We start from the raw sequence: 113272 nt of genomic DNA, 5'->3' as shown, positions 1-113272 counted from the left end.
TTCCAGATCTGGCCGTCGGCGTCGCAGACCGAACCGTCGAGACCGCCGATGCCGCTGTGGCGCAGCAGCACCTCCGGCTCGCCGCGCGGCAGGCCGGTCGCGGGATTGAGCGGCACGGCATAGAGCACCGCGCGCGGCGTATCGGTGAAGTAGCCGGTGGCGCCGTCCGGCGAGAAGCAGATCGAATTGGGAATGCTGATACCGGGAAACAGCGTCGATATCTTGCCGCGATGAAGCGCGTAGATCGCGCCCGCCTTCGGCTCGGCTTTCTTGCCCATGGTGCCGATCCAGAACGTACCCGATTGATGCACGCGGCAATCGTTTGAGCGCGTCGCCGGATTGTCCGCTTCGAGCGGACAGAACAGCGTCATCTCACCATCAGCGAGCTTGCGGATGTAGAGGCCGTCTTCGGCGACGATCAACTGCCGCTCGGCATCGATGCGCCCCAGCGCGCTCGCCATCCGGCCGAGCGCGTGAATGCGGACAGAACCGCCGCCGAGTTGCGCCTCGAACAGCTTGCCTTCGCGAATGTCGAACCACCAGGCCGTATCCGTGGTCACGTCATACGTCGGACCTTCGCCGAGATGGCAAGGATGGTCCGAGAGGACAGTCGTCGGCACCTGCTCGATCATGGCGACCTCACGGAAAAGCGATAGACCGTGTGATGGCGATAGACCCCGCCGGAATCGAGGCGCGGGCTCGGAAAGTCCGGCCGGTTCGGCGCGTCGGGCCAGATGTGCGGCTCCAGGCACATGGCGTCCGATTGCCGGATCAGCTTGCCGCCTTTGCCCGACATCGTGCCGTCGAGATAATTGCCGGAATAGACCTGAAGTCCGGGCTGATTGGTGAGCAGCTCCATGATGCGCCCGGAGCGTGGCGCCTCCAGCCGAGCCGCGAGCGCAAGTTTGCCGTCGCGCCCGAGGCAGTAGGTGTGGTCATAGCCCCTGCCGTTTCGCAATTGCGAGTCGCTCTCGCGGATGCGCTCGCCAACCGGCCGCGGTCTGCGAAAATCGAACGGCGTACCGGCCACGCTGCGCGGCGGCTCCGGCAGCGGAATGGCGGTGGGATCGATGGCGAGGAACTGCTCGGCGGCGACCATCAAGCGGTGATCGAGAATGGACGTCCCTGAGGTCGCGCCCTCGAGGTTGAAGAAGCTGTGGTTGGTCAGATTGACGATGGTCGGTCGGTCGGTCCGCGCTTCCATCAGAAGCGACAGCTCGGTCGGGCCGGTGATGCGATAGGTCACGCGGACGTCGAGCCTGCCCGGATAATTCTCCTCGCCATGCGGGCTCACATAGGTCAGCGTCACGGCGGGCTCGCCACCCTCGTCGATGTCCGCGATCTCCCAGAGCTTGCGATCAAAACCCTCGAGCCCGCCGTGCAGCGCATTCGGACCGTTGTTGACGGCAAGCTGCACCGTTTCCTCTTGAAGCGAAAATTGTCCCTTGGCGATGCGGTTGGCATAGCGGCCGACGGTGGCGCCCAGAAATTTCCGTTCGGCGAGATAGCCGGCGAAGGCATCATGGCCAAGCACGACGTCGTCATATCCGCCGTTGGCATCTGGCGCGATCAGCGCTTGCAGCACCGCGCCGTAGCTGATGATGCGCGCCTCGAAGCCGCCCTCCCCGCGCAGCACGAGGCGCTCGACCTTGCGGCCGTCGGGTAGCGTTCCGAAGACGTCTTTTGTGATTGTTGATGCGGCCATGCTCAATCCACAAACGGTTCGACGATCGCGCGCTTACCGAGCAGGAAGGCGTCGGCGACGAGACTGAGCGGCGCCAGATCGACGTCACTCGCGCCGGTCGCTGTGAGCTCGACGAAGTGTCGGTAGAGTCCGCGGTATTCCTGATCAGGCCCTTCGGCAAGCACCTCGCCGTCGACGGCCATGCGCGCGCCACCGCTCGACAGTGTCAACCGTCCCTGATCGGCATCGACGAGGATATCCCAGCTCTGCGGTCCGGTCTGGCGGAAGTCGAACTCGGCGGTCACGGGCAGGCCGCTGATATCCGTCAGGTTCAGGTTCGCCGCGATCGGCGCCTGGCAATTGGCTGGAAAGGCCAACTCGGCCGCGGTGACGAACACGGGCTTCGGCAGAATCCTGGTCAGGATCGACAGCGCGTTGATACCGGGATCGAACACGCCGAGGCCGCCCGGCTCCCAGATCCAGCCCTGCCCGGGATGCCAGACACGGACATCCTCCTTCCAGCTGATGTGCACCGATTTGATGTGCCGCTCGGCGAGCCATTGCCGCGCCGGCTCAACCGCCGGCGCATAGCGCGAATGCCAAGTCGCAAACAATGTCCGCTTCGCACCCGTTGCCATTGCGATCAGCGGATCGAGCTCGGCAACGCCGGCGCCCGGCGGCTTCTCCAGCATGACGTGCTTGCCGGCGGCGAGCGCCGCCGCGGCCTGGGCCCGCCGCACCTGCGGCGGTGTGCAGAGCGAGACCGCGTCGATCGGCGGCCCCTTCTGAAGCAGTTCCTCGATCGTCGGAAAATGCGGTACCCCCGGCAGCGAGGCGTTGCGGCTCGCTACGGCGGCGAGCGTTGCACCCGGTGTGGCGGCGATCGCCCCCACATGCTGGTCCCGCGCGATCTTGCCGAAGCCGACGATGGCGATGCGAAGGTCTGTCACGCTTGTTCTCCAGCATCGGCGGACGGCAGCGGCTCGGCCGGGGCGGTCTCGATCACCGTGCTGTCGTGGCGGCGCATGCCGTTGTGAATGACATAGATCATGGCCTCGGACGCGGCGTCGGCATCGCCCGCAACGATGGCATCGACGATCTTCTGATGCCAGAGCAGCACGGCGTCACGGTCCTCGGTCTGGACCGGAGCGCTGAGCAGGAACGATGCGCGCAGCGCTGCTTCGATGACATGCCCGACCGAGCGCATGAACAGATTGCCCGAGGCACGCGCCACCGCAACATGAAGCGCGAGATCGGCGTCGGCAAAGCCGACCGAGTCGGACGCTTCATGCCGCATGCGATCCATGCAGCGGCGCAGCTCGCTGATGTCCTCCGCGGACCGCTGCTTGGACGCCAGCATCGCGGCGCGCGGCTCGACGGCCAGACGGATCTCGGCGAGGTCGTTGAGGAAGCGCTTGTCGATGCCGGCATCGAGGTGCCAGGCCAGCACATCCGCGTCGAACATGTTCCAGGCGCCGCGCTCGCGCACGACGGTGCCGACCCGAGCCTTGGTGGTGAGCAGGCCCTTGGCGACCAGCGTCTTCACACTCTCACGCAGCACCGGCCGCGACACGCCGAACATCGCGATCATTTCGGCATCACCCGGCAGGCGCGTGCCTTCCGCATAGCGGCCGGCGATGATGTCAACGCCGATCGAGCGCGCCACTTCTGCGTGGTTGGAATGGGCACGCCGCGTCGGGATGACGACGATCCGTGAGGTCATGACGCCGCTCCCGCATGTCTCACCGCCGGCTGGCGCGCAAGCGTGACCAACACCTGCTGCAGGGCGATGAAGGCGAACACAAGCACACCGGTCGCGATCTTGGTCCGCCAGCTCGACAGCGTGCCGTCGATCACGACGGCGGCGATGCTGTCGAGCTCGACGCCGACGGCGGAGGGCGAATAGCCGGCGCTGGTATAGAAGGAGAAGGCGAGCCCGGCGAGCCCCGCAAGCAACAAGGCGGCCATGACGCGGACCACAAAGCTGGCTTCAGGGGTCATCAGGGCGTATCTCCCAAGATTGTTTATCCGGGGCGCCCATTGGTAGTATGGCACCCACAGGCCAGCCCTTTAGGCCAGCGGTGGGCACTATTTCACGGAAGTTGAGTTCCGACTAGTCATATTATTTGACTATTTGGAGGAAAACTCAGCGGGGAAGGCGGCGAGCTGATTTATGACACGCTCAGCGCGATTTTGTTCCGATCATGCAACGCGGAGGTGAAAAAAAGTTGGCGGTCCGAATGAGCTTCACCTGTCGGCGCGGCGAAGGTGCACCCCTCGCCCCGTTTGCGGGAGGCGAAGGGCAGCAGCGCTAAATCAGCTTCCGTTGTGCCAGGTTCTTCATCAGCGCGCCGATGCCGAACGTCCAGGGCTCGCACTCGTCGCTGGTACGCATGCGGTTGACGAGCTTGCCGAGCTGGGGCGCCGCGATGGTGACGATGTCATCGCGCTTGTGGGTGAATCCCTGCCCCGGCGCATCGCGATCCTTCACGGGAGCGAACATGGTGCCGAGGAACAGCACGAAACCGTCAGGATATTGATGCACCTTGCCAATGGTCTGGGCGACGAGATCGGTCGGATCGCGGCTGATCTTGCTGATCGAGGAATGGCCGTCGAGAACGAAGCCGTCCGTCCCCGTGACGTTCAAGCTGATGTCCAGCCTGCGCGCGTCGTCGAGCGTGAAGGTGTCGTCGAACAGGCGCAACAGCGGGCCGATCGAACAGGACGCGTTGTTGTCCTTGGCCTTCGACAACAGCAGCGCCGAGCGGCCCTCGAAGTCGCGCAAGTTCACGTCGTTGCCGAGCGCGCCGCCGACGATCTTGCCGCGGCTCGAGACGAACAGCACGAGCTCGGGCTCGGGATTGTTCCAGGTCGATTTCGGATGCAGGCCAGCGTCCATGCCGGTGCCGACCGACGACAAGGTGGGCGCCTTGGTGAAGACCTCGGCATCCGGACCGATGCCGACCTCGAGATATTGGCTCCAGGCGTTCTGATCGATCAGCACCTGCTTCAGGTGCATCGCCTGGTCCGAGCCCGGCTTGAGCTTTGACAGATCGTCGCCGATCAGGCGCGTCACTTCTTTCCGAATGGCTTCGGCTGAGGCCGGGTTGCCTTTGGCGCGCTCTTCGATGACGCGCTCCAGCATCGAGATCGCGAAGGTGACGCCGGCGGCTTTCAACGTCTGGAGGTCGACCGGCGCGAGCAGCCAGGGCCTTTGGGGATCGCGCTTGTCCGGCGGGGTGTTGGCCGCGATCGCCTCGAGATCACCGATGCGCTCGCCCGTCGTGGCGGCAAGCGCCTTGGCGGGGTTGTCTTCCTCGCACAGCGCGCTGACTGTCGGAAATCTTGCTGTGACGTCGTACACGCCGTCACCGCGCACGGCGACGACGGCCGGACCGTTGACCTGCGGCAGCCAGACGCGGCCGACCAGCGTCCCCTTCGTGCCGTCCTCGGGGAGAAGGTCCTTCACAGTCAATGTGGTCATGGCCGGCGTCCTCGCTGTTTTCTAAGGATCGGCTGCATTCGCAGCGGGATCCCATTGGCGCAAACCAATAACCGTCTGGCCGAAGAAGTCCAGAAGTAGCAGCGCGCCGCCAATCCCTACGCGCAGCACCGCTGCGATCGATCTACTTGAACCAATGCACCAGCGCGATGCTGATCCCCAGCAGCAGGATCAGCGACAGCGTCACGGCGGCTGTCACCCGGCCGCCGACATTGGCGAGCACGCGCACGTCGACGCCAAGGCCGAGGGCGGCCATCGAGACCACCGTGAGAAAGCTCGTGATCTTCGTCACGGGGCCAACCACTGTAGCCGGCACGATCTCCAGCGACCGCAGGGTCGCAAGCGCAAGGAAGCCGAGGATGAACCAGGGCACCAGGCGGAAGAAGCCGACGCTGGTTTTCCGGGCATCGCTCTGCCAGCGCGAGGCGACCAGCGACAGGCCGACGACGACCGGGCCGAGCATCAGGACACGCATCAGCTTCACCAGCGTGCCGATCTGGGTCGAGACGAGCCCGGCCGGCACCGTCGCGGCAAGCACCTGCGGCACCGCGTAGACGGTGAGCCCGGCGAGAATGCCGTACTGCGTTGCGGACAATTGCAGCAGCGGGATCAGCAGCGGCAGGCCCAGCACCATCATCACGCCAAGGATCGCCGTGAAGGAGATCGAGGACGCAATCTCGTCGTTGCTGGCGCCGATGATGGGCGCCACCGCGGCGATCGCGGAATTGCCGCAGATCGAGTTGCCGCAGGCGATCAAGATCGACAGCCGCGTCGACAAGCCGAGCAGCCGGCTGAGGCCGAAGGAGATGCAGAGCGCGACCACGACGACCGCCGCAATCGAGGCGAGCAGCGCAATTCCGGAAGCCGCGATTGCAGCGAAGCTGATGGAGGCCCCGAGCAGCATCACCGCGACTTCCAGCAGCTGCTTGGCGCTGAAGGCGATGCCGGCCTGCCAACGCGGGGCCGGCTTCCAGAAGCTGCGCACCGCCATGCCGAGCAGGATCGCCATGACCAGCGCCTCGATATAGGGATGCTCGAACACGCCCAGTTCGGCCCGCTCGAGCAGGGCCGACACGCCGGCGACCGCGATACAGAGGAGAACGCCCGGAATCAGCGCCGCAATACGGCTCGCGGCGGTGACCGGCTTGGAATCGGCCGGGCTGGATGCTTGATTCTGCGACACAAATCTCTCCCGAAGGAGAAAGATTTATACGCAGCGCAACTCAATTGGGAAATATGTTTTCGACATATCAGGGCCGAGAGCAGTTCTGTCCTCAGCCCGGAATAAACGGCCTCAGAAGATCAGGTTCTTGGCCAACGAGGCCACCCGGCTGAAGCCGTCATAGACGCCCGGCTCGAAGAAGGCTGCACGGGCCAGCACGATGCCGGCGACCAACGACCAGAACAGAGTGGTGCCGGCGCGCAGCAGGAGCTTCGAGGCGCGCGACTTCGGCTGTGTGTCCGTTGCGGACACCAGTTGCTCGCCGAAGGGTTCAAATCCAATGCGTTCCATGGCTGCCGATCCACCAATTTCTCGTGGAAATGTCGTCGTTTCGGCTCCAAACAGCAATGGAAGCGATTGGCGTTTTTGCCTTCGTAAGGGGAAACTCCTTCCTTGCGACAGTGCCAGGGCAACAGTTTTCTTCTTCTCGCCTATTTGGACACCGCCTCTGCAGTCACGGCGCCCTCACCACCTGGGGGTTCCCTGGGCCCCAAGCGCGGCAGCCATCTTCCAGCCGGCTGAGAGCACCGCACTGGCGGGATCCCATCGCGCTAAGCCGCCAGCCCGCTCTCTACTGGCGCAAACTCCAGCCCCAGACTCTCCGCCACCGCCTTGTTCGTCACCCGGCCGCGATGCACGTTGAGTCCGTTGCGCAGATGCGGATTCTCCAAGACCGCCGCAAAGCCCTTGTTGGCGAGCATCAGGCCGAACGGCAGCGTCGCGTTGTTCAGGGCCTGGCTCGAGGTCACCGGCACCGCGCCCGGCATGTTGGCGACGCAATAATGCACGACGCCGTCGACCTCGTAGGTCGGCTCCGCATGCGTGGTCGGGTGCGAGGTCTCGAAGCAGCCGCCCTGGTCGATCGCGACATCGACCAGCACGGCTCCGGGCCGCATCGATTTCAGCATCGCGCGCGTGACGAGTTTCGGCGCGCTGGCGCCGGGCACCAGCACAGCACCGATGACGACGTCGGCGGCGAACACCTCGTCCTCGACCGCCTCAATGGTGGAGAAGCGGGTGCGTACGCGTCCGGCAAAGAGATCGTCCAGTTCGCGCAGGCGCGGGATCGAGCGGTCGATCACGGTGACTTCGGCACCTAAGCCGGCGGCCATGCGGGCCGCCTGCGTTCCGACCACGCCGCCGCCGAGCACGACGACGCGTGCCGGTTGCACGCCGGGCACGCCGCCGAGCAGCAGACCGCGGCCGCCGGCCGAGCGCTTGAGCGCGGCGCCGGCGGCCTCGATGGCGAGGCGGCCGGCGACTTCGCTCATCGGGGCGAGCAGCGGGAGGTGACCGCGCGCGTCCGTGATAGTTTCATAGGCGATTGCGGTGCAGCCGGAAGCAAGCAGGCCCTTGGCCTGCTCGGGATCCGGCGCAAGATGAAGGTAAGTAAAAAGGATCTGGCCTTCCCGAAGCTGAGCCCATTCGCTCTTCTGCGGCTCCTTCACTTTCACGATCATGTCGGACTTTGCAAAGATCTCGCGAGCGGCCTCGGCAATGGACGCCCCTGCCCGCCGGTACACCTCGTCGGACGCGCCAATGCCGCTGCCGGCGCCGCTCTCGACTGTCACCTGGTGCCCGGCGGCGACATATTCGCGGACCGCGCCTGGGGTGAGCCCGACGCGATATTCCTGCACCTTGATCTCCTTGGGGACTCCGACGCGCATCTTGCTCTCCCTCGCCAATGCTTTGATTCCATTGTTGATCGTAGCGAGAGCGTCGGTTTGGTTTCATGCAAATATCCGCTACCTTGGCGGCACCCGCGCCGGTTTCCGGCGCGAAAACGTCCTTTGACGCTGGAAACGAAACCTTGGCCCTCGACCGGAAAGACCTCGCCATCCTCGCGGAACTCACGACCAATGCGCGAGCCAGCCACACCGAGCTTGCCAACAAGATCGGCTTGTCGAGTACCGCGCTGGCGCGGCGGCAGAAGGCGCTGGAGGATGACGGCTACATCCAGGCCTACCAGGCCGCGCTCGACCTCGCCCGGTTCGGCCTCACCACCACGGTGCTGGTTCGCATCGCGCTGGAGAGCCAGAGCGACGAAGCGCTGAAGGCGTTCGAGGCGGAGGTGACGAAATGTCCCTCCGTCGTGCGCTGCTTCCTGATGTCGGGGACGGACGACTACATCCTGATCGTGCTCGCCCGCGATATCCAGGATTTCGAGCGCATCCATCGCACCGAGCTGTCCCGCCTGCCGCGCGTCGCGCGGGTGCAGTCGAGCTTCGCGCTGCGCGAGATCGTGAACCGCGCGGTGCCGACTGTGGTGTTCGGCGAGACGAAGCGCTGATCTCGTCGATCCGATCGGGAGAACCTGTCGGGAACCAAGCAACCCGTCATCCGTTGGGCGCTATTGGGCCAGCGGCGGCAACGCATTCTCGCGTCACTTCCACAATTTGCCCGGCTCGCCTTTCCGCAGGGAAAATAGAATATGGCCGACCTTACGATCCCCGAACGCATTCCGATCAACCTCGTCGTCAATGGCGAAAGGCGCGCGCTCGAGGTCGTGCCGTGGACCACGCTTCTGGACGCGCTGCGTGACCGTCTGGAGCTGACCGGCACCAAAAAAGGCTGCGATCACGGCCAATGCGGTGCCTGTACCGTGCTGATCGACGGAAGACGGGTCAATTCCTGCCTGACCCTGGCCGTCATGACGGATGGCGCCGAGATCACGACCATCGAAGGCTTGGCCAGGGACGGCGCGTTGCATCCCCTGCAACAGGCCTTCATCGACCACGATGCCTTTCAGTGCGGTTATTGCACGCCGGGACAGATTTGCTCTGCCGCGGGCCTGTTGGCCGAAGGCCGAGCGCGCGATGCGGACGAGATCCGGGAGCTGATGAGCGGAAACCTCTGTCGCTGCGGTGCCTACCCCAACATCGTGGCTGCGATCGAGCAGGCAATGAGCCGGTCATGAACAACTTCCAATATTCCCGCGCAAGCGACGTCGCCGACGCCATCCGCCTGCTCGCCGCCGATCCCGGCGCGAAGCTGATTGCCGGCGGCACCAACCTGATCGATCTGATGAAGGAGAATGTCGAACGACCCTCCCGGCTGATCGACATCTCCCGCCTGCCGCTCCGCGACATCGAGGAGACGGCGGACGGCGGTCTGCGCGTCGGCGCCTTGGTGCCGAATTCGGACCTCGCCTATCATCCGTTGATCGAGCAGCGCTATCCTCTGCTTGCCAGCGCCATCCTGGCTGGAGCCTCCGCGCAATTGCGCAACATGGCCTCGGTCGGCGGTAATCTGATGCAACGAACGCGCTGCGCCTACTTCTATGACACCGCGACACCCTGCAACAAGCGAAGCCCCGGCACGGGCTGCTCGGCGATCGATGGCCTCAACCGCAATCACGCCATCCTCGGCACCAGCACATCCTGCATCGCGACCAATCCATCCGACATGAGCGTGGCCCTGGCCGCGCTCGGCGCGCTCGTGCACATCGCAGGCCCCTCTGGTCAGCGTACCATCGCGCTGACCGATTTCCATCGGCTTCCCGAGGACAAGCCTCATCTCGATACAAATCTTGGCAGCGGCGAGATCATCACCGCGATCGAGCTGCCGCCGCACGGCTTTGCCAGGAACTACAGCTATCTGAAGATCCGGGACCGGCTCTCCTATGCCTTTGCTCTGGTCTCGGTCGCGGCCGCGCTCGAACTGGAGGGCAACGCGATCGTCGAAGCGCGCCTTGCGCTCGGCGGCGTGGCTCACAAGCCCTGGCGAAGCCTCGAGGCCGAAGCCGCATTGCGCGGTCAGGCGGCAACACCGGATCATTTCGGGCGCGCCGCCGACCTCCTGCTGCAGGGAGCGACCGCACGCTCCCACAATGGGTTCAAGATCGAGCTGGCGCGCCGAGCCGTCGTGCGGGCGCTGATGCAGGCCGCAAGCGCCACGCCGCAATCACAAGCTCACAAGAAGATCGCATGAGGGCCCGATGAACGCCTATGTCGGAACATCAACGTCGCGCGTCGACGGTCGCGCCAAGGTCACCGGGGCCGCCAAATATGCCGGCGAATTCGCAGCAGACGGACTTCTTCACGGCTTCGTCGTCGAGGCCACCATCGCACGCGGCCGCATCGCTCGTCTCGACACGAGTGAGGCGCTGAGGGTGAAGGGGGTGGTCGACGTGCTCACCCATGCACATCGGCCACCTCTCGCCGACAAGGACGAAGCCTGGAAGGACGAGGTGGCGCCGGAGAAGGGCTCGCCCTTCCGTCCGCTCTATGACGAGAGGATCAAGTTCAACGGCCAGCCGATCGCACTGGTCGTCGCGGAGGACTGGGAGACCGCCAAGTTCGCCGCAACCCGCGTTCACGTCGAATATGAGCAGGAGGGGTTTGCGACCGATCTCGAATCCGAACGCGACAAGGCCGAAAAAGTGGATCAGCCGCACAAGCCGCGCGGTGATGCCGCAGGGGCCCTGACGCGCGCGCCCGTGCGCCACGAGGCGGATTACGTCCTTCCGACCGAGCATCACAATCCGATGGAGCTCTTCGCGACGACGGCGGTCTGGGACGGCAGTGGCGGGCTCACGGTCTACGATAAGACGCAGGGCGTCCAGAACGTCCAGAAGTTTCTCTGTAGTGTTTTCGGCAAGAAGCCGGACGAAATCCGCGTGATCTCGCCCTATGTCGGCGGCGCCTTCGGTTCGGGCCTGCGGCCGCAGCACCAGGTGGTGCTGGCAACCCTTGCCGCGCTCGCACTGAAGCGGTCCGTCCGCGTCGTGCTGACGCGGCAGCAGATGTACAGCCTGGGCTATCGTCCCATGACCATCGAGCGCGTTGCGCTCGGCGCAAAGCCGGACGGCACCCTCGATGCGATCGCTCACGAAGCCATTGCCGTGACCTCACGCTATGAGGATTTTTCACGCAACGATACGGGCTGGGCCGAGCAGCTTTACAAGAGCCCCAACAGCAACTTTTCGCACAAGCTGGTCGACCTCGACGTCTCGACGCCCTGCGACATGCGCGCGCCGGGTGCGGCAACGGGCGTCTGCGCGCTCGAATGCGCCATGGACGAATTGGCCGTCGCGCTGAAGCTCGATCCGGTCGATCTGCGCCTGAGGTGCTACTCGGATCGCGACCAGAGCGAAGACCTGCCTTACACCAGCAAGCAGCTGCGCGAGTGCTACGCCCGCGGCGCCGAAGCGTTTGGCTGGAGCCGGCGCAATCCGGCACCGCGCTCCATGCGCGACGGCAAGGAACTGGTCGGCTGGGGGATGGCGACCGGGGTGTGGGAGGCGCTGCAGATGCCGGTTGCCGTTCGCATCGTGCTGACGGCCAACGGCCATGCCGAGATCTCCTGCGCCGCATCCGATATCGGCACCGGCACGTACACCATCGTGGCGCAGGTCGCGGCCGATGCTCTCGGGCTGCCAATCGACAATATCAGCGTCCGGCTCGCCGATTCGACGTTGCCGCAAGCCCCCGTCGAGGGCGGCTCCTGGATGGCGGCATCAAGCGCCCATGCGGTCCTGCGAGCGGCCGAAGAGATTCGCGAGGAGCTCGCGCGTCTCGCCAAGGCCATGCCGGCCTCACCGCTCGCGGACCTCGATGCCGCCAACATCACCCTGACTGACGGCATGATCGCCAGCAGCGACGGGCGAGGGGCTGCCGTCTCGATTGCGGATGTCATGCGCCACAGCAAGCTCGAGCGGATCGAAAGGGAGAAGCTCAACCAATTCGCGGAGGATAAATCGCATGCCCGCAACACACATTCGGCGGTCTTCGCGGAGGTGAAGATCGACGAGGAGCTGGGAATTATCCGCGTCACCCGGATCGTGAATGCGGTCGCGGCCGGGCGCATCCTGAACACCAAGACCGGCCGCAGCCAGATCATGGGCGGGGTGGTCTGGGGAATTGGAATGGCGCTGCACGAGGAGACGGTGATGGATCACCGCTTCGGCCGCATCATGAACGCGAACATTGCCGAATACCACATTCCCGTGAACGCCGACGTCCATGACATTGACCTCATTTTCGTCGACGAGCCCGACGACCGCATCAACCGACTGGGCATCAAGGGGCTCGGCGAAATCGGCATCGTCGGCGTGCCGGCAGCGATTGCGAACGCCGTCTATCATGCGACCGGCAAGCGCATCCGGCGCTTCCCGATCACGCTGGACAAGCTGCTGGAGTGAAGCGGCAGGCTAAACCTTGCCGCAGCACTCGGGCATGTCATCCAGATGTCATCGAATGTGCAGAGAGCTGTATCTTCCTGCACATTCGGGACCCGCCATGGACTATTTCAAGCGCTTCAACTTCCTGTTCGCCGCACCTGTGTTCGACGCCGACGATCTCGAAGGCGTGCGCTTCAACCAGATCATCGAGGAGATCCAACGCTCCGGCTTCGAGGTGGTCCGCGCCCGCAAGCTGGAGGATGCCGAGATGGCGGTGCAGACCGACGCCGCGATCGGCTGCATGGTGGTGGATTGGGGCAAGAAAGGGCTGGAGGGCAAGACCTCGGCGCTAATCAATCTGATGCGCCGGCGCGGTCTCGACTTCCCGATCATCCTGCTGATCCGTCGCAAGCGCTTCGAGGACCTGCCGGTCGAAGTGCTCGATTTCATCGATGGTTATGTCTTCCTATCCGAGGAGACGCCGCCCTTCATCGCCAAGAACCTGATCAGCCGGCTGAAGCAATATGCCGAGACGCTGAAGACGCCGTTCTTCGGCGCGCTGGTCGACTATGCCGAGGAAGGCAACCAGCTCTGGACCTGTCCGGGCCACAATGGCGGCGTGTTCTACAATCGCAGCCCGATCGGGCGCGTGTTCGTCGAGCATCTCGGCGAGTCCGTGTTCCGCGACGATCTCGACAATTCCGTGCTCGACCTCGGCGACCTCCTCACCCACGAGGGCCCGGCGCTGAAGGCGCAGAAGGAAGCGGCGGCGATCTTCGGCGCGGAAAAGACCTATTTCGTGCTCAACGGCACCTCGACCTCGAACAAGGTCGCGCTGGGTGCCCTCGTCACTGACGGCGATCTCGTGCTGTTCGACCGCAACAACCACAAGGCCGCCCATCACGGCGCGCTGATGATCAATGGCGGCATCCCGGTCTATGTGCCGACCGTTCGCAATGCCTGGGGCCTGATCGGCCCGATGCGCTGGGACAGGCTCGACGAGAAGGCCTTGCGCGAGGCGATCCGCAACCATCCCCTTGTGACCGATCGCGACGCCTGGCGCAAGGAGCGGCCGTTCCGCGTCGCCGTGGTCGAGCAGTGCACCTATGACGGCTCGATCCACAGCGCTGAGATGATCATCAAGCGCATCGGCCATCTCTGCGACTACATCCTGTTCGACGAGGCCTGGGCCGGCTTCATGAAATTCCACCCCCTTTATGCCGGCCGCTTCGCCATGGGGCTGGCAAATCTTCCGCCCCATGCCCCCGGCATCATCGCGACGCAGTCGACCCACAAGCAGCTGGCAAGCTTCTCGCAGGCCTCGCAGATCCACATCAAGGATCGCCACATTCGCGGCCAGAAGCGCCGCGTCGAGCACCGCCGTTTCAACGAAAGCTTCATGCAGCACGCCTCGACCTCGCCGTTCTACCCGCTGTTCGCCTCGCTCGACGTCGGCGCGCAGATGATGAAGGGCCGCTCCGGCGAAGTGTTGTGGGACGACACGATCCGGCTTGGCATCGAGCTGCGCAAGAAGATCCGCGCGATGGGACGGGAGTTCGAGGAGAAGGAGCAAAATCCGGATCGCCGCTGGTTCTTCGAACCGTTCGTTCCCGATCGCGTCGCCATTGCCGATGTCAGCCGCCCCGGCGCGGCGCACAATGTCGCTTGGGAGACTCTCTCGACCGACGAGCTCGCCACCAATCCCGCGCTGTGGCAGCTCTCCCCGGATACCAACTGGCACGGCTTTCCCGATCTCGCGGAAGGCTTTGCTATGACCGATCCGAACAAGCTGACACTGCTCACGCCCGGGTTCGATCGTGCGACTGGGGCCTATTCCGAGCACGGCATTCCCGCGCCGGTCGTCGCGCAATATCTGCGCGAGAACCGCATCGTGCCCGAGAAGAACGACCTCAACTCCCTGCTCTTCCTGCTCACGCCCGGCGTCGAGGCGAGCAAGGCGGGCACGCTGATCTCCGGCCTCGTCGCGTTCAAGAGGCTGCATGACGACAATGCGCTGCTGGCCGACGTCATCCCCGAATTCTATCAGCGGCGGCAGGCGCGCTACGCAGGCGTGCGCCTGCGCGATCTCTGCGGCGAGATGCACCGCTTCTTCCGCGCCGCCGATGTCAGCGCGCTCCAGGCCCGGCAGTTCATGCCCGAGCATATGCCCGAGATCGCGATGTCGCCGCGCGATGCCGCGCGCTATCTGTTCAAGAACGACGTCGACTACCTCCCGATCGAGGCGATCGCCGGCCGCGTAGCGACCACGCCATTCGTGGTCTATCCGCCCGGCATCGCCACCATCGTGCCCGGCGAGCGGCTGACGGAACGGGCCAAGCCCATGATCGATTATCTCAAGATGTTCGAGACCTGCTTCAACACGTTCCCGGGCTTCGACGTCGAGATCCAGGGCATCTACAAGGAGGTCGATGCGAACGGGCGCATCGGGCTCTACACTTATGTCGTGACCGAGTAGGTGCCGATGAACGAAGCTGCTGCGCGAGCGAGTGATGAGCCCGTCCTAGTTCGGCCATCACGCGAGAGCGACGTCGAGGCGATGCTGGCGATCTACCGCCATCATGTCCGCAACGGGGTGCCGCGCGATGTCGATGGAACCGGCGCCCCGGAGCCGGACGATCTGCGCGACCGTCGCAAGAACCTGAAGCAGACCCGCCTGCCGCACCTGGTCGCGACCTGGCGCGGCGAGGTCGTCGGCTATGCCTATGCCGTGCTGTTCCGCAAGCGGCCGGCCTATCGCTACACTGCCAAGCACTCGATCTACGTCCATCACGCCCATCTCGGCCGCGGGGTCGGACGGCTTCTCCTCCAGGAATTGATCGATGCCTGCGCGGCGGCCGGCTTTCGCCAGATGATCGGCTATATCGATGCCGATAACGCGCCCTCGCTGGCGCTGCACGAGCGGTTCGGCTTCGCGCGCGCCGGCCTGCTCAGCGGCGTTGCCTATCGCCACGGCCGCTGGTCCGACACCGTCATGGTGCAACGCTCGCTCGGCGCGGGAACGACGACGCCCCCGCCCGTCACGGCACCCGGGCGCTAGGCCCTAGGACGGGAAGTCGGCCGGTCTGACATGGATGCGGTCGGCATGCAGTGACCAGTGATGCAATGCCTGGTCCTTGCAGAACCTCGCTTTCGCACGTTCCCTGGCCTCGTCCTCGTCGGCGGCGTCGATCTCGAGCGTGCCCTGGCAGACCTCGCGCTGCCGGCCGTATTCGCCGAGCACGTCCTTCATGAACCTGACGACATAAGTTGACATGGGACCTCCCTGCCTGCCCGCCGGCACTCTAGTCCCATTTAGGCCGGACGGGGAAAGGAGATTTTGACGCGGATCAAGGCCGGGGCTCAGTTCCCGGCCATGATCCAGGGCACGCTTGGTGCGCCCTACCCCGGCGTCACCCCAAAGGCCTCCTTGAAGCGCTCGGCATAGCGCGGCCAGGCTTCGGGATTGATGATGCGCGGCGGGCGCTTGCCGTCAAGCACATCCAGCACCTGCTCGGCGGCGATCCGGCCCATGTTGTGGCGCGCCTCCAGGGTGACGCCTGCCGTGTGCGGGCTCGCCAGCACGTTGTCGAACTGGAGCAGCGGATGTTCCGGCGGCGGCGGCTCCTTGGACCAGACGTCGAGGCCGGCACCCGCGATGCGCTTGTCGCGCAGCGCCTGCAGCAGCGCATCCTCGTCGTGGATGAAGCCGCGTGCGGTGGTGATGAAATAGGCATGCGGCTGCATCAGCGCGAATTCGCGCGTGCTGATCAAGTTGCGGCTGCCCTTGTTGAGGGGACAGGAGATCGAGACGAAATCGGCGCGGCGCAACAGCTCGTCGAGCTCGACCTTCTCCCCGCCCCGCTCGGCCATCACCTCGGCCGACAAATAGGGATCGTAGGCCAGCACCTTCATGCCGAGCAGGCCCTTGCACAATGCAGCGATGCGCCGGCCGACATTGCCGAGGCCGACGATGCCGACGGTCTTGCCCTCGACCTCGTTGCCGACGAGATCGTTGCGGTTGACGTCGCGATCGCGGCGCAGCCGGCGATCCGACTGGATGATGCGTTTGGACAGCGTCAGCATCATCGCCAGGGCGTGCTCTGCGACCGAATGGGCATTGCCGCCGGACTGGTTGACGACCACGACCCCGGCGGCCGTGCAGGCCTCGACGTCGACCGGGTCGAAGCCGGCACCGTTGCTGGAGACCACCAGCAGATTCGGCGTGCGCTTCAGGAAGGCGGCATCGACATGGAAATGCGGGGCGAGTTCATCGCGGGCGGCGCCGACCTGGTAGACGTGGGCCGCGCCGAGGAGCGGCCCATAGACGTCCTCAGGGCTTGCGTTTTCGATGCGATCGAGCCGCACGTCGGGCCGGGCCTTCAGGATGTCGATATAGATCGGATTGGCCAAGTAATTGGAGTAGACGACGCGCTTGTTGTTGACGGACATCAGGACCCTTCCGGCTCTGTCGCGGGGAGATCCGCAAGGTCAGCGCGGATGCGCGCCCGCCCATGCCCCTCCCGTGTTCTGGTTATCGCCGCTTATGCCATGGCGGTGCCGGCCACGGCAGGCCTGCTGGCGCAGATCACGGTGCCGGCGCGGACATGTTGACAATCCCGCTGTCCGCGTCAAGTTCGGCACACCGCCGCGACGGCCAGAAACAAGAAGCATGCGCGGCCCCAGGGAGAGCGCAATGGCGATTGCGGAACAGCAGCCGCAGGGGAGCAGCGACGGAAGCTGGCACGGCATCGTGCTGCAAACCTTGAAGCGGAACGAGATCAGCCTGATCCCTTACGTGCCGGACCGCGTGCTCACGCCGCTGATCAAGAACCTGCACGCCGATCCCTACTTCACCACCTTCGCGACCGCCCGCGAGGAAGAGGCTGTCGGCATCGTCGCCGGCGCCTGGATGGGCGGCCGGCGCGGCGCGGTGCTGATGCAGACCTCCGGCTTTGCCACGCTCGCCAATGTGCTGGCCTCGCTTGCAGTGCCCTACCAGATTCCGCTGATCATGTTCGTCTCCGAGCGCGGCACGCTCGGCGAGTTCAATTACGGCCAGTCGCTGGTCTGCCGCACCATGCGACCTGTGCTGGGTTCGCTGGCGCTGGAGCACCACACCATCACCCGGCTCGACGAGCTCGAATTCATCACCGACCGCTCGATCAAGCAGGCCATCACCACGCAGGCGCCGGTGGCTTTGATCCTCAACCCGCTGCTCACGGGCGGCAAAGTCTTCGACAAGTGAGGCCGGCGATGAACACGCGCAATATCAAGGTGATGAACCGCTTCGACGTCACCTCGCGGCTGATCGCGAAGCTGAAGCACGAGGAAGCCGTGATCGGCGGCATCGGCAACACCAATTTCGACCTGTGGGCCGCCGGTCATCGCCCGCAGAATTTCTACATGCTGGGCAGCATGGGGCTCGCCTTCCCGATCGCGCTCGGCGTGGCGCTGGCGCAGCCCGACCGCCGCGTCTTCGCGCTGGAAGGCGACGGCTCGCTCCTGATGCAACTCGGTGCGCTCTCGACGATTGCGGCTCTGAAGCCGAAGAACCTCACGATGATCGTGATGGACAACGGCATCTACCAAATCACCGGCGCGCAGCCGACGCCGGCAGCGAACGTTGCCGACATCGTCGCCATCGCCATCGGCTCCGGTCTCGCGAGCAGCGCCTGGGCCGCGGACGAGGAGGATTTCGAGCGTCTGGTCGACGACGCGATGGCTGCTTCCGAGCCGAGCCTGATCGCGGTCAGGATCGACGACAAGCCCGGTGTGGGCACCACCCGCCGCGACCCCGTGCAGATCCGGGAACGTTTCATGCATGGCCTCGGCGTGCGCGATCCGCTTTAACATTTTGTCATTAACTACACGGCGATCTGATACGAGCCTCGCGACAACCCGACCAAATTCGTGCTAAGCGACCCGGATGTCCATTTTCATTCGTACGTTTGCCTGGCTGCTCGCCGCTGCCGTTACGTTCGCCACCCTCGGTCCTCCCGGCCTTCGCCCCCATTCCGACCTCGGTCAGGACGGCGAACATGCGCTGGCCTTCGCCATGGTGGGGTTGGCCTTCGGCCTCGCCTATCCACGCCGGCGTCCGCTGATTGCAGCGGTCGCAGTCGTCCTGATCGGCGTGCTCGAGCTGATGCAATTTTGGGCACCCGGTCGCCATGCGCGGCTGGTGGATTTTCTGGTCGATGCTGCAACCGCCTGCCTCGGCTTTGCGCTCGCCGCCGCAGCTGATTGGCTGCTCTCGCACTTTCGCACCAGCTCCGCCGTGACAAGCGAAGGCCCCGCGGAGTGATGCTCCGCAGGGCCCTCCTCAGTACAGAGGATTGCGTCGATCAGTCGATGATCTTGACCACGCGGCGCGTGCGCGGCTCGACGATCACACGGCGATCGTTGACCACCGCATAGCGATATTCGGTGTAGTTCGGCACGGGCCGCAGCACCACGTTCGGAGGCAGCGGCTCGCCCACTACGACCCGCTCGTGGACCACGACCGAATCACTGCGCGGGATTCCCCCCAGCACTGCATTGGGGATCTCCAAGCCAGCACCGACCGCCGCACCGACGGTGCCGCCGACCATCGCACCGATCGGGCCGCCGACCTCGCCGCCCGCGCGCGCGCCTTCCGCGGCGCCTTGTGCAGTGGTGGATTGGGCAAAGGCTGCGCTCGACGCCAGCAGCGACGCGGCAGCCAACGTAATCGCAAGACGGGTTTTCATATCCTTACGTCTCCAGTGGTTGTTATGCGCCTTCAACCCGCGGGGCCGGAGCATTGTTCCAGTTCCCCTGCGACGAAAGATGCATCCCTCGAGAGTGTTACCGCGTAACAGTTCAGGCCGTGGCGATCTCGTGCCCCGCCATCAGCTCCAGCGCCCGCACCATCGCGGAGTGATCCCAGGCCTTGCCGCCATGTGCGGTGCAGGACGAGAACAATTGCTGCGCCACCGCTGTACTCGGCAGCGACAGGCCGAGTGCCCGTGCGCCTTCGAGCGCGAGATTGAGATCCTTCTGGTGTAGCTCGATGCGGAAGCCCGGATCGAAATTGCGCTTCACCATGCGCTCGCCATGCACCTCCAGAATTCGCGAGGAGGCGAAGCCGCCCATCAGCGCCTTGCGGACCAGGGCGGGATTCGCACCAGCCTTGGATGCGAACAACAGGGCCTCGCTCACAGCTTCGATGGTCAGCGCGACGATGATCTGGTTGGCAACCTTTGTCGTCTGGCCGTCGCCATTGGCGCCGACATGGGTGACGTTCTTGCCCATCTTGTCGAAGACCGGCTTCATGATGCCAAAGGCCCGCTCCGGCCCGCCGACCATGATCGTGAGGCTCGCAGCCTTTGCACCGACCTCACCGCCCGACACCGGGGCGTCGAGATAATCGGCGCCGAGCGCCTCGATCTTCCTGGCGAAGTCCTTCGTCGCCAGCGGCGAGATCGAACTCATGTCGACGACGATCTTGCCCTTGGAGATGCCGCTGGCCACGCCGTTCTTGCCGAACAGCACTGCCTGCACATCCGGCGTATCCGGCACCATGATGATGACCGCGTCCGCCTGCTCCGCGACCTCCCTGGCCGATCTGCAGGCGATGCCGCCCGCCGACATCAACTCCGGCGCAGTCGGCGCAACGTCATGCAGGAGCACGCGATGGCCCGCGGCCAGGAGGTGGCCGGCCATCGGCCGCCCCATGGTGCCAAGTCCGATGAAGCCGATGTCGATCATGTTCAGATGTCCTTACGTCTCAAAAGTCTGCGCGGCGTGCCAGGAGAGGCCTTCCAGCGTCGTGGTGCGCGGCTTGTATTCGCAGCCGATCCAGCCGCGATAGCCGATCGCATCGAGATGGCGGAACAGGAAGGGATAGTTGATCTCGCCGGTGCCGGGCTCATGGCGGCCGGGATTGTCGGCAAGCTGGATGTGGGCGATCTCCGGCAGACATTTCTGCATGGTGCGGGCGAGATCGCCCTCCATGATCTGCATGTGGTAGATGTCGTACTGGATGAAAAGGTTGTTCGACCTCACCTCCGAGATCAACTGCACCGCCTGCTCGGTGCCGTTGAGGAAGAAGCCGGGAATGTCGAGCGTGTTGATGGGCTCGACCAACAGCTTGATGTTCTCTCGCGCCAGCGTCGAAGCCGCAAAGCGCAAATTCCCGACCAGCGTCTCCCGAAGCTCGCGCGGATCGGCACCAACAGGCGCGATGCCGACGAGGCAGTTGAGCTGCTCGCAATCGAGCGCCTTGGCATAATCGATGGCGCGGAACACGCCGTCGCGGAATTCGGCGGTGCGGTCGGGCAGGATCGCGATGCCGCGCTCTCCGCCGGCCCAGTTGCCGGCGGGGAGATTGTGCAGCACCTGCGTCAGCCCGTGGGCCTCGAGCTGCTCGCGCAGCTGCGCCTTGTCGAAGTCATAGGGGAAGAGATATTCGACCCCGGCAAAGCCCGCCGCCTTCGCCGCCGCGAAGCGTTCGAGGAACGGCATCTCGTTGAAGAGCATGGTGAGGTTGGCGGCAAATTTCGGCATGATGCTTCTTCCCTATTCCGCCGGCTGCAGCACGCGCGGGGTCTCGACTTCGTCGAGCGGAAGGTCCAGCACCTCCTCAAATTCGACGATGTTGTCGATCTCCGTGCCCATGGCGATGTTGGTGACCCGTTCGAGGATGAACTCGACGACAACCGGCACGCGGTGCTTGGCCATCAATTCGCGCGCGGTCGCAAACGCTGCCTGCGTGTCCTTCGGATCGGTGACGCGGATGGCCTTGCAGCCGAGGCCTTCGGCGATCGCAACGTGGTCGACGCCGTAGGCGCCGATCTCCGGCGCGTTGATGTTCTCGAAGGAGAGCTGGACGTGATAGTCCATGTCGAAGCCGCGCTGGGCCTGCCGGATCAGGCCGAGATAGGAATTGTTCACGACAACGTGGATGTAGGGCAGATTGAACTGCGCGCCGACGGCGAGCTCCTCGATCAGGAACTGGAAGTCGTAGTCGCCGGACAGCGCGACGATCTCGCGGTCCGGACACGCGGCGCGCACGCCGAGCGCGGCCGGCAGCGTCCACCCGAGCGGTCCCGCCTGCCCGGCATTGATCCAGTTGCGGGGCTTGTAGACGCCGAGGAACTGCGCGCCGGCGATCTGCGACAGGCCGATCACGGTGACATAGGTGGTGTCGCGGCCGAACGCCTTGTTCATCTCATCATAGACGCGCTGCGGCTTGATCGGCACGTTGTCGAAATGACTCTTGCGCAGCATCGTCTTCTTGCGGTCGCGGCAGGCCGCGGGCCATGCCTGGCGCTCGCGGAGCCTGCCTGACCGCCGCCACTCCCTGGCGACGGCGACGAACAGTTCGAGTGCAGCCCTTGCGTCCGAGACGATGCCGAGATCCGGATTGAACACGCGCCCGATCTGCGTCGGCTCGATGTCGACGTGAACGAATTTGCGGCCCTTGGTGTAGGTCTCGACCGAGCCGGTGTGACGGTTGGCCCAGCGGTTGCCGATGCCGAGCACGAAGTCGGATTCCAGCAGCGTGGCGTTGCCGTAGCGGTGGCTGGTCTGGAGGCCGACCATGCCGGCCATCAGCACGTGATCGTCAGGGATCGCGCCCCAGCCCATCAGCGTCGGCACCACAGGCACGTTGGCAATCTCGGCGAACTCGACCAGCAGGTCCGATGCGTCCGCGTTGATGATGCCACCGCCTGCGACGATCAGCGGCCGCTCGGCGGCGTTGAGCATGTCCAGCGCCTTCTCGATCTGCTTGCGCGTCGCCGTGGGCTTGTAGACCGGCAATGGCTCATAGATCTCATCGTCGAACTCGATCTCGGCGAGCTGCACGTCGAGGGGCATGTCGATCAGCACTGGCCCTGGCCGACCTGAGCGCATCACATGAAAGGCCTGGCTGAACACGCGCGGCACCAGCGCCGGCTCGCGCACCGTCACCGCCCATTTTGTGACAGGCTTGGCAATCGACTCGATGTCGACCGCCTGGAAATCCTCCTTGTAGAGCCGCGCCCGCGGCGCCTGGCCGGTGATGCAGAGGATCGGGATGGAATCGGCGATCGCCGAATAGAGCCCGGTGATCATGTCGGTGCCCGCAGGCCCAGAGGTGCCGATGCAGACCCCGATATTGCCGGCCTTCGCTCGCGTATAGCCCTCCGCCATATGCGAAGCGCCCTCGACATGCCGCGCCAGGATGTGGCGGATCGAGCCGCGCTTCTTCAACGCCGAGTAAAGCGGATTGATCGCAGCGCCGGGAACCCCGAAGGCCGTCGAGATGCCTTCCTTCTCCAGGATACGCACGGCCGCATCGACAGCTCGCATCTTCGCCATATCGGACCTCGCTCAAATTGCATCAGCGAGCGAGATCATCAACTGCGCGGAAGCCGACCTCAACGAGACCGATTTTATTTTCCACGATGTGGCAACCGCGAGAAAATCGTAGACGTCTCAATCGGTTAGATCGACAGATGCGTGAAAGCGCCTCACTCGAACAGTGGCGCCAGCTCCATCTGCGGCACCAGCACGAGGCCCTTGTCGGTGATGCGAATTTCCGGAATGACCGATAGCGGAATCAAATTGAAGCCCATGTACGGGATGGTGCAGCCGGCCTCGGCCCATTCTTTCTTCAGTACCTTCACCTCTTCCGCCACTTCGGTAACACGCTTGTCCGACAGGAGTCCTGCGATCGGCAGCGGAACCAGCGCCCTCACCTCGCCGTCAGCGACGACGCAGACGCCGCCTTGCTGCTCCTTGATGGCGCCGATCGCGACTTGCATGTCGCCCTCGTTGGTGCCGGCGACGATGAGGTTGTGGCTGTCGTGACCGACGCTGGAAGCGACCGCGCCGCGCTTGAGGCCAAAATCCTTCAGCAGGCCATGGGCGACATTGCCGGCGGATTTGCCGTGACGCTCGACCACCGCGACGAAGCAGAGGCCATAGCGCGCGAGCAGCGAAGGCCAGTCCTTGGCCGGTTCGATCGCGACCTTGTCGTGGATCAGCGTGATGCCAGGCAGAGCGGTCTTGATCGCGTTGACGGTGCAAGGCTCGGCCGGCAATTCGGGCGTCAGCTTCATCGTCTGCGGCAGCTTGACGGTCGCATAGGCTGCCTTGGGATATTGGTAGCGCTGCGACAGCGCCTGATCGAGACGCGGCGTGATCTTGCCGTGCTCGACCACGAGCTCGCCGCCGTACCAGGTGCATTGCGGCTTGAGCTGATCGTCCATCAGCACGAGGTCGGCGCGACGGCCGCCACCGACCCCGCCAATGTCGCCCTCCATGCCGAAGCGGGTCGCGCCGTGCAGCGAGCCCATTGACCACGCCTGCTCCGGCGACATCCCTGCCTTCACGGCTTCGCGCACCACCCAGTCGAGACCGAACAGCAGGAGATCGTCGGCGTCACGGTCGTCCGTGCACACGGCAGTACGCTTGTGCGAGGCCCCGAGCTCTGTGATCGTCCGGATCGCTTGCGGCAGCGAATGCCAGGGCGTGGTCGGCGGGCCGCCGCGCAGAAACACCCAGACGCCGGCGTCGAGCAGGTCGTCTGCAATGTCACGGTCGATCGCCTCATGGGTGTCGGTCACACCGCTGGCCGCATAGGCCGCAACGAATTCGCGGCCGTAGACGTGGCCGGACACCGGACGGCCACGCTTCAATGCGGCAGCGAGGATGGCGTGGCTGCGTTCGTCGCCCATCGTGACAGGGACAAAGTCCATCTTCTCGCCGAGCGCCACCGCTTCGGGCCAGCGGTCGAACAGGCCGGCGATCTTGTCCGGCGTGAGGTCGCCGCCCGCCGTCTCCAACTCGGCCGACGTCGCTGGCACCGTGCTCGGCACCGTCAGGAAGATCGAGAGCGGCGCCTCGCGCGCGTCCTCCAGCATCGCCTCGACACCGGCGACGTCCATGACGTTGCCGATCTCGTGGCTGTCGCAGAAGATCGTCGTGGTACCGTTGAGCAGCGCGGCCTCGGCATAGGCGCAGGCTGTCACCATCGAGGATTCGATGTGAATGTGCGGATCGACGAGACCCGGCGCGATGATGCCGCCGGCGGCGTCGTAAAGCGGAACATCACTCCACGCTTTCTTCGCTGTACCGGCCGGTTTCACGGCCGCGATGCGGCCGCCGCTGATCCAGACCTCCCGTCCCGGAAGGATGCGTTCGGAATAAGTCGAGAGCACCCTCGCACCCGATATGACGAGATCTGGCGCGACGCGAACCGAGGCGACATCGGCAAGGCGCCGCGTCATGCTGTGCAGCGGCGCGACGGAGAAGCGGGTGAGTTTGGTCATCGGGGCTCTCGCAGAGATTGGACAGCCCAGCGATGGTTGCCCCCGACGCCGGCAGGAGCAACTCAAATAAAACGGCACCTCTGCTTACGCATTGGGCAAGAGCGCCGTGAGGAGTTCCGCTAATCCTCGTTCGCCTTGAACCGGCCGAGCCCCTTCAAGACGAAGGGCGCCACCAGCGCGATCAGCGCGATGCCGAGCAGCGTCGCGGAAATCGGGCTCTGCAGCAGCGTCAGGGGATCGCCGAGGCTAATCGCAAGCGCGCGGCGAAGCTGACTCTCGGCGATCGGGCCGAGGATTAGGCCGACAACGACCGGCGCGATTGGAAAATCGAACCGGCGCATCAGGAAGCCGAGCACGCCGAAGCCGGCGAGCATCGACAATTCCACCACCGATGGCTTTGCCGCGATGGTGCCCATGGTCGCGAACACGAGGATGCCGGCATAAAGCCAGGGCTGCGGGATCGCGAGCAGCCGCACCCACAGGCCGACCAGTGGCAGGTTGAGCACCAGCAGCATCATGTTGGCGATGAACAGGCTGGCGATCAGGCCCCACACCAGGTCAGGCCGCTCGGCGAACAGCAACGGGCCCGGATTGAGACCGTACTGCTGAAAGCCCGCCAGCATCATCGCGGCGGTCGCCGACGTCGGCAGGCCCAACGTCAGCAGCGGCACCAGCGTGCCGGCGGCCGACGCGTTGTTGGCGGCCTCAGGGCCGGCGACGCCTTCGATCGCGCCCTTGCCGAACTCTTCCGGATGTTTCGTAAGACGCTTCTCCGTCGAATAGGACAGGAAGGTCGGGATCTCCGCGCCGCCTGCGGGGAGCGCACCTATCGGGAAGCCAAACATGGTCCCGCGCAGCCAGGGCTTCCAAGAGCGCTTCCAGTCCTCCCTGGTCATCCACAGCGAGCCGCGCACCGGCTCCAGCTTCTCCTCGGTGTGGTGGCGGCGCGATGCGACATAGAGCGCCTCGCCCACCGCGAACAGGCCGACAGCAAGCGTCGTCACCTCGACGCCATCGAGCAGCTCGGGGACGCCGAACGCCAGCCGGGCCTGGCCGGTGAGCTTGTCGATGCCAATGAGGCCGAGCGTGAGACCGATGAACAGGCTGGTGAGGCCGCGGACCGGGGAATCGCCGAAGGTCGCCGACACCGTGACGAAGGCGACGCACATCAGTGCGAAGTAGTCTTCGGGGCCAAAGCGCACGGCGACATCGACCAGCCACGGCGCGAGGAACGCGAGACCGATGGTGGCGATGGTGCCGGCGACGAAGGAGCCGATTGCGGAGGTCGCGAGCGCCGGCCCGCCGCGGCCGGCCTTGGCCATCTTGTTGCCTTCGAGTGCGGTCGCCATCGAGGCGCTCTCGCCGGGCGTGTTGATCAGGATCGCGGTGGTCGAGCCACCATACATGCCGCCATAATAAATGCCGGCGAACATGATCAGCGAGCCCCCGGGATCGAGCTTGTAGGTCACCGGCAGCAGCAGCGCGACCGTCAGTGCCGGGCCGATGCCGGGCAGCACGCCCACGGCCGTGCCGAGGAACACGCCGATCAGCGCGTAAAGCAGGTTCATCGGCTGGACGGCGACCGCCATGCCGTGAGCCAGCGCGGCAAAGGTATCCATCACAGCAATCGCTCCAGCGGGCCGGCAGGCAGGCTCAGCGTCAGCAACCGGTCGAACGCGAGGTAAATGAGGGTCGACATCACGAGAGCGATGATGGCGTCGATGAGGATGGCACGGCGTCCGAAGGCCGCCGAGGTCGTCACGAATAGCGCCGCCGTCGCCAGGATGAAGCCGCCACCGAGACCGATGATGGCGATCAGCAGCGTAAGGCCGACGAGTATCAAGGCGACAGGCACAGGATCGGCGCTCTCACGCGCCGGTAGATTGCCGCGCAGCGCGTCGATGAAATTGCCGATCGCGAGCAGCGCAAGCCCGCTGGCGACGACGACCGGCATCGCCTCCGGCCCCATGCCGTACATCGCGGCAGATTGCAGGCCGCGCGCGTCCCAGACCAGCACGACGGCGAGCCCCGCAAGCAGTCCCGCGATGACGAGACCGGCGCGGTCGACGCGCCGCGGCGGCTGGACGAAATCGCCTGAGGTCATGACTTGACCAAGCCGACCGATTTCAGCACGTCGGTGACGCGGGCCGTTTCCTTTTTGAGGAACTCGGCGAAGGCGTCGCCGCTGAGATAAGCGTCCTCCCAGCCCTTCTGCTTGAGGATCTCCTTCCAGGCGTCAGACTTCACCATCTTCTCGACCGCATCGCTCAAGGTCTTGCGCTGCTCCGGCGTGATGCCGGGAGGCGCGACCACCGAGCGCCAATTGGCGATCACGAGATCGATGCCCTGCTCCTTGAAGGTGGGGATGTCGCTGCCTGCGATGCGCTTCTCGGAGGTCACGCCGATCGCGCGCAGCTTGCCGGACTTGATCTGTCCCTCATATTCGCTGAGTCCCGAAATGCCCGCGGTAACCTTGCCGCCGAGGATCGCCGCGAGCGACTCGCCGCCGCCGGAGAACGGGATGTAGTTGATCTTCTTGGCGTCGGCACCGACCGCACCGGCGAACAAGGCCGCCATCACGTGGTCGACGCCGCCGGCTGAGCCGCCGGCAAAGGTGACTTTGGCGATGTCCGCCTTCACCGCGGCGGCCAGGTCCTGCGCATTCTTGATCGGCGAATTGGCGGGAACCACGATCACCTGGATTTCCTCAGTGAGACGCGCGATCGGTGTCACCTGCTCCAGTGTCACCGGCGACTTGTTCATGGCGAGCGCGCCGACCATGACGAAGCCGTTGACCATCATCTGGTTGCCGTCGCCCTTGGCGCCGTTGACGAACTGCGCAATGCCGACGCTGCCGCCGGCGCCGGGAACGTTGGTGACCTGCACGCTGCGCGCGACGCCCGAAGCCACCAGCGCCTGCTGCATCGAGCGCGCCGTCTGGTCCCATCCCCCGCCCGGGGCCGCCGGCGCCATCAGCTTGAGCTCGAGCTGCTGGGCAAAGCCCGGATTGGCGGCCGCCGCCAGGGTGAACGCGACGGCTGCGCCGACGAGGCGCGCGGGAAATCGAAACATGAGGACGCTCTCCAGGCTCGTGCGGACCTTTGCCGCATCGTATCGTTTGGTCGCATATCAACCAAAACGCCGGGCCTGTCCAGTGACATGCCTCAGGGTTTTTTGGTCAGCGGGGCGCCGGGATCACCCCGCCGAGCGCGGCGGTCAGTTCGGCGGCGACTTCCCGGACGACCTGTCCGATCTCCGGCAGCCGTTCGTCGGTGATGCGACTGGTCATGCCGGATACGGAGATCGCGGCAAGCGGTTCGGCAAGCGCGTTGTATACCACCGCGGCGACGCAGCGCAGGCCGATCTGCGCCTCCTCATCGTCGACGGCAAAGCCCTGCCTGCGGATTTTCTCGAGCTCTCTGAACAGATCGCTCGGACGCACGATCGACTTCTCGGTCAGGCGAGGCATGCCATGATGGCGGATGACGGCGCCGACGTCCTCGTCTGAATAGGTTGCGAGCACCGCCTTGCCGACGCCGGAGGTCACCATGGGGACGCGGCCGCCGACCTTGGTCAGGGAGCGCATGATCTCGCGGCTCTCCATGCGGGTCAGCACGATGATGAACTCATCGTCGACGACGGCGAGATTGGCCGTCTCGCGGGTGAGATCGCGCAGCTTGCGCAAATATGGAATTGCCTGTGCGGAGAAATTGCGCCGACGCGCAAAGCTCGCGCCGACCGTGAAGCTGCGCACGCCGACATGCCATTTGGATTCGCCACGGTCGAACTGCACGAAGCGGCGGCTTTCGAGCGTTGCGAGCAACCGGTGCACGGTGGACGCCGACAGGCCGGTGCGGATCGCGAGGTCGCTGAGACGATAACCTTCGTCATCCTCGGCCAGCGTCTCGATGATCGACAGCGCGCGGTCGACCGATTGCACGCCACCGTCGCGGCCCTCGTGTTCCGCCTCCGCGGCCGATCTGGGCTCGAGCGATTTGCGCCGGATCACGTTCTTGCTCATCGCGACCTGCATTAGTTCCTTTTCCCTCTCCCCGCTTGCGGGGAGAGGGTCAGGGGCCTCCGCAGGGACGGTGGCAGTTAGACTCGCGGAAGCTCCCTCTCACCCGGAACTTGCTGCGCAAATTCCGGCCTCTCCCCGCAGGCGGGGAGAGGCGAAGGCAGGCTCAGAGCAACCCCGCGCCGCGGGCCCACTTGTACTTGGCGCCGAGCACCTCGACCGGCAGCTCGGTCGAGTAGGCGTAGGCCGGGATGCCGTTCTGGTAGAGATATTCGGCGGCTTCCTCGACCTCGACGTCACCGGCGAGAGAGGCGACCATCGGCTTCACAAAACCCTTGGCCTCCATCTCCTTCTTCACCTCGACCATGTTGCGCGCGAACACCATCGGCGGGGTGACGATGGTGTGCCAATAGCCGAGGATCAGCGCGTGGATGCGCTCATCCGACAGGCCGAGCTTCACGGTGTTGACGTAGGTAATCGGCGGCTCGCCGCCGGTGATATCCACGGGATTGCCGGCCGCGCCAAACGGCGGGATGAACTTGCGGAAGGCCGCATCCAGATCCGGCGGCATCGACATCAGCGACAGGCCGTTGTCGACGCAGGAGTCCGACAGCAGCACGCCCGAGCCGCCGGCACCGGTGATGATGAGCACGTTCTCGCCCTTCGGCGTCGGCAGCACCGGCACGCCGCGGGCGAATTCGAGCAGCTGGCGCAGTGAGCGGGCGCGGATCACGCCAGACTGCTTGAACACGTCCTCATAGATGCGGTCGTTGCCGGCGAGCGCGCCGGTGTGGGAGGACGCCGCCTTCGCGCCGGCCGAGGTCCGGCCCGCCTTGAGCACGACGACCGGCTTCTTCTTGGAGACGCGCTTGGCGGCTTCCGCGAAGGCGCGGCCGTCCTTGAGGTCCTCACAGTGCTGCGCGATCAGGTTGGTGTTCGGGTCCTGCTCGAAGAAGGCGAGCAGATCGTCCTCGTCGATGTCGGACTTGTTGCCGAGACCGACGATCGCCGAGACGCCCATTTTCGCCGAGCGCGAGAAGCCAATGATGGCCATGCCGATACCGCCCGATTGCGACGACAGCGCCGCGTGACCCTTGACGTCATAGGCGGTGCAGAAGGTCGCGCAGAGATTGGCGGGCGTATAATAGAAGCCGTAGATGTTCGGCCCCATCAGGCGGATGTCGTACTTCTTGCCGACCTCGACGATCTCGGCCTGCAGCTCCGGCGCGCCGGCTTCAGCGAAGCCCGACGGGATCAGCACCGCGCCCGGGATCTTCTTCTCGCCGCACTCGGTGAGCGCAGCGGCGACGAATTTCGCGGGGATCGCGAATACCGCGACGTCGATCACACCAGGCACATCCTTGACGCTCTTGTAGGCCTTGTAGCCGAGGATCTCGTCGGCCTTGGGATGGATCGGATAGATCTCGCCCTTGTAGCCGCCGTTGATGAGATTCTTCATCACGGAATTGCCGATCTTGCCGTCCTCCGCGGAGGCGCCGACCACGGCGACCGCCTTCGGCTGCATGATGCGGTTCATCGCTGCGACGATCTCTTCGGTCGGACGCGGCTTCGGCTTCGGCTTGTAGGCGAAGTCGACCACGATACGGACGTCGGCGGCCGTGGCATCCTTCGGTGTTGCGAACACCGGGTTGAGGTCGAGCTCGACGATCTCGGGGAAATCGGTGACCAGCTGCGAGACCTTGACGATGACATCGGCCAGCGCGTTGCGGTTCACCGGCTCGCCACCGCGCACGCCCTTGAGGATCTCGTGCGCCTGGATGCCGTCGAGCATCGAGAGCGCGTCTTCCCTGGTCGCGGGCGCAAGACGAAAGGTGATGTCCTTGAGCACCTCGACGAGAACGCCGCCGAGGCCGAAGGCGACCAGCTTGCCGAACGAGCCGTCGGTGATCGAGCCGACGATGACCTCGGTGCCGCCGGCCAGCATCTGCTGGACCTGGACGCCCTCGATCTTGGCATCAGCCTTATACTTTTTGGCATTGCCGAGAATGGTCTCGTAGGCCTTCTCGGCATCGTCGGCCGTCTTGAGGCCGACGATGACGCCGCCTGCCTCGGTCTTGTGGAGAATGTCCGGCGAGACGATCTTCATCACGACGGGGAAGCCCATGGACGACGCCATCTTGCCGGCCTCGCCCGCCGACTTGGCCACGCCCTCCTTCGGCACCGGAATGCCGTAGGCGTCGCAGACCAGCTTGCCTTCCGGGGCCGTCAGGCTGGTGCGGTTGTCCGCCTTGACCTGGTCAAGCACCTTGCGGACGGCATCTTTGGAATTGGACATGTGGCTTCTCCCTTGACCTGAGTTCGTTCTTTTCAAAGCGCGCGTGTGCTTGCGGCTGCCCGTGATGCTTGCCATCCGCCGCGCTTTGTTCCATGCGGCGGAACGGAGTGGCATAAGGCCTAAAGATTACTCCGCCGGCGTGGATCAAAAATGGCTGGCGATGGCATTTGGTATGCCAGAAGCCAACTTGTCAAGCTGGTGCATGCCCCAGAACGCCGTAAAAAATAGGCAGCTTGACATTCTGGCATGTGGTATGCCAAAAACTTTCCCGTCAATATTCCTGTAAAAGACGACTCCCACTGGAGGAGATTCGTCGTGTCACTACGGAAACCAACCAAGGCGTTGCCGAACATGGCCGAGGCAGACATCGCAATCGTTCGAATTGCCCCGGAGAGCAGCTTCAAGAACAAGGCGTATGACGCCTTGAAGGAAGCCATCCTCAAGATGGACATCTATTCGACGCCCGAGCCGGTGATGCTGGACGAGCGCGCGTTGTCCGAACGCCTCGGCGTCAGCCGCACGCCGATCCGCGAAGCCATCGCGATGCTCGAGCAGGATGGTTTCGTGAAGACGGTGCCGCGCCGCGGCATCATGGTGGTGCGCCGGACCAAGAGCGAGATCGTCGACATGATCCGCGCCTGGGCGGCGCTGGAGAGCATGGCCGCCCGCCTCATCACCACCACCGCGCGCAAGAAGGATATCACGGCGCTGCGCGACTACTTCAAGGACTTCGGCAAGGACCGACTCCCTGAGGATCACGTCGAGGAATATTCCAAGGCCAACATTGCCTTCCACCAGGCGCTGATCTCGCTGTCGGAATCGCCGGTGCTGGTCGATCTCACCAACGACCTCCTCCTGCACGTGCGCGGCTATCGCCAGCTGACGATCGGCCGCAAGGACCGCACCGCGACGTCACTGCCCGAGCATCTCGGCATCATCGAGGCGCTGGAAGCGCGCGACACCGAGCTCGCCGAGAAGCGCGCCCGCGATCACACCCTCGGCCTTGCCGCTTACGTCGAAGCGCATGGCCAGGAACTCTTCACTTAAGCAACGTTCACCAGAAGGGCGAACCACTCGCCCCCAAAAGCCTAAAACGGCACCTTGAGACCAGGGAGACAAGGCCCATGCTGAATACCGCGACTAAGTCCGAAGCACCGGGCACCGAGCAGGAACTGACGGATGGTTTCCATCTGGTCATCGACGCGCTCAAGCTGAACGGCATCAACACCATCTACAATGTGCCGGGCATCCCGATCACGGATTTGGGCCGCATGGCGCAGGCCGCGGGCATTCGCGTGATCTCGTTCCGCCACGAGCAGAACGCCGGCTACGCCGCCGGCATCGCCGGTTATCTCACCAAGAAGCCCGGCGTCTGTCTCACGGTTTCGGCGCCCGGCTTCCTCAACGGTCTCACCGCCCTCGCCCATGCCACGACCAACTGCTATCCGATGATCCTGATCTCGGGCTCGTCCGAGCGCGAGATCGTCGACCTCCAGCAGGGCGACTATGAAGAGATGGATCAGCTCGCGATCGCAAAGCCGCTGTGCAAAGCGGCCTATCGCGTGCTGCACGCCCAGGACATCGGCATCGGCTTCGCCCGCGCCATTCGCGCCGCGGTCTCGGGCCGTCCGGGCGGCGTCTATCTCGACCTGCCGGCCAAACTGTTCGGCCAGGTCATGAACGCCGAGGCCGGCCAGAAATCGCTGGTCAAGGTGATCGACGCGGCGCCGGCGCAGATCCCCTCGCCGGCTTCGGTCAAGCGCGCGCTCGACGTGCTCAAGAGCGCCAAGCGCCCCCTCATCATCCTCGGCAAGGGCGCTGCCTACGCGCAGGCCGACGAGGAGATCAAGAGCTTCGTCGAGAAGAGCGGCGTGCCGTTCCTACCCATGAGCATGGCCAAGGGCCTGCTGCCCGACACCCATCCGCAATGCGCCGGCGCGGCCCGCTCGACGGTGCTGAAGGAGTCCGACGTCGTCATGCTGATCGGCGCGCGGCTGAACTGGCTGCTGTCGCACGGCAAGGGCAAGAGCTGGGGCGAGGCGCCGAAGAAGTTCATCCAGGTCGACATCGAGCCGAAGGAGATGGATTCCAACGTCGAGATCGTCGCGCCCGTCGTCGGCGACATCGGCTCGGTGGTCTCCGCCTTCAACCAGGCGATGGGATCGAGCTGGACCGCCCCGCCCGCCGAATGGACCAAGGCCGTCTCGACCAAGCGCGAAGAGAACGTCGCCAAGATGGCGCCGAAGCTCATGAACAACAAGTCGCCGATGGACTATCACGGCGCGCTCGGCGTCCTGAAGACCATCATCAAGGAGTATCCCGAGGCGATCCTCGTCAACGAAGGCGCCAACACGCTCGACCTCGCCCGCGGCGTCATCGACATGTACCGGCCGCGCAAGCGTCTCGACGTCGGCACCTGGGGCGTGATGGGCATCGGCATGGGCCAGGCGATTGCCGCCGCGCTCGAGACCGGCCATCCCGTGCTGGCGGTGGAAGGCGACTCGGCGTTCGGCTTCTCCGGCATGGAGGTCGAGACCATCTGCCGCTACAATTTGCCGATCTGCGTCGTCATCTTCAACAATGACGGCATCTATCGCGGCACCGACGTCAACGGCGCCAACTCCGATCCGGCGACCACCGTGTTCGTCAAGGGCGCGCGTTACGACAAGATGATGGAAGCTTTTGGCGGCGTCGGCGTCAACGCGACTTCGCCGGACGAGCTGAAGCGCGCCGTCAACGATGCCATGAAGTCCGGCAAGCCGACGCTCATCAACGCGGTGATCGATCCGGCCGCGGGCTCGGAGAGCGGCCGCATCGGCAACCTGAATCCGCAGAGCGTTCTGCAGAAGAAGAAGTAAGTCCACCCCTTCAACCCTTATTCCCTGTGGTTAGCAGGGGCCGACAGAGTACGGAGCAAGATGATGACCAAAGCGCTCGAGGGCGTTCGCATTCTCGACTTCACCCACGTCCAGTCCGGACCGACCTGCACGCAGCTGCTGGCCTGGTTCGGCGCAGACGTGATCAAGGTGGAACGCCCGGGCGTGGGTGACATCACCCGCGGCCAGCTGCAGGACATCCCGAACGTGGACAGCCTGTATTTCACCATGCTCAACCACAACAAGCGCTCGATCACGCTCGACACCAAGAACCCCAAGGGCAAGGAAGTCCTGACCGAGTTGATCAAGAAGTGCGACGTGCTGGTGGAGAATTTCGGCCCCGGCGTGCTCGACCGCATGGGTTTCCCCTGGGAGAAGATCCACCAGATCAACCCGAAGATGATCGTCGCCTCGATCAAGGGTTTTGGCCCGGGACCGTACGAAGACTGCAAGGTCTACGAGAACGTCGCCCAGTGCACCGGCGGCGCCGCCTCCACCACCGGCTTCCGCGACGGCGTGCCGCTCGTCACCGGCGCCCAGATCGGCGATAGCGGCACCGGCCTGCACCTCGCGCTCGGCATCGTCACCGCGCTGTATCAGCGCACCCACAGCGGCAAGGGCCAGCGCGTCACGGCCGCGATGCAGGACGGCGTGCTCAACCTCTGCCGCGTCAAGCTGCGCGACCAGCAGCGCCTCGCCCACGGCCCGCTCAAGGAATACAGCCAGTTCGGCGAAGGCATTCCGTTCGGCGACGCCGTGCCGCGCGCCGGCAACGATTCCGGCGGCGGCCAGCCCGGCCGCATCCTGAAGTGCAAGGGCTGGGAGACCGATCCCAACGCGTACATCTACTTCATCACCCAGGCCCCGGTCTGGGAGAAGATCTGCGACGTGATCGGCGAGCCCACCTGGAAGACCGATCCGAATTACGCCAAGCCGGCCGCCCGCCTGCCGCGCCTCAACGAGATCTTCGCCCGCATCGAGCAGTGGACGATGACGAAGACAAAGTTCGAGGCGATGGAGATCCTCAACAAGGACGACATCCCCTGCGGCCCGATCCTGTCGATGAAGGAGATCGCCGAAGATCAGTCGCTGCGCGCGACGGGCACAGTGGTCGAGGTCGACCACCCCACCCGCGGCAAGTACATCTCGGTCGGCAACCCGATCAAGCTGTCGGACTCGCCGGCGGAAGTGACGCGTTCGCCGCTGCTCGGCGAGCACACCGACGAGATCCTGCGCTCGGTGCTGGGCTTCAGCGATCACCAGGTCGCGGATATCCACAAGTCGGGCGCGCTCGACCCGCCGCAGAAGCAGGCCGCGGAGTAAGCGACACCCCGCGAACGAGATGAAGGGCCGCCCGAAAGGGCGGCCCTTTTTGCTCGTGAAGTCGCGCCGTCGCAGGGCTCGAACCAAAAAGTGGAAAAACAACCCCATGCACAGTAGCCATCCCCTTGGCATCAAAGGCATTTCTTTTTTAGCGAAATGAGGTTTGAGCCGTCGGGCAAAACAGGGGTATTATGTCATCATGGATGTCATGCCCGGAGTGCACGGCGAGAGGGAGATCACCATGTCACTGCTCGGCAAGGCGGCCGTCGCGATGTGGTGGAGCGTCCGCCCGGAGCAGCGCGCCGAGTTCGGCGATTGGCATTCGCACGAGCACTTTCCCGAGCGGATGAGCATTCCCGGCTTTCGGCGCGGATCGCGCTGGACCAGCACGACGGACGCGGAAGGTTTCTTCGTGCTCTACGAGCTGGAGCAATACGAAGTCCTCACCTCGAAAGAATATCTCGACCGGCTCAATGCGCCGACGCCGTGGTCGACGAAGATGATGCCGCACCATCTCGGCATGGTCCGTAGCCAGTGCCGGACCGTCGCAAGCTTTGGCGGTGGCGTGGCGGGATCGCTTGCGACGATCAGGCTGTCGCCGCAGGCCGGGCGGGAAGCGGAGTTGCAGGCGCACCTCATCGACACGCTCGCCGCATTGGCACAGCGGCCCGGGATGACAGGTGCCCACCTCCTCATCACGGACACGCCCCGCACGAGCGCGCCCACCACCGAGCAGCAGATCCGCGGCAAGGACGGCGCAGCCGACTGGATCGTGCTGCTGTCGGGGTACGATGCCGATGCGATGGAGGACGCGATCGCCGAACGGTTGTCGCCGTCGTCGCTTCACAAGACCGGCGCTTGCCAACACCCAACAAACGGCCGCTACAGGTTGGCATACACGATGACACCGCAGGACTTGGCGACGTAGGACCTGGCGACGTCGGACGTGCCAGCCCCTGCGCGCGTTGAGCCCGCGGCGTGGAGACCCGTTGACTTTTGTTACCTTGCCGCGGCTTGAAGTTTGCGCCCATCATTTAGTTGCAGACCGAACGATGAGCGCATCCTGAACTTACTTCGGCATCGGGCTCTTCTTGGAAGAATGTCCGCCAGGGGCGCTGCTGCCTGAGCCATCCGAGGCACCGGCGTCGGTCGAGGACGTGCCGGTCGTCATGCCGCCCTTGGTTTTGCTGCTGTCCTTCGTGGTGTCGCTTGTCCCGCCCACCCCAGCTTGCGCACCTCCCTGTGGCTGACTGGGCTGCGCCATTCCAGTGGATGCCATCATCGACGCGATCACCGCGCCCAGTATGAGCTTCCTGATCATCTGATCCGTCTCCTGTTGTCATCGCGGACAACAAGCCGATACGCCCCCTGTTCCTCACCCAGCGGTCAAATTCGAGCAGAGTTCCAGCAGCCGGCTGACGATGGCTCGCACAATCAGCTTGATGTCGCGAACGCCCGCCAGGCGTGATGGCAGTCCGGCAGGCCGGCACCCGCGACAAGAAAATTCGCAAGACCGTGTCGGATCGGCAGCATCCCGGTCGTCCTCGTGACATGAATGGGCCATAGACGCCGTCTCGGGCCCATCAACACCAGGGATAACAACCATGCCCAACACTGTCCGCCTGCATCGTGTTCTCGCCACCAGCCCGCAGAAAGTCTATCGCGCCTTCCTCGAGGCCGACGCGATGGCGAAATGGCTTCCGCCGAACGGCTTTACCTGCACGGTGCATCATTTCGAGCCCAAGGTCGGGGGCACGTTCAAGATGTCGTTCCGGAATTTCACGACGGGCCACGGCCATTCGTTCGGCGGCGAATTTATCGAGCTCGTCCCGAACGAACGCCTCCGCTACACCGACAAGTTCGACGACCCCAACCTACCGGGCCTGATCGAGGTGACCGTGATCCTGAAGAAGGTCTCGGTCGGCACCGAGATCGAGATCACGCAGTCCGGGCTGCCCGACGTCATTCCCGTCGAGGCCTGCTATCTCGGCTGGCAGGAATCGCTGCGGAATCTGGCGCGGCTCGTCGAGCCGGAGATCAACCAGTAGCGCAAAAGCGCTGGCAGGGCGGGGCACGGCGCTCTGCCCCGTTTCCCACCGACTCGCACCGCGTGTGCGGCCTTGATGTGCGTCAAACTGTCGGAAGGACAATGCGGTAGGAGCAGAAGTCTTCCCTGCGCGCGTCGGAGGCGAAATGATGCGATCTGCTGTCGAATGGTTGATCATTGCCGGTCTTGCCGCCGGCTTCGCCACCGCCGCCAAGGGCGAAAAGGTTGATATCGGCAAGGCGGAATTTCAGTCTTCGTGCGCGAGCTGTCATGGCGCCGATGGAAGGGGCAACGGACCCGTCAGCAGCCAGCTCAAGACCCGGCCTTCCGACCTGACCATGTTGAGCAAGAACAACAACGGGGTGTTTCCCGCCAACGCCGCTTACGAGACCATATACGGGTCGAAATCGGTCCCGGCGCACGGCACGCGTGAAATGCCGATCTGGGGCGAGCGGTTCAACCCCATCGTCAACCTGCCTCACGCCGTCGATTCCTATTACTGGCAAAAGGCAGGGCCGCAGCAGAACCCGGAGGTCGTCGTGCGGACTCGCATTCTCGCGGTGATCGACTACCTGAACCGAATTCAGCAGAAATAGCGATCGAACAGCAGCCTCGCCGCAGGGACGCGGCTCGCCGCTTGCTACGCCTTCGCGGCCCGCCCTCCGCCTGTCGTCCAACGGTCGGGATCGGGACTGTGCCCGATCAGCGCCAGGCCATAGGCGATCGACTCGAACTGGTCGCCGGACATCAGCCGCTCGTTGCCGAAGCGGTCGGCGAACAGCTTTCGAACCGCGGGCACGAACGAGGTGCCGCCGGTCAAAAACACCTTCTCCACCTCGCGCGAGGCGATACGGGCCTCGGCCAGCACCTTGTCGACGGTGGCACCTAACCGGGCAATGTCGTCGGCAATCCAGGCTTCGAATTGCTTCCGCGTGATGGCCGCGCCGATGTCGACGCCGCCGCCCTTGAAGCGGAAATCCACTTCGTCCTGCGCCGAGAGCGCGACCTTGGCGTCGGACACCGCGCGGTACAGCGCAAAGCCGAGGTCGAGATCGACGATGGTGATGAAATCCTCGAGCAGCTCCGGCTTCAGCGCGGTGCGCTGGAGCTCGCGGAGCTCGCGCAGATCGCCGTTGCTCTTCATCATCGCGAGCTGGTGCCAACGCGCCAGGTTCGTGTAGTGGCCGGTCGGAACCGGCAGCACCTTGTCGAACGAGCGGAAGCTGGAGCCCTTGCCGAGCCGCGGCGACACGACGTGGTCGACGATGCGATAATCGAAGGTATCGCCGGCCACGCCAATACCGGCGTGGCCGAGCGGCTCGGCCCGAAGCGTGCCGCCCGCGCGCGAGAAGCGCATCACGGAAAAGTCGCTGGTGCCGCCGCCGAAATCGGCCACCAGCACGGTGGCATCGCGGTCGAGCCTGCGGGCGAAGGAGAACGCCGCACCCACGGGCTCGTAGACATAGCGCGCGTGGCCGGCGCCCAAGCGCTCGAACGCGGCGCGGTAACGCTGCATCGCCAGCGCTTCGTCCGGATTGCCGCCGGCAAAGCGCACCGGGCGGCCGACGGTGATGTTCGCCGCCTCGAAGCCGAACTTCTCCCCGCCATGGCGCGCCAGCGTGCGCAGGAACGCCGCCAGGATGTCCTCGAACTTGTAGCGCTGCCGGAACACCTGCGTGGTGTTGAAGCTGGCGCTCGCCGCAAAGGTCTTGAACGATTGCAGGAAGCGGTAGACGTGGCGTCCTTCGAGGAACTGTTCGATCGCCCACGGCCCACCTTCGGCCTGGGCACCGGCGCCCGGCCGGTCCTCCCAGAAGCACAGGGCCGACACGTAGACGCTGTGGCGCTGCCCGCCATGGTCGAAGCGAATGGCCTCGACCCGGCGGTCGTCCGCCGCCAGCGCAACGACCGTGTTGCTCGTGCCAAAATCGATGCCGATCGAGACGGCGGGCGAGGCGCTCGACATGAACCACTCTGAATGATGACCGGAAAGAGGGGCAAACCACTAGCGGCTTTGCACTGCCCTGCCAAGCCTCCGGTCCATCATGGCCGCTCGCTGCGCAAGCAGGGTCGCCGAGCCGCGCAACGACCGCGGCTTATCAGCGTGGCGGCGCTTGCACTCCCGTCTCCCATCGCTTGACGAAGCCGCTCTTGCGCTCCTGCTCAGTCCAGGTGATAGCGCGACAGCGCGCGATGGGGCGGCATTCTCCGCCAAGGCAGAGCTTGCCGGAATCGCCTGAGACCTCGAGCTGACCGGTGCCCTGCGCTTCGAGCCCCTGATCGGGCGCGCCAGCAAAGATCTGACAGCTCAGCTCCGAGGTGCAACGCAGATGCAGGATGGGCTGAGGCGGCTCGGAACTGCCGACCTCGAAAAAGACGATCAATCCATCCGCGCCGATCCTGATCGGGCTCCTGACGCATCTTTCCCTGGTGATTTCAGCCGGCTCGTTCGGCGGACCAAAATTGCCGAACCACAGGCCGGCGATCTTGTCAGGCAGCCTCGCCGCCGCGAGCTTCGTCCACATCACTGCCGCGGCACCGCCTCCTGCGAAGATGCGCTGACCGTCCGCGCCGAACGCAATGGTTGCGGTGGCAGAATGATCGCCCTTCAGCACCGCGATTTCACCGCCACCGCCGGCATTCCAGAGCCGCGGGCTTCGATCACCGGATGCGGTGGCAATGCGCGCGCCATCGGGGCTGAAGACCGCATCGTTCACGTCGCTCTCGTGCCCCTTCAGGACGGCGAGCTCGCGGCCGGTGGCGGCATCGAAGACACGCGCCTCCTTTCCGGCGCTCGTGACGATCCGCGTGCCGTCCGGGCTGAAGGCGACGGAGCGGACCGGCGACTTGTGTCTGAGGACGCGCAGCGCGCGACCGCTTGCGGCATCCCAGCTGCGCGCAGTGTTGTCCTCGGACGCAGTGACGATGCGCGCACCGTCCGGGCTGAAGCGCGCCCTGATGGCCTTCGCGTCATGCCCGATCATGATCGCGATCTCGCGGCCGGTGGCGGCGTCCCACATGTGAACCGTACTTTCCCAGCAAGTCGTGACGAGACGTTTGCCGTCAGGGCTGAAGGCGGCGAAGATGACCGGCGACGGAGGCTGGAGCACGGCAATCTCGCGGCCGCCTGCAACATCGAAGATGCGTACGACATAGTCATCGGTTGACGTGGCGAGCCGCGTGCCGTCCGAACTAAAGGTGGCGGAGGCAACCCGCGATGGGTGCTCGAGCGCGGCGAGCTCGCGACCGCCAGCGATGTCCCATAGACGTAGCATCCGGTCGTCGGATGCCGTGACAAGGCGCGTGCCGTCAGGACTGAAGGCGACGAAGCGGATGAGGTCGTCATCCCCACCGCGCGAGCTCGGCACGGCGAGCGACGCGATTTCGCGGCCTGTGGCTGTTTCGCAAATGCGGACGATGCGTCCTTCGGTGGCGTTGGCGACCCGTGCTCCGCCCTCGCTGAAGGCGGCCGTCGATATTGTGACACTTTTCGTGCCGCCTTGCTCCGGAACCCCGCAGAAGGTGAATTTCGTCATTTGATAGATTTCGTCCGCGCTGGCAGCCGGGCCCCCAGCCGCGACGCCGACTCCTAGCAGAACGGCGACCACCCATACCGCCAATCGGAGACGTTGCATCTGCTTCTCCTCGGGCATGCTATTTCCAGGCGAAGATTGGACGCAGTCGCCGGCCAGCGTCGAGGGAAATCTATGAGTAATTGCATTGGGCGGTCCCCACCCGCATTAAGGGAGCATTATGCTGCAATGCGAAGGGCTAAATGCTGCTATGCAAACAAGAGCATGGACACTGGCATCTGGTATACATAAATTCTCCCCAGATGAGACAGCAACGTTGACCGTCTCGAGAAAGGGATTCCCGATGTCCAAGACCGCTTCCGTCGCTCTCGCCCCCTCCTCCTCGCTGTTCGCCCGCCTGATGGCCGCGATCGACAGTTTCCTGATGGCCAGCGCCGAAATCTCGAATCACAACGGCGACTTGCCGCGTTTCGGTCTGTAAGAGGGATCTCGAACCCTCAGGTTGGCAGATCCGCAGATACCTGGTTTGATCAAATGGCCCCGCTTCGGGGCCATTTTCTTTTGGTGTTCTAGCCCGGCTCGCGACCACAGCTGCGACGATTCGTCCGCCGACCCGCCCCCCGATCGGATTGTTTGTCTACTGGCATCTCGCATACCATTCTCGGACCAAGACGATTATGCAATCAAAAAGTACAAGAGGGAGAAACCTAGCGCGTGACGGGAACAGCCGCGGAACGCACGTACGCGAGCCCTCGGCGGAACCTTAGCCGAAAGGAGCGGATGCCGCGCGTTGTCCCTGCTCATAAAGTTTCTACCGGGACTGCCTTGGGAGAATCGGCCGCAAGGGCGACACCAGGCATCTGAATCGAGATGGGCTGACGCAAGCCGACAAAGAGCGGCTGCGTTGAGGTTCGACAGGGAGTGAAACAAGATGAAGCCATTCGTTGTGAATGTCGCCTTGGCGGCAATCGCGATGTCTTGCGCGAGCAGCACCGCAAGCCGTGCCGTCTGGGAGCCGGTCCGTCCGGTCGAGTTCATCGTGCCCGCGGGCACCGGCGGCGGCGCCGATCAGATGGCGCGCACCATCCAGGGCATCGTCACCAAGCACAATCTGATGAAGCAGCCGCTGGTCGTCATCAACAAGGCCGGCGGCGCAGGCGGTGAAGGCTTCCTCGACGTGAAGACCTCGTCGGGCAATCCGCACAAGATCATCATTACGCTATCGAATCTGTTCACGACGCCGCTGGCGACGGGCATCCCGTTCAACTGGAAGGATTTGACTCCGGTCGCGATGCTGGCGCTCGACGAGTTCGTGCTCTGGGTCAATGCCGAGAAGCCGTACAGCTCCGTCAAGGACTACATCGACGCCGTAAAGAAGGCCCCAAGCGGCTCGTTCAAGATGGGCGGCACCGGATCCAAGCAGGAAGACCAGATCATCACGGTCGGCATCGAGAAGGCGATCGATACGAAGTTCACCTACATTCCCTACAAGGGCGGCGGCGAAGTCGCCGTCCAACTCGTCGGCAATCACGTCGATTCAACCGTCAACAATCCGATCGAGGCGGTCGCGCAATGGCGCGGCGGCAAGCTCCGTCCGCTCTGCGTCTTCGACGCCCAGCCGATGGCCTATGACGAGCCGATCGCCGACGGCAAGGCCTGGAAGGACATTCCCACCTGCAAGTCGCAGGGGCTTGCGATGGAATATCTCATGCTGCGCGGCATCTTCATGTCGCCTAAGGCTACGAAGGATCAGATCGAATACTATGTCGAGCTGTTCAAGAAGGTCCGCGCCACGCCGGAATGGCAGGAGTTCATGAAGAACGGCGCCTTCAACACGACCTTCCTGACTGGTGCCGACTACGCCAGGTGGGTCGAGGCTGAGGAGAAGCGGCACGAAGGCCTTATGAAGGAGGCCGGCTTCCTCGCATCGCATTGAGCCACAGCATCGATGCCGGCCGAGGATGCTGGGCGTCCTCGGCCGGCAGCGACTGGAAAGACCGCATCTCCGCCTGGAGGCCTCATGACTGAACGATCCAGATCCGAATCCGGCCCCGCGCACAAGACGCTGGAAATCGGCATGGCGCTGCTGATCGGCGTGTTCGGCCTCATCGTGATCTTCGGTAGCCTGAAGGCCGGCATCAACTGGGGCGCGGAGGGGCCGCGCGCCGGCTTCTTTCCCTTTTACGTCGGCACCGCAATCGTCGGTGCGAGCGCCATCAACCTCTGGCATGCGCGGCGCGACCACGATGGCCGGCTGTTCGCGGAATGGGGGCAGCTGCGCCAGGTCATGAGCGTGGTCGTGCCGACCGCGATCTATGTCGGCTCGATGCCGTTCATCGGCCTTTACGTCGCCTCGATGGTCTTCATCGCCTGGTTCATGCGCTGGCTCGGCGGCTATCGCTGGCTGACGACGATCGCGGTGGCGGTCGGCATGCCGGTCGTGACCTATCTCGTTTTCGAGCGCTGGTTTCTGGTCCCGCTTCCGAAGGGACCGCTCGAGGAATGGCTCGGCCTGTAAGAGCCGCGCATTCATTCAGTTGCTGCTGCAGGACGTCTTGATATGGAAGAGTTGGCCAATCTGTTTCACGGCTTCGCGGTCGCCCTGCAGCCCTACAACATCATGCTGATGGTGATCGGCATCACGCTTGGCGTCATCATCGGCGTGCTGCCGGGGCTCGGCGGCGCCAACGGCGTCGCGATCCTGCTTCCGCTGACCTTCAGCATGCCGCCGACATCGGCGATCATCATGCTGTCCTGCATCTACTGGGGCGCATTGTTCGGCGGCGCCATCACCTCGATCCTGTTCAACATCCCCGGCGAGCCATGGTCGGTAGCGACCACCTTCGACGGCTTTCCGATGGCGCAGCAGGGCAGGCCCGGCGAAGCCCTGACGGCGGCCTTCACCTCCTCCTTCGTCGGTGCGCTGTTTGCCGTCATCATGATCACGCTGGTCGCGCCTCTGGTCGCAGGCTTTGCGCTGCGATTTGGTCCGGCGGAGAAGTTCGCGGTGTATTTCCTCGCCTTCTGCTCCTTCGTGGGCCTCAGCAAGGAGCCGCCGTTCAAGACCATCGCCGCGATGATGATGGGTTTTGCGCTTGCGGCCGTCGGACTGGACTCGATCACCGGGCAATTGCGGCTGACCTTCGGCGTCACGGAACTGCTCAACGGATTCGACTTCCTGATCGCGGTGATCGGCCTGTTCGGCATCGGCGAGATCCTGCTGACCATGGAGGAAGGCCTGGCCTTCCGCGGCGGCAGCGCGACCATCAACCTTCGCGTGGTACTGCAGACCTGGCGGGAACTGCCCGCCTATTGGATGACCTCGCTGCGCTCCTGCCTGATCGGATGCTGGATGGGGGTCACGCCCGCCGGCGCCACGCCCGCCTCCTTCATGAGCTACGGCATCGCCAAGCGCCTGGCGCGACGCGGCAACAATTTCGGCAAGGGCGAGATCGAGGGCGTGATCGCGCCGGAGACGGCCGCACATGCCGCCGGCACCTCGGCGCTGCTGCCGATGCTGTCGCTCGGCGTGCCCGGCTCGCCGACCGCCGCCGTGCTGCTCGGCGGGTTGTTGATCTGGGGCCTGCAGCCCGGCCCCATGTTGTTCGTCGAGCAGAAGGAGTTCGTCTGGGGCCTGATCGCCTCGATGTATCTCGGCAATCTCGCCGGCCTCATCGTCGTGCTCACCTGCGTGCCGATCTTCGCGGCGATCTTGCGCGTGCCGTTCGGCATCATCGCGCCGCTGATCCTGGTGCTCTGCGCGATCGGCGCCTATTCGGTGCACAACAGCACCTTCGACGTGATGCTGATGCTGGTGTTCGGGGTGCTCGGCTATCTCCTGAAGAAGTGCAATTACCCGCTCGCACCGCTCGTGCTCGCCATCGTGCTCGGCGACAAGGCCGAGGAAGCCTTCCGCCAATCGCTGCTGGGCTCGCAAGGTTCGCTCGGGGTGTTCTTCTCCAACGGCCTCGTCAGCACCATCATGGCGCTCGGCCTGGTCGCCCTGTTCTGGTCCGCGATCCAGGAAGGCTACAGCCGGCTGCGCACGTCGTTGGCGTGAGGCGGGAGGCGGGAGGCGGCGGAATGTGCATCGCTGCCATGGCCAGATTGCCGCAGCCCTAACTTCTGGAATACAGAATTCCACTACTAGCAGCGTTTCCAACCTGCCGCGGGCTGGCCGGCCCGACCGCTGCGCGGGTGGAAAACCTCCCCTTGCTCGGACTGCCAGCACGGCCCTGAAAGCCTCGCCACGAACCTGTGAGTCATTTGGAATCAATAGCTTGAGCGGCAAAGACCCTGGCCGCTGCCAACGCGGCGGAAGCGATGGGGGCTTTACAAATCCGCTCTCCTGGCGCATGTGAACAAGCCTGCGCTATTTCGCCGCACCCTTTCGTCCTCCCTTGAATGTTGGCATATGGCATACCAGGATGCACGCCAGCGCATGCATAAAAATGATCGGCGCGTTCGGGAGGGTTTTTGATGACGGACATGGTGCAGTCGGCAGCAGCGGCCCCTAGTGCCGCACGTGTAAGCGACACCTATCGCTGGGCGCAATTGGCGATCGGTGTGGCGGCGATGGTGATGATCGCCAATTATCAATATGGCTGGACGTTCTTCGTCCCCGACATCCAGAAGAAGTTCGGCTGGGATCGCGCCTCGATCCAATGGGCCTTCACGCTCTTCGTCTTGTTCGAGACCTGGCTGGTGCCGGTCGAAGGATGGTTCGTCGACAAATACGGCCCGCGCATCGTCGTGCTGGTCGGCGGCGTGCTCTGCGCCATCGGCTGGGCGATCAACGCACAGGCGACCTCGCTGAACGGCTATTATCTCGGCATGATCATCGCAGGCATCGGCGCCGGCGGCGTCTACGGCACCTGCGTCGGCAACGCGCTGAAATGGTTTCCGGACAAGCGCGGTCTTGCGGCCGGCATCACGGCGGCCGGCTTCGGGGCAGGCTCCGCGCTGACCGTCGCGCCGATCCAGGCCATGATCAAGGACAGCGGCTTTCAGACCACCTTCCTCTATTTCGGCCTCGGGCAAGGCATTATCATCTGCCTCCTCGCCTTCTTCCTGCTCGCGCCGAAGGCAGGCCAGGTGCCGAACGTGGTGGCGAATGCCAATCTGCTGCAGAGCCGCCGCAACTATCAGCCGACCGAGGTGCTGCGTCAGCCGATCTTCTGGCTGATGTACTTCATGTTCGTGATCGTCGGCGCCGGCGGCTTGATGGTGACGGCGAACCTGAAGCCGATCGCGGCCGACTGGAAGGTCGACAACGTCCCGGTCACGCTGATGGCGGTGACGATGACGGCGGTGACCTTCGCCGCCACGATCGACCGCGTGCTCAACGGCCTGACGCGTCCGTTCTTCGGCTGGATCTCCGACATGATCGGCCGCGAGAACACGATGTTCATCGCCTTCGGCATGGAAGGGTTCGGCATCTGGATGCTCTATCTCTGGGGCCACGATCCGGTCTGGTTCGTGCTGCTCTCGGGCTTCGTGTTCTTCGCCTGGGGTGAGATCTACTCGCTGTTCCCCTCGACCTGCACCGACACGTTCGGCGCCAAGTTCGCGACCACCAATGCCGGCCTGCTCTACACCGCGAAGGGCACCGCCGCGCTGCTGGTGCCGGTCGCAAACCTGATGCAGCAGTCGTCGGGGACTTGGAACAGCGTGTTCATCATCGCAGCCGGCGCCAACATCCTGGCTTCTCTGCTGGCGATCGCGGTGCTCAAGCCCTGGCGCAAGGTCGTGGTCGCGAAATCGACGATCTGACCTTCGTACATTTCAGCAAGCACGACGCCCGGCCTTACGGCCGGGCGTTTTCGTTTGACGCACAGGTCGCGCGTTCCCGCAGGGACGGGCCCATGCGCTTTGTTGAAAGGGAGTCCAAATAGAGGCTCCTTCTTTTGGCTCGCCAAACGTCAGCACTCCTGTCGCAAGATTTTTCGGATCCCCAAATCCAGCGCTTGACGATTGGCATTATGTATACCACACTTCGCCAACACTCACCCAGGGAGGTTGCAATGCTGGTCGGAGACATTCTGCGCAAGAAGACGCCGCGCGTTGTCACGGTGCGTATGAACGAAACGGTGGGGATCGCGGCCAAGCTGATGCGCGCCAACAATATCAGCGCGCTGGTGGTCAAGGATGTCGTCCGCTCCGAGGGCAACACCGCGGTCGGCATGTTCACCGAGCGCGACGTGGTGCGCGCGGTCGCCGAGCACGGCGCGGGCGCCGTCAACGTCAAGGTCTCCCAGCTGGTCTCTGTGCAGCAGCTGGTGTCCTGCACTTCCTCGGACACGATCGAGCACGTCCGGCATCTGATGAACCGTCATCACATCCGCCATCTGCCCGTGATCGACGATTACAGCCTCGTCTCCGTCATCAGCATGCGCGACATCGCTGCCGCCGTTGACGAAGCGACCAACTCGACGCCGCAAGCGGCATAAAGCGTCCCTCTTCCCCTGCGACTGCCGGCCCCGGCTTGGATCCCTCCGAGCCGGACCGGATCTTTCGTCCCAAAATCCGGTCTCTGCTCGCGAGGATTTCATGAAGATCTGCATCTACGGCGCCGGCGCGATCGGCGGATATCTCGGGGTTCAGCTCACGCGCGCGGGCGCCGACGTCAGCCTGATCGCGCGCGGCGCGCACCTTGCCGCCATGCGCGAGCTCGGCCTGATGCTGCTCGCGGGCGAGGAAAAGCACATTGTTCATCCGCGCTGCACCGATGATCCCACCGAGCTCGGCGTGCAGGACTTCATCATCATCACGCTGAAGGCCCATTCGATCACCGGCGTGATCGAAAAGATGCAGCCGCTGCTCGGGCCTCATACCCGCATCGTCACCGCCGTCAACGGCATTCCCTACTGGTACTTCTACAAGCACGGCGGCCAATACGAGAACTCGACGCTGGAGAGCATCGACCCCGGCGGCCGGCAGTGGCGCGAGCTGGGGCCCGAGCGCGCCATCGGCTGCATCGTCTATCCCGCCACCGAGATCGAGGCGCCCGGCGTGATCCGCCACGTCTACGGCAACAACTTTCCGCTCGGCGAGCCCTCGGGCGAGATCACCTCGGACGTAGCGCGCCTCGCCGACCTCTTCGTCGCCGCCGGCCTGAAAGCTCCGGTGCTCGACCGCATCCGCGACGAGATCTGGCTGAAGCTCTGGGGCAATGTCTGCTTCAACCCGATCAGCGCGCTGACCCACGCCACGCTCGACGTGATCTGCACCGATCCCGCCACGCGCGCGCTATCGCGCGCGATCATGGTGGAGACGCAAGCCATCGCCGAGACCTTCGGCGTCAAGTTCCGTGTCGACGTCGAGCGCCGCATCGAGGGCGCGCGCAAGGTCGGCGCGCACAAGACCTCGATGCTGCAGGATCTCGAGCGCGGCCGCCCGATGGAGATCGATCCGCTCGTCACCGTGGTGCAGGAGATGGGCCGACTCACCGGCATTCCGACGCCTGCGCTCGACTCGGTGCTGGCCATGGTGACGCAGCGCGCCCGCATCGCCGGTCTCTATGACGGCGTCTCGACACCGGCTGATCCGCGCGCACTGGCGCTGGCGTGATGACGAACGTGACCAAATGGGTGCGCTTCCGCCATGCCGGGACGACGGGTTTCGGCTCGCTGACGTCCTCCGGCATCACCGTGCACGAGGGCGAGATGTTCGGCCGCAACGCCACAACGGGCAAGATTTTGGCGCTGTCCGAGGTCGAGCTGCTGGCGCCCTGCGTGCCCAGCAAGATCGTCGCGCTCTGGAATAATTTCCACGCGCTCGCGGCCAAGCTGAACCAGCCCGAACCGCCGGAGCCGCTGTACCTGCTCAAGGCCACCACCAGCACCGCCGCACCCGGCGCCGTGATCCGCCGCCCCTCTTACTACGATGGCAAGACCACCTATGAGGGCGAGCTCGGCATCGTCATCGGCAAGACCTGCGCCCGCGTGTCGCCTGGCGAAGCCGATGCCTTCATCTTCGGCTACACCTGCGTCAACGACATCACCGCCAACGACATCCTGACGCGCGACCCCACCTTCCCGCAATGGGCCCGCGCCAAGGGCATCGACGATTACGGCCCGTTCGGCCCCGTGATCGCGACCGGTCTCGATCCCGCAAAACTCACAGTGCGCACCATCCTCAACGGCGCGGAGCGGCAGAACTACCCGATCTCGGACATGATCTTCAGCGCGCAGGAGCTGGTCAGCAGGATCTCCCACGACATGACCCTCTCGCCCGGCGACCTCATCGCGGTCGGCACCTCGGTCGGCGTCGGGGTGATGAAGGAGCCCGTGAACACGGTGACCGTCGCGATCGACGGCATCGGCGAGCTCACCAACGAGTTTCGGCTGTAGACTTTCTCGCCGCCGCAGCGCAGCAAAATCGATCCGGCGCAAATCGGCCGTCGCGGCCAAGGCTACCCTCCCGGCAAAAATTGATTTCTGATGCAAGGGAGGACGCAAATGACGAATGCCGGCAACGCACTTCTGTGGACGGCGCTGTACTTCGCTCTCTCGTTCGCCGCGATCTTCGTGGTCTGGTTCGCCGACAAGATGCGGTCGAACTTGCTTGGGAAGAAATAGCCTCCGGGCACGCTGGTTCGTCCTGGCACTGGCTGGCCGGCCCGGGTGCAAGCGGGCCGGGCACGGGGCGTGCACGTCACATGCGTCTGTCCGCAGCGCTTCGCGCTGGCTCCCCGCACGCTCCGGAGCCCGAGCCGGCTGTGGATCGTCCGGCCACAAAACGTCCTGCCTCGCCCCGGCCTCTTGATCTCGGTTCCGCTCTTCAATAGCAACACAGGATATTGTGCCGGCGTGAGGAATTCACGATGTGGCTGCTTTTCCTGGTTGCCTGGATCGCCCTGCTCGCCGTCATCGCAGTCTTTGCCCAGCAGGCGTTCGGTTACGACATCGCCCACCTGCCCGCCTGGTTCGAGGGCCTCTCCGCGCCGCAGCGGATTGCCAGCGGCGCAATCCCAATCCTTGCCCTGGTACTTATCGCCGGCTCCGCCTGGCAGCTCTCGCGGCAGGACCGCAGCCTGAAGACGCTCCGCGACCGCCTCAGGAAGACCCGCGAGGACGTCGTGGTCGCCCACGCCCTGCAGAACCACCTCGACGCCACCGTTCGGCATTTGATCGAGAGCGATCCCCGGGAAGCGGTCTCCGCACTCTACGACAAGCTGGGCGAGACCGAACGGCGCGCCCTGCTCCAGCAAGGCCGCAACGAATCCACCGACATGCACGACCAGCTCGCCGAAATCCGCCGCCGCCAGCAGGAGCTGCGCGAGATGGTCGGCAAGGTCGCCGATCAGCGCCGCGCCGTCGAGCCGGTCTTCACCGAGATCCGCGACCGCCAGAACCAGCTCGAACGCTCCCTGCACGACCTCGAGACCGACGACCGCAAGAACAATCTCGCCGATCGGCTCAAGGACATCGCACGCGACGTCTCAGCGCTGCTGACACGGGTGAGCGCGGTCCAGGAGACGTTTGCGACGCTGAACCGGTACAAGGAGGATCTGGCGAAATCTCACGCGGAGCTGGCGCCGCTGCGGTCGGCGGACGCCGGCATCAACGCGCTGATCGGCGAGCTCAGCCTCAGCCACGACCGCCTCGCCAAGAGCATCGACGAGCTCGACAGCGGCGGCGAGGCGCCGCTTCCCGCCCGCGTGGAGGCGCTGTCGAAGAACAAGACCGAGATCGAGCAGCGCCTCGCCCGCATCGACGACGATTTCAACATCCTGAAAGGCATCCGGCTCGATTTCGAGGAGCTCGGCCAGCGCCGGGCCCAGCTCGAGCGCTCGCTCGCCGATGTCGAGACGGATGCGGACGGCAAGACGCTGGCCGATCGCCAGAACGCGCTGAACGATTTCGTGCTCCAGTCGCGCCAGCGCCTCGGCGCGCTGCAGGAGACGCTGGCGACGCTGAACGCCTTCAAGGCCGAGCTGTCGAAGTCGCAGGCCGACCTCATTCCGCTGAAGGCGCCGGTGTTCGGCATCGAGGCCATGATCGCCGAAGTCGGCGCCACCCGCGACCACCTCGCCAAGACCGTCGGCGAGATCGAGGCGAACGCGGGCGTCACCCTCGATTCACGTGTCGATGCGCTGACGAAAAGCAAGCGCGAGGTCGAAGACCGCCTCGCCCGCGTGTTCGAGAATTTCAACGCGCTCGATGCTCTTCGCAAGGACATCGGCGGCATCTTCGCGACGATCAGGAATAGCCTCAACCGGATCGGGTGAATCTTTCGTAGGATGGGTAGAGCGCAGCGAAACCCATCATCGTCTCTCCTCGCGCTGATAGCCGATGGGTTTCGCTGCGCTCTACCCATCCTACGGCCGAGACGGCCGAAACATCCAGACACATCACATCTGCGCGCGTCCGATCAATGCCGCCAACATGTCCCGCGCGCGCCGCAACTTGGACGCATTCGGTCGCCCTTTTGGAAGGCGTGTCTGGGGGCACGGCATGGCCGTGTTTGGACCAAACCTTCTAGGGGTATCGCTGTGAAGAAGATTGTATTTGCTCTGGGTGCCACGCTTGCTTTTGCGACGGCCGCGAACGCTGCAGATCTGCCGCGCCGGCAGCCCGTGCCGGTCTACCCGGCCGAGCAGGCGCCGATCGGCAAGATGCCGATTGGCAAGAGCCCGGTTGGAAAGGCCCCGATCGGCAAGGCGCCGGGCCCGGTCGCCGCGCGCTACTGAAACGCGTCAGACATTTGCGGCCAATGGTCGAGGGGGAATAACGTGACGAACCAAGCTGGTCGATCGGGATCCTGCATCCTCGCGGGCTTCGCTCTTGCGGCTATGCTCTCGTGCACGACGCCCTCGGCCTCGGCCCATGAAGCCGACAGGCGCGCTGCCGATGCGACCGCGCTTGCCACGAGCGACACCGCCGCGCGACCTCAGCCGCAATCGACGCGGCGCTCCCTCGCGCGTGCGGAGAAAGGCCCCTACTACGTCGACTTCCGCGCGCGCACGGCTGCGAGCTGGGGCCATGCCTTCGTCTGGTACGGCAAGACCAGCGAGAAGGCGGTCGAGGTTGCGGGCCTGACGCCGGCCGGCGATACGCTAGCCTACGTGCTCGGTCACATCACCTTCGTGCCATCCGAGACCGGTGCCAGCTACGGCGATCTCGATCCGGAATATCTGACCGCGAGCTATCGGGTCTACCTGAACGAAGCCGACGCCAAGCGCGTGTTCGCCTATATCAAGGAGTTGCAGGCCAGCTCTCCGGTCTGGAATGCCGAGACCATGAACTGCACCGGCTTCATCGGCGACATCGCGGAGTTCATGGGATTGAAGGTCCCGCATCGCTGGCAGCGCCCGGAAAACTTCGTCAACAGCCTCAAGGAAATGAACGGCGGGCGCCAGATGGTGCGGTTGTCGGCGAAGTAGCTGGCAGCCTCGGTTATCCGTGCCCCGGACGCAGCGCAGCGTCCCTTCGACGATGCGCTGCAGAGCCGGGGCCCATCTCTCAAAGCATTCGCGGAACGTGGGTCCCGGCTCTGCGCAGCAACGCCATAAGCGCGTTCACGCGCGTCTTCGACGCGCTATGGGCGTTGCAGCGCGTCCGGGACACGAGACCATCTAAATTATCCGCCCGGCGGAATCTCCTCGCGTTCCGCATGATCGACCGGACGGCTGCGCAATAGACTTTTCCCACCCCCAGCGGCATCCTTCCCGCCAGTCGATGGATAACGGAGCGCCACGCGGGCCGCGGGGGAAACAGATCATGTTGCAGACACGCTTCACCAAACTCGTCGGCGTCCAGCACCCGATCGTGCAGGGCGGCATGCAATGGGTCGGGCGCGCCGAGCTGGTGGCGGCCGTCGCCAATGCCGGTGCGCTCGGCTTCATCACGGCGCTGACCCAGCCGACGCCGGAGGATCTGACCAAGGAGATCGCGCGCTGCCGTGACCTCACCGACAAGCCGTTCGGCGTCAACCTCACCATCCTGCCGGCGATCAAGCCCCCGCCCTATGCGGAATACCGCGCCGCGATCATCGAGGCCGGCATCAAGGTGGTCGAGACCGCCGGCAACAAGCCGCAGGAGCATGTCGACGAATTTAGGAAGCACGGCGTCAAGGTCGTGCACAAATGCACCAGCGTCCGTCACGCGCTCTCGGCCGAACGCATGGGCGTCGACGCCATCTCGATCGACGGCTTCGAATGCGCCGGTCACCCCGGCGAGGACGACACGCCCGGCCTGATCCTGATTCCGGCGGCCGCCAACAAGATCAAGATCCCGATGATCGCCTCGGGCGGCTTTGCCGATGGCCGCGGGCTCGTCGCGGCGCTGGCGCTGGGAGCCGAGGGCATCAACATGGGCACCCGTTTCATGGCCACCAAGGAGAGCCCGATCCATCAGCTCATCAAGGAGAAGATCGTCGCCAATGACGAGCGCGAGACCGAGCTGATCTTCCGCACCATGCGCAACACCTCGCGCGTGGCCAAGAACGCCGTCTCGACCAAGGTCGTCGCCATGGAGAAGGAAGGCGCCAGGTTCGAGGACATCCGCGAGCTCGTCGCCGGCGCCCGCGGCAAGATGGTCTATGCCACCGGCAATTCCGACGAAGGCATCTGGTCGGCCGGCCAGGTGCAGGGCCTGATCCAGGACATCCCGAGCTGCGCCGAGCTCATCTCCCGCATCGTGCGCGAGGCGGAGGCGATCATTCGCAGCCGGCTGGAGGGAATGATCGTTCAGCCACAACGCGAAGCAGCGGAATAGTCACTGCAACACGTGAGAGCATTGCATGAAAGCCTACGTCTACGGCCCTGAAGGCGCGAGGATTTCCGACGTTGTTCAACCGAAACCGAAGGGCACGCAGGTGCTCGTCCGTGTCCGCGCCTGCGGCCTCAACCGCGCCGACACAGGCATGCGCAAGGGCCACGCCCATGGCGCGGCCGGCGGCGCCGGCACTGTCCTCGGCATGGAATGGGCCGGCGAGGTTGCCGAGCTCGGGCCCGACGCGAAGGGCGTGAAAGTCGGTGATCGCATCATGGGATCGGGCGCTGCGGCATTTGCCGAATATACGCTGGCCGATCACGGCCGGCTGTTTCACGCGCCCTCGAACATGAATTTCGAGGAGGCCGCCACTCTCCCCGTCGCGCTTGCGACCATGCACAACGCCGTCGTCACAATCGGCGGGGTGCAGGCTGGCCAGAGCGTACTGGTCCAGGGCGCGAGCTCCGGCGTCGGCCTGATGGCGATGCAGATCGCAAAGCTCAAGGGCGCCAAGCTCGTGATCGGCTCGTCCACCGATGCCTATCGCCGCGGCCGGCTCAAGGAGTTCGGCGCCGACCTCGCCGTCGACAGCTCCGATCCGAAATGGGTCGACGAGGTGCTGAAGGCGACCAACGGCGAAGGCGTCGACCTCGTCATCGACCAGGTCTCGGGCAAGGTCGCCAACCAGAACCTCGCCGCGACCAGTGTCAAGGGCCGCATCGTCAATGTCGGCCGCCTCGGCGGCACCCACGCCGACTTCAATTTCGACCTGCACGCGGCCCGCCGCATCGACTATGTCGGCGTCACCTTCCGCACCCGTACCATCGAGGAGGTCCGCGAGATCTTTGCAGAGGTTCGCAACGACATCTGGGGCGCGGTGGAATCGCGCAAGCTGCAACTGCCGATCGACAAGGTGTTCGCGTTCGACGACATCGACCGGGCGTTCGAGCACATGGAAGCGAACAAGCATCTGGGGAAGATCGTGGTGAGGGTTTAGGAAGCGGCAACCGTCATTCCGGGGCGGCTCGAAGAGCCGAACCCGGAATCTCGAGATTCCGGGTTCGCCTTCGGCGCCCCGGAATGACGGGCGAGAATGTATTCCGCTCCTGCAACTCACTTGCGACTACGGCTGTGGATCGTCGCTTGATGTCCCACACGGGGCTGCTAAATCCCCGCCATGACACCCCAGCACGATAAAACCTCGGTCGCGGCCATCTCGATCTTCGCCAGCGGCGGCATGGCGGCGGCCAAGTTCGCGGTCGGGATCGCGATCGGCTCGCTGGCGCTGATCTCGGAAGCCCTGCATTCCTCGATCGACCTGGTTGCGACCATCGTCACCTGGGCGGTGGTGCGGGTATCCGACAAGCCCGCGGACGAGGAACACCATTACGGCCACGGCAAGCTGGAAAGCATCTCCGCGCTCGGCGTCACTGCCCTGCTCTACGTGCTCGCCGGCGGCATCCTGGTCGAAGCCTATAGCCGGCTGCGCGAGGGAACCCCGCCGCCGACCATCTCGGCCGTGCCGTTCGCGGTGCTGGTGATCGATATCGCCGTCAATCTCTGGCGCGCCCGCGCCCTGCACCGTGCCGCGCGGGAGACCGGGAGCCAGGCGCTGGCGGCCGACGCGCTGCATTTCGCCTCGGACGTGATGGGCTCCTGCGCCGTGATTGCAGGCCTGATCCTGGCTGGGCTCGGCTTCTGGTGGGGCGACGCCGCCGCGGCCGCAGCGGTTGCCGTGATGATCGCAGCGCTGGGCCTGCGCATGGCCGGCTCGACCGTGCAAACGCTGGTCGATCGCGCCCCCGAAGGCGCGCAGGAGAGGGCCACAGCCGCGATCCGGGGCGTGCCGGGCGTGATCGACGTCGAACGCTTGCGCGTGCGCATGGTCGGAGCGACCACGTTCATCGACACCATCGCGAAGGTGCCACGGACCTATCCGATCGACCGGGTCGAGGACATCAAGCGCAACGCGCAAGCCGCCGTCGCCAAGGCTTTCGGCGATTCCGACCTCACCTTCGCCGCAGTGCCGGTCGCGCGTGACAACGAAACCGTGCGCGACCGCATCATGGTGATCGCGCGCAATTCCGGGCTCGCGGTCCACCACGTCACGGTGCACGATCTCGGCGCCAAGCTGATCGTCGGCATCGACCTCGAAGTCGATGCCGACATGCAGCTCGAGGCCGCCCACGACGTCGCCAACACGCTGGAGCGCAACATCCAGGAGGAGTTCGGCGAGGACGTCGAGGTCGACGTTCACATCGAGCCGTTAGAACCGGAACTGCCGTTCGGCGTCGATGCCGCGCCCGAGAGGGTGCAGACCATCGCCGCCGCACTGGCCGAGTTCGCCGGCGAAGGCGAGATCCACGACATCCATAATGTGCGGGTCCGCAACACCGACGCCGGCGAGATCGTCAACTTCCACTGCCGCGCGGCACCGTCGATGAGCGTGATCAAGGTGCACGAGCATGTCGACGCGATCGAGCGTGCGTTGCGGCGCGCCTTCCCGAGCGTGAAGCGCGTCATCAGTCACGCCGAGCCGCCGCGGGCGTGATGAAGAATGCGCGGCGAGTCACACGTTCCCGTTTCGGACTCGTTGCACCCGTGCGTTTGCGGACACGCGATGCACAAACTGCGCGTTGGATAAGAATAATTTCGCGTTAACGATTCGTTGACTCTCGACAGCCCGCGAAAACTGGATTCAAATCGGTGTGATTCGGAAGCGATGTGGGGCTGCTTCCGACGCTGGTTTTCAGGGGGCCGAAGGCATGTCGCGTGCAGACGCCGCGAACGCGTGCGTCCAATCCGATTCGATCAAGGGATTGGCGCAATCGATCGCGAAACCTGCCTATCATCGGCTCCTGATCGCGGAGCCGGCGTTGCGCCGTGCCGTGCCGACGCTCATCATCGCCTTCCTGATCACGATCTGCCTCGGCGCCTTCGTGCAGGTGGTCGACCAGACGCGCCAGAAGCGACTGGTGATCCGCCACGACATTTCGGCGCTCGCCGACCTGCTCGCCGAGCGCATCGACCGCCTCACCTCGGTTCGCCAGGAGCGGCTCAAGACCATCGAGAGCCTGCCGATGCTGCTGCCCGATCTCATTCCGTCCTGGGCCACGGCTGCGGGCCGCCACGTCATCGTCACCTCCGCCGGCATCGACCGCCGCATCCTCGCCCGCGTCCCGGCCGATAGCGACGCTGTCGGCAACGATCGCCTGCTCGATGCGATCACGACCGCGCAGCTGATCGCCGCGCCGCCGCGCGACGGCGACATCGCCGACATGATGCTGCCGAGCGGCAACGCGGCGATGGCGACCTCGCGGCAGATCAAGTCACTGCCCGGCTTCGTCACCGTGATCCAGGAGCGCAACGAGCCGATCTGGGGCTCGGACGCCGCGCTCTCGGTGACGCTGTCGGCGACGACCGGCTTCGTCGTCCTGATCCTCGGCTTCGCCTTCCACTGGCAGTCGACCCGCGCCCGCGAAGGCGATCTCATCAACGACGCCGTGCGCGGCCGCATCGACACCGCCCTCAACCGCGGCCGCTGTGGCTTGTGGGACTGGGACCTGTCGCGCGGCCGGATCTTCTGGTCGCAGTCGATGTTCTCGATGCTCGGCCTCGACGGCCGTCACGAGCTCCTCACCTTCGGCGAGGTCAACGCGCTGGTGAAGTCCGACGACATCGACCTGTTCGCGATCGCCGACCAGCTGATCTCCGAGAAGATCGACCACATCGACCAGACCTTCCGCATGCAGCATGTCGACGGCCACTGGATCTGGCTTCGCGTCCGCTGCGAGAAGACGCGCGGGGCGACCGATTCCAGCGTGCACCTGATCGGGATCGCCGTCGACATCACCGAGCAGAAGAGCCTCGCCGAAAAGACCGTGGAAGCCGACCTCCGCCTGCGCGATGCGATCGAGACCATTCCGGAGGCCTTCGTGCTGTGGGATGCCAGCGACCGCCTGGTGCTCTGCAACTCGCACTTCCAGCGCCTGCACAAGCTGCCCGACAGCGCCGTCATCCCCGGCACCTCCTACGAGACCGTGCTCGAGGTCGGCCGCATGCCGGAGGTGCGCACCCGCCACAACGAGACCGGCGCCCAAGGCCCGGGCGCACGCACCTTCGAGGCGCAGCTCGACGACGGCAGCTGGCTGCACATCAGCGAGCGCCGCACCAAGGACGGCGGCTACGTCTCGGTCGGCACCGACATCACCCGCATCAAGGAGCACGAGCAGAAGCTGGTCGACAACGATCTGCGCCTGCGCGCCACCGTCATCGACCTCAAGCGCTCGCAGGCCGCGCTGGAGCGCCAGGCCGTCGAGCTGGCCGACCTCGCCGAGAAGTACCAGCGCGAGAAGACCCGCGCCGAGGAAGCCAACCAGACCAAGTCGAAATTCCTCGCCAATATGAGCCACGAGCTGCGCACGCCGCTCAATGCCATCATCGGCTTCTCCGAGATCATGGGCTCGGGCATGTTCGGCGAGCTCGGCAGCGAGAAGTACCAGGAATACTGCCAGGACATCCTGACCAGCGGCCATTATCTGCTCGAGGTCATCAACGACATCCTCGACATGTCCAAGATCGAGGCCGGCCGCATGAAGCTCGACATGGAACAGCTCGACCTTGCGCAAACGCTGGCGGAATCCTTGCGGGTCGTCACCGGCCGTGCGCAGGACAAGCAGCTGACGCTGGATGCCGACATCGCGAAATCCATCTCGGTCGTCGCCGACCGCCGCGCCACCAAGCAGATCATCGTCAACCTGCTCTCGAACGCGGTGAAGTTCACGCCGGACGGTGGACGCGTCGTGGTGCGCAGCCGACAGCTCGACGACCGGATCGTGCTGATGATCGCCGACACCGGCATCGGCATCGCGCCGCATTCGCTGGCGCGGCTCGGGCGTCCCTTCGAGCAGGTCGAGAGCCAGCTCACCAAGACCTATCACGGCTCGGGCCTCGGCCTCGCCATCGCCCGCTCGCTGGCCCAGCTCCACGGCGGCTCGATGCGGCTGCGCTCGAAGATCGACGTCGGCACCGTCGTGCGCGTGACCCTGCCGCGCGACGCGATCAAGGCAGCGGCCAGAATTTCGGCGGCGGCTTGAGCCAAGTGCCTACGGCCATCCTTCGAGACGCCCGCCTGCGGCGGGCCCTCAGGATGAGGACACGGTGCGGGGCAGCAGTTTCAAGAAAGCACAATGGCGCGGAGCCTCATCCTGAGGAGCGCGCCCGGCGCGCGTCTCGAAGGACGAGGCGCTTGCTCGGACCTACAATTGCAGCTTCGGCGCGACTTCGCGCGCGACGTTGACCAGCGCTGCGATCAGCGGCGTCATGGGATCGCGCTGCGGGATCACCAGGCCGATGCTGTAATTGACCTCGGGGTCGACGATCGGAATCGACCGCACGGTGTCGGACAGGCCGAGCGTCTCGGCGAGCTTGGCCGGCATCACGCTCGCCCAGCGCCCCGTCTTCACGTGCGTGAACAGAACCAGCAGCGAGTTCGACGTCAGCGTCGGCGTCGCCTCCGCGCCGACCGAGCGCAGCGCGCGGTCGATGATGCGGCGGTTCTGCATGTCGGGCGTCAGGAGGCACAGCGGCACCTGCCCGACCTCCTTCCACGTCACCGTCTCGCGGTCGCCGAACATCGCGTCCGGCGCGGTGAGGAGGCGATAGCTCTCGTTGTAGAGCGGGATGGTGCGCACCTTGCCGATCGGCTCGTTCTCGATATAGGTCAGTCCCGCATCGACCTCTAGATTTTCGAGCAGCCCGAGCACCTCGGACGAGGTGGTGGACTGGATGCGGAAGCGCACCTCGGGATGCTTGGCGCGGAACGGCGTCGTCAGCGCGGCGACCATGCCGAGCGCGGTCGGGATCGCGGCGATGCGGATCTCGCCGGAGAGCTGATGCTTCAGCCCGTTGATCTCGTCGCGCATCGCGCGGGCATCGCCGACGATCCGCCGCGCCCAGTCGAGTGCCCGCTCGCCTTCGGGGGTAAATCCCTGAAAGCGCGAGCCGCGCTGGACCAGCATCACCCCGAGGATCTCCTCAAGCTGCTTGAGCCCGGTCGACATCGTCGGTTGCGTCACGCCGCAGGCTTCGGCCGCGCGTCCGAAATGCCGCTCCTTCGCCAGCGCCAGCAATAGTTCAAGCTTGTCGATCAACCGGCCGTCCCCTCGAATTCCTTCGTGGCACGCAAGCTAGCACGCCGGGCCTGCACCAACACGTGAAAAACCGGCAGCCGATCCAGCTTTCATGGCCAATCCGTATCGATTGATTGCGGTTGCAGATCGATCGGAACGATGCGGGTGGCGCGGGCCTGGACCGACGTGCGCGAGGCCATCACGGCGCTGAAGCAGGCTATGACCCCTCCAGCAGCGCCCTGAACACGCGCCGCACCTCGCTCTGCGTCTCCTTCACCCGCGCCTCCAGCGAGGAGAAATCCGGCGCGTCGCCGGCGCGCGCCATCACGCGCAGCAGGTCGGTGCCGGCGGTTTCAGGCTTGAAGCGCTCGCTGACGCAGAGCCGCAGGATCTGCGTGAGGTCATGATAGAGCCGCGCCGCGGCCCGCAGGATCTCCGTCTCCGACTGCGCGAGCACGCCGATCCTGCAGGCATTCTCCAGCACCTGCATGGTGCTGACGTCGAGAATCTCGGGCTTGTCGTGCGCGTGCACGAGCTGCAGATATTGCGCGATGAAATCGATATCGACCATGCCGCCGGCGGCATGCTTGAGATCCCAGCAATCCGCCTCGCCCTTCTCCTGCGCGATCGCGCGCCGCATGTCGGCGACATCGTTCGCGATGATGGCGGGATCGCGGCGGCGAGTGAGGACATCGCGGATGACGCGCTCGATCCGTTCCCGGAATTCGGGCGAGGCCGACACAACGCGCGCGCGCGTCAGGGCCATGTGCTCCCAGGTCCAGGCCTCGTTGGCCTGGTAATCGGCGAACGAGATGAGGCTCGAGGCCACAGGACCTGCGCGTCCCGAGGGCCGCAGCCGCATGTCGATTTCGTAGAGCACGCCGTAATTGGTGCGCGTCGTGAACGCGCTGATCAGGCGCTGGGTCAGGCGGGCGAAATAATGCGCGCCTTGCAACGATTTCGGGCCATCGGAGTCCGGATTGTCGCTGTCGAAGTCGTAAAGCAGGATCAAATCGAGATCGGACGAGGCCGTCATCTCGCGGCTGCCGAGCCGGCCCATCGCGATGATCGCGGTCTGCTGACCCCTGATGCGGCCGTGCTGGGCGGCGAAGCGGTCGGCGACGAGGCCGTGCACGGTGTGGACGATTCCCTCCGCGACGTCGGCGAAGGCCGTGCTCGCCTGCTGCGCCGAGACGGTGCCGGAGAGAATGCGCGTGCCGATCAGGAACAGGCTCTCCTGCCCGAACAGGCGCAAGCGATCGAGGAACTCCTCGTATGAACCGGCGTCCTGCACCGTGGCAGCTAACCGCCCGGACAATTCCTGCCGGTCGGGCATGGCCCCGAAGAAGCGCGGATCGATCAGGCCGTCCATGAGCTGAGGCTGCCGCGCCAGCATATCGCCGAGCCGCGGCGCGGCTCCGAGCACCAGCGCCACCAGCGCGACGAGGTCGCGGTTCTGGCCGAGCAGCTTGATCAGCCGGCCGCCGCGCTGCAGTGCCCCGAGGAAATGATCGAACGAAACGACCGCGCGATCCGGCTCTTCGGCATGGGCAAGGCCGTCGATCAAGGCCGGCACGAACTCGACGAAGGCGCTTCGCGTCGCCTCGACGCGGAAGACCCGGTAGTCGCCGGAGATCCAGTCGCGCACCCTCTGCGCGACGGCGGCGGGCTTCTTGAAGCCGAGCGTCGCGAGGTGCTGCAGCAGGCGCGGATCGTCGGGGCCCGCACCGTAGTCGAGCGCCGGCAGCCTCGCCGTGTCGGTGGGGTCGTCGCCCTCGAACAGTTTTTCGTAGTGACCCTGGACGATCTGGAGCTGGTGCAAGAGATCGCGCGCAAACGCCTCGCGATTTTGATAGCCGAAGAACCACGCAAAGCGCTCGACCGCCTGCTTGTCCTCAGGCAGCGTGTGGGTCTGCTCGTCGGCGATCATCTGAAGGCGATGCTCGACCCGGCGCAGGAATTCGTACGCAGTCGTCAGCTCGTCGCGCGCCGCCACCGTGATCCAGTTGCTCGCGGCGAGCATGTCGAGCGCCCTCAGCGTCGGCCGCACCCGCAATTCCGGATTGCGGCCGCCGGCGATCAATTGCTGGGTCTGCGCGAAGAACTCGATCTCGCGAATGCCGCCGCGCCCGACCTTGACGTTGTGGCCCTCGACCGCCACCTCGCTCTGGCCGCGATAGGTCTGCATCTGCCGTTTCATGTCGTGCACGTCGGCAAGTGCGGCAAAGTCGAGATGCTTGCGCCAGACGAACGGCGCGATCTCCGTGAGCAATGCCTCGCCGGCCCTGAAATCGCCGGCACAGGCCCGCGCCTTGATCATCGCGGCGCGCTCCCAGGTGCGCCCTTCCCGCTCGTAATAGTTCAGCGCGGCATCCCGCGAGATCGCCACCTGGGTCGAGGACGGATCGGGCCGCAGCCGCAAATCGACGCGGAAGACGTAACCGTCATAGGTGCGCTGCTGCAGGATGCGCGCCATGCCTTGCGTCACGCGGACGAAGAACGGCTGCGGCTCGATATCGGGCGCGAGGCTCGTCGCATCGGGATCGAAGAATACGATGAGATCGATGTCGCTGGAATAGTTCAGCTCGCCCGCGCCCATCTTGCCCATCGCGAGCACGATCAGGCCGCAGCCCTCTTCAGGTGCCTCGGGATTGGGCGGTGAGAGCTTGCCGCGTGCGGCTTCCTGCCGCAGCAGGTATTGCAGCGCCGCCTGCACCGAGGACACCGCGACGTCGGTCAGCGCCGCCGTCACCCGCATCACCGGCCAGACCCCGCCGATGTCGCACAGCGCGATCAGGAGCGCAGCCTCCGCCTTCATGCGGCGGAGCAGCCGCATCACCTCGGCCTCGTCAGAGGCCGCGAGCACCGCGCTGCGCGCCTCCGCGATTAGCGCCGCCAGGTGCGCGCCCGGATCGCAGTCGAGCAGCCGGATCAGGCGCAAGGCATCGGCGCGCACCAGATCGAACAGATAGGGCGAATATTCCGCGATCCCGGCCAGGATGTCGCGCGCGAACGGATGCGCCAGCTGCGTTTCGAGACGGGCCGATTGTGCCGGCTCGAGCCCGGCCAGCCAGCTTTCGAAACGGCGTTCGTCGGTTGTGGAAGCGGCAATATGGGGAGCTTCCGCGAAGCGTGCGGCCAGCCTCTCACCATGCTTGTCCGCGTTTCCCGGCGCGGAGTGGTTCATGCCACCTTCTGTGGCACATCCGGTATTGGCGGAGCAACCCTGTCGCCCGCACCCGCGCGCGCCGGCAGCACGAGCGTGGCGACGAGGCCGGGATGGGCATCGCCCAGACGCAATTCGCCGCCGTGCAACGTCGCAACCGCCGAGGCGAGGCTGAGGCCGAGGCCCGAGCCCGGCAGCGTGCGGCTGGCCTCCAGCCGCACGAATCGCTCGATGGCGTGCTTGCGGTCGGCTTCGGGGATGCCGGGGCCGCGATCGGTGACGCTGAGCAGCACGTGGTCGCCGTCGCGCCTCGCCTCGATCGTGATTTGCCGTGCGTCCATGCTGACCACGGTTCCCGCCGCCTGTGCCGCGGGCTTGCCGTATTTGATCGCGTTCTCGACCAGATTGGCGAGCGCCTGGCTGATCAGCTCGCGATTGGCATGAACCGGTGCCTGCTCGCACTTGACCTTGAGGGCCACGCCGTCGTCCTCGGCGAGCGGCTCGTAGAGCTCGTGGATGCCCTCCGCGACCTCCGCGGCATCGAAGTCGTCCATGTTGCCGCGCGCCTGTCCGGATTCCGCGCGCGCGATCATCAGCAGCGCGTTGAAGGTCCGGATCAGCCCGTCGGACTCCTCGATCGTCCGCTCCAGTGCGGCCCGATAGTCCGCCTCGCAGCCTGATCTCGCCAATGCCTCCTCGGCGCGATTGCGCAGCCGCGTCAGCGGCGTCTTGAGGTCGTGAGCGATGTTGTCGGAAACCTCCTTCAGCCCCGCCATCAGCGTCTCGATCCGCTCCAGCATGGCGTTGAGGTTCTCGGCGAGGCGATCGATCTCGTCGCCGCTGCGCCCCACGGGCAGGCGCTCGCTGAGATCGCCGGTCATGATGCGCTGCGCCGTGCCGGTCATCGCGTCGATGCGCCTCAGCACCCGCCGCGCGACGAAGATGCCGCCGCCGAGGCCGAGCACGACGACGATCAGGACCGAAAACTGCGCCGCCTTGGCGACGATGCCGAACAGGCGCCGCCGCTCGGCAAGGTCGCGGCCGATCAGAAGCCGGAAGCCGTTCTCCAATTCGGTGACGCGAACGAGCGCGCGATGATCGCGGTCATCGCTGTCCTCGATCCGCCGGTAGGCCGTCTCCGACCAGCCGCGCGTCGCCATCACGCCCGGCGCCAGCGAGCCGACATTGCCGGCAATCGCCTGGCCCGTCGGCGTGGTCACGAGGTAGAGGTTGGCGCCCGGCCGCAGTGCGCGATACTCGATCGTGCGCACCAGGCGAACCATGCCGCCGCGGTCGTAGATCTCGTTGATCTCCGAGGTCTCGGCATTGACCGTCTGCGTGATCTCCTCGGTGATCAGCCGCCGCGTATTCCAGGCGAAATAGGCCAGCAGCGAGGCCGCGAACATCGCGAACAGCAGCAAATAGACCAGCGTCAGCCGGAACGCCGTGGTGCGGACGAGTTTACCGAATGCCGTCACGGATCATGTATCCGGCGCCGCGGATCGTGTGCAGCAGCGGGCGCTCGAAGCCCTTGTCGATCTTGGAGCGCAGCCGCGAGATGTGCACGTCGATCACGTTGGTCTGCGGATCGAAATGATAGTCCCAGACGTTCTCCAGCAGCATGGTGCGCGTCACCACCTGGCCGGCGTGCTTCATCAGGTATTCGAGCAGGCGGAATTCGCGCGGCTGCAGCGTCAGCTCGTCCTTGCCGCGGGCGACGCGATGCGAGAGCCGGTCGAGCTCGAGATCGCCGACGCGATAAAGCGTCTCCTCGGCCGGACCGCCGCGGCGACGCGACAGCACTTCGACGCGCGCCAGCAGCTCGGCGAAGGAATAGGGTTTCGGCAGATAGTCGTCGCCGCCGGCGCGCAGGCCCTTGATGCGGTCATCGACCTGCCCGAGCGCGGAGAGAATCAGCACCGGCGTCGTGTTGCCCTTGTCGCGCAATGCGCCGATCAGCGACAGGCCGTCGCGCTTGGGCAGCATGCGGTCGACCACCAGCACGTCGTACTCGCCGTTCTCCGCCATGGCGAGGCCTTCCTCGCCGTCAGCGGCGTGATCGGCGATGTGTCCGACTTCGCGAAACGCCTTGGCGAGGTAGTCGGCGGATTCGCGGTCGTCTTCGATGATGAGGAGGCGCATCGTGCGTTCGGCGGCGGTCAAGGAGGTCAACCTTCTCTAAACATGGCGCGAGCGGCAATCGCATGCAAGCCGAGCGGGAGAGGCTCGAAGCGGGAAAAAGGCGGGCGGTGAAGCTGGGGGGACCTCACCGCCCTAGGCCTTCCGACGGAGGGGGGCGTAATTCCACCGGAAGGTAGACGAGGGAAGCCAGCTTTGCGCTGCTCCCCCGAAGGGCGCCGGCGGCTGGGGCGACTGATGCCGGCGACACCCTTCATCTCGTAGGCCTCCTGAAGGCCTCAGCCCTTGGCGATGGGCACGGCGACGAAGCGCGACTGGCCGCCGCTCTTCACGCGCATCAGGACGCTGTTCTTGTTCTCGGTCCGCGCCGCGTTGATGGCGTCGCGGACTTCGCCGGCGGTCGCCACGCTCTTGCCGCCGACCTCGAGGATCACGTCGCCTTCCTTGAAGCCGCGTTCGGCCGCGGCGCTCTTCGGATCGACTTCGGTGACCACGACGCCTTCCTTGCCGGCGCCGGCCACGGAATTGGCAGGCGCAACGGTCATGCCGAGCTTCGGCACGTCGGTTCCCTTGCTGGCGCCCTTGCCGCTATCGTTGTCGGTGTCGGCCTTGGCCTCGACCGTGTTCGGCAACTGGCCGAGGGTGAGGTTGATGACCTTGTCCTGACCCTTATGCAGCACGTTGAGCTTCACGGTCGCGCCGGGCGCCATGCCGCCGATGGTGCGGGCGAGTTCGCGGGCATCCTTGACGGGCTCGCCATTGACCGCGGTGATCACGTCGCCGGACTCGATGCCCGCCTTCGCGGCCGGACCGTTCGCCTGCGGCTCCGCCACCAGCGCGCCTTCCGCCTTCTTCATGCCGAGGCTGTCGGCGATGTCGGAGGTGACGGGCTGGATCTGCACGCCGATCCAGCCGCGGCTGACCGAGCCCTTGTCCTTGAGCTGCGCAACCACGCTCTTGACCGTGTTCGCGGGAATCGAGAACGCGATGCCGACACTGCCGCCGGAGGGCGAGTAGATCGCGGTGTTGACGCCCATCACCTCGCCGTTGGTGTCGAAGGACGGACCGCCGGAATTGCCCTTGTTCACGGGCGCGTCGATCTGGATGAAATCGTCATACGGGCCGTTGCCGATGTCGCGGCCGCTCGCCGAGACGATGCCCGCGGTCACGGTGCCGCCGAGACCGAAGGGATTGCCGACCGCGAGCACCCAGTCACCGATCCGCGGCTTGCTATCTGCGAGCTTGGCGAACGGGAAGTTGGTGCTGCCCTCGACCTTGATCAGCGCAAGGTCGGTGCGCTGATCGGTGCCGATCACCTTGGCGGTGTAGGTCTTGCCGTCGTCGGTGGTGACCTCGACCTTGTCGGCGCCATCGACCACGTGGTTGTTGGTCACGGCATAGCCGTCAGCCGAGATGAAGAAGCCGGAGCCCTGCCCCTGCACGACGCGGCCACGACCGCCGCCCTTCAGGCCGGGGATGCCATCCGGACCGCCGAAGCGGCGGAAGAAGCGCTCCATCGGCGAGCCGGGCTGGAACGGCGAGGACGAATCGTCGCCATCATCGTTGCTCGCGGTCCTCTCCTTGATGTTGACCTTGACCGAGATCACCGAGGGCTTCACGCGCTCGACGATGTCGGCGAAGCCGATGGGACGCTCGACCTTGCGGACCTCGTTGTTCACCTGCGCATGCGCCGGGCTCGAGAACAGGTCGGCCGGCGAGGTCGACGGGCTGAAGCCATAGACGGCCGCGCCGAGACCGGCGACGACCGAAGCCATCAGCGCAAGCTTGCGCGCGGAAAACACCGATCGGCGCGGCTGCCGGTAGGACGGGAGGTTCGAAAGGTCGATGCGGTCGGTCATGCAGAAATCTCCAGGGCCTTTGAATTCCTGTTGGTGCCGGATGTCGGCACCTTGCGGACCTGAAGATGGGGATTGCCGCCTTACCGCGCGCTGGCGGTGGGGTTAAACTTTCGTAATGAAGGGTGACGGCAGATGCGGCAGTTTAGCACAGGCTGAAAATCGTTGCGTTGCAGGAACTTAATCGAGTTCCCCAACAAAGCGGCGGGCCCCTATTCTGGCCCGTCAGCTCGCCCTGACACTGACGATGAACTCGTCGACTTCCTGCTTCAAAGTCTCGGCCTGCCGCGACAGATCGACAGCCGAATCCCTGGCTTCGGCGGCCATGCGGCCGGTCTCGGCGGAGGTCGAGGTGATCTGGACGATATGGTTGGAGACGTCGAGGGTTCCGCGCGCGGCGTCCTGGGCGCTGCGCGTGATCTCCTGCGTGGCGTTGCGCTGCTGGGCGGTGTCGATCTCGATGCCCGACATGATGGACGAGATCTCCGACAGCGTTCTGGAAATGCCGTCGATCGCGCCGCGGGTCTCCGCGGTGATGCCCTGGATGCTGGCGACGTGGGAGGTGATCTCCTCCGTCGCCTTGCTGGTCTGATGCGCCAGATTCTTCACTTCCGAGGCGACCACCGCAAACCCCTTGCCCGCTTCGCCGGCCCGTGCCGCCTCGATGGTGGCGTTGAGCGCCAGGAGATTGGTCTGCGATGCGATCGCCTGCACGAGCTGGACGACCTCGCCGATCTTCTCGGCGGCATCCGACAGTGTGTGAATGGTATCGCGGCTCTTCTCCGCCTGGCTTGCAGCGCCTTCGGCGCGCTGGGTCGCGTCCGTGACGCGGCGGCTGATCGTGCCGATCGAATTCGTCATCGCCTCGGCAGACCCTGCGACCGTCTGCACGCTGGCGCTGGCCTGGCTCGCCGCGCTCGCGACCGCATTGGCCTTGGTGCTGGTGTCGTTGGCGGTCCGCGACAGCGTCTCTGCGTTGGTCTTCAGATGCACGGCCGATGACGCCACGCTGGCGACGACACTGGCGACGAGATCGTTGAAGCGCTTGATCCTGTCATCGAGGAACTTCGACCGCTCGGCCTGATGCTGCGCTTCATGCAGCTGCTGCTCGGAGAGGCGGCGCCGCTCGATACCGCTGGTCTTGAACACCTCCAGCGCACCGGCAAGCAGGCCGATCTCGTTGCTGCGGCCGAGCCCCGGCACCGGCGTGTCGAACTTCTGGTCGGCAACCTCGCGCATGGCATGCACGATCGCCGCCAGCGGATTGAGGATGCCGTTGCGCACGGCGAACCAGGTGGTGACGCAGATCGCGACAGCGACGACGGCGATCACACCGCAGGCGACCAGGAAATAAGAGAACGCGGTCTGCGCCTGCTGGTAGATCTGCATGGCATGATCGCGCGCCGGGCCGCTCAGCGCGGCGAAGTCCGAGGACAGGCTGGTGATCTCGTTGTTGAGATAGAGCACCGCGATGAAGCCGGTGCCGCCTCCGATGCCAAGCAGGAACAATAACGCAGCGACGACGGCGCCGACCAGGAAGCGGATCGTCAGATTGCTGTTCGCGAACATCGGGGGACTCAGGGGCTGGAATCAGATCTCGCGACAAGCTTCCAGACAAAGGTCAATTTAGCATGAACCACGCAGCCGTTGCCGCGGACTGCGTGGCACCACGTAGCTGGATGGCTTCAGAACGAATTGGCTTCAGGGCGATTTGGATTCGTCCGACATCAAGGCCGCGAGCCGCGCCTGTTCGTCGGGCGTGAGCGGCGGCGCCGGTACGTCCACACCACTTCGCGAGCGGCGGCGGATTTGCAGCCACAGCGCCAGGCCGCCGCCGATCAGCAGCACCGGCCCGAGCAGCCACAGCAGCAGCGTCTGCCGCTCGAAGCGCGGCTTGAGCAGCACGAACTCGCCGTAGCGCGCCACCAGGAAATCGAGCACCTGCGCATTGCTGTCGCCGGCCGCGATGCGCTCGCGCACCAGCAGCCGCAGGTCGCGTGCCAGCGGCGCATCGGAATCGTCGATCGACTGGTTCTGGCACACCATGCAGCGAAGCTCGCGCGACAATTCGCGCGCCCGCGATTCCTTCACCGGATCCGACATGATCTCGTCGGGCTGCACGGCGTGGGCCGCCGGCAAAGCCAGCAGCAGCAAGGCGACGAAGGCGGCCATCATCCGGCGCATCGGATCATTCCGCGGGCTGCAGGCGCTGCTTGGCCCGCGCCGGTTTCGGCGCGCCGACCCGCAGGCGGCGGTCGGACAGCGAGAGCACGCCGCCGAACGCCATCAGCACCGGCCCCCACCAAATCAGAAGGACCAGCGGCTTGTGATAGATGCGCACGGCAATGGCGCCCTCGGCGGTGGCGTCGCCGAGCGATACGTAGAGCTGGCTCGCCCCGCGCGTCAGCAGCGCCGCCTCGGTGGTCGACGAGCCGCGCGTGGTGAAGCTGCGCTTGGACGGCGTCATCACCGTCACCGCCTCGCCATCGCGGCTGATCCTGAACTCGGCGATCATCTCGCGGTAGTTCGGGCCCTGGCGTTGAAACAGCCCGTCGAGCTTCAGATCGTAACCGGCGACATGGGCGACGTCGTTCGGCTTCATGGTCGCGATATATTCGCTGTTCCAGGTGGTCTCGCAGACGATCCCGATCAGCGCAACGCCGAGGCCGGCATGCGCGAACGCGGTGCCCCAGGCCGAGCGCGGCAGGCCGCGTGCCCGGTGCAGCACCGTTGCGAATGGCAGGCGCACCAGGCCCGTCCGTTCGACCAGGTCGGTGACCGCGCCGGCGATGACGAAGACGCCGAGCCCGATCGCGAGCGGCGCCAGCGCGCTGCCGCCCCGCACCCAGGCCCAGACGATGGCGACCACGACCAGCCCGGCGACGCCGGCCGCCAGCAGGCGCTGCATCACGCCGAGCAGGTCGCCGCGCTTCCACGCCAGCATCGGCCCGAACGGCACCGCGAGCAGCAGCAGCACGAACAGCGGCGCGAAGGTGAGATTGTAGAAGGGTGCGCCGACCGACATCTTGAAATCGGCGAGCATCTCCATCGCGAGCGGATAGAGCGTGCCGAACAGCACCACGGCGCAGGCCACCGTGAGCAGGAGATTGTTCAGCACCAGCGCGCCCTCGCGCGAAATCGGCGCGAACAGGCCGCCCTGCTTCAGCGAGGTGGCGCGGCCCGCGAACAGCGACAGGCTGCCGCCGATGAACAGGCACAGGATCAAGAGGATGAACACGCCGCGGGTCGGATCGGTGGCGAAGGCGTGCACCGAGGTGATGACGCCCGAGCGCACCAGGAAGGTGCCGAGCAGCGACAGCGAGAAGGTCAGGATCGAGAGCAGAATGGTCCAGACCTTCAGCGCGTTGCGCTTCTCCATCACCAGCGCCGAATGCAAGAGCGCGGTGCCGGCGAGCCAGGGCATCAGCGAAGCGTTCTCCACCGGATCCCAGAACCACCAGCCGCCCCAGCCGAGCTCGTAATAGGCCCAGTACGAACCCATGGCGATGCCGAGGGTCAGGAAGATCCATGCGACCAGCGTCCATGGCCGCACCCAGCGCGCCCAGGCCGCATCGATCCGGCCCTCCATCAGCGCCGCGATCGCGAATGAGAACGAGATCGAGAAGCCGACATAGCCGAGATAGAGCATCGGCGGATGCACGGCGAGACCGATGTCCTGGAGCACGGGATTGAGATCGCGTCCCTCGATCGGCGGATTGACGATGCGCAGGAACGGATTCGATGTCATCAGGATGAAGAGGTAGAACGCGCTTGCGATCCAGGCCTGCACGGCCAGCACATGCGCGCGCAGCGAGAGAGGCAGATTGTTGCCGAAGCTCGCGACCAAGCCGCCGAACAGCGCGAGGATCGACACCCACAGCAGCATCGAGCCTTCATGATTTCCCCACACGCCGGTGATCTTATAGAGCAGCGGCTTCATCGAGTGGGAATTCTCGTAGACGTTGGCGACGGAGAAATCCGAGTTCACGTGCAGCATCACCAGCGCCGTGAACGAGGCGCCGACGAACAGCAGCTGCGCCAGTGCGGTCGAGCGCGCCACGTTCATCAGGGCGGCGTCGCCAAGGCGCGCACCAATCAGCGGTACCACGGACTGGATCAGTGCCAGAGCGAGCGCCAGCACCAGCGCGTAATGCCCGGACTCCGCGATCACCGCACCGCTCCCTGCGGATTGCCCTGCGCGGTCGTCGCCGCGGGTTTGGCGGCACCGGAGGCTTGGGTACCAGAGGCTTGGGTAGCGGAGCTTTGGGCGCCGTAATCGTCCTTCCAATGCCCCTGCTTCTTCAGGGCATCGGCGACGTCCTTGGGCATGTAGGTCTCGTCGTGCTTGGCAAGGACGGTATCGGCCTTGAACACGCCATTGGCGTCGAGCGCGCCTTCCGCGACGACGCCCTGCCCTTCGCGGAACAGATCGGGCAGAATGCCTTTGAAGGCGACCGGCAGCTTGGCGTTGCCGTCGGCGACCTCGAACGTCACCGCGAGATTGTCGCCGCGCTGGAGCGAGCCGGGCTGCACCAGGCCGCCGAGGCGAAACCGTTTTCCCGGCTCGACATGCTTTTCGGCGACCATGGTCGGGGTCGAGAAGAACACGATGGAGTCGCGCAGCGCGTTGAGCACCAGCGCGGCCGCGAGCGCGAGCACGGCGAGCGATCCGCCGATGATGGTCATACGTCGCTGCTTGCGCGTCATGGCGTTTCCGTTCTCCGCATCTGTCGTCCCGAAATCGTCATCCGCCGATCCCGAGAGTCCTCAGGCCTTCGTTGAGCTGGCGCAGCCGCTCGGCGTTGCTGGCAACCGCCTGCCGGGCATCGGCCGAAGCGCCCAGTGCCTTGTCCCGCTCGCCCATCACCAGATAGGCGCGCACCAGACGCAGCCAGCCTTCGACGTCGTCGCCGTTCTGCTTCAGCCGCGTCGCCAGACGGTCGACCATGCCGCGCACCATGGCAGTGCGATCGGTTTCGGCCATGTCCTTGGAGGCCGCAATCGTCTCGTCGGACAGCGCCGGCAGCGTGCTGCCCCCACCGACCCGCGCCAGCGAAGATTGCACCAGTGCGCGCCACGGCGCATCCGCCGGCGCTCTCGCCAGCAGCCCACGCCAGATATTGGCCGCGTCGTCCTTGCGGCCATCCTGCTCGGCGGCAAGGCCGAGGAAATAGTTCGCCTTGGGATCGTCGGCGTTCAAGGCGTGTGCGCGCTCGAATTCGGCCTTGGCCTCGGCAGTCACCACGCCACCGGCGGCGGCCGAGATCGCTTCACCGAGATCGGACCGGCGCTCCGCGCTCTCGCCATTGTAGGTGAGCGAATTGCGATAGGCGCGCACCGCGTCGTCGAAGCGGCCGAGCCGCTCCAGAACCGGCGCGAGCACGTTCCAGCCGCGCCCGTCCGTCGGATTCTTTTCCAGATGCTGCTCGACCTGCACGACGAGGTTCTCGAGCGACTGCGCCATGCCGGACCCGCGCTCCCGCTGCGCCAGGGGAAAGTCCTGCAGCCGCGGTGAGCCGAGCGGCATGTAGACCCCGACCGCAACGAGCGGCAGGCCCGCAAGCGCCAGCACGGCCGCCGCACGGCGCCATTTGAGATTCGACGTCGGCGCCGTTGCCGGCTCACTGGCCGCCGCCGCGAGCAGCCTGCGGCTGATCTCGACGCGCGCAGCCTCGGCCTCGGGCGCCAAGATCAACCCTGCGGCGAGATCACGCTCGATCTCGGCCAATTGGTCCTTGTAGACCGCGACCTCGCTACCCTGATCCTGCGCGCGGCTGCTGCGGCCAAGCGGCCAGAGCACGGCGAAAATCGCCGCGACCGTCATCAGCGCGAACACGAACCATAGCGTCATCTGGCAAGCTTCCGGCGGCGCCTGAACCGCGCCTGTAGGTGCCTTTACACCACGGCCGGAGGATGCGGCAATTGACAATTGTCAATTCGGCGCGACCCGCATGTCGTCCCGAAAAGGTGAAAATCCAACGGCTTAGCCGATCTCGAAGTCGACACTTTGCGCGGCCTGCTCGCCGTGCCCGTTGAAGGCCTTCAGGAAGTATGTCCCCGGCTTGATTGCATCCGGCAATCTGATGCGCAGCGCTCCGACCGGAACCCGAGATGCAACCCTCGTGACGGTCTCAGGCAGATGCCGATCGCTGGCCTTCTCGACCAGCACCACCTTGGCCCCAACCATCAGCCGTTGATACTTGGCCACGACGACGCGGTTCTCGATTTCGATCGAGCTGATAACGGGTTTCATGCGCCCACAGATAGAAATTCCCAGACTTGCACCGGAAAAGTACGGTGCGCCGTCGGCGCCGTCAACCTCTACTTGCGATCGAAAAAAATGCGCGCCGATCAGCCTGCGCGCGACGATTTGCGCTCGCCCGTGAGTGCATTTTCGGCGGCCCGGCTCATCAATGAGGCGTAATCGTCGCCGAACAGCACCTGGCAGAAGCGGATCGCGGCCTGCACCTGCTGCTGCCGATAGGTGCGAACTTTGTGATCGGCGGCGCGCAGCGACTGCACCAGCTGCTCGGTCGACCGTTCCACATATTGCTGGAGATCGGAATAGGTGCGCAGCGTCACCTCGTTGATCGCAAGCTCGCTCGCATAATTGCGGCACGTCGCGACGAAGTCGATCAGGGCCACCGTCTCCTCGACTTCGGTGCTGTCGATCCGCGCCCCTGGCGGAATGTCCTTTTCGGGGCGCTGGCGCAGGATGCGGCGGACGCGGCCGGGAACGCTGTCGATCTCGGACTGCAGCGCATTGGAGATGTCGGCCCGGATCGAGGTCAGTTGCTTGCCCCAGGCGGAATCGTTGCGCAGGTCGAGCTCGGTGCGCAGTCCGCGCACGCCGTCGTGCAGCGTCTTGAGGTTGCCGGCGACATTGTCGAAACGGCCGCGCTTGATGTCCATGCGCAGGATCGCGGCGACGCAGGACAAATCGTGCAGAGCAATCGTGACGGCGATACCGTAGGGCGTCGCCGCGACGCGGATCTCGTCATCGGACGCCGCTATCTTGACGGCAAGGCGGATGATCTGCCAGGGCGCGGTCATCCGCTGCACGACGATCGACAAGGCGAAAGGCAGCATCTGCGGCGTCTGAAGCGCCGGAATGTTGAGCGCCGACGTGACCGAAGCGATCTGGGAATCCCCGAAGGCCCGCAAGGTGCGCGGCAATTTCTCGTTCAACGTCGCAATGGCGTCCCGGACCTGGAGCACCGCACCGATCGAATAGAGATCCTCGATCACGTTGGGCGGTCCGACCCGGGCAAGCGCCCGCGACTTGTCGCCGCCCCCCGGCCCAGTCAGTTGAAAGATGGCGGCCGCGGCCACGGCCTGAAGCTTCTGCGCCAGGGCTTCGACCTGCCCTGCACTGTCGGCCGGCATGCGCGACAGCACCGCCTCGAATTCGTTCAGTTTGTCCGGTGCGCCGTCGCGGCCAAGCCACTGCCAGATCGGCTGCAGCGAGGAGCGGCGAATCTGGCCGGCCCGGAGCGGAGTGCCCGCTTCAACGAGGAACGGTTCCAACACCTGGAACAGCAGCCGCGACAGATCGTCCGTGCGCGGCGGCAAAGCCTCGTTGGCCTCGCTCTTGCGGACGATCTTGCGCAGCTGCTCGAGCACGAGGGTGGCCACCGCCGTGTCTTGGCCGCGCTCCAGCGCACGCTCGAACTCCCGCATCAGCAGCGCCTGCGACTGCGGCGGGAGCTGCGCGAGATATTCCCTCAGCCGCTCGATCGATGTCTGGCTCATGCGCCCGGTAATGCACGGTAAAATGGCGGACATGGGATGGGTCCGGCGCGATCATAGGGGGTCCCCACTTAAGAAGCCGTTTAGGAAGCTGCCTTGAATGCCTCCCGTGCTTCCTAGAGGAGCCTCGGCCGAGCCGGAAATTGTCGTCGAAACAAGGGATTATACTCCCGGAAGAACCAGCTCGGCGCGCAGGCCCCCAGTCGGCGCGCTGCCGAGCGAAAGGCTGCCGCCATAGAGGGCGGCGAGGTCGGTCACGATCGACAGCCCCAGTCCCGACCCGGGCTTCGACTCGTCGAGGCGTTGGCCGCGCCGGGCGACCTGGGCGCGCTCGGCTTCCGTCAGGCCGGGGCCGTCGTCATCGACGATGACCCGCAAACGCGGGCCGGCGCCGGCCTGCTGCGGCGGCTCGACGAGGACCTCGATGAGGACGCGCGAGGCCGCCCATTTGCAGGCATTGTCGACGAGGTTGCCGACCATCTCCTCCAGATCCTGCCGCTCGCCCCGGAACTTGGCCGATGTATCGGCCTTGGCCTCGACCACGATGCGGCGGTCGCGATGGATCTTTTCCATGGTTCGCCGCAGCGCCTCGATGGCAGGCGCCACCTCCGTCACGGTGGCGACCACCGAGACCCGTGCCGCGATGCGGGCCCGCTCCAGGTGATGGGCAACCTGGTCGCGCATCACATCCGCCTGCTCCATCACCTTCTCCGCAAACGGATCGGCCGCATGCGCGCTGGCTTCGTTGACGATGACCGAAAGCGGCGTCTTGATCGCATGGGCGAGATTGCCGACATGGGTACGGGCCCGTTCGACGATCTCCCGATTGGCATCGATCAGCGCGTTGGTCTCGCGCGCCAGCGGCGCGATCTCGACCGGGAATTCACCCTCGAGCCGTTCCGCCCGCCCGGAGCGGATGTCGGCGATCGCTTCCGAGATGCGCTTGAGCGGTGCAAGGCCGAAACGGACCTGGAACACGGTCGTCAGCAGCAGCACGATGCCGAGCGCAGTGAAGGTGCCGCCGAGATAGTAGTCGAAGCTGCGTGTCTCGTCGAAGATCTCGGTGTCGTCCCCGGCGACGCTGACCAGAAATTTGCCGTCGGCACCGAGATCGACCGGCCGTTCCACCATGCGCAGATTCTGCCCTTCCGGCCCGTCGACATAGGCGAGGCGGATACCGGCGGCGGTGAGCTCGGCACCCTGCTCTTCCAGCTTCGGCAGCTTCTTGTCCCAAAGCGAGCGCGAGGAGCGCACTTCCGGCTTTTCGGTGTCGGTCCGCGTGATCTGCCAGTACCAGCCGGAGAGCGGCAGCTCGAACAGGGGCTCGCCGAGCGACTGGAACTGGCGGTCCGGGGGCTCGTCGGGGGTTGCGACCTCGGCGATGAGGGTGCGCAGATAAAGATTGAGCCGGCGGTCGAAGGCGCGCTCGGTGGCGTTCTTGTAGACCGACGACAGCACGACGCCCGTGATGGCCAGGATCACCACGAGCCAGGCCGTCGCCGACAGGAACAGTCGGTTCGCAAGCGAGCTAGCGGCCATCGGAATGATCCCGGGCGGCACAGGATGGCAGGTCGTCGGAGGTCATGACCGGACCAAGGGCCCTGTTCGGCCTCCCGTCAAGCCAAGATACTAAAAGGCCGGAACGCCTCAAGCGCCCGGGGCCGGCGGCGGGGTCAGGAGATAGCCGAGGCCGCGGACGGTCTGGATGATGTCGACATCGAGCTTCTTGCGGATGCGGCCGACGAAAACCTCGATGGTGTTGGAGTCGCGGTCGAAATCCTGGTCGTAGAGATGCTCGACCAGCTCGGTGCGCGAGACCACCCGCCCGGAATGGTGCATCAGGTAGGCCAGAAGCCGATATTCGTGCGAGGTCATCTTGACCGGATTGCCCGACACGCTGACCCGGCCGGTTCGGGTGTCGAGCGTGACCGGGCCGCAGGTCAATTCGCTCTGGGCATGGCCTGTGGAGCGGCGCAGCAGCGCGCGGATGCGCGCCAGCACCTCCTCCAGGTGGAACGGCTTTGCCACGTAGTCGTCGGCGCCGGCATCGAAGCCCTGCACCTTGTCGCTCCAGCGGTCGCGTGCGGTGAGGATCAGGACCGGCATGGTGCGGCCGTTGCGGCGCCAGGCTTCCAGGACCGAGATGCCGTCCTTCTTCGGCAGGCCAATATCGAGCACCACGGCGTCATACGGCTCGTTGTCGCCGAGATAGTGCCCCTCCTCCCCGTCGAAGGCGCGATCGACGACATAACCGGCGTCGGTCAGCGCCTTGGTGAGCTGGCGATTGAGATCGGGGTCGTCCTCAACAACGAGCAGGCGCACGCTTATCTCCAAAGATGGGCTGCAGGAACAGACGACATGAACACTGCCAGAGATGAGCAATTCCGGCGTGAACTGAATATGAACGAGGGGAACCGGTCTACCTTACTTTTTGGTCATATACGACCTGGCGCGCGCAAATGCGACTGCGCCCACCATGCCGCCGGAGGAGCCGGTGGCATGGTGGGCGCAACGTGCCGCGTCGCGCGGCGAGCCTGAAGGTGCCGGCGTGCTGATCCCGCCGTCAGGTCCGGAAGAACACGAACCAGACCACGGCGAGGATCAGGATCGCAAGCCCGGTCGAGATGGCGAGCAGCGCCGCCACCGAAGGCCCGGGCTCGCCCTGGCGCGCCTCGGTCGGAGTTTCGACGATCCGGTTCTGCTCTCGCGTGGTTGCCATGTTGACCTCGATCTGTGGCTGTCGCGTCGGGTGGCCGCGACCTCCTCGCGGCGATGAACTGCGGGGGCAACGCGTCATCTCGGGCGATGTTCCGGTCCATCCGCCCGCCAGGCCACACGGCGCAGGCGGCGATTAACGCCGTTGCAAGATTCCACGCCGGCGGTTGCTATGATTCGCAACTGGGCGATGGTATCCTCAGGGCTTGTCCTCTGTTGTGTCTGGAGTAGCCCATGGCCCCCCGCGCCAATTGGAAGGGTTTTCTGCGTCTGTCGCTCGTGACCTGCCCGGTCGCGCTCTATCCGGCCACTTCGGATACCGAGAAGGTCTCGTTCAACCAGATCAACCGCAAGACCGGCCACCGCATCAAGTATCTCAAGGTCGATGCCGAGACCGGCGACGAGGTGACGTCCGAGGACATCGTCAAGGGCTACAAGGTCGACACCGACACCTATATCGAGGTCACCAAGGACGAGCTGGACGACATCGCGCTCGATTCCACCCACACGATCGAGATCGACGAGTTCGTGCCCAAGGCCGACATCGACAACCGCTATCTGATCCGCCCCTACTACCTCGTGCCGGACGGCAAGGTCGGCCACGACGCCTATGCGGTGATCCGTGAGACCATCCGCAGCATGGACAAGGTCGCGATCGGCCGCGTGGTGCTGACCAACCGCGAGCACATCATCGCGCTGGAGCCGCTCGAGAACGGGCTGATGGGCACGCTGCTGCGCTACCCTTACGAGGTCCGCAGCGAGAAGGAATATTTCGACGACATCCAGGACGTGAAGCTGACCAAGGACATGCTCGACCTCGCCAAGCACATCGTCGAGAAGAAGTCCGGCACGTTCGAGCCCGAGCTGTTCGAGGATCATTACGAGACCGCTCTGATCGATCTCATCAACAAGAAGCGCAGCGGCATGCCGATCACCGCCAAGGCCGCACCGACGACCGGCGGCAACGTCATCAGCCTGATGGACGCGCTGAAGAAGAGCATCGCGAACGAGAAGGACGCGGCTCCCGCGGCGAAGGTCGCCAGGGACACGGGCGGCGCGAAGTCCAAGAAGCCGAAGAAGCGCGTCGAGGGCCAGCGCGAAATGCTGCTGCCGATATCGGGCAAGGGCGGCAAGGAAGCTGCGGCGAAGGCTGCGACCACGCCGAAGAAGGCCGCCGACAAGCCGGTACGCGCGCCCGCGCGGGCAAAGAAGGCCGGCTGACAGCATCACACCCCGCGATCGCGCCGTGATGTCTCTCCTCGCCGATCGGCCGGCCTGACATGCCCTGGTCGACGGCGTTCGACGATCCCGTTCGCGTGAGCAACAAGCGCAAGCTGCTCACGCTGCAAGAGGCAGCCGACTACATCATGCAGCTGCCCGAGGATGCCCAGCACGAGGCGCACTGGCAGACCGCGATCGAGACCTTGATCAATGCGGCCGAGACCGGCGGCGGCTGGCTGATGTTCGCCCGCATCGCGATGTTGCGGGCGCTGAATGCGGACGGGCGGCGCGGATGAGCGCGATCGAGACATCCTTGCCTATTCGTTGACGAACAGGCTCAACAATCGGTTAAGGCCAAGCCACGATGGGCAATTTGCCGAACAGCCCGCGCCGGGCAGTCGGTTTGACTTCATTTGAACGGGTCGACGGAACCTTAATTTAATGAATGCCGTCGTACGAGGTAAGGTGCGATCGCCCTGTTTGGCGCGCATGAAGACTTATTCGATCGATTTGCAAGTCCGATAACGACGCGACCATCCATCGGATCGGATGAACAGGAGTTGGCAATGCGTCTGCTTAGGTCCTTCCTTGCCGATGAGAATGGCGCAACCGCAATCGAGTACGGCCTGATCGCCGCAGGGATCGCTCTGGCAATCGTGACCATCGTCAACAGCACGGGCGCTGCGCTGCTCAACAACAAGTTCAACTCGGTCAGCTCGGCGATGAAGTAACGACCGGCCTGGCCCGCGCCCGCCAGACTGGCGGGCCATGATCTGGGTCAACAGCATTGGGGCGGCGGCGTCTAAGCATGGAGGTCCAACTCCGTGCTGCCGGCCCGTTCATGCATCCAGACCTTCCGCATTCCCAACTGAAGATCCGCCGCGTCCGTCTCGACACCGGCCGTGAGAACGTCGTCGTCGTCGCCAGGCGCTCCAAGGCACTGCGCGCGGAGATCTTCCGCGGTTTCAGCCGCGTCGAGCTTCGTCAGGGCAGCAAGGTTCTGCTGGCAACCCTGCTGATTACGGACGACGATATGCTCGCGTCTCCCGACGAGATCGGCCTCTCCGAGCCTGTGCCACAACGCGCGTCTCTCGTGTCCCGGACGCGCTGCAGCGTTCTCACGCTGCTGCGCAGAGCCGGGACCCAGAAGCTGCACGCTCCGCTGATGCATCGGCCCCGGCTCTGCAGCGCACCACGCCGCACTGGACGATGCTTCGCATCGCCAGGGGCGCGCTGCGCTGCGTCCGGGGCACGAGACCGATTTTTCGCGATGGAACTTTTTCGCGATAGACATGGCTGCTCATCCTCGCGCCTATGTTTCGCCCGAGCTTTGCTCTCGTCTTAGGCCCTGTTCGAAACAAGGGCGCAGGGAAGGCCGGGCGCCGGCTGGCACCCGAAGTCCCGCGTGTGCTGAAAAAAGCGCACGGGATGGACGACAGGTAGCGCCGGAACGTCCGGCCTTCCCTGCGCGGATGGTTTTAACGGTGTCCTTCGTGCTCTCCCCGGGGAGCGATGCACTATTGCCCCCGTCGCCATACAGATGGCTGATGTACGTGCCCGGTTGGGCCGTGAGCATCACCACATGACTTGACGCACAGACCCCGGGCGTCAGGACCACACGACTTCTCCGTCCGCGCACGTCCTCGCTGGGTCCTCCACGGCTGGCGTGCGCTCACCGTGAAGACCATGCGAAGACGCTGTCAGTGCCGTGTCGTACCGCGCCTGTCGCTGCTCACGGTTTCCCGCCCTGCAACACCATCGCGCGCCGACGCCGTCGCGGCCACCGCATCCCATCCCGCGCTTCGTGACGATCGCGAAACGCCCCTCGTGGCGGGCCAGGACGTTTCGGGTTGTACGGCAAAACAGAATTTCTGTAAATACGAATATTTTGATCATTGAGGATTGACCCAGCCCTGGCATGTTTTGCCCGTCGGGCAACGCAAGGCGTCGTGGCGGCGCTTTGACCGCCGCCCGAGTCCTGATATTGATCTGCACCAATGCGGCAGAACGCACCCTGCGGGCCGAACCATGAGCCGGAACTGTTTGGAAGGATGCGGATGAGACGTGCGACGCTCTTGGCTCTCAGCCTCATATTAGCCGGCATCTGGTCGTATGACGGCGCGCGAGCGCAGAGTTCGGCCACGCCGCCAGTTTCGCTGGCGCCGCCCAATGCATCTCCACCGCATGAGGGCGCCAAGAATTCCAAACCGAAGCGCGCGCCGGCTGCGGTAACGAACAATAGAATCCCGACGGCCAGAGAGCCGTCTCCACCCGTGATCGGCGGGCCTGCGGCGATGCCAAATCCGGCCGCCGACTATGACGGCTTCAGCGCCAGCACTGACGGCAACGATGCGCCGAGCCAGGTGACGCCACCTGCGAGGTCGATCGCCGGCAAGGGCTCTAGCATCGACTCCCAATCGTTGATCGATCAGGACGACGAGGCGTTGAAGCGCAAGCTTACGATTTGCAAGAACTGCAAATAGGACGTTCGCCCAAACCTGTATCCCGGATGGCGCGAACGCTCCATCCGGGATACAGGAGCGCACTGCATAGCTGACCTACCGCTGCCCTCGCATCCCCGCGCTTTACCGCTCCAACATTTCCTGATCCCCTCTCCTGCAATGGCCGGATCAACGGCCTTGCCAGGGAGAGACGCCATGAAGCTCGGCACCGCCATTGCGGAAATCATGAGGCGCGAGGGCATCGAGATCCTCTGCGGCTATCCGGTCAACCATCTGATCGAGCACGCGGCCAAGGCCGAGATCCGGCCCGTGATGGTGCGGCAGGAGCGCGTCGGCATCCACATGGCCGATGCGATCTCGCGGGTGACGTCGGGGCGCCGCATCGGCGCCTTCTGCATGCAGCACGGGCCAGGCGCGGAGAATGCGATGGGCGGCGTCGCGCAATGTTTCGGCGAATCCGTGCCCGTGCTGGTGCTGCCGATGGGCTATCAGCGCAGGCTGGCGCATGTCGAGCCGAACTTCAATTCCAGCGAGGCGATGAAACCGTTCGCGAAATCGTCCGAGCCGATCATCCTCGCGACCGAAGTTGCCAACATTTTCCGCCGCGCCTTCACCAGGTTGAAGAACGGCCGCGGCGGACCCGTCATCGTCGAGATCCCCTCGGACATGTGGAACGAGGAGGTGCCGGAGCCGCTGAACTACACGCCGGTGCTGCGCACCCGCTACGGCGCCGACCCCGTTCACGTCAAGGAAGCCGCCAGCCTGCTCGTGAATGCAAAACGGCCGGTGATCTATGCCGGCCAGGGCGTGCATTACGCCCAGGCCTGGCCGCAACTGAAACGGCTGGCCGAGCGGCTGGCGATCCCCGTCACCACCAGCTTAGGGGGCAAATCATCGTTTCCAGAGACGCATCCGCTGTCGCTCGGCTCCGGCGGCCTCGCAGTGCCGCGCGCGGTGCCGAAGTTTCTGGCCGAGGCCGACGTCATCTTCGGCATCGGCTGCTCCTTCACCGAGACCAGTTTCGGCATCGCGATGCCGAAGGGCAAGACCATCATCCACTCGACGCTCGATCCAAATCATCTCAACAAGGACGTGGAAGCCAGCATCGGTCTCGTCGGCGACGCCGGCCTCGTGCTCGATGCCCTGCTGGAGGAGATCGGCAAGACCGTCACCGCGGATCGCGACGCTTCCGCCGTCGCGGCCGAGATCGCGGCCTCGCACAAGGAATGGCTGGCGAAGTGGATGCCGAAGCTGACCAGCAATGACGCACCTTTGAGCCCCTATCGCGTGCTGTGGGACTTGCAGCACACCGTGGACATCGAGAATACGATCATCACCCACGATGCCGGCAGTCCGCGCGACCAACTCTCGCCGTTCTGGAAGGCGGTCGAGCCGCTCACCTATCTCGGCTGGGGCAAGACGACGCAGCTCGGCTACGGCCTGGGTCTTGCGATGGGCGCCAAGCTGGCAAAGCCCGACAAGCTCTGCATCAACGTCTGGGGCGATGCCGCGATCGGCTTCACCGGCATGGATTTCGAGACCGCGGTGCGCGAGCGCATCCCGATCATGTCGATCCTGCTCAACAATTTCTCGATGGCGATCGAGCTGAAGGTGATGCCGATCTCGACCGAAAAATATCGCTCGACCGACATTTCCGGCGACTACGCCGCGATGGCCCGCGCCTTCGGTGGTTATGGCGAGCGGGTGACGCGGCCCGAGGACATCGTGCCGGCGATCAAGCGCGGCATCGAGAAGACAAGGGAAGGCGTGCCGGTGCTGCTGGAGTTCATCACAGCCAAGGAGACCGAGGTGTCGCGGCCCGGCACGTGAGCGGGCCGGTGCGGGGCATGGCGGCGAGCGCTGGCTCCGGCCGCGGAAGATGTGATAATCCGGCCCGGTGCCGCGCACGTCGCGGCATCAAGCTGGATGAGGAATGACCACCCCTTCGCACGAAACCGATGAACTCGAGCGCCGATTGCAATCGGCCGCGGCCGAGAATGCGCAGCTGCGCGCCGAGCTTGCGACTGCGCGGGATCGCCAGAGCGCCAGCGCCGAGATCCTGCGCACCATCGCGGCCTCGCCGTCCGATGCGCGGCCGGTCTTTGCGGCAGTCGCCTCCAGCGCGAAGCGCCTGCTCGGCGGCTTCTCCGCCACCGTGCTTCAGTTCATCGGCGACGAGCTTCACCTCGTGGCGTTCACGCCGACCAGCCCGGAGGCGGACGCGGGGCTGAAGGCGTCGTTCCCGCGCAAGATCGCGGACTTCCCGACCTTTGCCCTCGTGCGCGAGGGCGAGACGATCCAGTTTCCCGACAGCGAGGCCGCGGACGTCCCGGAACCGAACCGGGAGCTGGCGCGGCTGCGCGGCTTCCGCAGCGTGCTGTTCATGCCGCTGATGAACCGGGGCGCGCCGGTCGGCATGATCAGCGTCACACGCGCCGTCACAGGTGCATTCGCGCCCGACCTCGTAGAGCTGCTGCAGACCTTCGCCGACCAGGCCGTGATCGCCATCGAGAATGCCCGCCTGTTCAACGAGACCAAAGAGGCGCTCGAACGCCAGACCGCGACGGCCGACATCCTCAAGGTGATGGCGGCCTCCCCGTCCGACGTGCAGCCGGTGTTCGCGGCCATCGCGACCAATGCCAACCGGCTGATCGGCGGCTTCTCCACCGCGGTGCTGCGCTATATCGACGGCGCCGCGCACCTTGCGGCATTCACCCCGACCGATCCGGTCGGCGATCGCGTGCTCCAGGACTCGTTCCCGGTGCCGTTCGCGCAGTTTCCGCCCTATCAGCTCGTGGCCAATGGTGCCGCGGCACAATTGCCCGACACCGAGCTCGAGCCCGCCGCGCGCGACATCGCACGCGCCCGCGGTTATCGCAGCATGCTGTTTGCGCCCTTGATGAGCGAAGGCGAGGCCATCGGCATCATCATCACGACGCGCCGCGCGAGCGGGAACTTCGCCGAGCATCATGTGCACCTGCTGCAGACTTTCGCCGACCAGGCCGTGATCGCGATCAAGAATGTCAGCCTGTTCAACGCGACCAGGGAAGCACTGGAACGTCAGACTGCGACCGCCGACATTCTCAAGGTGATCGCGGCTTCACCGTCCGATGTCACGCCGGTGTTCCAGGCCATTTCCGACAGCGCCAAGGCGCTGATCGGAGCGCATTCCTCCACCGTCACCCGCGTCATCGACGGGATGCTGCATCTGGCTGCCTTCACGACCGACAACGAGGCCGGCAATGCGGACCTGCTGAGCTCATTTCCGACGCCATTGTCCTCGCCGGGCATTCACAGCCGGGTGGCGAGGAGCGGCGAGTATGCCTTCCGCAGCGACATGCAGAACGAGCCTGATCTGACCGAAGCCATGAAGGAGCTGGCGCGAACACGCGGTTATCGCAGCATCCTGGTGGTGCCGATGCTGCGCGACGGCGTTGCGATCGGCACCATCGCCGTCACGCGGCGGGAGCCCGGTCATTTTCCGGACAAGGCCATCAACTTGCTCAAGACCTTTGCCGATCAGGCCGTGATCGCGGTCGAGAACACGCGCCTGTTCAACGAAGTTGCGACCCGCACCAGCGAGCTCGCCAGATCGCTCGATGATCTCCGCGCCGCGCAGGACCGCTTGATCCAGACCGAGAAGCTGGCGTCACTGGGCCAGCTCACGGCCGGCATCGCGCACGAGATCAAGAATCCGCTCAACTTCGTCAACAATTTCGCCTCGCTATCTGCCGAGCTGACCGAGGAGCTGAACGAGTTGCTGGCGCCGGTCCTCCTCCCCGAGAACGTCCGCAGCGAGGTCGACGAGCTGACGGGGCTGCTGCAGGACAACCTCGACAAGGTCGTGCAGCACGGCCGCCGCGCCGATTCCATCGTCAAGAACATGCTGCTGCATTCGCGCGAAGGCGGCGGCGAGCATCGCTTGAGCGACATCAACGCATTGGTCGAGGAGAGCCTGAATCTCGCCTATCACGGCGCCCGCGCCGAGAAGCCGGGATTCCACGTGATGCTGAAGCGCGAGCTCGATCCGGCGGCGGGGCAAGCCGAAGTGTTTCCGCAGGAAATCACCCGCGTGCTCCTGAACCTGATCTCGAACGGCTTCCACGCGGTCACCCGGCGCAAGGCCGATGGCGCCGCCGGTTACGAGCCGACGCTGATCGTCGCTACGCGCGATCGCGGCGACGACGTCGAGATCACGATCCGCGACAACGGCACCGGTATTGCCGACGATGTGAAGGAGAAGATGTTCAATCCGTTCTTCACCACCAAGCCGGCCGGCGAAGGCACCGGTCTCGGGCTGTCGATGAGCCACGACATCGTGGTGAAGCAGCACGGGGGCACGATCGACGTTGCAACGGAGCTTGGCGGGTTCACGGAGTTCACGATCCGGCTGCCGCGGAAGAGCCGCTTCCCGGACGCAGGCCGCTGAGCCTTACTCGGCCATTTCCACCGGCTGCTTGGCCGACGGGCCGGCCAGCGGCCGCTCCTCCATCGCGATCAGGCACAGTGCAGCTGTCGTCATCAGCGCGGTGGCGGCACCGAACACGAAGCGGAAGGCGTGCCGCATGTCGTCGGCGGGTATCGCGACGGCGCCCGCGGCGTGATGCTCGCCGGCAAGCGGGATGTCTGTGCCGAGCGCGATGAGCAGGATCGCGGCGAAGGCCGCAACCGTGAACGAGGACATCAGCGAGCGGAAGAAGTTCAACGCGCCGGTGATGGTGCCGACCTGCGGCCGTGCAACCGAATTCTGCACCGAGACCACGCAGACCGGGAAAGTCGTGCCGAGACCGAGCGCAAACGCGGCCATCAGCGTCAGCAGGCCCCAGAGCGGGAGCGTCGTCAGCGTCAGACCAAGGCCGCACAGCGCGGCCCAGGACGTACCGATGATGGCGACGCGCTTGTAGTGCTTGGCCCGCGCCATGGTACGGCCGGCGATGGCCGCGCCGCAGGTCGAGACGGCCGCGAGCGGAATCAACGCAAGCCCCGCCTCGCTGGCGCTGAGGTGATAAACGGATTCGTAATAGAGTGGCAGCTGGACGGTGAGACCCGTGATAGCGCCGAGCGCGCAACCGCCTGCCATCAGCCCGAACGGCACCACGCTGCCGCCGAGCAGCGGCAGCGGCAGGAACGGCTCGTCGGCCCGCCGGGCGTGCCAGACGAAGGTCACCGCGAGCGCAACCGCGCCGCCGACCATCGCGAGCACGGTCGGCGACAGCCAGGCATAGCGCGTACCGCCCCAGGTCAGCACCAGCATGAAGACCACGGCGGCGGCCATCAGCAAGACGCCGCCGAGCCAGTCGACCTTGCGCTTGCGGTGGAACACCGGGATCTTGCTCATCTTGGGCAGCAGCAATGCGAGCGCCGCGGCCGAAAGCGGCAGGTTGATCCAGAAGATCATCGACCAGTGCAGATGCTCGGCGAACACGCCGCCGATGACCGGGCCGAGGATGCCGCCGACCATCCAGACGCTGGAGAAATAGGCCTGGTACTGCCCGCGCTCGCGCGGGCTCACCACGTCGGAGATCACCGTCTGCACCACCGGCATGATGCCGCCGCCGCCGAGGCCCTGAAGCCCGCGTGCCAGGATCAGCATCGGCATGTTCGGGGCGATCGCGCACAGCACCGAGCCCGCGACGAACAGGCTGAGCGAGGTGATGATCATGGCCTTGCGGCCGTAGATGTCGCTGAGCGTGCCGAACACCGGCGCGACCGCAGTCGAGGCGAGCAGATAGGCGGTGATCACCCACGAGAGATTGGAGACGTCCTGGAACTGGCGTCCGATGGTCGGCAGCGCCGTCGCCACGATGGTCTGGTCGAGCGCGGCCAGGAACATCGTCAGCATCAGGCTGATGACGATGGTGCGGACCTCGTCGGAGCTCAGCGGCACCGGCGGGGCGATCGACGGCGCGTCGTCGACGCTGATGACCTCGCTCGGCAGGCGGGACAGCTCTTCGGCAATATCGTCGGGCAAGGCCTGGATGTCGGCAGAATTGCTCTGCCGGTCGAACTTGTTCATCTCGATCGGGCGTCGTGACGCGGCGCAACGCCGCGAAGGATTCGTTCTATGCAGCCCAATGTAGAGGGGAAATTTCTTCACAGGCAGGCACCGCGGCGCATGGGTGCATCCCGCCCTGAGGTCATCCCAAAGACGTGAGCCCGGCGCGGCGGATCAGTCCTTCGGGCGTCGCTTCAGGCGGGCTCGTTTCGGCAGCAATGCCGGCCATTGCACGATGTGATCCTCAAGCTCCTCGTCCGGGACCTCCTCCTCGCTGCCCTCGACGCGGCCGCGCACGGAGACGCCGGCTTCGTGCACGGTGTTGGGGTCACCCGAAACCAGCGGATGCCACCAATAGAGGTCGCGCCCTTCGGCGACGAGCTTGTAGCCGCAGCTCGGCGGCAGCCAGTTCAGGGTGCGGACATTGGCCGGGGTCAGGCGGACGCAGTCCGGAACCTTGTCGGAGCGATTCGGATAGTCCTTGCAGGCGCAGCTCATCCCATCGAGCAGCTTGCAGCCGATATGGGTGAAGTAGATCTGGCCGGTGTCCTCGTCCTCGAGCTTGTTCAGGCAGCAGCGGCCGCAGCCGTCGCACAGGCTTTCCCACTCGTCCCCAGACATCTCTTCCAACGTCTTGGTTTTCCAGAAGAATCCTTCCTGGCCTTGAGATCGTTTGGGAGCTGCGGTCATGCGCCTCAACAAGAGTTCGAGAAAGCTACGGCAACGCCATCTAGGGCGCGCGGCGGCGTGGGTGCAAGCGAGGCCCCTTTGAGGCCCGTAATGAACCGGGGTCGATTAGGCCTGTTGTTCAAAATCCCGAGCGTGACCATTGGTTTATGGGCCTCGCTCGGCTAGAAGGAACAGCAAGTCCCTCGGATGCTGGCCGGGCGCCTTGGGTTTGCCGCAACATTCCCCCAAGACGTCTCGATGCCGCCCCGGCCGGGTGCTTGAACGCTTTCGAAGCGAGCCTCAAGGGTTCTAGGTGCGCCAGATCATACCACCGCATTGGAAGCAGAGGGTCCGGAATTTCTTCCTGGATCTTGATGCGCGCATCGACTCCTCGCTGTTCTCCTCGGCCAAGGGCATCCGCGAACTCTACGAGCGCTACTCGACCTTCATGGACCGCTTCTATGTCGGGCGGTGGAAGCGCTGGGTGTTCATCGAGCCGCTGTCGGAGGCCGCAACCCTCGGGCTCGGCGGCCTCGTCGTGATGCTCACCCTCGCCATTCCCGCCTTCCGCGAGACCGCGGACGAGGACTGGCTGAAGAAGTCCGACCTCGCGGTGAGCTTCCTCGACCGCTACGGCAACCCGATCGGCAGCCGCGGCATCAAGCACAACGACTCCATTCCGCTGGAAGATTTTCCGGACGTGCTGATCAAGGCGACGCTGGCGACCGAGGACCGCCGCTTCTACGAGCATTTCGGCATCGACATCGCCGGCACCGCGCGCGCGCTCGTCACCAACGCGCAGGCCGGCGGCGTGCGCCAGGGCGGCTCCTCGATCACCCAGCAGCTCGCCAAGAACCTGTTCCTGAGCAACGAGCGCACCATCGAGCGCAAGGTCAACGAGGCCTTCCTCGCGATCTGGCTGGAATGGCGCCTGACCAAGAACGAGATCCTGAAGCTTTATCTCGACCGCGCCTATATGGGCGGCGGCACCTTCGGCGTCGACGGCGCGGCGCATTTCTACTTCAACAAGTCCGCGCGCGACGTGACGCTTTCGGAAGCGGCGATGCTCGCCGGCCTGTTCAAGGCGCCGACGAAGTACGCCCCGCACATCAACCTGCCCGCGGCCCGCGCCCGCGCCAACGTCGTGCTCGACAACCTCGTCGATGCAGGCTTCATGACCGAAGGCCAGGTGTTCGGCGCCCGCCGCAACCCGGCCTTCGCCGTCGACCGCCGCGACGAAGCCTCGCCGAACTATTATCTCGACTTCGCCTTCGACGAGATGCGCAAGCTGGTCGACACCTTCCCGAAGTCCTACACCGAGCGCGTCTTCGTGGTCCGCACCGCCATCGACACCAACGTGCAGAAGGCGGCGGAAGACGCGGTCGAGAACCAGCTGCGCCAGTTCGGCCGCGACTATCACGCGACGCAGGCGGCGACCGTGGTCGCCGATCTCGACGGCGGCATCCGCGCCATGGTCGGCGGCCGCGACTATGGCGCCAGCCAGTTCAACCGCGCCACCGACGCCTATCGCCAGCCCGGCTCCTCGTTCAAGCCTTACGTCTACACCACCGCGCTCTTGAACGGCTACACGCCGAACTCGGTCGTGGTCGACGGTCCGGTCTGCATCGGCAATTGGTGCCCACAGAACTATGGCCATTCATATTCCGGCTCGGTGACGCTGACGCAGGCGATCACCCGCTCGATCAACGTCGTGCCGGTGAAGCTGTCGATCGAGATCGGCCGGAAGAACGAGCCCAAGGCGCCGAACCCGGCCAAGGTCGGCCGCGCCAAGATCGTCGAGGTCGCGCGCCGCTTCGGCCTCAAGGCGCCGCTGCCCGACACGCCCTCGCTGCCGATCGGCTCGGACGAAGTCACCGTGCTCGAGCATGCGGTGGCCTATGCGACCTTCCCCAACCGCGGCAAGGCGGTGACGCCGCATTCGGTGCTCGAAGTGCGCACCGGCGCCGGCGACCTGGTCTGGCGCTGGGACCGCGACGGGCCGAAGCCGCGGCAGGCGATCCCGCCGAACATCGCCGCCGACATGGCCGGCATGATGAGCCACGTCGTCAGCGAAGGCACCGCGCGGCGCGCCGCCCTCGACGGCATTCCGACCGCAGGCAAGACCGGCACGACCAATGCGTATCGCGATGCCTGGTTCGTCGGCTACACCGGCAATTTCACCTGCGCGGTGTGGTACGGCAATGACGACTATTCTCCGACCAACCGCATGACCGGCGGCTCGCTGCCGGCGCAGACCTGGCACGACATCATGGTCGCCGCCCATCAGGGCGTCGAGGTCCGGGAAATCCCCGGCATCGGCATGGGCCAGAAGCTGCCGCCGCAGCATGTCAGCAACGCGCAGGCCAACGCGGCGCCGAAAGTGCTGGAGACCAAGCCCGGTCCGCCCCCGGTGCTGACCAAGCGCGGCGCCGACATCCTGGTGCGGGTCGAGAAACTGCTGGACGATGCGGCCAAGGCTGCGAACAAGTCGACGGCGAATGACAGCAAGCCGGCCTCGTCGACGAGCGCGCTCGCCTTCCCGCAGAATTATGCGGAAGAGAACGCCAACACCTCCGCCCCGCGCAAGAACTGATCGAAACACGTGCGGCTGATCCTGATCACATTGACGGCGCTTCTTCTCGCTACGGTCGTCGGCGTCGGCGCGACGTGGATGACCACGACGCGCGGCACCGAGATCGGCGCACTGACCATCGGCGCCTGGACCGCGCGGCCGCGCACCGGCACCGCCGATGTCGATCCCTATTCGCGCGCCACCATCGTCCGCAACGGCGAGCTGCCGATCGGCACCGGCGACGGCGTCGCCTTCACCGCCACCACCGACGACAGGAAGAAGGCGCTCGACGGCCGCTGCGACGTGATCGTCTCCGGCGTGACGCCGCCGGCGCGGTTCTGGACGCTGACGCTCTACGACCGCAAGGGCCACCTCGTCGCCAATTCGCTGCAGCGCTACGGCTTCACCAGCCAGGAGATCGTGCGCGCGTCCGACGGCTCGTTCGAGATCCGGATCGCCTCGCGCTCGCGCGCGGGCAACTGGCTGCCGACCGGCGGCATCGAGCGCTACGCCTTGATGCTGCGTCTCTACGACACGCCGGTCGGCGTTGCGACGCGCACCCAGCGCGATGCGCCAATGCCGAGCATCACCACGGTGGGCTGCTCATGATCCGGCTCGTCTTCACCGTCGTTGCCGGCGTGGTGCTGGGCCTCGTGGTCCATCTCGTCAGCGTGCTGTCGCTGCCGCGGATTGCCACCCAGGATGCCTATTCGCGGCTGACGCCGATGACCAAGGTGAACGCCGTCACCCAGCTTCCCCTCGCCGATCCCAACAATTCGCCGATGCCGTTCATGGATCCGGCCTTCGCGCTGGCGATCTGCCGCTACGACCTCTCGGGCGGGCCGATCAAGCTGACCGTGCCGGTGAGCCAGGCCTACACCTCGGTGTCGTTCTACACCCGCAACGAGATCGCCTATTACGCCATCAACGACCGCTCCGCGGGCCGCAAGGTGATCGAGCTCGACCTGATGACGGAAGCGCAGCACAACGAGCTGCCGGAGGACGAGGAGGTCACCGCGGCCGACCGCCTCATCATCGATTCCCCGACCACGACCGGCCTGATCCTGATGAAGGCGCTCGCACCCGAGCCCGGCCTGATGCAGCAGGCGCAAGGCTCGCTCCAGGCTGCGACCTGCGCCCCGCAGACCGAGCCGCGGGCCAAGGCCGAGGCACCGCGCGGCCGGCGGTGAGCGCGGCCGTTTCGGCGAGCTAAAACAAAAAGTGCGAAAACAACCCCATGCACAGTAGCGGGGGTGTTGAAATCATTGCGTTCTTCGGATCGGTGATGTTGAGGCTGCCGGCTGTGCGTGTGCCCCCTTTTTGACTCGTCGGGCAAAACACCGGCATACTGGCATCATCGAGAGTTCGTCGCACCCGCGCGGAGGCATCCGTCGCAGGTGTTTTCATCCAACTCGCATCGCGCTTTAGTGGATGATCTGACCGAGAAAATCCCTCGCCCGCTCCGTCCTCGGCGCGCGGAAGAAGGCCTCGGGGTCGGCTTCCTCGACGATGCAGCCGCGATCCATGAACACCACCCGGTCCGCGATCTCGCGGGCAAAGCCCATTTCGTGCGTGACGCAGACCATGGTCATGCCGTCTTTCGCGAGCTCCACCATGGTGTCGAGCACTTCCTTGACCATCTCCGGGTCGAGCGCGGAGGTCGGCTCGTCGAACAGCATGATCTTCGGCTGCATGCACAGCGCCCGCGCGATGGCGACGCGCTGCTGCTGGCCGCCGGAGAGCTGCCCCGGATATTTGTTCGCCTGGTCGTGGATGCGCACCTTGCGCAACAATCCGATAGCACGTTCACGCGCCTCGGCGCGGGACAGGCCCCGCACCTTCATCGGGGCCAGCATGCAGTTCTCGACGACCGAGAGATGCGGAAACAGGTTGAAGCTCTGGAACACCATGCCGACCTCGCGACGAACGACGTTGACGTCGGTCATCCGGTCCGAGAGCTCGATGCCGTCGACGACGATGCGCCCCGCGTCATGCTTCTCGATGTGGTTGATGCAGCGGATCAGCGTCGACTTGCCCGAGCCCGAGGGACCGCAGAGCACGATCTTCTCGCCGGCCGCGACCGTGAGATTGACGTCGTTCAGGGCCGTGAAATGGCCGAACCGCTTCACCAGATTTTCCACGGTGACGATGGCCGCGGACGGCCCCTTCTCAATCCCCGCGACGAGCTGAAGCATTTTTCCTCTCCAAAGAGCAGAATGATGATACGCTAGCGGCGCATTCCCGCAATCGCATACCGCTTGCGCAAGAAGGCCACGCATTGCGATGCTGCCGAGCTGATGGCGAGATAGACCACCGCAATGACCAGATACATCTCGACGAGGCGGCCGTTGAGCTGCGCGAGCTTCGAGGCTGCGCCAAGCAGATCGGTGAGCGAGAGCACGTAGACCAGCGAGGTGTCCTGGAACAAGATGATGGTCTGGCTCAGAATGATCGGGCTGGCGACGCGGAGCACCTGCGGCAGGATCACGGAGCGATAGGTGTCGAAGGTGGATAATGCGAGCGCCTGACAAGCCTCGAACTGTCCCCGGTTCACGGCGCGCAATCCGACGCGGATGATTTCCGAATAGTAGGCGGCCTCGAACAGGCCGAAGGTGATGAACGCCGTCCAGGTGGCGCCGATCGGGACCGGCCGTCCGCCTCCACCGAGATGACTGATCACGATCGGCACCAGGAAGAAGAACCAGAACAGGACCAGGATCAGCGGGATCGAGCGCATCAGGGCGACATAGCCGCGCACGAGCCTGCCGAGCACGGGCAGTTCAAAATGCTGCACCAGCGCCAAGCAGGTGCCGAGGACCAGGCCGACCACGAAGGCGACAGCGGTCAGCGCCAGCGAAAACAGCAAGCCGGACCAGAGGTAAGGCCACGCCTGAAGCACGACGGAGAAATCGAGGCTGTTCATTTCACGACCTCCATCGCATCAGGCAGGGAGTCAATCGGTTGGATGGCGTGCGTCGCGGCCGGCTCGATCGCATCCTCCCCGCGCCCGGTGCCCGGAATGCGCACGGCCCTGTCGATCAGCGCCATCCCCTGATAGGCGATGAGCGCCAGCGCGAGGTAGACAAGCGTCGCGGCGCCGAAAGCGGTAAAAGTCTGGAACGTCGCTTCGCTGATCTGGCGGGCCTGCGCGGTCAGCTCCATCAGCCCGATCGTGAGCGCGACCGAGGTGTTCTTGTAGATGCCCATCACCTCGCTGGTCAGGCTCGGGATGATCAAGCGCAGCGCCTGCGGAACGATGACATGGCGATAGGTCAGATAGCCGCTGAGCCCGAGTGCGCTTGCCGCTTCGACCTGTCCTTTCGGCAGGGCCTCGATCCCGGCACGAACCTGTTCGGCGATCCGGGCCGCGGTGTAGAGACCGAGGCACACCAGTGCCGGAAAGAACGATCCCCAGGGCGGCGGAATCTGCTTGATGGCGTTCCCGAGCGCGACGGGAAGGATCTCCGGCAGGACGAAGTACCAGAGAAACATCTGCACCAGCACGGGGATGTTGCGGAAGATCTCCACATAGAGCCGGGCAAGCGCCGCGACGGCCCGGTTCTGCACGGTGCGGCCGATGCCGACGACGACCCCAACCGCGAAGGCGATCCACCAGCCGAAGAACGCCAGCGCCAAAGTCCAGCCGAGGCCCGACACGAGCCAGTCGATATAGCGCTGGCCATCCGCGGTCTGTTCAAGAAGCACTGCAAACATGACGAACCTCGGGGCTCGGTTTGCGGGACACTCTCCGCCGGCGTCGCAATTAGTCGACCGCGTCGCTGGGATGCGCGATCCGTTCCGTGAGCTCGACCGTCAGCGGGAACGCCAGGTTCTCATTCTTGGGCGGAATTGGCCTCGTGAACCATTTGGCGTAGGTCTTCTCGAACTGACCCGACGCCATCTGCTTCGACAGCACGTCATCGACCAGCGCCTTGAAGCCCGTATCGCCCTTCGTGAACATCAGGCCATAATAGATCTTGGCGTAACCCTCGGGGAGAAATATCAGCGCATCCGGGTTCGGAGCTGCGGCCTTGAGGCCGGCGAGGAGAATGTCGTCTTCCATGAAGGCGGCCGCGCGGCCGGTGTTCAACATCAGGAAGGATTCGGCATGGTCCTTTGCCTGGACGATGTTGAAGCCGAGCTGCTCCTTCGCATTCACGCCTTGCGCGAAGCCGACGGCATTGGAGCCTTGGGTCACGACGATGGTCTTGCCTTTGAGATCGCCGGCCGTCTTCAGGCCGCTGTCCGCTTTGACCAGCCAGCGCGGCTGACTCACGAAGGTGGCGACGGAAAACGAGACCTGCTCCTGCCGCTTTCTGTCATTCGCCGTGCCGCCGCATTCGATGTCGACGGTGCCGCTCTGGATCAGCGGGATGCGGTTGGACGAGTTCACCGGAACGTAATTGACCTTGAGGCTGGTCAGGCCGGTCTCCGCCTTGATACGCTCGACGATGGCCGCGCAGAGGTCGAGCGAGAACCCGATCGGCTTCTGGTCGGGACCGAGATAGGAGAACGGGATCGAGGCCTCGCGGTGGCCGATGGTGATGGCGCCGTTCGACTTGATCCTGGCGAGCGTGGGGCTGTCGACGGCAGCCGCGGCGCCGCCAAGGCCGCCTATGACCGCGAGACCTGACAGAATGCTCAAGACACGCGCAAATTTCGTCATGTACGTCTCCTTGCTGGACAGCCTATGCGGCTCTCGATGATGGCCTCACGCCGCGCCGCTGGATGACCTCGATCAGGCGGTCGACGTCGGCTATCGTGTTGAACATCCCGAACGACACGCGAATGCCGTCCCGCTCGGGCGACACGCGGACGTTATTCTCCTCGAAATGGCCGAGCCATTCGGCCGCGGGCAGCGCAATAACGTAGATGTGCGGCGCGCGATGTTGCCGCGCGCGAGGACCGACCAGGCGAACGCCCAGCGCATCGATACGGGCGATGAGATGATCGCCGAGATCGAAGCAATGATTCTGGATGTTCTCAACGCCCAGCGCTTCGATCATGTCGAGCGAGGCACTGAGCGCATGGATCGCCGGAAGATTGAAATTGCCGAGCTCGAAGCGGCGCGCGCTCGGGGCCGGATCGAGCCTGTCAGGCCGGGCGATCAGGTCGGCCGGGACGTCAGCGAGGCCCGCGGCCGCAAGATAGGCAGGCTCGAGCTCGGTCCTGGACTTGTCCCAATAGAGCAGGCCCAGCCCCTGCGGCACGAGCAGCCCCTTATGGCTGCCCGACCCGATGAAGGTCGCGCGCATCGCCTTGGCATCGATTGGCACGACGCCGATCGCCTGCATCACATCGGCGACGAAATAGAGCCCCTTCTCCGCACAGAGGGCCCCAATGCTCTCGACGTCGAAACGGTGACCGGCATGGAATGTCACCTGCGACATCGAGATCGCCCGCGTGCTCGCATCGATGTGCGAACGAAGGCTTTCGGCGTCGACGACCTCCGTCATCGGCACGAATTCGACGGTGACACCCCTGCGCCGCAGATTGAGGAACGCATAGGCGTTGTTCGGATGATCGCCGTGGATCATCAGCACCTTGTCGCCGGCGCGCAGCGGCAGCGCGTTCGCGGCGATGTTCATGCTCTCCGAGGTGTTCTTGGTGAAGGCGATCTCGTCGGCCGATACGCCGAGAAACCGCGCCAGTTGTTGGCGCGTCTGCTCGACGCGATCGAGCCAGACGCTCTTGGGGCCGGCGGTCTCGAGACCTTCGCTCAGGAAACGATCGATCGCCGCTTTGACGGGACGCGCAAGCGGCGTCTGGAAGCCGGAGTCGAGATAGGTGATCCGCTCGGCAGCCGGAAACTGCTTCCGCACCGCATCGACGTCGTAGTGGCCTGACATCCCGATCTCCTGAGCACGCGCGGTGGCTTGCACTGCACAAATCCTATTCACCGCCGGGCAACGCCAACGATATGAGCACAGCACAAATGCGCCTAGACAGATTTTCATATTTCAGTATGTTTCATTCCGAAAAATGATAATTTGTTATATCTGGGGTGGAGAGTGGGAAAGATGCAGCAGCCGAATACCGATGGGCCACTGGACCGCGCCTTCGCGGTCATTGGCTATGTCGCAAGTCAAACCAGAGCAGCCTCGGTCGCCGAAATCGCCGCTGCGCTGTCCCTGCCGCTGCCGACTGCGCATCGGCTGATCGGAAATCTGGAGCAGCGCGGACTGCTTCAGAAAGCCGTGGGGACGAAGCGCTATGTTGTCGGCAATCAGCTGGTCACGCTGTCGGCCCGCGTCATCGGCGCAGCGTTCCGCACCGCGCGCCGGCACGCGGTGCTCCGCGCCGTGGCCGCCGAAATCGGCGAGCAATGCGAGATCGGGGTCGTGCGGGACAATGTCGTTGCTTACGTCGACAGCGTCCGCGTGTCGCAACCTCAAGGCCTGCAGTTCAATCCCGGCGAAGCGGCGCCGCTCCACTGCACGTCGAGCGGCAAGATCTACATGAGCCGGCTGCCGGAGCGCGCGCGAGAGAAGCTGTGCCGTGCACTCACGCTGACGCGATACACCGAAACCACGATCGTCGATGTCGACCGCCTGATGGAGGTGATCGAGGAGACCCGCAAGCGCGGCTGGGCCAAGACCAACGAAGAATATGTGCGAGGCGTGGTCGGCTGTGCCGTTCCCATCCTCTCACCGGATCGCGAGCTGATCGCGTGCCTGGGTGTCTCCGTTCCCGTGGCACGCGTGAGCTTCACTGAGCTGGATCGGTTCATAGCTCCACTGCAGAAGGCCGCGGCACTGCTATCGGAGACGATCCTCGGGGACAATGATGACGACGTGAGCGACGCATCCTGATCCGTCTCGTTCGACGCGCGAGCGTGTCCGCCCCTCAAAATTCCAGCTTGTCGCGAATGGCCTCGATCCCGGCTTTCGCGCACGCTTCGTCGGCGTCACCGCCCGCCGCGCCTGATACCCCGACCGCGCCGACCAGTGAGCCGCCGGCTTCGACGACCAGCCCTCCTCCTATGATGACCGCTCCGGGAAGGTTCCGGATGCCCGATTGCATCATGCCGGGCTGGCTCATTGCGTTCAGCTCGGTCGTACTGGTTTTGAACGATGCCGCTGTCCACGCTTTGCCGGATGCCGTCGAAGGCGTGTGGGCGCCAGCAAAGCGATCGCGCAGCACCACTTGGGTGATACCGAAGCGATCGACGACGGCGACGGCAACCTGATATCCACGGCTGCGGCAGCTATCCAAAGCGGCGCGCGCAAGATCGAGCGCCAGCTCTGGATTCAGCGATTTGTAGCTGACGAGGGCCTCTTCCGCCTGCACTGGGCCGACAAACGCAAACAGCAGAATCGTCGCGACCGACAGACGGCGAAAGCTCATGATCATCTCCGACAGAGGTGGACAACTTCTATCTGGTCTCACCATATGTCAGATCATCGAACAAGGTCACACTATCTGCCTTGGTCCACAGGCCGATCATGCCCGCGTCCGGGATCGTGGTGTCCTCCACCTCGAACAATGGCTTTCCGTCAAACGTCACCTTGAACCGGCTTCCCGCGAAGTCGCAACGCAGCGCGTGCCATTGCCCGGACGGCACCGGCGTCTTGACGCCGTAGCCGCCCTTGCGACCGACGATCTCCAGCGAACTTCGTACGCCCTTGATCGTCTTGTAGAGCACCACGTTGTCCTCGAGCGCGTTTGCCCGGACGACGTAATAATTGTCGGCGTCCTTGGCACGCCAGATGATTCCCGCGGCGCGATCCTCGGACCCGGACACCGCCTTGAATTTCACTTCAACGAAGCCGTCCTTGATGCTGGTATCGCTTTTGATGGCGACAGGAAACGTCGCCCGTCCGGATTGCTTGAGGACGTTCGGCTTGCTCGGCGCCGTGGGCTCCGCCTCGACGCTCCATTTCGGTTCACCCTTGCCTGTCATCGTGAGAGTCCACCCCGCCGGGGCTGTTCCAGCAGAAGCATTGTCAAAATTCAGGGTCTCGGCCATGGCGTTCCCTCCCATTGGCAAAGCCAGCACAAGCGCCAGGACGAGACTGGCCCGTGCCAACGGCCGCGATGGAACGGTCAAAGCGGCGCGCATCGTCGGCTGTCCCAACATCTGACATTCAATCATTTCCATGCCCTGGCTCAGCTCTTGGTGCTGGCGGTCTTCTCGATCGCCGCACGCAAACCTTCAGCAAGCTTGACCGCGTCGTCGTTGGCCCAGAAGTGCATGAAGAAGAGTCGCGGCTGTTCGTTCAGCATGTGGCTGTGCAGCGCCGTCACCTCGATGCCATGTGTCCGCAGCGCCGCGATGACCGGATTCACCTCGCCGCTGGTCAGCACGAAGTCGCCCGTGACGGCCGCCTTTCCGCCGCCGGTCGGCTGGAAATTGATGGCGGTCGCGACGCCCATCGCACCGACCGGCGTCAGCAGCACGCCATCGTCGGAGACAGGGTCTCGCCGTTTGACGTTGAACTGGTAGACGCCGCCATTGGCTTGCCCCTTGACGCCAAGGATTTGATCGAGCTTCGCCGTATCGAGATCGATGGAGGGCGGATTCCCTGCCGCGGCGACCGTCAGGGGCGTCTTGCTTTCGGCGAGGGCATCGTGGATTGCCGACGCCAGCTTGACGGGGTCGCCGTGTCCGGCGACATGCATGTAGAAGGTCGCCGGGCTTGCGCGCAGCAGATGGTTGTGCACGGCTGTGATCTCGAGACCGCTCGCGATCATCTTCGCCATCACAGGGTTGACCTCGCTCTCGAGCAGCACGAGATCACCCATGACCATGGCTCCACCATGCGCAGGCTTGAACGCGAGCCAGCCGCCAAGCGCCAGCGCCGGCTTGATCGTGACTCCGTCCAAAGTCACCGTGAGATCGGTGCGCGGAAAGCCGTAGCGATGGACATCGTCCGCAACCATGGGCTTGCGCCCCAGTGTCTCATCGACCTTTTGCCAGTCGATGCCCTGCGCGTGAGCGCTCGTGATCAAGCAGGCAGCGACGCCGATCAGTGTCGAAACAGTCTTATGCATGGATCAGCTCCCTTGAGCTCTGGGTGTGGTCCCTGCCCCAGGTGACGTCGGATAGGTGAGGCCGGCTCCGGCCGCGCCCGCCAGAGGGAGGGGACTTGCCGCCGAGTGCATGTCATGGCGGTTCGGCAGCCGGATGCCGGCAAGTCGGGCGGATTGTGGAATGGAGCTGCGGTACGTGATGACATGCTGCGCCCTTGGTGATCAGGACGCGATGCTTGGGCATGTCGCCTCGCGGGGAGATCGCACATCCCCGTCGCGCTGACTAAAAACCCGGAAGACCGAACTGTCAACCAGCGCACGGCGACGCCACGTCACGAAGAGTTCAGCTTTCGGAGGAACCCGCCAGCCACCATCTTGAAACGACGAAGCGGTTTCACATACATTGTCCGGGTGGGGACGATGCAGACTCCCCGTGAGACCCAGGTCCAAGCTCTGCGCAGCACGCAAATCCGTGGAGCTTGCGCATGGACACCGAACGTCAGTCCTCTCCTCTCCGAACCATAGCCATTCTTTCGCGCGGCGACGCTGCCGCGCGCCGCGAGGCGACGGCGCAGAACAGCCGTTTCGTCCGCGTCTTCGAAGCGCTCGCCGCCGCAGGTATCGACGCCTTCCCAGTGATCTACGACGAGAGTTTTGCGAGCGCGGTCCGCGATCAATTGCTCACAGCCGACGGCGTGCTGGTCTGGGTCGATCCGATCCACCAGGGCAAGACCCGCGCCGAGCTCGACGGCCTGCTGCGCGACGTCGCAGCGCGAGGGCCATGGGTAAGCGCGCACCCGGACGTCATCCTGAAGATGGGCGTCAAGGAGGTGCTCTACCGGACGCGGCATCTGGGCTGGGGCGCCGACACGCATCGCTACGATAGCGCAGCAAGCTTCCACAACCAGTTTCCGGCGCGCCTTCGTGCCAGCGGCCCGCGCGTGCTGAAGCAGAACCGCGGCAATGGCGGCCAGGGCGTCTGGAAGGTGGAGGCCCTGCCCGATAGACAAGGCATGGTTCGCGTGCTGCATGCGCAGCGCGGCAGCATGCCGGAGGATATGCCGCTCGATGTCCTGCTCGCGCGGTGCGAGCCCTATTTCGGCTGGGGCGGCTGCATCATCGACCAGGCGTTTCAACCGCGCCTGCCCGACGGCATGATCCGATGCTACATGAGCGGCGCCAAAGTCGCAGGCTTCGGCCACCAGAAGATCAAGGCCCTGATCCCGCCGCCGCCGGAGGGACCGGAGGCGCCTGAGGCGCAGCCCGGGCCGCGGATCATGCACGGGCCTGATGCTCCGCAATTCCAGGCGCTGCGAGGAGCGATGGAGGACGAATGGACGCCGCAGATGATGACAACGCTCGGCATCGACGAGCCATCATTGCCGGTGATCTGGGACGCGGACTTCCTATATGGGCCGAAAGATGCCGCCGGCGCAGACACCTACGTGCTGTGCGAGATCAACGCGAGCTCGTGCTTTGCGATTCCCGAGGAGGCGCCGGCTGCGATCGCGCGGACGGTGAAGCAACGCCTGATGCGGATCGAGAGCCCACAGGCGCAAGGATAGCCTGTCGGCAGAGCCGCAGCTGCGCGCGCTGCGGCTCTGCCCGGCTTGCGGCCTGCCGCTCGGCTTGACTCGTCGCGGTTCCCGACAAACCACGCAATGGCAGCAGCTGTCAGGCGACAGTAGGACGCAATCTCGAATTGGTTGCGTTGTTGAAGCCACAGGGCTCGAGAGCTATCGATCTGAAAACTTGACTTCGATCGGAGGAATGCATGGGCACCATCACGGGCGGCTGTCACTGCGGCGCGATCCGCTACGAGGTCGAGGGCGAGGCGATGGTCCACGCGCTTTGCCACTGCCGCGATTGCCGGCTTCACGCCGGGGCTCCTGTCGTCGGCTGGACGATGTACCCGGACAGCGCCGTCAAGGTCACCAAAGGCGAACCCAAGGTGTATCGCTCCTCGGAACACGGGCGGCGGCACTTTTGCGGCGCGTGTGGAACCGGACTGTTTTACGTCAATGAAAACATGATGCCGGGGATCATCGACATCCAGAGCGCGACCTACGACGATCCCGAGGCGGTGCCTGCGACGATGCAGATCCAGGTCGCCGAGCGCCTGCGCTGGATGGAGCATGCGCACGAACTGCCGGCGTTCGAGCGCTATCCGCCGCAGCCATAGGGGTGGCTAGGTATCACGCAGCACCGTCAATCAATCTCCTGCGCGCCGATGAAGCGCATGAACGGCTTCTGACCGTCGGCACCGAACAGCACGACCTCGTAGCGTTGCGGCTTGCCGCCTTCCATCCCGGGCGATCCGACCGGCATGCCCGGCACGGCGAGGCCCTTCGCGTTTGGACGCTCGGCGAGGAGGCGCCGAATGGCCGCAGCCGGCACGTGCCCCTCGACGACATAACCGGCGACCTCGGCCGTGTGACACGCGACCAGGTTCGAAGGGATGCCGAGACGCGCCCGGATCGGGTCGAGGTCAGGCGTCTCCTCCACCTGGACGGTCAATCCGGCGTCCCGCAGATGCTGCACCCAGCCGGCGCAACAGCCGCAGCTTGGATCCCGGTGCACCGTGAGCGTGGCTGCGTCGGACACCGCCACAGCGGGCCTTGCAAAGGCTGCCGCAGCCATCAGCCCGACAAGCGACCGGCGGGTCATCAGATATGCGCGTTGCTTCATTTCGGCTTCCTTTCGTTTCATCGTTGCATCTCAAGTCGGAGCGCGCCACAGGCATCAACGAGGACTCGCTTGGCCCTCATACATGAAGGTCATGGGCTTCAGGCCATTCATATATCCAGTGCGCATCTCGTCGATGCGAAAGCCGTTCCGGGTCAAGACGTCGGCGATGTCCCGGTTGAGATGACAACCGCCCGAGATGCGCATCCACGTGGGAGTCAGGAGATCCTGCCACCAGCGCACGCGCGGTTCGGGCGCGCGGCCGTGCTCGACGAAGACCAGCTTCCCTCCCGGTTTCAGCACACGCCGCACCTCTGTCATGGCGCGACCGACGTCCGGAATGCTGCACATAGTCCAGGTCGTCACGACCGTGTCGATGCTGCGGTCGTCGATCGGAATCGCCTCGGCCGAAGCTTCAACAAAGTCAACCGAAGTGTCCGGATGGGGAGCGCTCCGCGCCATCTCGAGAAGCTTCGGACCGGGTTCGAGCCCCACAACCTGCGTCACCGCAGCCCCGTAGAACGGCAGGTTGCGGCCGGACCCGATGCCGATCTCGAGGACACGGCCCTGAGCCGCACCGATCGCGCGTTGCCTGTACGGCGCAAGCTCCTTGTTGCGCATCGCAAGGTCGCAAAGCCGGGGAAGAATGACGTCGTTGTAGAAGCCCATGCGCGCATCTCCTAGCATCGCCGCTCAATGGTCTTGCTGATCTCTTCAGGTGACGCAAAAATCACATCCGCACGGTCGCCCATCATGCCAGCAGGTACCAGGGCCGGCGCGCTACTTTGTGGACCATCTTTGCCGGAATCCGTCTTCAAGCGCAGATTGCGCTCCCAGAAGGCGTGCGTCTTGCCGTCGGCGGTGGTAACGCGATAGGTGTCGTGGCAATAATGCCCTTCACCTGCATAGCAGCCTCCAGACTTTTCAAATTGGGATCGCGTCCGCCGCCACCCATCATTCCGCCCATCATTCCACCCATTCGATCTTCGACGCCCGACTGCGGCCGAGCGCCCGGCTTGGTGGCCTGCTCCAGGAACGCAAGCAGATCGGCGCGAGCGCGATCATCCTTGATACCGTCGAATGGCATTTCGTTCCTCGGCACCATGCGCTCCGGATTCGTGATCCAGGCATCAAGCGAGCGTTCGTCCCAAATGATTCCAGATGACTTGAGGGCATCGGAATAGCGTTCGAAGCTTTCCAGGCCGCCGGCCTTTCGGCCCCACAGTCCTGCGAGGCTTGGGCCAGTCATGTTGCGGCCCGGCTCGAGTGAGTGACACGGCATGCAAACTCGGAAATCGCGCTGGCCCCGTACTGCGGCATCCTGTTGCGCGAGACCCGGCGAGGACGCCAGAACGGCCGCCAACCCGATCAGATAGCAGCGATGCATCTTTAATCTCCCTTGAAGAGATATTTGATCAGCGCTGCCGGCCCCGATACGAGAACGATGACGATCAGTGCCGTGATCAACCCGATCGTCCCGAACATTCCCGACATCATGTCGTTCATAATAGCTTACCTCATTCCGCAGGCTCCACGACGCGCAATCTGGCGGCGATCGGCTTTGGCATTTCGGCCGGTCGTCCTTTGTCCTCGCGCTTCGGCGGCAGGCGGACGCCCTTCACCAACCCGAAGATCGCCGGGATCACGATCAGCGTCAGCAGGGTCGACGAGATCATGCCGCCGATCATCGGCACCGCGATGCGCTGCATGATTTCCGACCCGGTGCCGGTGCTCCACATGATCGGCAGCAGGCCCGCCATGATGGCGACGACCGTCATCATCTTGGGACGGACACGCTCGACCGCACCCACCATGATGGCCTCGTGGAGATCCTGCCGGGTGAAGCCCCGGCCCTCGGCGCTGCACGTCGTCTTCATCTCGGCCAGGGCATGCTCGAGATAGATCAGCATCACGACGCCGGTCTCGGCGGCGACGCCGGCGAGCGCAATGAAGCCGACGGCGACGGCGACCGACAGGTTGAAGCCGAGCCCCCACATCATCCAGATGCCGCCGACCAGCGCGAAGGGCAGCGACAGCATCACGATCAAGGTTTCGGTCATGGCCCTGAAATTCAGGTACAGCAGCAGGAAGATGATCGTCAGCGTCACCGGCACCACGATCTTCAGGCGCGCCGCGGCGCGCTGCAGATATTCGTACTGGCCGCTCCAGACCACGTAATATCCGGGCGGGAACTGGATGCTGTCAGTCACGGCGCGTTGCGCATCGGCGACGTAGCTGCCGATGTCGCGATCGCGGATATCGACGTAGACGTAGGTCGCGAGCTGGCCGTTCTCGGTCCGGATCGAGGTCGGCCCCCGCGCCGGCTCGACCTTCGCGATCTCGCCGAGCGGCACCGCGCCGCCTGCGGGCATCGGCACCAGGATATCGCTGGCGATCGCCTTGGGATTGTCGCGCAGGTCGCGCGGATAGCGCATGTTCACCGTGAACCGCTGCCGCCCCTCCACCGTCGTGGTGACCGTCTGACCGCCGAGCGCGGCCGCGATGGTGTCCTGAACGTCCTGGATCAGGATGCCATAGCGGGCGAGCGCCGCGCGATCCGGGACGATCTCGAGATAGTAGCCGCCGATGCCGCGCTCGGCATAGGCCGATGCGGTGCCCGGGACCGTCTTGATCACGCGTTCGACCTGCTTCGCCAGCCGGTCGATCTCGACGAGATCGGTGCCCATCACCTTGACGCCGACGGGGGTGCGGATGCCGGTGGACAGCATGTCGATGCGCGCCTTGATCGGCATGGTCCAGGCGTTGGAGACGCCTGGAAATTGCAGCGCCTTGTCCATCTCCGCGATCAGGCTGTCGATGGTGACGCCGGGGCGCCAAAACTCCTTCGGCTTCAGGCTGACCACCGTCTCGAACATCTCGGTCGGCGCCGGATCGGTCGCGGTCGCCGCCCGTCCCGCCTTGCCGTAGACCGACAAGACCTCCGGGAACGATTTGATGATGCGGTCTTGCGTCTGCATCAGCTCGGCCGCCTTGGTCACCGAGATGCCGGGGAGCGTGGTCGGCATGTAGAGCAGCGTACCCTCGTTCAGCGTCGGCATGAACTCGGTGCCGAGCTGCCGCGCCGGCCAGATCGTGACGGCGAGCACGACCAGCGAGGCCAGGATCACCAGCGTCTTGGCGCGCAGCACGCCCTTGATGACCGGGCGGTAGATAAAAATCAGGAAGCGGTTGATGACGTTCCTGCTCTCCGGCACGATCCTGCCGCGGACGAAGATCACCATCAGGGCCGGGACCAGGGTGACGGACAAGAGGGCCGCGGCCGCCATCGCGAAGGTCTTCGTGAACGCCAGCGGGCTGAACAGCCGCCCCTCCTGCGATTCCAGCGTGAAGATCGGCATGAACGAGACGGTGATGATGAGCAGGCTGAAGAACAGCGCCGGGCCGACCTCGGATGCCGCGTCGATCAGGATCTGGACGCGCGACCGACCGGGCTCGGCGCGCTCGAGGTGCTTGTGCGCGTTCTCGATCATGACGATCGCGGCATCCACCATGGCGCCGATCGCGATCGCGATGCCGCCGAGGCTCATGATGTTCGATCCCAGGCCCAGCAGCTTCATCGCGCCGAACGCCATCAGCACGCCGACCGGCAGCATCAGGATCGCGACCAGCGCGCTGCGGACATGGAGCAGGAACACGATGCAGACGAGCGCGACCACGATGCTCTCCTCGAACAAGGTGTGCTTGAGCGTGTCGATCGCCGCATAGATCAGGCCCGAGCGGTCGTAGACCGGGACGATCTCGACCGATTTCGGCAGGCTGCTCGCGATCTCCTTGAAGCGCTTCCTGACGTTTTCGATGACATCGAGCGCGTTGACGCCGAAGCGCTGCAGCACGATGCCGCTCGCGACCTCGCCCTCGCCGTTCAGCTCGGCAATGCCGCGCCGCTCGTCGGGTCCGAGCTCGACATTGGCGACGTCCCGCAGCAGCACCGGCGTGCCGTTGCTCGTCTTCAGGACGATGTTGCCGAGATCGTTGATGCTCTTGATGTAGCCCTTGCCGCGAATGACGTATTCGAACTCCGACAGCTCGACCGTGCGGCCGCCGACGTCGGCGTTGCTGGCGCGGATCGCCTCGCGGATCTTCTGCATGCTGATACCGCGGTCGCGCATGCGCTGCGGGTCGAGCACCACGTTGTACTGCTTGACGAAGCCGCCGATGCTGGCGACTTCCGCGACGCCTTCGGCCTTGGCCAGCGCGAACTTCAGATTCCAGTCCTGGATGGTGCGCGTGTCGGCGAGGTTCAATTCTTTCGACATCACGGCGTATTGGTAGACCCAGCCGACGCCGGTCGCATCGGGCCCGATGGTCGGGGTGACGCCGGCGGGAAGCCGCGACGTGGCGCTGTTCAGGAACTCCATCACGCGCGAGCGCGCCCAATAGATGTCGGTGCCGTCCTCGAAGATCACGTAGACGAACGACACGCCGAAGAAGGAGAAGCCGCGCACCACCTTCGATTTCGGCACGGTCAGCATCGCCGTCGTCAGGGGATAGGTGACCTGGTCCTCGATCACCTGCGGCGCCTGGCCGGGATATTCGGTGTAGACGATGACCTGGGTGTCGGAGAGGTCGGGGATCGCATCCAGCGGCAAATGGAGCAGCGCGTAGAGGCCGGCGGCGGCCGCAAAGCCGGTGCCGAACAGCACCAGCAGCAGGTTGCGGGCCGACCAGGCGATGATGCGGGCGATCATTTGTGCTCTCCCGTCGCATGGCCCGCGTCGGAGGCTTGAGGCGCAGCCTCGGCAAAGCTTTTCAGCGCGGCCTTCAAATTGCTTTCCGCATCGATCAGGAAGTTGGCGGATGTGACCACCGCTTCGCCTTCGGCAAGGCCGTCCCGCACCTCGATCAAGCCGCCGCCGCGCCGGCCGAGCTTCACCTCGCGCGGCTCGAAGCGCCCGTCCCCCTTGTCGACGAGGACCGCCTGCCGCGTGCCGGTGTCGAGCACCGCGCTGTCCTGGATCGCCAGGACGGGCGCGCCATCCGCCGTGTCGACGTCGGCATCGACATACATGTCCGGCAGCAGCATCGCGTCGGGATTGGCGAGCTCGATGCGGACGCGAACCGTCCGGGTTTCGCGGTTCACCTGCGGATAGATCACCGCGATCCTGCCGGTGAAGCTTCGGCCGGGAAAGCTGCGCGCGCGCACCGCAACGGACTGCCCGACCGCGATGTTGCCGAGATCGCGCTCGGCGACGTCGACCAGCGCCCAGACCAGCGAGGTGTCGGCGATGCGGAACAGCACGTCGCCGGGATTGGCGCGCATGCCTTCGATCGCGTTGCGCTCGAGCACGATCCCGTCGCGCGGCGCCGACCAGTGGATGGTGACGGGCGCGACATGCGTTCTCTCCATCTCGGCGATCACCCGCTCGGGGACGTCGAGATTGATCAGCCGTTGCCGCGAGCCGCGGCCGTAGATCTCGACACCGCCGACGGTCTTGGAGGTGATGGTCGCGAGATATTCGGCCGCCGCGGAGGCGACCGCCGAACTGTAGATCTCCATCAGCGGCTGGCCCGCCTTCACGCGGGAGCCGGTGGTGACGTCCGCGATCTTCTGCACGAAGCTCTCGGCGCGCATCGCGATCACCGAGACGCGGCGCTCGTCCAATTGGATCGTGCCGGGCGCCTTGACCAGGACCCGGACAGGTCGCCGCGCGACCGGCTCGGACTTCACGCCGCTGCGCTGGATCTTGCCGGGCGAGAGCTTCACTGTGCCGTCATCGACGTCGTCGCCTTCGTAGACGGGGATATAGTTCATCCCCATCGGGTCCTTCTTCGGCACCGGCGAGGTGTCGGGCAAGCCCATCGGATTGCGATAGTAGAGGATTTTTCGCGATGAAGCCGCCTGCGGTGGCTTCGGCTCTGCCTGGGCGGCCTTGTCGTCATCGTAGACCGGCAGATAGTCCCGCCCGCGGTCATCCTTCTTCGGACCGGCGGACCAAAGCGGCGCACCGCTGGGATCGCGGTAGTAGAGCGGAGTCCCCGCTGGCGCCGCAGCCGGGGTCACCTCGGCATGGACGGACCAGCGCCCCTCGTTCGAGGACCAGTAGGCGCCAAGGGCGAGGCCACCGCCGAGAGCGAGAGTCGTCAAGAGACGCAACGTCTTCATGGTTGTATTCGCGCGCGCGGAGCGCGCGTCCATGTGAATGGGAAAGAGAAGTTCGGGCGCCATCCGGCGGCGCCCGAAAGCTCACTTGGTCGCCTTGACGATGACCTTGCCGGTGACCGTCTCAGGCTCGCCCTGCACCTTCGCCGAGAGCGTGACCTGGTAGCGGCCGGCCATCGGCAGGTCCGTCTTGAAGGCGTAGACGCCCGGCTCCCTGGACGGCAGCGCCGCGACCGCCGATTCCATCTCGGCCATGCCGTCGGGCGCCATGTCGACGCGCGTCTTGAAGATGACGGCGTCCGGCACCGGCTTGCCGGTCTGCTTGTTGGTCAGGCGAACGGCGAGCGTGACGTCGTCGCCCTTCTTCATCTCGGGATTGACCGGCTCGAAAGCGTAATCGCCGGCGCCCGCCAGGGCGACTGAAGTGGCAAGCGAAAGGGTGGCGGCAACAGCCGCAGTGCTGAACTTGGAAAGCATCTGTACTGTCCTCATGAATTGATCTCGACCGTGACGCATGCAACGCGCACATCAGTCATCATCGCGCGGGGCGTGCCCGCGCGCATCTTTGGGGAGATCAGATTCGAGGAGGCCGGAAGGGAGGACTGCCGCCACGGGAGGCGACGACCTGATCGGCGGGAATAGCCGTTTCCGCTGCCGCGACGGCAATGAACTCGAAAGCCAGGGGACGAAAGTCCGCCAGTGCGACGGTGCCGCCCACACAGCAGAAGCCCATCCCGCACTTGTAGCCGCTGTCGGAGCCCGTTCCCTTCATGTCGGGACAACAATCGTCCATCGCCATATCGCCGTCGCCGCCGACCTGCATGGCCGCCTGCATGTCACCCGGCGACATCGTGAGGCTGGAAGCGGACGCGCCAGCCGGCAGCATCGCCAGGGATATGGCGATGGCGAATGCCAGGATGGTCCGAACGATCCGCATCAGACGTGCATTTACCTTTTGGATACCTTTTGGAACCGCAACGCGGCCTGAGTAACATAGTCTGCGGCCGAAAGCATTCCTTGATCCGGGTCAAGCATTCGTGAGCAAGGCTCTGATGCTGTCAGGCCGGACGCCCGCATCCTGCCTCGCCTATTGCGACCTAGATACCAGTTCGTCGGACCGAGCCGTTCGCGACCATAGCAACGCGAGCGGGCCGAGTGCGATTCCGGCCGCGAGCACGATGAAGACCAGCAACCAGCCCTCCGCACTCTGAGGACCGCCAGCGGCATCGAGGGCAACCCCGGTTCCCCAGGCTCCGATCGCCGACAGGCCGAATCCGACGGTCGAATGCAGGGCCAGAGTCGCTCCGCGATGCTCGAAGACGGCTGCAGCCGACATGCCGGCCGTCAACGCACCGGAATCCGCCGGCACCGTGAGGCCATAGATCATCAGCAGCAGCGCCAGCACCCATGCCGGAGCCGCCGCATTCAGGCCGATGACGAGCGCAACACAGGCCGAGGCGATCATCACCACCGTGATGGCCCGATGTCGCCCGAACTTCAGTGCGGCCTCGTTGCCGAGGATGCTGGCCGGCATGGAGATCACTGCAAAACAGAAGCTCATCACGACCGGGCTCAGCCACGAGGGCACGCCCTGATGCGCCACGACGTAGGTCCAGAAGCCGACCAGCCAGGTGCGAATGCCATAGAGCTCGAAGCAGTGCGCGCCGTAGCCGAAGATGTAACCGAGTGCCTCGCGGTTGGCGAAAACGGGCGCAAAGTTCAAAAGGCGTCCTGCCCTTGGAGCGGCGCTGCGCCGCTCGATCAAAAGACAAGCGACCACCATCGCGACGGGACCGATGCCGGTCACGTAAAACGCGGTCCGCCATCCCCACCCGTCGGCAAGGACTTGCGCAATCAGGAACGACAGTCCGACGCCCACCGAGAAGCTCGACGTGTAGAGCGTGACCGCCCGCGAGGTGTCGCCGGCGGGCAACCGGTCCGTCAGTGCCTTCAGTCCCGGCATGTAGGCACCGGCAAACCCAAGTCCGGCAATCGACCAGATGATCGTCCCCGACCAGAAGCCCTGCGCGAAGATGCCAAACGCGACGGTCGCGAGTCCGCTGACGACAGAGCCGCCCAGAAGCACGAGCCGTGCGTCGATGCGATCAGTCAGCGTCGTGAGCACGGGCACCGCGAGCATGTAACCAAACGCGTAGCCGCTCGCCATCATCCCGCCCTCGGCGGCCGACAACCCCCACGCCGGCATCAGATGCTGGGCCAGATTCGCGGACAAGGTCACGTGCGGCAGCAGATTGCCGAGCTGGCCGATACACATCACCGCAATCAGCGGCCAGCCGCGCAAGCTACGAATGTTCTCCTCCCATCGTCTCGCCGCCTCGGCTCATGAGCAACCGCACCCCGCACCGCCCGCTTTCCTGGCGGATTCATCGGCGGCACAGCAGGCCGAGGGTTCGGCCTTGGCCGGACCGCCGCAGCATTCCGCTGCGCCGGCAGACGCCACGCTGCCGCGCGTGCAGACGCCGGTCTCCGGCAGCACGAGCTCGACCCGTGCCGCGGCCTTCTTGTCGCCGGCGATGTCGGCGACGATCGAGCGGACCTGCTCGTAGCCGGTCATCATCAGGAAGGTCGGCGCCCGGCCGTAGGATTTCATGCCGGCCAGATAGAAGCCCGGCTCATCATGCGCGAGCTCGCGCGCGCCGTGCGGCCGCACCGTTCCGCAGCTATGCTCGTTGGGGTCGATGAGCGGCGCGAGCGCGAGGGGCGCCTCGATCGCCGGATCGAGCCGCAGCCGCAGCTCGGACAGGAACGAGAGATCGGGCCGGAAGCCGGTCGACACCACCAGCTCATCGGCAACTACACTCCGCGCAGCAGAGCCGGCGCCTGCCGAAATCCCGAGGCGGCCTTCGCGCTCCGAAATATGAGTGACACCGAAGCCAGTCTCGACCGCGATCTTTCCGGCAGTCACGAGCGCGGCGAAGGTTGCGCCCAGCTCGCCGCGTGCGGCAAGCTTGTCGTTGCGGCCGCCGCCGAAGGCCTTTGCCGGATCGTCGCCGCGCAACAGCCAAACGGGCCTGGTGCCGGGCGCCTCCTCGGCGAGCTCTACGAGATCAATCAGCGTGCCCAGGGCGGAATGGCCCGCACCGAGCACGGCAACGGTCTTGCCCGCATATCTGTCGCGAGCGGAGCCGCGCACGGCCGGCATGCCATAGGCGATACGACCGGCGCATTCGCGTTCGCCGAACGCCGGCAGACCGTTGCTGCCGGCGGGATTGGGCGAGAACCACGTGCCGGAGATGTCGATGACGGCATCGGCGCGCAGCACCTCGTCGCCTTTGCCGTTCTGGTAGCGGATTTCGAACGGTGCTTGGCCCCGCCCCTTCGTCTTGGCCTTGTCGAAGCCGGCGCGGCTGATTGCCGTGACGCGGCTCGAGGTCCGGATCGTCTCGCGCAATGGCGTTCGCGTTGCCAGCGGCGCGAGATAGCGATCGATCAGTTCGCCGCCGGTCGGATAGGAGCCTGGGTCCGGCGAATTCCATCCCGTCGGCGCAAGCAGGCGCGCCGCGGCCTTGTCGATATTGTATTCCCAGGGCGAGAAGAGCTGGACGTGCTGCCATTGCCGCACCGCGTGCCCGGCCTCGGGTCCGGCTTCGAGCACGACAGGGGACATGCCGCGTTCGAGCGCATGGGCGGCGGCTGCGAGGCCGACCGGCCCTGCCCCGATGATGGCTACGGTCTTGTCCATTCGAATTCTCCATCCTTCTAGAATTATCGAATAATTAGCCAAATGAATCAGGCTGCCGTCTGGGCACCCTTGCATCCCACTTCGTCTGCACAGCACTCCGCGGCCAGGAAGTCGACCAGCCCGCGCATCGCATCGAAATTGGCGCGGCAGATCAGGGTCGTCGATTCCCTGCTCTGACTGACCAATCCGACTGAGACCAGGGTCTTGATGTGGTGTGACAGCGTCGAGGCCGGAATCTTCAGCTTGTCCTGCAGGCGGCCGACCGGCATGCCCGCGTGCCCGGCCCGGACCAGGGCCCGGTAAATCTGCAGGCGGGTCCGATTTCCGAGGGCTTCCAGGCGTGCCGCTGCGTCGTCGATCTTCATGCGCGCCACGATGTGCCCCGTACACATCGATTGTCAAACGTTATTTCTAGAATATTCGAAATTCTAGCTCGCGCGTTGGCCGGGAGGTTGACACGGCGCCCATAATTTCCATAAATCTGGATACATGGAAACAGAGCAAGCCGTCCTGGCGCTCGCCGCGCTGTCTCAACCGACCCGTCTGGAGGCGTTCCGGACGCTGGTCAGGCACGAACCTGAAGGTCTTGCGGCCGGCGACCTCGCGCGCCTCTTGGAAGTCCCGCAAAACACGCTGTCGGCGCATCTGTCGATTCTGAGCCGCGTGCGCCTCGTGTCTTCCGAGCGGCAGAGCCGCTCGATCGTCTACCGCGCAAATCTCGGCGAATTTCGCGACGTCGCGGTCTTCCTGCTGCGCGATTGCTGCGGTGGACGGCCCGAAGTTTGCGAGCCCGTTGTCGAGACTTTGCAATCGTGCTGCTCGCCAAAGCCCAGGAGGCCTGCCCGCTGATGGACAATTTCGGTCTCTCGCGGCGCCTCGCCGCCGAAGCGCTCGGCGCAGGCATTCTCGTCGCCACCGTGGTCGGCTCCGGCATCATGGCGGAAACGCTGACCAGGGACGTCGCGCTTGCGCTGCTCTGCAACACCTTGCCGACCGGCGCCATCCTGGTTGTCCTGATCACCGTGCTCGGTCCGATCTCCGGCGCGCACTTCAATCCCGCAGTGACGCTCGTCTTCACCGGCAAACGCGAGCTGCCGGGATCCGAAGCTGCGTTCTATATTGTCGCGCAAATCGCCGGCGGCATCGCGGGAACGGTGGCGGCGCATCTGATGTTCGGCCTGCCGCTGCTCGAGCTCTCGACGAAGGTCCGGACCGGAGGGCCGCAATGGTTTGCCGAAGCGGTTGCCGCCTTCGGCCTGGTCGCGACGATCCTGGCCGGCATCCGGTTTCAGCGGACGGCGATCTCCTGGCTGGTCGGCCTCTACATCACCGCGGCCTATTGGTTCACGGCCTCCACCTCGTTCGCCAATCCAGCCGTGGCCATTGCGAGGTCCCTGAGCAATACGTTCTCGGGGATTCGCCCGGCCGACCTGCCCGGCTTCATCATTGCCGAGCTGTGCGGAGCGTTCGCCGGCATGCTGCTGATGCACTGGCTGCTC

At 65.0% G+C, this 113272-nt stretch carries 103 protein-coding genes and 2 pseudogenes (2 of these 105 running past the window's edge); 45 read left to right on the top strand and 60 right to left on the bottom strand.

The window, feature by feature from the left end; translation table 11 throughout:
• From HZZ13_RS18300 to ald, 9 genes and pseudogenes are all read right to left on the bottom strand, one after another.
• Positions 1–632, bottom strand: partial view of an SMP-30/gluconolactonase/LRE family protein gene (locus HZZ13_RS18300; protein ID WP_197960933.1) — the 5' portion only. Its footprint begins 250 nt before the window's first position; only the first 632 of its 882 coding nucleotides appear in the window; its start codon is at positions 630–632; the stop codon falls past the left edge of the window.
• Positions 629–1705, bottom strand: a complete 1077-nt coding sequence (locus HZZ13_RS18295) for an aldose epimerase family protein (protein WP_197960932.1) — start codon at positions 1703–1705, stop codon at positions 629–631. The genes HZZ13_RS18300 and HZZ13_RS18295 overlap by 4 nt, the downstream gene beginning before the upstream one ends.
• A gap of 2 nt (positions 1706–1707) precedes the next feature.
• The gene (locus HZZ13_RS18290) at positions 1708–2634 is read right to left on the bottom strand and encodes a Gfo/Idh/MocA family protein (protein WP_197960931.1); all 927 of its coding nucleotides are present in this window, start codon (positions 2632–2634) and stop codon (positions 1708–1710) included.
• Positions 2631–3407: a FadR/GntR family transcriptional regulator gene (locus HZZ13_RS18285; protein WP_197960930.1), complete on the bottom strand. Its 777-nt coding sequence runs from the start codon at positions 3405–3407 to the stop codon at positions 2631–2633. Before HZZ13_RS18285 ends, HZZ13_RS18290 begins: the two co-directional genes overlap by 4 nt.
• Positions 3404–3652: pseudogene (locus HZZ13_RS18280) on the bottom strand (sugar ABC transporter permease YjfF); the annotation flags it as partial. The gene HZZ13_RS18285 and the pseudogene HZZ13_RS18280, both read right to left, overlap by 4 nt.
• A 343-nt stretch (positions 3653–3995) precedes the next feature.
• On the bottom strand, positions 3996–5168 hold the full coding sequence (locus HZZ13_RS18275; protein WP_197960929.1) for a fumarylacetoacetate hydrolase family protein: 1173 nt from the start codon (positions 5166–5168) through the stop codon (positions 3996–3998).
• 142 nt (positions 5169–5310) lie between these two features.
• Positions 5311–6369: a YeiH family protein gene (locus HZZ13_RS18270; RefSeq protein ID WP_197960928.1), complete on the bottom strand. Its 1059-nt coding sequence runs from the start codon at positions 6367–6369 to the stop codon at positions 5311–5313.
• Between the two features lie 111 nt (positions 6370–6480).
• Positions 6481–6699: a hypothetical protein gene (locus HZZ13_RS18265; RefSeq protein ID WP_197960927.1), complete on the bottom strand. Its 219-nt coding sequence runs from the start codon at positions 6697–6699 to the stop codon at positions 6481–6483.
• 260 nt (positions 6700–6959) lie between these two features.
• Positions 6960–8075, bottom strand: coding sequence for an alanine dehydrogenase (ald, locus tag HZZ13_RS18260; RefSeq protein WP_197960926.1), 1116 nt, complete (start codon positions 8073–8075; stop codon positions 6960–6962).
• Between the two features lie 143 nt (positions 8076–8218).
• Here ald and HZZ13_RS18255 point away from each other — a divergent pair, with 143 nt between their 5' ends.
• From HZZ13_RS18255 to HZZ13_RS18230, 6 genes are all read left to right on the top strand, one after another.
• The gene (locus tag HZZ13_RS18255; protein WP_197960925.1) at positions 8219–8698 is read left to right on the top strand and encodes an Lrp/AsnC family transcriptional regulator; all 480 of its coding nucleotides are present in this window, start codon (positions 8219–8221) and stop codon (positions 8696–8698) included.
• A gap of 141 nt (positions 8699–8839) precedes the next feature.
• Complete coding sequence (locus HZZ13_RS18250; protein WP_197960924.1) at positions 8840–9325, top strand: (2Fe-2S)-binding protein; 486 nt, start codon at positions 8840–8842, stop codon at positions 9323–9325.
• Positions 9322–10338: an FAD binding domain-containing protein gene (locus HZZ13_RS18245; protein WP_197960923.1), complete on the top strand. Its 1017-nt coding sequence runs from the start codon at positions 9322–9324 to the stop codon at positions 10336–10338. The genes HZZ13_RS18250 and HZZ13_RS18245 overlap by 4 nt, the downstream gene beginning before the upstream one ends.
• A 7-nt stretch (positions 10339–10345) precedes the next feature.
• Entirely contained in the window at positions 10346–12550 is a 2205-nt protein-coding gene (locus HZZ13_RS18240) for a xanthine dehydrogenase family protein molybdopterin-binding subunit (RefSeq protein WP_197960922.1), read from the top strand.
• Between the two features lie 97 nt (positions 12551–12647).
• Positions 12648–15005 carry an Orn/Lys/Arg family decarboxylase gene (locus tag HZZ13_RS18235; protein WP_197960921.1) on the top strand — a complete coding sequence of 786 codons (2358 nt, stop codon included), beginning with the start codon at positions 12648–12650 and terminating at the stop codon, positions 15003–15005.
• Between the two features lie 6 nt (positions 15006–15011).
• On the top strand, positions 15012–15587 hold the full coding sequence (locus tag HZZ13_RS18230) for a GNAT family N-acetyltransferase (protein WP_197960920.1): 576 nt from the start codon (positions 15012–15014) through the stop codon (positions 15585–15587).
• 3 nt (positions 15588–15590) lie between these two features.
• On the opposite strand, the gene HZZ13_RS18225 is transcribed toward HZZ13_RS18230, so the two are convergent.
• Entirely contained in the window at positions 15591–15803 is a 213-nt protein-coding gene (locus HZZ13_RS18225) for a hypothetical protein (protein ID WP_197960919.1), read from the bottom strand.
• A gap of 125 nt (positions 15804–15928) precedes the next feature.
• Complete coding sequence (locus HZZ13_RS18220) at positions 15929–16978, bottom strand: hydroxyacid dehydrogenase (protein ID WP_197960918.1); 1050 nt, start codon at positions 16976–16978, stop codon at positions 15929–15931.
• A 244-nt stretch (positions 16979–17222) separates the two neighbouring features.
• Between HZZ13_RS18220 and HZZ13_RS18215 the strand changes: the two genes are divergently transcribed.
• The 3 genes from HZZ13_RS18215 to HZZ13_RS18205 all read left to right on the top strand — a co-directional run bounded on the left by HZZ13_RS18215 (position 17223) and on the right by HZZ13_RS18205 (position 18833).
• Positions 17223–17774, top strand: coding sequence for a thiamine pyrophosphate-binding protein (locus HZZ13_RS18215; protein WP_197960917.1), 552 nt, complete (start codon positions 17223–17225; stop codon positions 17772–17774).
• Positions 17775–17782: 8 nt separating this feature from the next.
• A complete protein-coding gene (locus tag HZZ13_RS18210) occupies positions 17783–18379 on the top strand; it encodes a thiamine pyrophosphate-dependent enzyme (protein ID WP_197960916.1) in 597 nt (198 codons plus the stop codon).
• A gap of 76 nt (positions 18380–18455) precedes the next feature.
• On the top strand, positions 18456–18833 hold the full coding sequence (locus HZZ13_RS18205) for a VanZ family protein (RefSeq protein ID WP_197960915.1): 378 nt from the start codon (positions 18456–18458) through the stop codon (positions 18831–18833).
• 40 nt (positions 18834–18873) lie between these two features.
• On the opposite strand, the gene HZZ13_RS18200 is transcribed toward HZZ13_RS18205, so the two are convergent.
• The 10 genes from HZZ13_RS18200 to HZZ13_RS18155 form a co-directional block, all read right to left on the bottom strand.
• Entirely contained in the window at positions 18874–19257 is a 384-nt protein-coding gene (locus HZZ13_RS18200; RefSeq protein ID WP_197960914.1) for a DUF1236 domain-containing protein, read from the bottom strand.
• A gap of 112 nt (positions 19258–19369) precedes the next feature.
• A complete protein-coding gene (locus HZZ13_RS18195) occupies positions 19370–20257 on the bottom strand; it encodes a 2-hydroxy-3-oxopropionate reductase (protein WP_197960913.1) in 888 nt (295 codons plus the stop codon).
• A gap of 12 nt (positions 20258–20269) precedes the next feature.
• Entirely contained in the window at positions 20270–21055 is a 786-nt protein-coding gene (gene hyi, locus HZZ13_RS18190; RefSeq protein WP_197960912.1) for a hydroxypyruvate isomerase, read from the bottom strand.
• A gap of 12 nt (positions 21056–21067) precedes the next feature.
• Positions 21068–22852, bottom strand: a complete 1785-nt coding sequence (gene gcl, locus HZZ13_RS18185) for a glyoxylate carboligase (protein ID WP_197960911.1) — start codon at positions 22850–22852, stop codon at positions 21068–21070.
• Positions 22853–23004: 152 nt separating this feature from the next.
• Positions 23005–24807 carry an adenine deaminase gene (locus tag HZZ13_RS18180; RefSeq protein WP_197960910.1) on the bottom strand — a complete coding sequence of 601 codons (1803 nt, stop codon included), beginning with the start codon at positions 24805–24807 and terminating at the stop codon, positions 23005–23007.
• A 119-nt stretch (positions 24808–24926) separates the two neighbouring features.
• Positions 24927–26426 (bottom strand): tripartite tricarboxylate transporter permease, encoded by a 1500-nt coding sequence (locus tag HZZ13_RS18175; RefSeq protein WP_197960909.1) that lies wholly within the window; start codon positions 26424–26426, stop codon positions 24927–24929.
• The gene (locus HZZ13_RS18170) at positions 26426–26911 is read right to left on the bottom strand and encodes a tripartite tricarboxylate transporter TctB family protein (RefSeq protein WP_197960908.1); all 486 of its coding nucleotides are present in this window, start codon (positions 26909–26911) and stop codon (positions 26426–26428) included. Before HZZ13_RS18170 ends, HZZ13_RS18175 begins: the two co-directional genes overlap by 1 nt.
• A complete protein-coding gene (locus HZZ13_RS18165; RefSeq protein ID WP_197960907.1) occupies positions 26908–27879 on the bottom strand; it encodes a Bug family tripartite tricarboxylate transporter substrate binding protein in 972 nt (323 codons plus the stop codon). Before HZZ13_RS18165 ends, HZZ13_RS18170 begins: the two co-directional genes overlap by 4 nt.
• Positions 27880–27985: 106 nt before the next feature.
• Positions 27986–28828 (bottom strand): IclR family transcriptional regulator, encoded by an 843-nt coding sequence (locus HZZ13_RS18160; RefSeq protein WP_197960906.1) that lies wholly within the window; start codon positions 28826–28828, stop codon positions 27986–27988.
• 163 nt (positions 28829–28991) lie between these two features.
• Positions 28992–31121 (bottom strand): acetate--CoA ligase family protein, encoded by a 2130-nt coding sequence (locus tag HZZ13_RS18155; protein ID WP_197960905.1) that lies wholly within the window; start codon positions 31119–31121, stop codon positions 28992–28994.
• A gap of 351 nt (positions 31122–31472) precedes the next feature.
• On the opposite strand from HZZ13_RS18155, the gene HZZ13_RS18150 reads away from it, so the two are divergent.
• The 4 genes from HZZ13_RS18150 to HZZ13_RS18135 all read left to right on the top strand — a co-directional run bounded on the left by HZZ13_RS18150 (position 31473) and on the right by HZZ13_RS18135 (position 36248).
• On the top strand, positions 31473–32168 hold the full coding sequence (locus HZZ13_RS18150) for a GntR family transcriptional regulator (protein WP_197961106.1): 696 nt from the start codon (positions 31473–31475) through the stop codon (positions 32166–32168).
• A 77-nt stretch (positions 32169–32245) separates the two neighbouring features.
• Positions 32246–33979, top strand: coding sequence for an oxalyl-CoA decarboxylase (gene oxc, locus HZZ13_RS18145; protein ID WP_197960904.1), 1734 nt, complete (start codon positions 32246–32248; stop codon positions 33977–33979).
• Between the two features lie 63 nt (positions 33980–34042).
• Complete coding sequence (gene frc, locus HZZ13_RS18140; protein ID WP_197960903.1) at positions 34043–35320, top strand: formyl-CoA transferase; 1278 nt, start codon at positions 34043–34045, stop codon at positions 35318–35320.
• Positions 35321–35561: 241 nt separating this feature from the next.
• Positions 35562–36248 (top strand): hypothetical protein, encoded by a 687-nt coding sequence (locus HZZ13_RS18135; RefSeq protein ID WP_197960902.1) that lies wholly within the window; start codon positions 35562–35564, stop codon positions 36246–36248.
• A 141-nt stretch (positions 36249–36389) separates the two neighbouring features.
• Here HZZ13_RS18135 and HZZ13_RS18130 read toward each other — a convergent pair whose 3' ends face one another.
• On the bottom strand, positions 36390–36641 hold the full coding sequence (locus tag HZZ13_RS18130) for a hypothetical protein (protein WP_197960901.1): 252 nt from the start codon (positions 36639–36641) through the stop codon (positions 36390–36392).
• 283 nt (positions 36642–36924) lie between these two features.
• Between HZZ13_RS18130 and HZZ13_RS18125 the strand changes: the two genes are divergently transcribed.
• Positions 36925–37368 carry an SRPBCC family protein gene (locus tag HZZ13_RS18125; protein ID WP_197960900.1) on the top strand — a complete coding sequence of 148 codons (444 nt, stop codon included), beginning with the start codon at positions 36925–36927 and terminating at the stop codon, positions 37366–37368.
• Between the two features lie 145 nt (positions 37369–37513).
• The gene (locus tag HZZ13_RS18120) at positions 37514–37963 is read left to right on the top strand and encodes a c-type cytochrome (RefSeq protein ID WP_197960899.1); all 450 of its coding nucleotides are present in this window, start codon (positions 37514–37516) and stop codon (positions 37961–37963) included.
• Positions 37964–38007: 44 nt separating this feature from the next.
• On the opposite strand, the gene HZZ13_RS18115 is transcribed toward HZZ13_RS18120, so the two are convergent.
• Both HZZ13_RS18115 and HZZ13_RS18110 read right to left on the bottom strand, forming a co-directional pair.
• On the bottom strand, positions 38008–39333 hold the full coding sequence (locus HZZ13_RS18115) for an Hsp70 family protein (protein WP_197960898.1): 1326 nt from the start codon (positions 39331–39333) through the stop codon (positions 38008–38010).
• A gap of 133 nt (positions 39334–39466) precedes the next feature.
• On the bottom strand, positions 39467–40903 hold the full coding sequence (locus tag HZZ13_RS18110) for a WD40 repeat domain-containing protein (protein ID WP_197960897.1): 1437 nt from the start codon (positions 40901–40903) through the stop codon (positions 39467–39469).
• Positions 40904–41243: 340 nt separating this feature from the next.
• Between HZZ13_RS18110 and HZZ13_RS18105 the strand changes: the two genes are divergently transcribed.
• The 4 genes from HZZ13_RS18105 (at position 41244) to HZZ13_RS18090 (ending at position 44960) form a co-directional block, all read left to right on the top strand.
• The gene (locus tag HZZ13_RS18105) at positions 41244–41381 is read left to right on the top strand and encodes a hypothetical protein (RefSeq protein ID WP_167406555.1); all 138 of its coding nucleotides are present in this window, start codon (positions 41244–41246) and stop codon (positions 41379–41381) included.
• 450 nt (positions 41382–41831) lie between these two features.
• Positions 41832–42836: a Bug family tripartite tricarboxylate transporter substrate binding protein gene (locus HZZ13_RS18100; RefSeq protein WP_197960896.1), complete on the top strand. Its 1005-nt coding sequence runs from the start codon at positions 41832–41834 to the stop codon at positions 42834–42836.
• 84 nt (positions 42837–42920) lie between these two features.
• Positions 42921–43418, top strand: coding sequence for a tripartite tricarboxylate transporter TctB family protein (locus tag HZZ13_RS18095; protein WP_197960895.1), 498 nt, complete (start codon positions 42921–42923; stop codon positions 43416–43418).
• A gap of 42 nt (positions 43419–43460) precedes the next feature.
• Positions 43461–44960, top strand: coding sequence for a tripartite tricarboxylate transporter permease (locus HZZ13_RS18090; protein ID WP_197960894.1), 1500 nt, complete (start codon positions 43461–43463; stop codon positions 44958–44960).
• Positions 44961–45162: 202 nt separating this feature from the next.
• Here the strand turns inward: HZZ13_RS18090 and HZZ13_RS18085 are convergent, their stop codons facing one another.
• Entirely contained in the window at positions 45163–45390 is a 228-nt protein-coding gene (locus tag HZZ13_RS18085; RefSeq protein WP_197960893.1) for a hypothetical protein, read from the bottom strand.
• Between HZZ13_RS18085 and oxlT the strand changes: the two genes are divergently transcribed.
• The 11 genes from oxlT (at position 45380) to HZZ13_RS18030 (ending at position 58712) form a co-directional block, all read left to right on the top strand.
• Positions 45380–46672: an oxalate/formate MFS antiporter gene (gene oxlT / locus HZZ13_RS18080; protein WP_197960892.1), complete on the top strand. Its 1293-nt coding sequence runs from the start codon at positions 45380–45382 to the stop codon at positions 46670–46672. The two genes, HZZ13_RS18085 and oxlT, sit on opposite strands and share 11 nt — an antisense overlap.
• Positions 46673–46923: 251 nt before the next feature.
• Complete coding sequence (locus tag HZZ13_RS18075; protein WP_197960891.1) at positions 46924–47349, top strand: CBS domain-containing protein; 426 nt, start codon at positions 46924–46926, stop codon at positions 47347–47349.
• 100 nt (positions 47350–47449) lie between these two features.
• The gene (locus HZZ13_RS18070; protein ID WP_197960890.1) at positions 47450–48469 is read left to right on the top strand and encodes a 2-dehydropantoate 2-reductase; all 1020 of its coding nucleotides are present in this window, start codon (positions 47450–47452) and stop codon (positions 48467–48469) included.
• A complete protein-coding gene (locus HZZ13_RS18065) occupies positions 48469–49251 on the top strand; it encodes a fumarylacetoacetate hydrolase family protein (RefSeq protein ID WP_197960889.1) in 783 nt (260 codons plus the stop codon). The genes HZZ13_RS18070 and HZZ13_RS18065 overlap by 1 nt, the downstream gene beginning before the upstream one ends.
• Positions 49252–49724: 473 nt before the next feature.
• Positions 49725–51131: a coiled-coil domain-containing protein gene (locus HZZ13_RS18060; RefSeq protein ID WP_197960888.1), complete on the top strand. Its 1407-nt coding sequence runs from the start codon at positions 49725–49727 to the stop codon at positions 51129–51131.
• A 264-nt stretch (positions 51132–51395) separates the two neighbouring features.
• Positions 51396–51593, top strand: a complete 198-nt coding sequence (locus HZZ13_RS18055) for a hypothetical protein (protein ID WP_210349405.1) — start codon at positions 51396–51398, stop codon at positions 51591–51593.
• A 42-nt stretch (positions 51594–51635) separates the two neighbouring features.
• Complete coding sequence (locus HZZ13_RS18050; protein WP_197960887.1) at positions 51636–52286, top strand: hypothetical protein; 651 nt, start codon at positions 51636–51638, stop codon at positions 52284–52286.
• A gap of 337 nt (positions 52287–52623) precedes the next feature.
• A complete protein-coding gene (locus HZZ13_RS18045; protein ID WP_197960886.1) occupies positions 52624–53619 on the top strand; it encodes an NAD(P)H-dependent flavin oxidoreductase in 996 nt (331 codons plus the stop codon).
• A 25-nt stretch (positions 53620–53644) separates the two neighbouring features.
• Positions 53645–54613, top strand: coding sequence for a quinone oxidoreductase family protein (locus HZZ13_RS18040; RefSeq protein ID WP_197960885.1), 969 nt, complete (start codon positions 53645–53647; stop codon positions 54611–54613).
• Between the two features lie 180 nt (positions 54614–54793).
• Complete coding sequence (locus HZZ13_RS18035; RefSeq protein WP_197960884.1) at positions 54794–56167, top strand: cation-efflux pump; 1374 nt, start codon at positions 54794–54796, stop codon at positions 56165–56167.
• Positions 56168–56381: 214 nt separating this feature from the next.
• Complete coding sequence (locus HZZ13_RS18030; RefSeq protein ID WP_197960883.1) at positions 56382–58712, top strand: PAS domain-containing sensor histidine kinase; 2331 nt, start codon at positions 56382–56384, stop codon at positions 58710–58712.
• A gap of 162 nt (positions 58713–58874) precedes the next feature.
• Here HZZ13_RS18030 and HZZ13_RS18025 read toward each other — a convergent pair whose 3' ends face one another.
• The 15 genes from HZZ13_RS18025 to HZZ13_RS17955 form a co-directional block, all read right to left on the bottom strand.
• Positions 58875–59768: a LysR family transcriptional regulator gene (locus HZZ13_RS18025; RefSeq protein ID WP_197960882.1), complete on the bottom strand. Its 894-nt coding sequence runs from the start codon at positions 59766–59768 to the stop codon at positions 58875–58877.
• A gap of 196 nt (positions 59769–59964) precedes the next feature.
• Positions 59965–62934: a bifunctional [glutamine synthetase] adenylyltransferase/[glutamine synthetase]-adenylyl-L-tyrosine phosphorylase gene (locus HZZ13_RS18020; protein WP_197960881.1), complete on the bottom strand. Its 2970-nt coding sequence runs from the start codon at positions 62932–62934 to the stop codon at positions 59965–59967.
• Positions 62931–64391 (bottom strand): sensor histidine kinase, encoded by a 1461-nt coding sequence (locus HZZ13_RS18015; RefSeq protein ID WP_197960880.1) that lies wholly within the window; start codon positions 64389–64391, stop codon positions 62931–62933. The genes HZZ13_RS18020 and HZZ13_RS18015 overlap by 4 nt, the downstream gene beginning before the upstream one ends.
• Complete coding sequence (locus HZZ13_RS18010; protein WP_036035209.1) at positions 64375–65055, bottom strand: response regulator transcription factor; 681 nt, start codon at positions 65053–65055, stop codon at positions 64375–64377. Before HZZ13_RS18010 ends, HZZ13_RS18015 begins: the two co-directional genes overlap by 17 nt.
• A gap of 275 nt (positions 65056–65330) precedes the next feature.
• Positions 65331–66911, bottom strand: coding sequence for a Do family serine endopeptidase (locus tag HZZ13_RS18005; protein WP_197960879.1), 1581 nt, complete (start codon positions 66909–66911; stop codon positions 65331–65333).
• Between the two features lie 222 nt (positions 66912–67133).
• Complete coding sequence (locus HZZ13_RS18000; protein ID WP_197960878.1) at positions 67134–68477, bottom strand: methyl-accepting chemotaxis protein; 1344 nt, start codon at positions 68475–68477, stop codon at positions 67134–67136.
• Positions 68478–68609: 132 nt separating this feature from the next.
• Positions 68610–69092, bottom strand: coding sequence for a cytochrome c-type biogenesis protein (locus HZZ13_RS17995; RefSeq protein ID WP_197960877.1), 483 nt, complete (start codon positions 69090–69092; stop codon positions 68610–68612).
• Positions 69093–69096: 4 nt separating this feature from the next.
• On the bottom strand, positions 69097–71079 hold the full coding sequence (locus HZZ13_RS17990) for a heme lyase CcmF/NrfE family subunit (RefSeq protein WP_197960876.1): 1983 nt from the start codon (positions 71077–71079) through the stop codon (positions 69097–69099).
• On the bottom strand, positions 71076–71615 hold the full coding sequence (gene ccmE / locus HZZ13_RS17985; RefSeq protein ID WP_197960875.1) for a cytochrome c maturation protein CcmE: 540 nt from the start codon (positions 71613–71615) through the stop codon (positions 71076–71078). The genes HZZ13_RS17990 and ccmE overlap by 4 nt, the downstream gene beginning before the upstream one ends.
• Before the next feature lie 37 nt (positions 71616–71652).
• Positions 71653–72759, bottom strand: coding sequence for a c-type cytochrome biogenesis protein CcmI (ccmI, locus tag HZZ13_RS17980; RefSeq protein ID WP_197960874.1), 1107 nt, complete (start codon positions 72757–72759; stop codon positions 71653–71655).
• 132 nt (positions 72760–72891) lie between these two features.
• The gene (locus HZZ13_RS17975; protein ID WP_197960873.1) at positions 72892–73161 is read right to left on the bottom strand and encodes a hypothetical protein; all 270 of its coding nucleotides are present in this window, start codon (positions 73159–73161) and stop codon (positions 72892–72894) included.
• Between the two features lie 98 nt (positions 73162–73259).
• Positions 73260–74660 carry a hypothetical protein gene (locus tag HZZ13_RS17970; RefSeq protein WP_197961104.1) on the bottom strand — a complete coding sequence of 467 codons (1401 nt, stop codon included), beginning with the start codon at positions 74658–74660 and terminating at the stop codon, positions 73260–73262.
• Between the two features lie 159 nt (positions 74661–74819).
• A complete protein-coding gene (locus tag HZZ13_RS17965; RefSeq protein WP_197960872.1) occupies positions 74820–76196 on the bottom strand; it encodes an ATP-binding protein in 1377 nt (458 codons plus the stop codon).
• Between the two features lie 108 nt (positions 76197–76304).
• Positions 76305–76979, bottom strand: coding sequence for a response regulator transcription factor (locus tag HZZ13_RS17960; RefSeq protein ID WP_036035233.1), 675 nt, complete (start codon positions 76977–76979; stop codon positions 76305–76307).
• A 241-nt stretch (positions 76980–77220) separates the two neighbouring features.
• Entirely contained in the window at positions 77221–77376 is a 156-nt protein-coding gene (locus HZZ13_RS17955; protein ID WP_162832009.1) for a hypothetical protein, read from the bottom strand.
• Positions 77377–77606: 230 nt separating this feature from the next.
• On the opposite strand from HZZ13_RS17955, the gene ku reads away from it, so the two are divergent.
• The 7 genes and pseudogenes from ku (at position 77607) to HZZ13_RS17920 (ending at position 85484) form a co-directional block, all read left to right on the top strand.
• Entirely contained in the window at positions 77607–78593 is a 987-nt protein-coding gene (gene ku, locus HZZ13_RS17950; protein WP_197960871.1) for a non-homologous end joining protein Ku, read from the top strand.
• 59 nt (positions 78594–78652) lie between these two features.
• Positions 78653–78889 carry a hypothetical protein gene (locus HZZ13_RS17945; protein WP_197960870.1) on the top strand — a complete coding sequence of 79 codons (237 nt, stop codon included), beginning with the start codon at positions 78653–78655 and terminating at the stop codon, positions 78887–78889.
• A 270-nt stretch (positions 78890–79159) separates the two neighbouring features.
• On the top strand, positions 79160–79324 hold the full coding sequence (locus tag HZZ13_RS17940) for a Flp family type IVb pilin (RefSeq protein ID WP_197946461.1): 165 nt from the start codon (positions 79160–79162) through the stop codon (positions 79322–79324).
• A gap of 110 nt (positions 79325–79434) precedes the next feature.
• Positions 79435–79677, top strand: a pseudogene (locus tag HZZ13_RS17935) (thymidine phosphorylase); the annotation flags it as partial.
• Positions 79678–80887: 1210 nt separating this feature from the next.
• Positions 80888–81076 (top strand): hypothetical protein, encoded by a 189-nt coding sequence (locus HZZ13_RS37385; protein ID WP_311972653.1) that lies wholly within the window; start codon positions 80888–80890, stop codon positions 81074–81076.
• 174 nt (positions 81077–81250) lie between these two features.
• Positions 81251–82885 (top strand): thiamine pyrophosphate-requiring protein, encoded by a 1635-nt coding sequence (locus HZZ13_RS17925; RefSeq protein ID WP_197960868.1) that lies wholly within the window; start codon positions 81251–81253, stop codon positions 82883–82885.
• Between the two features lie 103 nt (positions 82886–82988).
• The gene (locus HZZ13_RS17920) at positions 82989–85484 is read left to right on the top strand and encodes a GAF domain-containing sensor histidine kinase (RefSeq protein WP_197960867.1); all 2496 of its coding nucleotides are present in this window, start codon (positions 82989–82991) and stop codon (positions 85482–85484) included.
• A 3-nt stretch (positions 85485–85487) separates the two neighbouring features.
• Here HZZ13_RS17920 and HZZ13_RS17915 read toward each other — a convergent pair whose 3' ends face one another.
• Together HZZ13_RS17915 and HZZ13_RS17910 are read right to left on the bottom strand one after the other, a co-directional pair.
• Complete coding sequence (locus HZZ13_RS17915) at positions 85488–87071, bottom strand: MDR family MFS transporter (protein WP_197960866.1); 1584 nt, start codon at positions 87069–87071, stop codon at positions 85488–85490.
• Between the two features lie 153 nt (positions 87072–87224).
• Positions 87225–87740 (bottom strand): YcgN family cysteine cluster protein, encoded by a 516-nt coding sequence (locus tag HZZ13_RS17910; RefSeq protein WP_197960865.1) that lies wholly within the window; start codon positions 87738–87740, stop codon positions 87225–87227.
• Between the two features lie 292 nt (positions 87741–88032).
• Here HZZ13_RS17910 and HZZ13_RS17905 point away from each other — a divergent pair, with 292 nt between their 5' ends.
• From HZZ13_RS17905 to HZZ13_RS17895, 3 genes are read left to right on the top strand one after another with little or no spacing between them, the layout of a single operon-like run.
• Complete coding sequence (locus HZZ13_RS17905; RefSeq protein WP_197960864.1) at positions 88033–90312, top strand: transglycosylase domain-containing protein; 2280 nt, start codon at positions 88033–88035, stop codon at positions 90310–90312.
• 9 nt (positions 90313–90321) lie between these two features.
• A complete protein-coding gene (locus HZZ13_RS17900) occupies positions 90322–90900 on the top strand; it encodes a DUF1214 domain-containing protein (protein ID WP_197946445.1) in 579 nt (192 codons plus the stop codon).
• On the top strand, positions 90897–91481 hold the full coding sequence (locus HZZ13_RS17895; RefSeq protein ID WP_197960863.1) for a DUF1254 domain-containing protein: 585 nt from the start codon (positions 90897–90899) through the stop codon (positions 91479–91481). Before HZZ13_RS17900 ends, HZZ13_RS17895 begins: the two co-directional genes overlap by 4 nt.
• 234 nt (positions 91482–91715) lie before the next feature.
• Here HZZ13_RS17895 and HZZ13_RS17890 read toward each other — a convergent pair whose 3' ends face one another.
• Genes HZZ13_RS17890 through HZZ13_RS17870 form a run of 5 tightly spaced genes read right to left on the bottom strand, consistent with a single transcriptional unit; the run spans position 91716 to position 96140 of the window.
• Positions 91716–92486 (bottom strand): amino acid ABC transporter ATP-binding protein, encoded by a 771-nt coding sequence (locus HZZ13_RS17890; protein ID WP_210349376.1) that lies wholly within the window; start codon positions 92484–92486, stop codon positions 91716–91718.
• Between the two features lie 32 nt (positions 92487–92518).
• Entirely contained in the window at positions 92519–93214 is a 696-nt protein-coding gene (locus HZZ13_RS17885) for an amino acid ABC transporter permease (RefSeq protein WP_197960862.1), read from the bottom strand.
• Positions 93211–94005: an amino acid ABC transporter permease gene (locus HZZ13_RS17880; protein ID WP_197960861.1), complete on the bottom strand. Its 795-nt coding sequence runs from the start codon at positions 94003–94005 to the stop codon at positions 93211–93213. The genes HZZ13_RS17885 and HZZ13_RS17880 overlap by 4 nt, the downstream gene beginning before the upstream one ends.
• Positions 94006–94054: 49 nt before the next feature.
• Positions 94055–94957, bottom strand: coding sequence for an amino acid ABC transporter substrate-binding protein (locus tag HZZ13_RS17875; RefSeq protein ID WP_197960860.1), 903 nt, complete (start codon positions 94955–94957; stop codon positions 94055–94057).
• Positions 94958–94979: 22 nt separating this feature from the next.
• Positions 94980–96140, bottom strand: a complete 1161-nt coding sequence (locus HZZ13_RS17870; protein WP_197960859.1) for an aminotransferase class V-fold PLP-dependent enzyme — start codon at positions 96138–96140, stop codon at positions 94980–94982.
• Between the two features lie 171 nt (positions 96141–96311).
• Between HZZ13_RS17870 and HZZ13_RS17865 the strand changes: the two genes are divergently transcribed.
• Entirely contained in the window at positions 96312–97103 is a 792-nt protein-coding gene (locus tag HZZ13_RS17865) for an IclR family transcriptional regulator (RefSeq protein ID WP_197960858.1), read from the top strand.
• 34 nt (positions 97104–97137) lie between these two features.
• On the opposite strand, the gene HZZ13_RS17860 is transcribed toward HZZ13_RS17865, so the two are convergent.
• Genes HZZ13_RS17860 through HZZ13_RS17850 form a run of 3 tightly spaced genes read right to left on the bottom strand, consistent with a single transcriptional unit; the run spans position 97138 to position 99285 of the window.
• Positions 97138–97638 carry a GlcG/HbpS family heme-binding protein gene (locus tag HZZ13_RS17860; protein ID WP_197960857.1) on the bottom strand — a complete coding sequence of 167 codons (501 nt, stop codon included), beginning with the start codon at positions 97636–97638 and terminating at the stop codon, positions 97138–97140.
• A gap of 28 nt (positions 97639–97666) precedes the next feature.
• Positions 97667–98392, bottom strand: a complete 726-nt coding sequence (locus HZZ13_RS17855; protein ID WP_246504461.1) for a 3-keto-alpha-glucoside-1,2-lyase-like domain-containing protein — start codon at positions 98390–98392, stop codon at positions 97667–97669.
• A gap of 8 nt (positions 98393–98400) precedes the next feature.
• Complete coding sequence (locus HZZ13_RS17850; RefSeq protein WP_197960856.1) at positions 98401–99285, bottom strand: DUF1259 domain-containing protein; 885 nt, start codon at positions 99283–99285, stop codon at positions 98401–98403.
• A gap of 464 nt (positions 99286–99749) precedes the next feature.
• On the opposite strand from HZZ13_RS17850, the gene HZZ13_RS17845 reads away from it, so the two are divergent.
• Positions 99750–100829, top strand: coding sequence for a Cj0069 family protein (locus HZZ13_RS17845; RefSeq protein ID WP_197960855.1), 1080 nt, complete (start codon positions 99750–99752; stop codon positions 100827–100829).
• A 209-nt stretch (positions 100830–101038) separates the two neighbouring features.
• Complete coding sequence (locus HZZ13_RS17840) at positions 101039–101446, top strand: GFA family protein (protein WP_197960854.1); 408 nt, start codon at positions 101039–101041, stop codon at positions 101444–101446.
• Positions 101447–101472: 26 nt separating this feature from the next.
• Here HZZ13_RS17840 and HZZ13_RS17835 read toward each other — a convergent pair whose 3' ends face one another.
• The 10 genes from HZZ13_RS17835 to HZZ13_RS17790 all read right to left on the bottom strand — a co-directional run bounded on the left by HZZ13_RS17835 (position 101473) and on the right by HZZ13_RS17790 (position 112138).
• Entirely contained in the window at positions 101473–101952 is a 480-nt protein-coding gene (locus tag HZZ13_RS17835) for a DUF411 domain-containing protein (protein ID WP_197960853.1), read from the bottom strand.
• A gap of 54 nt (positions 101953–102006) precedes the next feature.
• Positions 102007–102618 carry a class I SAM-dependent methyltransferase gene (locus HZZ13_RS17830; protein ID WP_197960852.1) on the bottom strand — a complete coding sequence of 204 codons (612 nt, stop codon included), beginning with the start codon at positions 102616–102618 and terminating at the stop codon, positions 102007–102009.
• A gap of 145 nt (positions 102619–102763) precedes the next feature.
• Entirely contained in the window at positions 102764–103336 is a 573-nt protein-coding gene (locus tag HZZ13_RS17825; RefSeq protein WP_246504460.1) for a c-type cytochrome, read from the bottom strand.
• A 130-nt stretch (positions 103337–103466) separates the two neighbouring features.
• Positions 103467–106658: an efflux RND transporter permease subunit gene (locus tag HZZ13_RS17820; protein WP_197960851.1), complete on the bottom strand. Its 3192-nt coding sequence runs from the start codon at positions 106656–106658 to the stop codon at positions 103467–103469.
• Positions 106655–108073 (bottom strand): efflux RND transporter periplasmic adaptor subunit, encoded by a 1419-nt coding sequence (locus HZZ13_RS17815; RefSeq protein ID WP_197960850.1) that lies wholly within the window; start codon positions 108071–108073, stop codon positions 106655–106657. The genes HZZ13_RS17820 and HZZ13_RS17815 overlap by 4 nt, the downstream gene beginning before the upstream one ends.
• A gap of 81 nt (positions 108074–108154) precedes the next feature.
• Positions 108155–108547, bottom strand: coding sequence for a FixH family protein (locus tag HZZ13_RS17810; protein ID WP_197960849.1), 393 nt, complete (start codon positions 108545–108547; stop codon positions 108155–108157).
• 97 nt (positions 108548–108644) lie between these two features.
• Positions 108645–109007 carry a hypothetical protein gene (locus HZZ13_RS17805; protein ID WP_197960848.1) on the bottom strand — a complete coding sequence of 121 codons (363 nt, stop codon included), beginning with the start codon at positions 109005–109007 and terminating at the stop codon, positions 108645–108647.
• A gap of 150 nt (positions 109008–109157) precedes the next feature.
• Positions 109158–110345: an MFS transporter gene (locus HZZ13_RS17800; RefSeq protein WP_197961101.1), complete on the bottom strand. Its 1188-nt coding sequence runs from the start codon at positions 110343–110345 to the stop codon at positions 109158–109160.
• Positions 110346–110411: 66 nt separating this feature from the next.
• Complete coding sequence (locus HZZ13_RS17795; protein ID WP_210349375.1) at positions 110412–111773, bottom strand: NAD(P)-binding domain-containing protein; 1362 nt, start codon at positions 111771–111773, stop codon at positions 110412–110414.
• A 47-nt stretch (positions 111774–111820) separates the two neighbouring features.
• Positions 111821–112138, bottom strand: a complete 318-nt coding sequence (locus tag HZZ13_RS17790) for an ArsR/SmtB family transcription factor (RefSeq protein ID WP_197960847.1) — start codon at positions 112136–112138, stop codon at positions 111821–111823.
• 124 nt (positions 112139–112262) lie between these two features.
• Between HZZ13_RS17790 and HZZ13_RS17785 the strand changes: the two genes are divergently transcribed.
• Both HZZ13_RS17785 and HZZ13_RS17780 read left to right on the top strand, forming a co-directional pair.
• Entirely contained in the window at positions 112263–112622 is a 360-nt protein-coding gene (locus HZZ13_RS17785) for an ArsR/SmtB family transcription factor (RefSeq protein WP_197960846.1), read from the top strand.
• A protein-coding gene (locus HZZ13_RS17780) for an aquaporin (protein WP_197961099.1) crosses the window boundary here: on the top strand, positions 112622–113272 show its 5' portion. The gene runs 51 nt beyond the window's last position; 651 of the gene's 702 nt are visible here — the first part of the coding sequence; its start codon is at positions 112622–112624; its stop codon lies beyond the right edge, outside the window. The genes HZZ13_RS17785 and HZZ13_RS17780 overlap by 1 nt, the downstream gene beginning before the upstream one ends.

Origin of the sequence: Bradyrhizobium agreste (assembly GCF_016031625.1) — a bacterium.
Taxonomy (GTDB): Bacteria; Pseudomonadota; Alphaproteobacteria; order Rhizobiales; family Xanthobacteraceae; genus Bradyrhizobium; species Bradyrhizobium agreste.
This window is presented reverse-complemented; position numbering and strand designations above follow the sequence as displayed.

What these genes read in the sequence shown, in the direction of transcription:
- HZZ13_RS18295 (WP_197960932.1), bottom strand. Translation starts at nt 1,705, where the DNA reads ATGGCCGCATCAACAATCACAAAAGACGTCTTCGGAACGCTACCCGAC.
- HZZ13_RS18285 (WP_197960930.1), bottom strand. Translation starts at nt 3,407, where the DNA reads ATGACCTCACGGATCGTCGTCATCCCGACGCGGCGTGCCCATTCCAAC.
- HZZ13_RS18275 (WP_197960929.1), bottom strand. Translation starts at nt 5,168, where the DNA reads ATGACCACATTGACTGTGAAGGACCTTCTCCCCGAGGACGGCACGAAG.
- HZZ13_RS18265 (WP_197960927.1), bottom strand. Translation starts at nt 6,699, where the DNA reads ATGGAACGCATTGGATTTGAACCCTTCGGCGAGCAACTGGTGTCCGCA.
- ald (WP_197960926.1), bottom strand. Translation starts at nt 8,075, where the DNA reads ATGCGCGTCGGAGTCCCCAAGGAGATCAAGGTGCAGGAATATCGCGTC.
- HZZ13_RS18250 (WP_197960924.1), top strand. Translation starts at nt 8,840, where the DNA reads ATGGCCGACCTTACGATCCCCGAACGCATTCCGATCAACCTCGTCGTC.
- HZZ13_RS18245 (WP_197960923.1), top strand. Translation starts at nt 9,322, where the DNA reads ATGAACAACTTCCAATATTCCCGCGCAAGCGACGTCGCCGACGCCATC.
- HZZ13_RS18240 (WP_197960922.1), top strand. Translation starts at nt 10,346, where the DNA reads ATGAACGCCTATGTCGGAACATCAACGTCGCGCGTCGACGGTCGCGCC.
- HZZ13_RS18235 (WP_197960921.1), top strand. Translation starts at nt 12,648, where the DNA reads ATGGACTATTTCAAGCGCTTCAACTTCCTGTTCGCCGCACCTGTGTTC.
- HZZ13_RS18230 (WP_197960920.1), top strand. Translation starts at nt 15,012, where the DNA reads ATGAACGAAGCTGCTGCGCGAGCGAGTGATGAGCCCGTCCTAGTTCGG.
- HZZ13_RS18225 (WP_197960919.1), bottom strand. Translation starts at nt 15,803, where the DNA reads ATGTCAACTTATGTCGTCAGGTTCATGAAGGACGTGCTCGGCGAATAC.
- HZZ13_RS18220 (WP_197960918.1), bottom strand. Translation starts at nt 16,978, where the DNA reads ATGTCCGTCAACAACAAGCGCGTCGTCTACTCCAATTACTTGGCCAAT.
- HZZ13_RS18215 (WP_197960917.1), top strand. Translation starts at nt 17,223, where the DNA reads ATGGCGATTGCGGAACAGCAGCCGCAGGGGAGCAGCGACGGAAGCTGG.
- HZZ13_RS18210 (WP_197960916.1), top strand. Translation starts at nt 17,783, where the DNA reads ATGAACACGCGCAATATCAAGGTGATGAACCGCTTCGACGTCACCTCG.
- HZZ13_RS18205 (WP_197960915.1), top strand. Translation starts at nt 18,456, where the DNA reads ATGTCCATTTTCATTCGTACGTTTGCCTGGCTGCTCGCCGCTGCCGTT.
- HZZ13_RS18200 (WP_197960914.1), bottom strand. Translation starts at nt 19,257, where the DNA reads ATGAAAACCCGTCTTGCGATTACGTTGGCTGCCGCGTCGCTGCTGGCG.
- HZZ13_RS18195 (WP_197960913.1), bottom strand. Translation starts at nt 20,257, where the DNA reads ATGATCGACATCGGCTTCATCGGACTTGGCACCATGGGGCGGCCGATG.
- hyi (WP_197960912.1), bottom strand. Translation starts at nt 21,055, where the DNA reads ATGCCGAAATTTGCCGCCAACCTCACCATGCTCTTCAACGAGATGCCG.
- gcl (WP_197960911.1), bottom strand. Translation starts at nt 22,852, where the DNA reads ATGGCGAAGATGCGAGCTGTCGATGCGGCCGTGCGTATCCTGGAGAAG.
- HZZ13_RS18180 (WP_197960910.1), bottom strand. Translation starts at nt 24,807, where the DNA reads ATGACCAAACTCACCCGCTTCTCCGTCGCGCCGCTGCACAGCATGACG.
- HZZ13_RS18175 (WP_197960909.1), bottom strand. Translation starts at nt 26,426, where the DNA reads ATGGATACCTTTGCCGCGCTGGCTCACGGCATGGCGGTCGCCGTCCAG.
- HZZ13_RS18170 (WP_197960908.1), bottom strand. Translation starts at nt 26,911, where the DNA reads ATGACCTCAGGCGATTTCGTCCAGCCGCCGCGGCGCGTCGACCGCGCC.
- HZZ13_RS18165 (WP_197960907.1), bottom strand. Translation starts at nt 27,879, where the DNA reads ATGTTTCGATTTCCCGCGCGCCTCGTCGGCGCAGCCGTCGCGTTCACC.
- HZZ13_RS18160 (WP_197960906.1), bottom strand. Translation starts at nt 28,828, where the DNA reads ATGAGCAAGAACGTGATCCGGCGCAAATCGCTCGAGCCCAGATCGGCC.
- HZZ13_RS18155 (WP_197960905.1), bottom strand. Translation starts at nt 31,121, where the DNA reads ATGTCCAATTCCAAAGATGCCGTCCGCAAGGTGCTTGACCAGGTCAAG.
- HZZ13_RS18150 (WP_197961106.1), top strand. Translation starts at nt 31,473, where the DNA reads ATGGCCGAGGCAGACATCGCAATCGTTCGAATTGCCCCGGAGAGCAGC.
- oxc (WP_197960904.1), top strand. Translation starts at nt 32,246, where the DNA reads ATGCTGAATACCGCGACTAAGTCCGAAGCACCGGGCACCGAGCAGGAA.
- frc (WP_197960903.1), top strand. Translation starts at nt 34,043, where the DNA reads ATGACCAAAGCGCTCGAGGGCGTTCGCATTCTCGACTTCACCCACGTC.
- HZZ13_RS18135 (WP_197960902.1), top strand. Translation starts at nt 35,562, where the DNA reads ATGTCACTGCTCGGCAAGGCGGCCGTCGCGATGTGGTGGAGCGTCCGC.
- HZZ13_RS18130 (WP_197960901.1), bottom strand. Translation starts at nt 36,641, where the DNA reads ATGATCAGGAAGCTCATACTGGGCGCGGTGATCGCGTCGATGATGGCA.
- HZZ13_RS18125 (WP_197960900.1), top strand. Translation starts at nt 36,925, where the DNA reads ATGCCCAACACTGTCCGCCTGCATCGTGTTCTCGCCACCAGCCCGCAG.
- HZZ13_RS18120 (WP_197960899.1), top strand. Translation starts at nt 37,514, where the DNA reads ATGATGCGATCTGCTGTCGAATGGTTGATCATTGCCGGTCTTGCCGCC.
- HZZ13_RS18115 (WP_197960898.1), bottom strand. Translation starts at nt 39,333, where the DNA reads ATGTCGAGCGCCTCGCCCGCCGTCTCGATCGGCATCGATTTTGGCACG.
- HZZ13_RS18110 (WP_197960897.1), bottom strand. Translation starts at nt 40,903, where the DNA reads ATGACGAAATTCACCTTCTGCGGGGTTCCGGAGCAAGGCGGCACGAAA.
- HZZ13_RS18105 (WP_167406555.1), top strand. Translation starts at nt 41,244, where the DNA reads ATGTCCAAGACCGCTTCCGTCGCTCTCGCCCCCTCCTCCTCGCTGTTC.
- HZZ13_RS18100 (WP_197960896.1), top strand. Translation starts at nt 41,832, where the DNA reads ATGAAGCCATTCGTTGTGAATGTCGCCTTGGCGGCAATCGCGATGTCT.
- HZZ13_RS18095 (WP_197960895.1), top strand. Translation starts at nt 42,921, where the DNA reads ATGACTGAACGATCCAGATCCGAATCCGGCCCCGCGCACAAGACGCTG.
- HZZ13_RS18090 (WP_197960894.1), top strand. Translation starts at nt 43,461, where the DNA reads ATGGAAGAGTTGGCCAATCTGTTTCACGGCTTCGCGGTCGCCCTGCAG.
- oxlT (WP_197960892.1), top strand. Translation starts at nt 45,380, where the DNA reads ATGACGGACATGGTGCAGTCGGCAGCAGCGGCCCCTAGTGCCGCACGT.
- HZZ13_RS18085 (WP_197960893.1), bottom strand. Translation starts at nt 45,390, where the DNA reads ATGTCCGTCATCAAAAACCCTCCCGAACGCGCCGATCATTTTTATGCA.
- HZZ13_RS18075 (WP_197960891.1), top strand. Translation starts at nt 46,924, where the DNA reads ATGCTGGTCGGAGACATTCTGCGCAAGAAGACGCCGCGCGTTGTCACG.
- HZZ13_RS18070 (WP_197960890.1), top strand. Translation starts at nt 47,450, where the DNA reads ATGAAGATCTGCATCTACGGCGCCGGCGCGATCGGCGGATATCTCGGG.
- HZZ13_RS18065 (WP_197960889.1), top strand. Translation starts at nt 48,469, where the DNA reads ATGACGAACGTGACCAAATGGGTGCGCTTCCGCCATGCCGGGACGACG.
- HZZ13_RS18060 (WP_197960888.1), top strand. Translation starts at nt 49,725, where the DNA reads ATGTGGCTGCTTTTCCTGGTTGCCTGGATCGCCCTGCTCGCCGTCATC.
- HZZ13_RS18045 (WP_197960886.1), top strand. Translation starts at nt 52,624, where the DNA reads ATGTTGCAGACACGCTTCACCAAACTCGTCGGCGTCCAGCACCCGATC.
- HZZ13_RS18040 (WP_197960885.1), top strand. Translation starts at nt 53,645, where the DNA reads ATGAAAGCCTACGTCTACGGCCCTGAAGGCGCGAGGATTTCCGACGTT.
- HZZ13_RS18035 (WP_197960884.1), top strand. Translation starts at nt 54,794, where the DNA reads ATGACACCCCAGCACGATAAAACCTCGGTCGCGGCCATCTCGATCTTC.
- HZZ13_RS18030 (WP_197960883.1), top strand. Translation starts at nt 56,382, where the DNA reads ATGTCGCGTGCAGACGCCGCGAACGCGTGCGTCCAATCCGATTCGATC.
- HZZ13_RS18020 (WP_197960881.1), bottom strand. Translation starts at nt 62,934, where the DNA reads ATGAACCACTCCGCGCCGGGAAACGCGGACAAGCATGGTGAGAGGCTG.
- HZZ13_RS18010 (WP_036035209.1), bottom strand. Translation starts at nt 65,055, where the DNA reads ATGCGCCTCCTCATCATCGAAGACGACCGCGAATCCGCCGACTACCTC.
- HZZ13_RS18005 (WP_197960879.1), bottom strand. Translation starts at nt 66,911, where the DNA reads ATGACCGACCGCATCGACCTTTCGAACCTCCCGTCCTACCGGCAGCCG.
- HZZ13_RS18000 (WP_197960878.1), bottom strand. Translation starts at nt 68,477, where the DNA reads ATGTTCGCGAACAGCAATCTGACGATCCGCTTCCTGGTCGGCGCCGTC.
- HZZ13_RS17995 (WP_197960877.1), bottom strand. Translation starts at nt 69,092, where the DNA reads ATGCGCCGGATGATGGCCGCCTTCGTCGCCTTGCTGCTGCTGGCTTTG.
- ccmE (WP_197960875.1), bottom strand. Translation starts at nt 71,615, where the DNA reads ATGACGCGCAAGCAGCGACGTATGACCATCATCGGCGGATCGCTCGCC.
- ccmI (WP_197960874.1), bottom strand. Translation starts at nt 72,759, where the DNA reads ATGACGCTATGGTTCGTGTTCGCGCTGATGACGGTCGCGGCGATTTTC.
- HZZ13_RS17975 (WP_197960873.1), bottom strand. Translation starts at nt 73,161, where the DNA reads ATGAAACCCGTTATCAGCTCGATCGAAATCGAGAACCGCGTCGTCGTG.
- HZZ13_RS17970 (WP_197961104.1), bottom strand. Translation starts at nt 74,660, where the DNA reads ATGAGCCAGACATCGATCGAGCGGCTGAGGGAATATCTCGCGCAGCTC.
- HZZ13_RS17965 (WP_197960872.1), bottom strand. Translation starts at nt 76,196, where the DNA reads ATGGCCGCTAGCTCGCTTGCGAACCGACTGTTCCTGTCGGCGACGGCC.
- HZZ13_RS17955 (WP_162832009.1), bottom strand. Translation starts at nt 77,376, where the DNA reads ATGGCAACCACGCGAGAGCAGAACCGGATCGTCGAAACTCCGACCGAG.
- ku (WP_197960871.1), top strand. Translation starts at nt 77,607, where the DNA reads ATGGCCCCCCGCGCCAATTGGAAGGGTTTTCTGCGTCTGTCGCTCGTG.
- HZZ13_RS17945 (WP_197960870.1), top strand. Translation starts at nt 78,653, where the DNA reads ATGCCCTGGTCGACGGCGTTCGACGATCCCGTTCGCGTGAGCAACAAG.
- HZZ13_RS17940 (WP_197946461.1), top strand. Translation starts at nt 79,160, where the DNA reads ATGCGTCTGCTTAGGTCCTTCCTTGCCGATGAGAATGGCGCAACCGCA.
- HZZ13_RS37385 (WP_311972653.1), top strand. Translation starts at nt 80,888, where the DNA reads ATGCCAAATCCGGCCGCCGACTATGACGGCTTCAGCGCCAGCACTGAC.
- HZZ13_RS17925 (WP_197960868.1), top strand. Translation starts at nt 81,251, where the DNA reads ATGAAGCTCGGCACCGCCATTGCGGAAATCATGAGGCGCGAGGGCATC.
- HZZ13_RS17920 (WP_197960867.1), top strand. Translation starts at nt 82,989, where the DNA reads ATGACCACCCCTTCGCACGAAACCGATGAACTCGAGCGCCGATTGCAA.
- HZZ13_RS17915 (WP_197960866.1), bottom strand. Translation starts at nt 87,071, where the DNA reads ATGAACAAGTTCGACCGGCAGAGCAATTCTGCCGACATCCAGGCCTTG.
- HZZ13_RS17910 (WP_197960865.1), bottom strand. Translation starts at nt 87,740, where the DNA reads ATGACCGCAGCTCCCAAACGATCTCAAGGCCAGGAAGGATTCTTCTGG.
- HZZ13_RS17895 (WP_197960863.1), top strand. Translation starts at nt 90,897, where the DNA reads ATGATCCGGCTCGTCTTCACCGTCGTTGCCGGCGTGGTGCTGGGCCTC.
- HZZ13_RS17890 (WP_210349376.1), bottom strand. Translation starts at nt 92,486, where the DNA reads ATGCTTCAGCTCGTCGCGGGGATTGAGAAGGGGCCGTCCGCGGCCATC.
- HZZ13_RS17885 (WP_197960862.1), bottom strand. Translation starts at nt 93,214, where the DNA reads ATGAACAGCCTCGATTTCTCCGTCGTGCTTCAGGCGTGGCCTTACCTC.
- HZZ13_RS17880 (WP_197960861.1), bottom strand. Translation starts at nt 94,005, where the DNA reads ATGTTTGCAGTGCTTCTTGAACAGACCGCGGATGGCCAGCGCTATATC.
- HZZ13_RS17875 (WP_197960860.1), bottom strand. Translation starts at nt 94,957, where the DNA reads ATGACGAAATTTGCGCGTGTCTTGAGCATTCTGTCAGGTCTCGCGGTC.
- HZZ13_RS17870 (WP_197960859.1), bottom strand. Translation starts at nt 96,140, where the DNA reads ATGTCAGGCCACTACGACGTCGATGCGGTGCGGAAGCAGTTTCCGGCT.
- HZZ13_RS17865 (WP_197960858.1), top strand. Translation starts at nt 96,312, where the DNA reads ATGCAGCAGCCGAATACCGATGGGCCACTGGACCGCGCCTTCGCGGTC.
- HZZ13_RS17860 (WP_197960857.1), bottom strand. Translation starts at nt 97,638, where the DNA reads ATGAGCTTTCGCCGTCTGTCGGTCGCGACGATTCTGCTGTTTGCGTTT.
- HZZ13_RS17855 (WP_246504461.1), bottom strand. Translation starts at nt 98,392, where the DNA reads ATGGAAATGATTGAATGTCAGATGTTGGGACAGCCGACGATGCGCGCC.
- HZZ13_RS17850 (WP_197960856.1), bottom strand. Translation starts at nt 99,285, where the DNA reads ATGCATAAGACTGTTTCGACACTGATCGGCGTCGCTGCCTGCTTGATC.
- HZZ13_RS17845 (WP_197960855.1), top strand. Translation starts at nt 99,750, where the DNA reads ATGGACACCGAACGTCAGTCCTCTCCTCTCCGAACCATAGCCATTCTT.
- HZZ13_RS17840 (WP_197960854.1), top strand. Translation starts at nt 101,039, where the DNA reads ATGGGCACCATCACGGGCGGCTGTCACTGCGGCGCGATCCGCTACGAG.
- HZZ13_RS17835 (WP_197960853.1), bottom strand. Translation starts at nt 101,952, where the DNA reads ATGAAGCAACGCGCATATCTGATGACCCGCCGGTCGCTTGTCGGGCTG.
- HZZ13_RS17830 (WP_197960852.1), bottom strand. Translation starts at nt 102,618, where the DNA reads ATGGGCTTCTACAACGACGTCATTCTTCCCCGGCTTTGCGACCTTGCG.
- HZZ13_RS17825 (WP_246504460.1), bottom strand. Translation starts at nt 103,336, where the DNA reads ATGCATCGCTGCTATCTGATCGGGTTGGCGGCCGTTCTGGCGTCCTCG.
- HZZ13_RS17820 (WP_197960851.1), bottom strand. Translation starts at nt 106,658, where the DNA reads ATGATCGCCCGCATCATCGCCTGGTCGGCCCGCAACCTGCTGCTGGTG.
- HZZ13_RS17815 (WP_197960850.1), bottom strand. Translation starts at nt 108,073, where the DNA reads ATGAAGACGTTGCGTCTCTTGACGACTCTCGCTCTCGGCGGTGGCCTC.
- HZZ13_RS17810 (WP_197960849.1), bottom strand. Translation starts at nt 108,547, where the DNA reads ATGCTTTCCAAGTTCAGCACTGCGGCTGTTGCCGCCACCCTTTCGCTT.
- HZZ13_RS17805 (WP_197960848.1), bottom strand. Translation starts at nt 109,007, where the DNA reads ATGCGGATCGTTCGGACCATCCTGGCATTCGCCATCGCCATATCCCTG.
- HZZ13_RS17800 (WP_197961101.1), bottom strand. Translation starts at nt 110,345, where the DNA reads ATGTGTATCGGCCAGCTCGGCAATCTGCTGCCGCACGTGACCTTGTCC.
- HZZ13_RS17795 (WP_210349375.1), bottom strand. Translation starts at nt 111,773, where the DNA reads ATGGACAAGACCGTAGCCATCATCGGGGCAGGGCCGGTCGGCCTCGCA.
- HZZ13_RS17790 (WP_197960847.1), bottom strand. Translation starts at nt 112,138, where the DNA reads ATGAAGATCGACGACGCAGCGGCACGCCTGGAAGCCCTCGGAAATCGG.
- HZZ13_RS17785 (WP_197960846.1), top strand. Translation starts at nt 112,263, where the DNA reads ATGGAAACAGAGCAAGCCGTCCTGGCGCTCGCCGCGCTGTCTCAACCG.